The 115,343-nt window shown below is 44.7% G+C and carries 99 protein-coding genes and 6 tRNA genes; 76 read left to right on the forward strand and 29 right to left on the reverse strand.

The annotated features are described in order from the left end of the window. The first annotated feature begins 200 nt into the window (after positions 1 to 200). The 12 genes from A28LD_RS00005 to A28LD_RS11760 all read left to right on the forward strand — a co-directional run bounded on the left by A28LD_RS00005 (position 201) and on the right by A28LD_RS11760 (position 11,944). A complete protein-coding gene (locus A28LD_RS00005) occupies positions 201 to 1,190 on the forward strand; it encodes a S41 family peptidase (protein WP_007419000.1) in 990 nt (329 codons plus the stop codon). 94 nt (positions 1,191 to 1,284) lie between these two features. Further along, a complete protein-coding gene (locus tag A28LD_RS00010; RefSeq protein ID WP_007419001.1) occupies positions 1,285 to 1,857 on the forward strand; it encodes an alpha-ketoglutarate-dependent dioxygenase AlkB family protein in 573 nt (190 codons plus the stop codon). A 119-nt stretch (positions 1,858 to 1,976) separates the two neighbouring features. Continuing rightward, positions 1,977 to 2,291: a BolA family protein gene (locus A28LD_RS00015; RefSeq protein WP_007419002.1), complete on the forward strand. Its 315-nt coding sequence runs from the start codon at positions 1,977 to 1,979 to the stop codon at positions 2,289 to 2,291. A 70-nt stretch (positions 2,292 to 2,361) separates the two neighbouring features. Beyond that, complete coding sequence (gene fabV / locus A28LD_RS00020) at positions 2,362 to 3,540, forward strand: enoyl-ACP reductase FabV (protein ID WP_007419003.1); 1,179 nt, start codon at positions 2,362 to 2,364, stop codon at positions 3,538 to 3,540. A gap of 253 nt (positions 3,541 to 3,793) precedes the next feature. Next, the gene (locus A28LD_RS00025) at positions 3,794 to 5,134 is read left to right on the forward strand and encodes a Na(+)-translocating NADH-quinone reductase subunit A (protein ID WP_007419004.1); all 1,341 of its coding nucleotides are present in this window, start codon (positions 3,794 to 3,796) and stop codon (positions 5,132 to 5,134) included. Positions 5,135 to 5,136: 2 nt separating this feature from the next. Next, positions 5,137 to 6,342 (forward strand): NADH:ubiquinone reductase (Na(+)-transporting) subunit B, encoded by a 1,206-nt coding sequence (locus tag A28LD_RS00030; RefSeq protein WP_007419005.1) that lies wholly within the window; start codon positions 5,137 to 5,139, stop codon positions 6,340 to 6,342. Continuing rightward, entirely contained in the window at positions 6,332 to 7,087 is a 756-nt protein-coding gene (locus tag A28LD_RS00035) for a Na(+)-translocating NADH-quinone reductase subunit C (RefSeq protein WP_007419006.1), read from the forward strand. Before A28LD_RS00030 ends, A28LD_RS00035 begins: the two co-directional genes overlap by 11 nt. Further along, positions 7,087 to 7,719, forward strand: coding sequence for an NADH:ubiquinone reductase (Na(+)-transporting) subunit D (locus tag A28LD_RS00040; RefSeq protein ID WP_007419007.1), 633 nt, complete (start codon positions 7,087 to 7,089; stop codon positions 7,717 to 7,719). The genes A28LD_RS00035 and A28LD_RS00040 overlap by 1 nt, the downstream gene beginning before the upstream one ends. A 4-nt stretch (positions 7,720 to 7,723) precedes the next feature. Further along, positions 7,724 to 8,332: an NADH:ubiquinone reductase (Na(+)-transporting) subunit E gene (gene nqrE, locus A28LD_RS00045; protein ID WP_007419008.1), complete on the forward strand. Its 609-nt coding sequence runs from the start codon at positions 7,724 to 7,726 to the stop codon at positions 8,330 to 8,332. A gap of 42 nt (positions 8,333 to 8,374) precedes the next feature. After that, a complete protein-coding gene (gene nqrF / locus A28LD_RS00050; RefSeq protein WP_007419009.1) occupies positions 8,375 to 9,601 on the forward strand; it encodes an NADH:ubiquinone reductase (Na(+)-transporting) subunit F in 1,227 nt (408 codons plus the stop codon). 201 nt (positions 9,602 to 9,802) lie between these two features. Further along, complete coding sequence (gene nqrM, locus A28LD_RS00055; protein WP_007419010.1) at positions 9,803 to 10,036, forward strand: (Na+)-NQR maturation NqrM; 234 nt, start codon at positions 9,803 to 9,805, stop codon at positions 10,034 to 10,036. 102 nt (positions 10,037 to 10,138) lie between these two features. Then, on the forward strand, positions 10,139 to 11,944 hold the full coding sequence (locus tag A28LD_RS11760; RefSeq protein WP_050795110.1) for an aminotransferase class V-fold PLP-dependent enzyme: 1,806 nt from the start codon (positions 10,139 to 10,141) through the stop codon (positions 11,942 to 11,944). 59 nt (positions 11,945 to 12,003) lie between these two features. Here A28LD_RS11760 and A28LD_RS00065 read toward each other — a convergent pair whose 3' ends face one another. Further along, entirely contained in the window at positions 12,004 to 12,957 is a 954-nt protein-coding gene (locus A28LD_RS00065; RefSeq protein ID WP_007419012.1) for a WD40/YVTN/BNR-like repeat-containing protein, read from the reverse strand. 114 nt (positions 12,958 to 13,071) lie between these two features. Here A28LD_RS00065 and A28LD_RS00070 point away from each other — a divergent pair, with 114 nt between their 5' ends. Continuing rightward, positions 13,072 to 14,118: a chromophore lyase CpcT/CpeT gene (locus tag A28LD_RS00070; protein ID WP_007419013.1), complete on the forward strand. Its 1,047-nt coding sequence runs from the start codon at positions 13,072 to 13,074 to the stop codon at positions 14,116 to 14,118. On the opposite strand, the gene A28LD_RS00075 is transcribed toward A28LD_RS00070, so the two are convergent. Both A28LD_RS00075 and A28LD_RS00080 read right to left on the reverse strand, forming a co-directional pair. Next, complete coding sequence (locus tag A28LD_RS00075; protein WP_007419014.1) at positions 14,093 to 14,893, reverse strand: S1/P1 nuclease; 801 nt, start codon at positions 14,891 to 14,893, stop codon at positions 14,093 to 14,095. The two genes, A28LD_RS00070 and A28LD_RS00075, sit on opposite strands and share 26 nt — an antisense overlap. Then, positions 14,877 to 15,629 carry a YciK family oxidoreductase gene (locus tag A28LD_RS00080; protein ID WP_007419015.1) on the reverse strand — a complete coding sequence of 251 codons (753 nt, stop codon included), beginning with the start codon at positions 15,627 to 15,629 and terminating at the stop codon, positions 14,877 to 14,879. The genes A28LD_RS00075 and A28LD_RS00080 overlap by 17 nt, the downstream gene beginning before the upstream one ends. 210 nt (positions 15,630 to 15,839) lie before the next feature. Between A28LD_RS00080 and A28LD_RS00085 the strand changes: the two genes are divergently transcribed. Continuing rightward, positions 15,840 to 18,254, forward strand: a complete 2,415-nt coding sequence (locus tag A28LD_RS00085; protein ID WP_007419016.1) for a VolA/Pla-1 family phospholipase — start codon at positions 15,840 to 15,842, stop codon at positions 18,252 to 18,254. Between the two features lie 133 nt (positions 18,255 to 18,387). Then, positions 18,388 to 19,398: a protease SohB gene (gene sohB, locus A28LD_RS00090; RefSeq protein ID WP_007419017.1), complete on the forward strand. Its 1,011-nt coding sequence runs from the start codon at positions 18,388 to 18,390 to the stop codon at positions 19,396 to 19,398. Positions 19,399 to 19,543: 145 nt separating this feature from the next. Here sohB and A28LD_RS00095 read toward each other — a convergent pair whose 3' ends face one another. Together A28LD_RS00095 and A28LD_RS00100 are read right to left on the reverse strand one after the other, a co-directional pair. After that, entirely contained in the window at positions 19,544 to 20,866 is a 1,323-nt protein-coding gene (locus A28LD_RS00095) for a dicarboxylate/amino acid:cation symporter (protein ID WP_007419018.1), read from the reverse strand. 186 nt (positions 20,867 to 21,052) lie between these two features. Next, the gene (locus A28LD_RS00100) at positions 21,053 to 21,652 is read right to left on the reverse strand and encodes a Yip1 family protein (protein ID WP_007419019.1); all 600 of its coding nucleotides are present in this window, start codon (positions 21,650 to 21,652) and stop codon (positions 21,053 to 21,055) included. 148 nt (positions 21,653 to 21,800) lie between these two features. On the opposite strand from A28LD_RS00100, the gene miaE reads away from it, so the two are divergent. Then, entirely contained in the window at positions 21,801 to 22,598 is a 798-nt protein-coding gene (gene miaE, locus A28LD_RS00105; protein ID WP_007419020.1) for a tRNA isopentenyl-2-thiomethyl-A-37 hydroxylase MiaE, read from the forward strand. 69 nt (positions 22,599 to 22,667) lie between these two features. On the opposite strand, the gene lpxH is transcribed toward miaE, so the two are convergent. The 3 genes from lpxH to A28LD_RS00120 form a co-directional block, all read right to left on the reverse strand. Then, complete coding sequence (gene lpxH / locus A28LD_RS00110) at positions 22,668 to 23,405, reverse strand: UDP-2,3-diacylglucosamine diphosphatase (protein WP_007419021.1); 738 nt, start codon at positions 23,403 to 23,405, stop codon at positions 22,668 to 22,670. Between the two features lie 7 nt (positions 23,406 to 23,412). Further along, positions 23,413 to 23,910 (reverse strand): peptidylprolyl isomerase, encoded by a 498-nt coding sequence (locus A28LD_RS00115; protein ID WP_007419022.1) that lies wholly within the window; start codon positions 23,908 to 23,910, stop codon positions 23,413 to 23,415. 95 nt (positions 23,911 to 24,005) lie between these two features. Then, a complete protein-coding gene (locus A28LD_RS00120) occupies positions 24,006 to 24,779 on the reverse strand; it encodes a TIGR00730 family Rossman fold protein (protein ID WP_007419023.1) in 774 nt (257 codons plus the stop codon). A 149-nt stretch (positions 24,780 to 24,928) separates the two neighbouring features. Here A28LD_RS00120 and cysS point away from each other — a divergent pair, with 149 nt between their 5' ends. Both cysS and A28LD_RS00130 read left to right on the forward strand, forming a co-directional pair. Beyond that, entirely contained in the window at positions 24,929 to 26,311 is a 1,383-nt protein-coding gene (gene cysS / locus A28LD_RS00125; protein WP_007419024.1) for a cysteine--tRNA ligase, read from the forward strand. Positions 26,312 to 26,347: 36 nt separating this feature from the next. Continuing rightward, positions 26,348 to 27,904 (forward strand): M17 family metallopeptidase, encoded by a 1,557-nt coding sequence (locus tag A28LD_RS00130; RefSeq protein ID WP_007419025.1) that lies wholly within the window; start codon positions 26,348 to 26,350, stop codon positions 27,902 to 27,904. Between the two features lie 79 nt (positions 27,905 to 27,983). On the opposite strand, the gene A28LD_RS00135 is transcribed toward A28LD_RS00130, so the two are convergent. The 3 genes from A28LD_RS00135 to A28LD_RS00145 all read right to left on the reverse strand — a co-directional run bounded on the left by A28LD_RS00135 (position 27,984) and on the right by A28LD_RS00145 (position 31,143). Next, entirely contained in the window at positions 27,984 to 28,259 is a 276-nt protein-coding gene (locus A28LD_RS00135; RefSeq protein ID WP_007419026.1) for a hypothetical protein, read from the reverse strand. Positions 28,260 to 28,280: 21 nt separating this feature from the next. Beyond that, positions 28,281 to 28,679 carry an acyl-CoA thioesterase gene (locus tag A28LD_RS00140; protein ID WP_007419027.1) on the reverse strand — a complete coding sequence of 133 codons (399 nt, stop codon included), beginning with the start codon at positions 28,677 to 28,679 and terminating at the stop codon, positions 28,281 to 28,283. 229 nt (positions 28,680 to 28,908) lie between these two features. After that, positions 28,909 to 31,143, reverse strand: a complete 2,235-nt coding sequence (locus tag A28LD_RS00145) for a TonB-dependent receptor (protein ID WP_007419028.1) — start codon at positions 31,141 to 31,143, stop codon at positions 28,909 to 28,911. Positions 31,144 to 31,413: 270 nt separating this feature from the next. On the opposite strand from A28LD_RS00145, the gene A28LD_RS00150 reads away from it, so the two are divergent. Then, entirely contained in the window at positions 31,414 to 33,126 is a 1,713-nt protein-coding gene (locus tag A28LD_RS00150) for a M28 family metallopeptidase (protein WP_007419029.1), read from the forward strand. A gap of 4 nt (positions 33,127 to 33,130) precedes the next feature. After that, a complete protein-coding gene (locus A28LD_RS00155; protein WP_007419030.1) occupies positions 33,131 to 33,652 on the forward strand; it encodes an HIT domain-containing protein in 522 nt (173 codons plus the stop codon). A 54-nt stretch (positions 33,653 to 33,706) separates the two neighbouring features. On the opposite strand, the gene fldB is transcribed toward A28LD_RS00155, so the two are convergent. Beyond that, entirely contained in the window at positions 33,707 to 34,246 is a 540-nt protein-coding gene (fldB, locus tag A28LD_RS00160) for a flavodoxin FldB (RefSeq protein WP_007419031.1), read from the reverse strand. A gap of 256 nt (positions 34,247 to 34,502) precedes the next feature. Between fldB and A28LD_RS00165 the strand changes: the two genes are divergently transcribed. Continuing rightward, positions 34,503 to 34,775 carry a YfcL family protein gene (locus A28LD_RS00165; protein ID WP_007419032.1) on the forward strand — a complete coding sequence of 91 codons (273 nt, stop codon included), beginning with the start codon at positions 34,503 to 34,505 and terminating at the stop codon, positions 34,773 to 34,775. Here A28LD_RS00165 and mnmC read toward each other — a convergent pair. Next, a complete protein-coding gene (gene mnmC / locus A28LD_RS00170; RefSeq protein WP_007419033.1) occupies positions 34,772 to 36,745 on the reverse strand; it encodes a bifunctional tRNA (5-methylaminomethyl-2-thiouridine)(34)-methyltransferase MnmD/FAD-dependent 5-carboxymethylaminomethyl-2-thiouridine(34) oxidoreductase MnmC in 1,974 nt (657 codons plus the stop codon). The two genes, A28LD_RS00165 and mnmC, sit on opposite strands and share 4 nt — an antisense overlap. Positions 36,746 to 36,852: 107 nt before the next feature. On the opposite strand from mnmC, the gene fabB reads away from it, so the two are divergent. The 11 genes from fabB to A28LD_RS00225 all read left to right on the forward strand — a co-directional run bounded on the left by fabB (position 36,853) and on the right by A28LD_RS00225 (position 48,520). Next, positions 36,853 to 38,064, forward strand: a complete 1,212-nt coding sequence (gene fabB, locus A28LD_RS00175; RefSeq protein WP_007419034.1) for a beta-ketoacyl-ACP synthase I — start codon at positions 36,853 to 36,855, stop codon at positions 38,062 to 38,064. 156 nt (positions 38,065 to 38,220) lie between these two features. Continuing rightward, positions 38,221 to 39,360, forward strand: a complete 1,140-nt coding sequence (locus A28LD_RS00180) for a 4-phosphoerythronate dehydrogenase (protein ID WP_007419035.1) — start codon at positions 38,221 to 38,223, stop codon at positions 39,358 to 39,360. A gap of 164 nt (positions 39,361 to 39,524) precedes the next feature. Continuing rightward, the gene (locus A28LD_RS00185) at positions 39,525 to 40,541 is read left to right on the forward strand and encodes an aspartate-semialdehyde dehydrogenase (protein WP_007419036.1); all 1,017 of its coding nucleotides are present in this window, start codon (positions 39,525 to 39,527) and stop codon (positions 40,539 to 40,541) included. Between the two features lie 126 nt (positions 40,542 to 40,667). Then, positions 40,668 to 41,840 carry a FimV/HubP family polar landmark protein gene (locus A28LD_RS00190; protein WP_007419037.1) on the forward strand — a complete coding sequence of 391 codons (1,173 nt, stop codon included), beginning with the start codon at positions 40,668 to 40,670 and terminating at the stop codon, positions 41,838 to 41,840. 3 nt (positions 41,841 to 41,843) lie between these two features. Next, a complete protein-coding gene (gene truA, locus A28LD_RS00195) occupies positions 41,844 to 42,650 on the forward strand; it encodes a tRNA pseudouridine(38-40) synthase TruA (RefSeq protein WP_007419038.1) in 807 nt (268 codons plus the stop codon). 146 nt (positions 42,651 to 42,796) lie between these two features. Beyond that, positions 42,797 to 43,675, forward strand: coding sequence for an acetyl-CoA carboxylase, carboxyltransferase subunit beta (gene accD, locus A28LD_RS00200; protein WP_007419039.1), 879 nt, complete (start codon positions 42,797 to 42,799; stop codon positions 43,673 to 43,675). Between the two features lie 9 nt (positions 43,676 to 43,684). Next, positions 43,685 to 44,977 (forward strand): bifunctional tetrahydrofolate synthase/dihydrofolate synthase, encoded by a 1,293-nt coding sequence (gene folC / locus A28LD_RS00205; RefSeq protein WP_202796065.1) that lies wholly within the window; start codon positions 43,685 to 43,687, stop codon positions 44,975 to 44,977. 14 nt (positions 44,978 to 44,991) lie between these two features. Then, positions 44,992 to 45,555 (forward strand): SPOR domain-containing protein, encoded by a 564-nt coding sequence (locus tag A28LD_RS00210; RefSeq protein WP_007419041.1) that lies wholly within the window; start codon positions 44,992 to 44,994, stop codon positions 45,553 to 45,555. Between the two features lie 80 nt (positions 45,556 to 45,635). Further along, positions 45,636 to 46,124: a CvpA family protein gene (locus A28LD_RS00215; protein WP_007419042.1), complete on the forward strand. Its 489-nt coding sequence runs from the start codon at positions 45,636 to 45,638 to the stop codon at positions 46,122 to 46,124. Between the two features lie 18 nt (positions 46,125 to 46,142). After that, positions 46,143 to 47,654 carry an amidophosphoribosyltransferase gene (gene purF / locus A28LD_RS00220; protein ID WP_007419043.1) on the forward strand — a complete coding sequence of 504 codons (1,512 nt, stop codon included), beginning with the start codon at positions 46,143 to 46,145 and terminating at the stop codon, positions 47,652 to 47,654. Beyond that, on the forward strand, positions 47,654 to 48,520 hold the full coding sequence (locus tag A28LD_RS00225; RefSeq protein ID WP_007419044.1) for a TraB/GumN family protein: 867 nt from the start codon (positions 47,654 to 47,656) through the stop codon (positions 48,518 to 48,520). Before purF ends, A28LD_RS00225 begins: the two co-directional genes overlap by 1 nt. Positions 48,521 to 48,616: 96 nt before the next feature. On the opposite strand, the gene astB is transcribed toward A28LD_RS00225, so the two are convergent. Next, positions 48,617 to 49,954, reverse strand: coding sequence for an N-succinylarginine dihydrolase (astB, locus tag A28LD_RS00230; protein WP_007419045.1), 1,338 nt, complete (start codon positions 49,952 to 49,954; stop codon positions 48,617 to 48,619). 320 nt (positions 49,955 to 50,274) lie between these two features. Between astB and topA the strand changes: the two genes are divergently transcribed. From topA to A28LD_RS00285, 10 genes are all read left to right on the forward strand, one after another. Next, the gene (topA, locus tag A28LD_RS00235) at positions 50,275 to 53,004 is read left to right on the forward strand and encodes a type I DNA topoisomerase (protein WP_007419046.1); all 2,730 of its coding nucleotides are present in this window, start codon (positions 50,275 to 50,277) and stop codon (positions 53,002 to 53,004) included. A gap of 76 nt (positions 53,005 to 53,080) precedes the next feature. Next, positions 53,081 to 53,491, forward strand: coding sequence for a hypothetical protein (locus A28LD_RS00240; protein WP_007419047.1), 411 nt, complete (start codon positions 53,081 to 53,083; stop codon positions 53,489 to 53,491). Next, positions 53,488 to 54,990, forward strand: a complete 1,503-nt coding sequence (locus A28LD_RS00245; RefSeq protein WP_040486702.1) for a hypothetical protein — start codon at positions 53,488 to 53,490, stop codon at positions 54,988 to 54,990. The genes A28LD_RS00240 and A28LD_RS00245 overlap by 4 nt, the downstream gene beginning before the upstream one ends. Continuing rightward, the gene (locus tag A28LD_RS00250) at positions 54,987 to 56,135 is read left to right on the forward strand and encodes a hypothetical protein (RefSeq protein WP_007419049.1); all 1,149 of its coding nucleotides are present in this window, start codon (positions 54,987 to 54,989) and stop codon (positions 56,133 to 56,135) included. Before A28LD_RS00245 ends, A28LD_RS00250 begins: the two co-directional genes overlap by 4 nt. After that, positions 56,132 to 56,638 (forward strand): hypothetical protein, encoded by a 507-nt coding sequence (locus tag A28LD_RS00255; RefSeq protein ID WP_007419050.1) that lies wholly within the window; start codon positions 56,132 to 56,134, stop codon positions 56,636 to 56,638. Before A28LD_RS00250 ends, A28LD_RS00255 begins: the two co-directional genes overlap by 4 nt. A gap of 2 nt (positions 56,639 to 56,640) precedes the next feature. Then, positions 56,641 to 58,167 carry a GspE/PulE family protein gene (locus tag A28LD_RS11765; RefSeq protein WP_007419051.1) on the forward strand — a complete coding sequence of 509 codons (1,527 nt, stop codon included), beginning with the start codon at positions 56,641 to 56,643 and terminating at the stop codon, positions 58,165 to 58,167. Further along, the gene (locus A28LD_RS00265; protein ID WP_007419052.1) at positions 58,151 to 59,191 is read left to right on the forward strand and encodes a type II secretion system F family protein; all 1,041 of its coding nucleotides are present in this window, start codon (positions 58,151 to 58,153) and stop codon (positions 59,189 to 59,191) included. Before A28LD_RS11765 ends, A28LD_RS00265 begins: the two co-directional genes overlap by 17 nt. 36 nt (positions 59,192 to 59,227) lie before the next feature. Then, positions 59,228 to 59,746: a type II secretion system protein gene (locus A28LD_RS00270; protein ID WP_007419053.1), complete on the forward strand. Its 519-nt coding sequence runs from the start codon at positions 59,228 to 59,230 to the stop codon at positions 59,744 to 59,746. A gap of 250 nt (positions 59,747 to 59,996) precedes the next feature. Beyond that, positions 59,997 to 61,145, forward strand: coding sequence for a type II secretion system protein (locus A28LD_RS00280; RefSeq protein WP_007419055.1), 1,149 nt, complete (start codon positions 59,997 to 59,999; stop codon positions 61,143 to 61,145). Then, positions 61,142 to 61,744, forward strand: coding sequence for a TadE/TadG family type IV pilus assembly protein (locus A28LD_RS00285; RefSeq protein ID WP_007419056.1), 603 nt, complete (start codon positions 61,142 to 61,144; stop codon positions 61,742 to 61,744). Before A28LD_RS00280 ends, A28LD_RS00285 begins: the two co-directional genes overlap by 4 nt. A 15-nt stretch (positions 61,745 to 61,759) precedes the next feature. Here the strand turns inward: A28LD_RS00285 and folD are convergent, their stop codons facing one another. Further along, entirely contained in the window at positions 61,760 to 62,632 is an 873-nt protein-coding gene (folD, locus tag A28LD_RS00290; protein ID WP_007419057.1) for a bifunctional methylenetetrahydrofolate dehydrogenase/methenyltetrahydrofolate cyclohydrolase FolD, read from the reverse strand. Between the two features lie 240 nt (positions 62,633 to 62,872). On the opposite strand from folD, the gene A28LD_RS00295 reads away from it, so the two are divergent. From A28LD_RS00295 to A28LD_RS00325, 7 genes are all read left to right on the forward strand, one after another. Continuing rightward, positions 62,873 to 62,949 (forward strand) — tRNA-Pro (locus A28LD_RS00295). A gap of 33 nt (positions 62,950 to 62,982) precedes the next feature. Beyond that, positions 62,983 to 63,059, forward strand: a tRNA-Arg gene (locus tag A28LD_RS00300). A 57-nt stretch (positions 63,060 to 63,116) separates the two neighbouring features. Further along, positions 63,117 to 63,192 (forward strand) — tRNA-His (locus A28LD_RS00305). Between the two features lie 25 nt (positions 63,193 to 63,217). Further along, positions 63,218 to 63,294: transfer RNA gene (locus A28LD_RS00310), tRNA-Pro, on the forward strand. A gap of 130 nt (positions 63,295 to 63,424) precedes the next feature. Next, entirely contained in the window at positions 63,425 to 64,705 is a 1,281-nt protein-coding gene (locus A28LD_RS00315) for a flavohemoglobin expression-modulating QEGLA motif protein (protein WP_007419058.1), read from the forward strand. A 38-nt stretch (positions 64,706 to 64,743) separates the two neighbouring features. Further along, positions 64,744 to 65,898 (forward strand): trans-sulfuration enzyme family protein, encoded by a 1,155-nt coding sequence (locus A28LD_RS00320; RefSeq protein WP_007419059.1) that lies wholly within the window; start codon positions 64,744 to 64,746, stop codon positions 65,896 to 65,898. A 12-nt stretch (positions 65,899 to 65,910) separates the two neighbouring features. Continuing rightward, positions 65,911 to 66,519: an IMPACT family protein gene (locus A28LD_RS00325; protein ID WP_007419060.1), complete on the forward strand. Its 609-nt coding sequence runs from the start codon at positions 65,911 to 65,913 to the stop codon at positions 66,517 to 66,519. Here A28LD_RS00325 and A28LD_RS00330 read toward each other — a convergent pair. Both A28LD_RS00330 and A28LD_RS00335 read right to left on the reverse strand, forming a co-directional pair. Further along, positions 66,508 to 67,221: a hypothetical protein gene (locus tag A28LD_RS00330; protein WP_007419061.1), complete on the reverse strand. Its 714-nt coding sequence runs from the start codon at positions 67,219 to 67,221 to the stop codon at positions 66,508 to 66,510. The two genes, A28LD_RS00325 and A28LD_RS00330, sit on opposite strands and share 12 nt — an antisense overlap. Positions 67,222 to 67,338: 117 nt before the next feature. Beyond that, positions 67,339 to 68,889, reverse strand: a complete 1,551-nt coding sequence (locus A28LD_RS00335) for a GGDEF domain-containing protein (RefSeq protein ID WP_083824753.1) — start codon at positions 68,887 to 68,889, stop codon at positions 67,339 to 67,341. Positions 68,890 to 69,284: 395 nt separating this feature from the next. On the opposite strand from A28LD_RS00335, the gene tig reads away from it, so the two are divergent. The 6 genes from tig to A28LD_RS00365 all read left to right on the forward strand — a co-directional run bounded on the left by tig (position 69,285) and on the right by A28LD_RS00365 (position 77,636). Then, positions 69,285 to 70,589, forward strand: a complete 1,305-nt coding sequence (gene tig / locus A28LD_RS00340) for a trigger factor (protein ID WP_007419063.1) — start codon at positions 69,285 to 69,287, stop codon at positions 70,587 to 70,589. A gap of 82 nt (positions 70,590 to 70,671) precedes the next feature. Further along, complete coding sequence (gene clpP / locus A28LD_RS00345) at positions 70,672 to 71,307, forward strand: ATP-dependent Clp endopeptidase proteolytic subunit ClpP (RefSeq protein ID WP_007419064.1); 636 nt, start codon at positions 70,672 to 70,674, stop codon at positions 71,305 to 71,307. 47 nt (positions 71,308 to 71,354) lie between these two features. Beyond that, a complete protein-coding gene (clpX, locus tag A28LD_RS00350; protein ID WP_007419065.1) occupies positions 71,355 to 72,632 on the forward strand; it encodes an ATP-dependent protease ATP-binding subunit ClpX in 1,278 nt (425 codons plus the stop codon). A gap of 115 nt (positions 72,633 to 72,747) precedes the next feature. Next, on the forward strand, positions 72,748 to 75,105 hold the full coding sequence (gene lon / locus A28LD_RS00355; protein ID WP_040486704.1) for an endopeptidase La: 2,358 nt from the start codon (positions 72,748 to 72,750) through the stop codon (positions 75,103 to 75,105). 266 nt (positions 75,106 to 75,371) lie between these two features. Next, a complete protein-coding gene (gene hupB / locus A28LD_RS00360; protein ID WP_007419067.1) occupies positions 75,372 to 75,644 on the forward strand; it encodes a nucleoid-associated protein HU-beta in 273 nt (90 codons plus the stop codon). Positions 75,645 to 75,773: 129 nt separating this feature from the next. Continuing rightward, on the forward strand, positions 75,774 to 77,636 hold the full coding sequence (locus A28LD_RS00365; protein WP_007419068.1) for a SurA N-terminal domain-containing protein: 1,863 nt from the start codon (positions 75,774 to 75,776) through the stop codon (positions 77,634 to 77,636). Positions 77,637 to 77,745: 109 nt separating this feature from the next. Here A28LD_RS00365 and A28LD_RS11770 read toward each other — a convergent pair whose 3' ends face one another. From A28LD_RS11770 to A28LD_RS00395, 6 genes are all read right to left on the reverse strand, one after another. Then, positions 77,746 to 79,461, reverse strand: a complete 1,716-nt coding sequence (locus A28LD_RS11770) for a BatD family protein (RefSeq protein WP_007419069.1) — start codon at positions 79,459 to 79,461, stop codon at positions 77,746 to 77,748. Between the two features lie 80 nt (positions 79,462 to 79,541). Then, entirely contained in the window at positions 79,542 to 81,347 is a 1,806-nt protein-coding gene (locus tag A28LD_RS00375; protein ID WP_007419070.1) for a vWA domain-containing protein, read from the reverse strand. Continuing rightward, positions 81,344 to 82,351, reverse strand: coding sequence for a VWA domain-containing protein (locus A28LD_RS00380; RefSeq protein WP_007419071.1), 1,008 nt, complete (start codon positions 82,349 to 82,351; stop codon positions 81,344 to 81,346). Before A28LD_RS00380 ends, A28LD_RS00375 begins: the two co-directional genes overlap by 4 nt. Next, positions 82,344 to 82,814 (reverse strand): DUF4381 domain-containing protein, encoded by a 471-nt coding sequence (locus A28LD_RS00385; RefSeq protein ID WP_007419072.1) that lies wholly within the window; start codon positions 82,812 to 82,814, stop codon positions 82,344 to 82,346. The genes A28LD_RS00380 and A28LD_RS00385 overlap by 8 nt, the downstream gene beginning before the upstream one ends. Beyond that, positions 82,811 to 83,821 carry a DUF58 domain-containing protein gene (locus tag A28LD_RS00390; RefSeq protein WP_007419073.1) on the reverse strand — a complete coding sequence of 337 codons (1,011 nt, stop codon included), beginning with the start codon at positions 83,819 to 83,821 and terminating at the stop codon, positions 82,811 to 82,813. The genes A28LD_RS00385 and A28LD_RS00390 overlap by 4 nt, the downstream gene beginning before the upstream one ends. Before the next feature lie 5 nt (positions 83,822 to 83,826). Beyond that, positions 83,827 to 84,786, reverse strand: coding sequence for an AAA family ATPase (locus tag A28LD_RS00395; RefSeq protein WP_007419074.1), 960 nt, complete (start codon positions 84,784 to 84,786; stop codon positions 83,827 to 83,829). A gap of 123 nt (positions 84,787 to 84,909) precedes the next feature. Here A28LD_RS00395 and fadI point away from each other — a divergent pair, with 123 nt between their 5' ends. From fadI to A28LD_RS00410, 3 genes are all read left to right on the forward strand, one after another. Then, positions 84,910 to 86,223, forward strand: a complete 1,314-nt coding sequence (gene fadI / locus A28LD_RS00400; RefSeq protein WP_007419075.1) for an acetyl-CoA C-acyltransferase FadI — start codon at positions 84,910 to 84,912, stop codon at positions 86,221 to 86,223. Continuing rightward, positions 86,223 to 88,352 (forward strand): fatty acid oxidation complex subunit alpha FadJ, encoded by a 2,130-nt coding sequence (fadJ, locus tag A28LD_RS00405; RefSeq protein WP_007419076.1) that lies wholly within the window; start codon positions 86,223 to 86,225, stop codon positions 88,350 to 88,352. Before fadI ends, fadJ begins: the two co-directional genes overlap by 1 nt. Positions 88,353 to 88,496: 144 nt before the next feature. Further along, complete coding sequence (locus tag A28LD_RS00410) at positions 88,497 to 88,694, forward strand: hypothetical protein (protein ID WP_007419077.1); 198 nt, start codon at positions 88,497 to 88,499, stop codon at positions 88,692 to 88,694. 14 nt (positions 88,695 to 88,708) lie between these two features. Here A28LD_RS00410 and A28LD_RS00415 read toward each other — a convergent pair whose 3' ends face one another. The 4 genes from A28LD_RS00415 to nadK all read right to left on the reverse strand — a co-directional run bounded on the left by A28LD_RS00415 (position 88,709) and on the right by nadK (position 94,796). Next, positions 88,709 to 91,468 carry an insulinase family protein gene (locus A28LD_RS00415; protein WP_007419078.1) on the reverse strand — a complete coding sequence of 920 codons (2,760 nt, stop codon included), beginning with the start codon at positions 91,466 to 91,468 and terminating at the stop codon, positions 88,709 to 88,711. A 136-nt stretch (positions 91,469 to 91,604) separates the two neighbouring features. Further along, positions 91,605 to 91,952: an outer membrane protein assembly factor BamE gene (locus A28LD_RS00420; RefSeq protein ID WP_007419079.1), complete on the reverse strand. Its 348-nt coding sequence runs from the start codon at positions 91,950 to 91,952 to the stop codon at positions 91,605 to 91,607. Between the two features lie 147 nt (positions 91,953 to 92,099). Then, positions 92,100 to 93,779 (reverse strand): DNA repair protein RecN, encoded by a 1,680-nt coding sequence (recN, locus tag A28LD_RS00425; RefSeq protein ID WP_007419080.1) that lies wholly within the window; start codon positions 93,777 to 93,779, stop codon positions 92,100 to 92,102. A 117-nt stretch (positions 93,780 to 93,896) separates the two neighbouring features. Beyond that, positions 93,897 to 94,796 (reverse strand): NAD(+) kinase, encoded by a 900-nt coding sequence (gene nadK, locus A28LD_RS00430; protein WP_007419081.1) that lies wholly within the window; start codon positions 94,794 to 94,796, stop codon positions 93,897 to 93,899. Positions 94,797 to 95,003: 207 nt separating this feature from the next. On the opposite strand from nadK, the gene grpE reads away from it, so the two are divergent. The 9 genes from grpE (at position 95,004) to greA (ending at position 107,258) form a co-directional block, all read left to right on the forward strand. Beyond that, positions 95,004 to 95,606 (forward strand): nucleotide exchange factor GrpE, encoded by a 603-nt coding sequence (grpE, locus tag A28LD_RS00435; protein WP_007419082.1) that lies wholly within the window; start codon positions 95,004 to 95,006, stop codon positions 95,604 to 95,606. Positions 95,607 to 95,713: 107 nt separating this feature from the next. Continuing rightward, positions 95,714 to 97,630: a molecular chaperone DnaK gene (gene dnaK, locus A28LD_RS00440; RefSeq protein ID WP_007419083.1), complete on the forward strand. Its 1,917-nt coding sequence runs from the start codon at positions 95,714 to 95,716 to the stop codon at positions 97,628 to 97,630. Positions 97,631 to 97,720: 90 nt separating this feature from the next. Next, entirely contained in the window at positions 97,721 to 98,875 is a 1,155-nt protein-coding gene (dnaJ, locus tag A28LD_RS00445; protein WP_007419084.1) for a molecular chaperone DnaJ, read from the forward strand. A 232-nt stretch (positions 98,876 to 99,107) separates the two neighbouring features. Beyond that, positions 99,108 to 99,935, forward strand: coding sequence for a M48 family metallopeptidase (locus A28LD_RS00450; protein ID WP_139043470.1), 828 nt, complete (start codon positions 99,108 to 99,110; stop codon positions 99,933 to 99,935). Between the two features lie 122 nt (positions 99,936 to 100,057). Then, positions 100,058 to 101,329 (forward strand): dicarboxylate/amino acid:cation symporter, encoded by a 1,272-nt coding sequence (locus tag A28LD_RS00455; protein WP_007419086.1) that lies wholly within the window; start codon positions 100,058 to 100,060, stop codon positions 101,327 to 101,329. Between the two features lie 24 nt (positions 101,330 to 101,353). Next, positions 101,354 to 102,163 carry a 4-hydroxy-tetrahydrodipicolinate reductase gene (gene dapB, locus A28LD_RS00460; protein ID WP_007419087.1) on the forward strand — a complete coding sequence of 270 codons (810 nt, stop codon included), beginning with the start codon at positions 101,354 to 101,356 and terminating at the stop codon, positions 102,161 to 102,163. 193 nt (positions 102,164 to 102,356) lie between these two features. Beyond that, positions 102,357 to 103,538, forward strand: coding sequence for a glutamine-hydrolyzing carbamoyl-phosphate synthase small subunit (carA, locus tag A28LD_RS00465; protein ID WP_007419088.1), 1,182 nt, complete (start codon positions 102,357 to 102,359; stop codon positions 103,536 to 103,538). 19 nt (positions 103,539 to 103,557) lie between these two features. Then, positions 103,558 to 106,785, forward strand: a complete 3,228-nt coding sequence (gene carB / locus A28LD_RS00470) for a carbamoyl-phosphate synthase large subunit (RefSeq protein ID WP_007419089.1) — start codon at positions 103,558 to 103,560, stop codon at positions 106,783 to 106,785. Next, a complete protein-coding gene (greA, locus tag A28LD_RS00475) occupies positions 106,782 to 107,258 on the forward strand; it encodes a transcription elongation factor GreA (protein ID WP_007419090.1) in 477 nt (158 codons plus the stop codon). The genes carB and greA overlap by 4 nt, the downstream gene beginning before the upstream one ends. A 168-nt stretch (positions 107,259 to 107,426) precedes the next feature. On the opposite strand, the gene A28LD_RS00480 is transcribed toward greA, so the two are convergent. Beyond that, positions 107,427 to 107,702, reverse strand: coding sequence for a helix-turn-helix domain-containing protein (locus A28LD_RS00480; protein ID WP_272941155.1), 276 nt, complete (start codon positions 107,700 to 107,702; stop codon positions 107,427 to 107,429). 96 nt (positions 107,703 to 107,798) lie between these two features. Here A28LD_RS00480 and A28LD_RS00485 point away from each other — a divergent pair, with 96 nt between their 5' ends. After that, positions 107,799 to 108,296, forward strand: a complete 498-nt coding sequence (locus A28LD_RS00485) for a helix-turn-helix domain-containing protein (RefSeq protein WP_007419092.1) — start codon at positions 107,799 to 107,801, stop codon at positions 108,294 to 108,296. A gap of 44 nt (positions 108,297 to 108,340) precedes the next feature. On the opposite strand, the gene yhbY is transcribed toward A28LD_RS00485, so the two are convergent. Continuing rightward, positions 108,341 to 108,634, reverse strand: a complete 294-nt coding sequence (yhbY, locus tag A28LD_RS00490; RefSeq protein ID WP_007419093.1) for a ribosome assembly RNA-binding protein YhbY — start codon at positions 108,632 to 108,634, stop codon at positions 108,341 to 108,343. A gap of 162 nt (positions 108,635 to 108,796) precedes the next feature. Between yhbY and rlmE the strand changes: the two genes are divergently transcribed. From rlmE to A28LD_RS00530, 8 genes are all read left to right on the forward strand, one after another. Continuing rightward, positions 108,797 to 109,426 (forward strand): 23S rRNA (uridine(2552)-2'-O)-methyltransferase RlmE, encoded by a 630-nt coding sequence (rlmE, locus tag A28LD_RS00495; protein ID WP_007419094.1) that lies wholly within the window; start codon positions 108,797 to 108,799, stop codon positions 109,424 to 109,426. Between the two features lie 68 nt (positions 109,427 to 109,494). Continuing rightward, on the forward strand, positions 109,495 to 111,468 hold the full coding sequence (gene ftsH / locus A28LD_RS00500) for an ATP-dependent zinc metalloprotease FtsH (RefSeq protein WP_007419095.1): 1,974 nt from the start codon (positions 109,495 to 109,497) through the stop codon (positions 111,466 to 111,468). An 87-nt stretch (positions 111,469 to 111,555) separates the two neighbouring features. Beyond that, positions 111,556 to 112,368 (forward strand): dihydropteroate synthase, encoded by an 813-nt coding sequence (folP, locus tag A28LD_RS00505; RefSeq protein WP_007419096.1) that lies wholly within the window; start codon positions 111,556 to 111,558, stop codon positions 112,366 to 112,368. Positions 112,369 to 112,373: 5 nt separating this feature from the next. Further along, the gene (gene glmM / locus A28LD_RS00510; protein ID WP_007419097.1) at positions 112,374 to 113,705 is read left to right on the forward strand and encodes a phosphoglucosamine mutase; all 1,332 of its coding nucleotides are present in this window, start codon (positions 112,374 to 112,376) and stop codon (positions 113,703 to 113,705) included. A 112-nt stretch (positions 113,706 to 113,817) separates the two neighbouring features. Beyond that, the gene (gene tpiA, locus A28LD_RS00515; RefSeq protein ID WP_050795112.1) at positions 113,818 to 114,612 is read left to right on the forward strand and encodes a triose-phosphate isomerase; all 795 of its coding nucleotides are present in this window, start codon (positions 113,818 to 113,820) and stop codon (positions 114,610 to 114,612) included. A 4-nt stretch (positions 114,613 to 114,616) separates the two neighbouring features. Then, positions 114,617 to 114,934 (forward strand): preprotein translocase subunit SecG, encoded by a 318-nt coding sequence (gene secG / locus A28LD_RS00520; protein WP_007419099.1) that lies wholly within the window; start codon positions 114,617 to 114,619, stop codon positions 114,932 to 114,934. A 36-nt stretch (positions 114,935 to 114,970) separates the two neighbouring features. Continuing rightward, positions 114,971 to 115,057 (forward strand) — tRNA-Leu (locus tag A28LD_RS00525). A gap of 112 nt (positions 115,058 to 115,169) precedes the next feature. Then, positions 115,170 to 115,246 (forward strand) — tRNA-Met (locus A28LD_RS00530). Positions 115,247 to 115,343 lie beyond the last annotated feature (97 nt).

The raw sequence follows: 115,343 nt of genomic DNA on the forward strand, positions 1-115,343 counted from the left end.
CATGTCGGAGTGCTCTAGTTTTGGTTAGATCACTGCAGGCTCTGGGTGAAGCCAGCTTTTTTCAAATTGTAGAATAGCAAATCTAGGTTTAAGAACGCTCAGACATCTATTGGGGTCTCACTCCACTAAAAGATTAACTATCGAATAAACTTTGCTGATCCGTTAGGATTCATGAATAGATTTCTTTGTGGATAAAATTGATGTTTAAATCATTTATGCGGCTCGGAGTCGTGATTATCTTTCTCCTTTCGGGTTGCCAATCAACGGAAGTTCAAAACTCAAATGCCGAACGTGCTGACGTCTATGAGATGTCGGAGGATGCGATTATATACTTATCTACAGGTTTTGAATTTATTCAAAACTCAGCATTAGAGAGAGAAAACGTAGATTGGAATGTTTTACGTGAGGAAGTATTTCGTGAGGCCTATGGAGCTATAGAGGTAGCCGATACATATCCAGCTCTTAGAATGACTATAGCTCGACTCGACGACCAGCATAGTTACTTACATACTAGTCGTGATATTCGGCGAAACCAAGAAACAGTAAATTTACCGAGAGGCGAGCAATTAAGTAGAGGTATATCGTTATTAGCGATTCCAACTCATGTTGATCAAAGCTACGCGGCGTCACGTAATTATATCTTAGTTTCGCATCGTATAATTCGTGAAGAAAAAGCATCTTGTGGCTGGGTTATCGACTTGCGTGGGAATCGAGGAGGTAATCAAGATCCGATGATCGTTAGCTTAGCGCCATTTCTACCAAAGGAGCTCGATAGTTATGTTTGGTCACCTTCCAATGGTGTTGGCAATCTTTACAATAGTTCTTTTGCAGCCAATGGTCCGTTTTCAAATTTATTTCGCACATCGAAACGGCTTCCTCACTATCTTAAAGATAAGCCAGTCGCGGTTTTAATTGATGGAGATACAGGGAGCTCAGGTGAGTCAACATTGCTTCAATTCTTGGGCAGACCAAATACTAAAGTTATAGGTTCAAGAACTAGCGGGGCGAGTACAAATATTCGAGTACTGCACATGAGTGATGGGGCAATTCTCGGGGTGGCTGATAGCTACTTTGTGGATCGGAGGGGCGAAGTTTATAGACGCGGTATTGAACCAGATATAGAACAAGGTGACCGCGATGCTGTTGATGTTGCAATTGCTTGGTTAGGGGAATTTCATCAATGCTTATGAGTGCGTAATAGATTTACTTAATTTTATATTGTTTTGGGTGAATTGATAAATACGAATTTTAAGACCTGGCAACGTAATATATGGATGCAAGAATTTGAAAATACCTCTCAATGATGCAGAAGTTGAATATATATCGGAATTCTTTAGCAAGAACGAAGCAGATCGCATCCAATCCGCATTGTTAGAGGAACTATCTTGGCATCAAGGTGATGTTTATGTGTTTGGCAGATGGCACAAAACACCTCGTTTGCAAGCCTGGCATGGTGAGAAGGAGCTAGTTTATCGGTATTCAGGAAAATCACTTACCGCTGAACCGTGGTCGCCTACGTTGAATGAAATACGAAATAGGCTAATGGAGTATGGCTTTAAGCCTAATGCTGTTCTTGCGAACCAATATCGAAATGGCAGCGATAAAATGGGTTGGCACAGTGATGATGAACCTGAGCTTGGGGTTAATCCAATAATTCTTAGTTTGAGCTTCGGTGCTCAAAGGGATTTTGATTTTCGCCACAAAAAAACTAAAGAAACATACCGTATTCCATTAGAACACGGCAGTTTGTTAATTATGAAAGGCTCTACGCAGCGTTTTTGGCAGCATCAACTTCCGGCAAGAAAACGCGAGAATGCCACGCGTATAAACTTAACTTTTCGGTCGATATTCTCTTAATGTTATTCTGCGTTTGCGCTAAGAATTATTTTTATTTAATCATAAGGTATCCACCCGCAGGTATATGTAAAATCACTAACCTAATCGAAATAATCACGCCGAACAAGGGGTATAGCATCATGGTAACAGTGCAGGCTGTAATTGAATCTAAGCTTCAAGAAGCGCTCAACCCTTCTTATTTATTGGTAGAAAATGAGAGCCACATGCATGGTGGCAGCGCTTTGGAATCCCACTTTAAGGTAACTGTTGTGGCTGATGCTTTTAATGGCCAACGGCTGTTACAACGCCATCGCATAATCAATCAATTATTAGCTGAGGAATTGAAGAGCTACATTCATGCATTGGCTATGCATACTTACACGCCTACAGAGTGGGATAACGTGGAGCAGCCACGTTCTTCTCCCGATTGCCGCGGCGGCAGCAAGCACATCTGATGTGTGATGCGGCTTCTAATCGGTTAGAATAGATTTAATTTCTCAGTAACAACGAATAGGAACGTGGTTCATGGTTATTCATCCAAAGATTCGAGGCTTTATTTGTACTAATGCTCATCCTATAGGATGTGCCGAAAATGTGCGTCAGCAGATCGCTTACATTAAAAAGCAAGCTCCAGTTACCAATGGACCTAAACGGGTTTTAGTTATTGGTAGCTCTACCGGCTATGGTTTAGCTTCTCGCATTGCTGCGGCATACGGTAGTGGCGCAAAAACGCTAGGCGTTTGTTTTGAAAAAGAGCCTACAGAACGGAAAACTGGCACAGCAGGCTGGTATAATACCGCTGCATTTCATAATTTCGCAAAAACGGATGGCCTCTACTGTCACACTATCAATGGCGATGCTTTTTCCGATGAAATAAAAGCGCAAACCATTGCCCAAATAAAAGAAGATTTGGGACAAATTGATTTGGTTATTTATAGCTTAGCGTCACCGAAGCGAAAAGATCCAGAGACAGGTGAAGTATACAGCTCGACGTTAAAGCCAGTAGGCGGTTCTTATACAACTAAAACATATGATACCGATAAAGATTCGGTGCACGAAATTAGCTTAGATCCTGCTAACGACGATGAAATTGCCCAAACCATTAAAGTAATGGGTGGACAAGATTGGGAGCGTTGGATTGACCAACTTCACGCTGCTGGTGTTCTTGCTCAAGATTGCCAAACTACAGCTTACACTTATATTGGTAAAAAGCTCACTTGGCCCATTTATGGTCACGCAACAATTGGTCGAGCGAAGGAAGATTTAGATCGGGCAGCGGCTAATTTGCGTAGTAGTTATAGTGATGTAAATTTAAGTGCATGGGTATCTTCGTTAAAAGCGCTCGTTACCCAAGCAAGTTCTGCGATTCCAGTAATGCCCCTTTATATCTCATTAATTTATGGCGTAATGAAAGAAGAAGGCACTCACGAGGGCTGTATTGAACAAATTTATCGTTTGTTCACCGAAGGCCTTTATACTGATTCGCCAAGGTTAGACGAAGCTAATCGATTGCGCATGGATGGTTTGGAAACTAACGAAGCAACGCAAGCGAAAATTGAGGCTTTGTGGAATCAGGTAACGCAAGAGAATTTTCATGAGCTTGCTGATTACAAAGGTTACCACTCTGAGTTTTTACGGTTGTTTGGGTTTGGCATTGAAGGTGTTGATTATGATGCAGATGTTGAACCGCAGGTAAGTTGGTAGTAGGGCATTACAGAGTTACCTAGTTTCAACGGAAGCCAATTAAATTTATCGATTGGCGTGGCCTGTATTAACAAAAAACTGTACAATATGGCGCTGGAAGTTACTAGGTAACTTAGTAGGAACCGGGTAAATGCCGGGATACACTGCGTATTGAGCTATTAATTCCTTATAAATCAGGTGTTTACAGCCGCTATGCCGTTATCAAAAACGAATTGAGCTTTCAATCTTCCCTAAATTGGTAGTGCAAACGCGTATGATTACGATAAAGAAAGGTTTGGATATCCCTATTGCGGGAGCTCCGCAGCAAAGCATTGAAGATGGCCCAGCCATTAAACACGTTGCTATCCTTGGCGAAGAGTATGTGGGTATGCGCCCAACCATGTCTGTCCAGGTCGATGACCGGGTTAAGAAAGGTCAGGTTCTTTTTGAAGATAAAAAGAACCCGGGTGTAAAATTCACTGCTCCAGCCGCTGGTGTAGTTAAAGAAATTAATCGTGGTGCAAGACGAGTTCTGCAATCAGTTGTTATCGAAATTGATGGTAATGAGCAAGAAACGTTTGCGAAATACGATGAAGGTAAATTACTGCAATTAAGCCGTGAAAACGTTCAACAAAACCTAGTAGATTCAGGTTTATGGACAGCCTTCCGTACACGCCCATATTCAAAATCTCCTGCACTTGATTCTGAGCCCAAAGCGATTTTCGTTAATGCTATGGATACAAATCCATTAGCAGGCGATCCGCTTTTAGCTATTCAAGAGCATGCCAAAGATTTCAGTAACGGTTTAAAAGTTATTAGCCGGTTAACTGAAGGCAAACTGTATGTTTGCACCGCGGCTAATGCAGATATAGATTTCGATTCTGCGCCAGTATCCCACGAAACATTCTCTGGTGTTCACCCAGCTGGTAATGTTGGCACTCACATTCACTTCCTCGAAGGCGTGAATATGAGCTACCAGGTGTGGCATTTGAACCCACAAGACGTGATTGCTATTGGTAAACTATTCACAACTGGTGAGCTGTTTACGGACCGCGTTGTAGCCCTTGCAGGCCCGGGTGTAAAAAACCCTCGTTTATTGCGCACTCGCCTTGGTGCCAATCTTGATGAACTCAGCTCTGGCGAGTTGATTTCGGGCAAACAACGTATTGTTTCCGGTTCAGTATTGAACGGCCATAAAGCATCAGGGCCACATGCGTTTCTTGGTCGGTTTCATAATCAAGTGTCTGTTATTGAAGAAGGTGATGAAAAACTTCTATTTGGTTGGATTTGGCCAGGTAAAGAAATGCATTCAATCACCCGAGCTTATACTGGGCATCTACGTCCTAAGAAGTTATTCAATATGAATGCTTCAACAAATGGTTCAGATCGTGCCATGGTACCAACAGGTAACTATGAACGCGTAGTGCCATTGGATGTTATCCCAACTCTGTTGTTACGTGATTTGTGTTCAGGCGATATTGAAAGTGCACAAGCTTTAGGTTGCTTAGAATTGGACGAAGAAGATTTAGCTCTGTGTACCTATGTGTGCCCTGGCAAATACGATTTCGGCCCATTGCTACGTAGTTGCCTAACCACGATTGAGAAAGAGGGCTAAACATGAGCTTAAAAAATTACATTGAGCGTCTAGAGCCAGAGTTTGAACCGGGTGGTAAACACGAAAAATGGTATGCGCTTTACGAAGCGGTAGCCACAATTCTATATACACCGGGTAAAACCAACAAAGGCACTACTCACGTTCGCGATAACATCGATTTGAAGCGCATCATGATCTTCGTTTGGATGATGACCTTCCCAGCGATGTTTTATGGCATGTACAACGTTGGTTTTCAGGCTTCTTTAGCTGTAGCTGAAGGCTATCAACTAGCCGATATCTGGCAAGTTGGGTTGTTCCAAATGCTCGGTGGGGAATTAGGCGCTGATGCCGGTTGGGGTAGTATGATGTGGTACGGAGCTTGCTTCTTCTTACCTATTTATGCAGTTACCTTTGCGGTTGGTGGTTTCTGGGAAGTATTGTTTGCTTCTATCCGTAAACATGAAGTTAATGAAGGCTTCTTTGTAACATCAGTTTTATTTGCGTTAACGTTGCCAGCAACTATACCGTTGTGGCAAGTAGCTTTAGGTATCACCTTTGGTATCGTGATTGGTAAAGAAATATTCGGTGGAACAGGCCGTAATTTCTTAAACCCAGCACTTACCGGCCGCGCGTTCTTATACTTCTCATTCCCAGCAGCGATTTCTGGTGATCAAGTGTGGACAGCGGTAGATGGTTATTCAGGTGCTACTCGTTTAACCGACGCGTTTAATGGTGCTCTTGATTATGCCGATATGGGCGCATGGATGGATGCATTTATTGGCCGTATTCCTGGTTCAGTAGGTGAGGTGTCTACTCTAGCTATCTTAATTGGTGGTTTAGCGTTGATTTACTTCCGAATTGCATCATGGCGGATTGTTGGCGGGGTGCTCATCGGTATGATCGCATTCTCAAGCCTTCTTAACCTGATCGGTAGCGATAGCAATGCAATGTTTGCCATGCCTTGGTACTGGCACTTAGTTGTAGGTGGTTTAGCTTTCGGTATGATGTTCATGGCAACAGATCCGGTTTCTGCCTCGTTCACCAACCAAGGTAAATGGGCTTACGGTATTTTGATTGGCTTTATGACCATAATGATTCGTGTGATCAACCCCGCTTTCCCAGAAGGGATCATGCTTGCGATTTTGTTCGCGAACGTGTTTGCGCCATTGTTTGACCACTTTGTTGTACAGGCCAACGTGAAGCGGAGGGCGTTACGTCATGGCAACTAAAAATGATACGATCGGCAAAACATTTACGGTAATAATATTGCTGTGTTTAGTATGCTCTATCGTTGTTTCAGGTGCAGCTGTTGGTTTAAAAGAACGCCAACAAGCGAATGCAGCGTTAGCTAAGCAAGGCAATATTCTCTCTTCAGCTGGTATTAACTTTTCCGGTCGTGGAGCTGAGGTAGTGTTCGCCGAGCGGGTAAAAGTATTAAGTTACAATCATCAATCAGGTGAAGTTACTTCTTATGCTTCGTTACCAGCAATGGAAACTGCTTTAGTAGAATCTAGTGCAACTTCTGTTCAAAACAGCGCTGGTGTTCGCGATATGCGTGCAGAGCTTCCTGTATTTGCTATCCAGGGCGAAGATAATGACGATGTTCAATCGTATGTTATTGACGTTCGTGGTGCTGGTCTTTGGGGCATGATGTACGGTTTTGTTGCTCTTTCTTCTGATGGCCAAACTATTCAGGGTCTCAATTTCTACGACCACTCGGAAACTCCGGGATTAGGTGGTGAAATTCAGAACCCTCGTTGGGCTGGTCGCTTTGAAGGTAAGAAAGCGGTTGACGAAGACGGTAACGTAGCAATTCGTGTTGTGAAGGGTGCTAATGCAGACAACAATGAAGTAGATGCACTTTCTGGTGCAACCATTACGAGTAACGGTGTTGATAACACGTTTCAGTTTTGGTTGAGCGAAAAAGCTTACGGTTCGTTTTTAACGAAGCTGCGTGAAGAGGGAGCAATTTAATGGCTAGCGCAAAAGAAATGAAATCGGTGCTATTTGGGCCAATCTTAGCCAATAACCCCATTGCACTGCAGATTTTAGGTGTATGTTCTGCTCTAGCAGTTACATCTAAACTCGAAAATACCTTAGTAATGTGTATCGCACTTACGTTTGTATTGGTTCTTTCGAACGTATCGATTTCGATTATTCGAAATCATATTCCTTCGAGTGTTCGGATTATTGTGCAAATGACTATTATTGCCAGTTTGGTAATCGTGGTTGATCAGTTGTTACAGGCTTACGCTTATAACATCGCACAAGAGCTATCGGTATTCGTTGGTTTGATTATCACTAACTGTATCGTAATGGGCCGGGCTGAAGCATTTGCTATGAAAGAAAAACCAGGAATGGCTTTACTTGATGGCTTAGGAAATGGCTTAGGTTACTCTGTGGTGTTGTTAACAGTAGCATTCTTCCGGGAACTTTTTGGTTCTGGTAGCTTATTTGGTTTACAAATAATGCCACTCGTTACTGAAGGTGGTTGGTACACGCCAGTTGGTTTGTTGGTGTTACCACCAAGTGCATTCTTTATCATTGGCGGATTTATTTGGGTACTTCGTACTTTCCGCCCTGAACAAGTAGAAGCGAAGGAGTAAGGTTATGGAACACTATATAAGCATGTTCGTCCGTGCAGTGTTCATTGAGAACCTTGCATTATCATTCTTCTTGGGGATGTGTACATTCCTCGCGGTTTCTAAGAAAGTTACTACGGCTATCGGCCTTGGTGTTGCAGTAATTGTTGTGCTTGGTATCTCGGTACCTATCAGTAACCTTGTTAACACCTTCGTACTTTCGCCTGGCTCGCTTCATTGGGCTGGCTTTCCAGACGCTGACTTGAGCTTCTTGAGATTCCTTACTTTTATCGGGATCATTGCAGCCTTAGTTCAGATTTTGGAAATGGCTTTAGATAAGTACTTACCGTCGCTTTACAACGCGCTCGGCATTTTCTTGCCATTGATTACAGTGAACTGCGCAATCTTTGGTGGCGTGTTGTTCATGGTAGAACGTGATTACAACTTCACTGAGAGTATCGTATACGGTATAGGCAGCGGTGTAGGCTGGGCTCTAGCGATAACATTGTTAGCAGCGGTACGTGAGAAGCTGAAATATGCGGATATTCCTGATGGCCTTCGTGGCTTGGGAATTACCTTTATCAGCACTGGTTTGATTGGTTTGGGCTTTATGTCGTTCTCTGGCGTATCCCTGTAACCCTCAGTTCACAGAAGTAGTGGGAATATAAGGAACTAGTCGATGCAAGAAATATATCTCGGCGTGGGCATGTTCACCGTTATTGTACTTATTTTGGTTGTTGTAATTATTTTTGCAAAATCAAAGCTTGTACCATCAGGTGATGTCCAGATCGTTATTAATGACGACGAAGATAAAACGATTACAACCCAACCAGGTACTAAGTTACTCGGGGCCTTAGCAAATGCGGGTATCTTTGTATCTTCAGCGTGTGGTGGTGGTGGTTCGTGTGGCCAATGTATCGTTCACATCAAAGAGGGTGGTGGTGATATTCTACCAACCGAGCGCGATCATATTTCACGTGGTGAAGCTCGCAAAGGAGCGCGTTTATCTTGCCAAGTGAATGTTAAACAGAACATGAAAATTGAACTCGAAGACGAAGTTTTCGGGATCAAGAAATGGGATTGTGCCGTACGCTCTAACGATAACGTAGCTACCTTCATTAAAGAATTAGTACTTGAGATTCCAGATGGCGAATCGGTGCCGTTCCGTGCAGGTGGTTATATCCAAATCGAAGCACCAGCGCATCATGTGAAGTTTAAAGACTTCGAAGTTGATGAAGAATATCGCGGTGATTGGGAACGTTTTGGCTTCTTTAACTTAGAATCAAAAGTTGATGAAGAAGTTATCCGTGCTTACTCAATGGCTAACTACCCAGAAGAGTTCGGTATCATTATGCTGAACGTGCGAATTGCTACGCCGCCACCAAATGATATGACGTTGCCACCAGGCCAAATGTCTTCATATATCTTCAGCTTGAAGAAGGGTGATAAGGCAACAATTTCTGGCCCATTCGGTGAATTCTTTGCGAAAGAAACCGAAGCAGAGATGGTATTTGTTGGCGGTGGTGCTGGTATGGCGCCAATGCGTTCACATATCTTCGATCAGTTACGTAGATTGAACACGAAGCGTAAAATGTCGTTCTGGTATGGCGCACGATCAAGACGCGAAATGTTCTATGTTGAAGATTTCGATATGCTAGCTGATGAAAATGAGAACTTTGATTGGCATGTAGCGTTATCAGATCCAACTCCTGAAGATAATTGGACTGGCGATACTGGTTTCATTCACAACGTTTTATTTGAACGTTACTTGAAAGATCACCCAGCTCCAGAAGATTGCGAGTTTTACATGTGTGGTCCACCGGTAATGAACGCAGCCGTTATCAACATGCTCAAAGAGCTGGGCGTGGAAGATGAAAACATCATGCTTGATGATTTCGGCGGCTAAATCTGTATTTGCTTACTAACTTGCGTTAGCGCAAAGATGTGAAAAAACAGACGCGAAAGGACAAAAAGCTAGCCTAATAATGGCTAGCTTTTTTTTTGCTAACTCGCAAGAGCAAGCAGGGAGATAATGAACGGTGAAAAAATTTCTTTAACGCGGTATAATAATGAGTATTCGCAAAGTATTTGCTGAGAGGTGGTAAAAATGGAAACCTTGATTTTAGCGTTCGTTCTGATGCTTATTATTGTTGCTGGAATGGCTATTGGGTTCTTGATACAGCGCAAAACCATTTCCGGTAGCTGCGGTGGTATTGGTGCTTTGGGTATGGAAAAGGCCTGTGATTGCGATGATCCATGTGATGATAAAAAAGAACGTATTGCCGCCGAAGAAGAGCGCAAAGCCAAAGAAGAAAGTTGGCAACAAAATAGAATTCACTAATTTTTATGATAAAAGAGGCGCTTGGCGCCTTTTTTATTGTCCGTAACTCTATATAATTAATTCGTATAAGTTATTCTTTTCTGGAGTATTGAAGTGCTTTACATGTGCGTGCCTGAAATTTTTCTTGATGCCAATGCAACTACACCTGTTCTACCTGAGATTTCTCAAATAATGCAGCGTTTGTGTTGTAATCAGTTCGGTAATCCGAGTAGCTCACATTTAGCCGGCGCAATGCCTAAGCGAATCATCGCCGATGCGCGCAAGGCCGCTGCGCAAGTGTTCAATGTGGTAGATGGACGCTTTATCTTCAACAGTGGTGCAACCGAGGGAATTAACACTGCCGTGTTATCCGTGTTGGCGGAATATACAGGGCAAAATAGAAAAAATGCTATTCTATTATATGGTGCTACTGAGCATAAAGCAGTGCCAGAGGCATTGAAACACTGGAATCATGTGTTAGGTGTTAACGCTGAACTGTTGGCTATTCCAGTTTTGGCTGATGGAGCTCTGGATATCCAATTTATTGCTAAACATGCTCCGAATGCTCTCATTCTTTGCACTATGGGTGCGAATAATGAAACTGGAGTTATTCAAGATTTACAGGCAATCGCTCGGGCGATTGGTGGCAAAGATAAGCAACTACCTTGGTTAGTCGATAGTGTTCAGGTGCTGGGTAAAGTTCCGTTAGATTTAGGTGCGTTGCCTATCGATTACGCTACCTTTTCTGCCCACAAACTCTATGGTCCGAAAGGAACGGGCTGTTTATTCATCCGTGAAGGAGCACCTTATACGCCATTGCAGCATGGTGGTGGGCAAGAGCATGGAGAGCGCGGTGGTACTGAAAACGTAGCTGGGATAGCCGCATTAGCACGTATTTTCGATTGGTTGCTTGATCCGCAGCAAAGCCCTTTACAAGCCATGGATACATTAGCGGGTTATCGAGAAGAATTATTGCTTGCGCTAAAAAACCTTTTCCCTAATTTAGTTTTGAACCAACCCTACCCAGAAAGCTTACCAACGACTATTAATTTCTCAGTACCTGGGTTTGAATCCGGAAAGATTATAGCCATCTTTGATTCAGCTGGCATTCGTGTAAGTGCGGGTTCAGCGTGCAGCAAGGGAAAGCCGCAAAGCTTTGTATTGAAAGCAATGGGCCTGCCTGATTGGCAGTGCGAAGGCGCTATTCGTTTGTCGTTTGGGCCAGCATCGAGTGCTGAATTTATTCAAATGGCAGCTGCGCGGATTAATGCTATGGCAGATAGATTAAAAAACTTAGATGAAGCAGAAAGGTCGGGCCTGTGGGTTCCAGACCCATTAAACGTTGGTTTTGCTGTGTACGCAGATGAAACTTCGAAAAGCTTATATTATGTTGGTAATCGAGATAGGGTAAAAACTTGGTTAAATTCTTATTTTTCAACGGATGAGTGGAAACAGCAATTACTTTCCGAGGGAGAGCACAAGTTTGCAGATTTCACTCTAAAGATTAGCGAAACCGGGGATTTTTGCATCTCCCACGAAAAGTTAGGGCGTGCATTGTCATTTAATGACAGCGGCGTAATTTTATCTAGTGAGTATTTAGAAAACGTAGAAACGATCGCGCCGGAAATCGTAAGTTCTGGTGAATATAGTTTTTTAGATGTACGCGAACCATTGGAAACTTGCATGCAAGAGGCTCCAAAGTTTGGTGCTGGCGGTTGGGTAAGCCAACGTGCAGATTGGTGCCGTTTAGCCTTAGAGTTTGAAGGGAACACAGCAAACCAACCCGTGGTAGCTATTTGCCGCTCAGGAGGCCGCAGCCTCTCGGTTGCAGCACTTGTTCGAGCAGCTGGTGGGCCTAATGTTCTATCTTGTGAAGGCGGTGTAACTGACGTTGTTCATTTTCTAGCAGCAAAAGAATCGGTGATTTAAAAAACCAGCTTTAGCGTTCAGATTTCAAATTTCATTAGTTCATGGTTTGGCGTTACCAATCAGCAATTTGAGCTCTCAGTGCAAGCAATTGCGAGCGCGCCGCTCTCAGCTGCTAATGCCCAGCTTTGCCCGAAATTAGCGGATTTATAAATACCGGAAGTATTTCCAGTGATAAGCCACTTATCTGTTTTAATTAATAACGTTAATGGCCCCGTTACCGGCGGGGCTGCAAGTTCAGTAAAAGAACCTTGTTCATACCGATATAATTCTGCGGGGCCATCTTCCGGCCCACCAGACATAACAAAATCACGCGCGCCAACTACCGCTACCGCATGAATGCCACTCCCTGCTCCAGCGGTTAATGGCGTGTTCTCCACTTGAAACCGTAATGACGGAGCCGATTTGTATATAAGTCGGGCTTGTGTTGCATCTTTTGTACCCATAACCCAGTAATTTTCCGAATACTTTACGCAATTGCCAATCTCACTTGCACTTTCTCCGATCATCGAGCGCTCAGTAAAACCGCTACGTGTGCTCATCCAATTACTATTATTTGAGCTGCGAATAACATGCCAATTTTCTTGAATAGATTCACCAAGAATCCAGCCTTCTCCATTAGGAATCATATCGAAACAATGAAGGTACTCATCGCCATTAGCACGATACAGAGTGCTCCAACTAAAGCCTGCGTTGCGGCTTTGTAATAATCGGCTACGTTCACCGCGGCCGCTAGAAAGCACAAACGCATGGCGCTCATCATGGGCAATAATTTGGCGGATATTTAAATTTGTGCTACGCCCACCGGGCGTAGAAGTACTCCAGTTTGCACCAGCATCGGCGGTAACAGCCACTTTCCCGTCGCTACTCCCAACCCAGATGGTGTCTGCATCTACCACATAGATGCTACTCCAAGGCGCCGTTGGCAATTCGCTGCCTTCGGTAGCGAAAACGGAAGTGTTGTAGGCAATTAGAGCCAATGGTAAGAGAAAATATTTTCGTTTTAAAATAGCCATAGTTGCTTTTAATTCCTGTTACAGAGACAAACCCCGCCTGTGTTATAGTAGCGCTAACATACCATATAAAACCGTTTGATACTTTTTAACTAACGGAACGAATAAGGCTGTATTGTGAATCCAAACATTATTAAATCTTCGTTAATTCTTTTATTTTTTTCACTGAACTTTACTTCGCTATCAGCTATCAGTGCTGATTCCCCTGAGGAACTCGCCACACCAGCGCCAAGTGCTTCCGCGAAAAATACCAGCGTTGTGCAGTTATCAACAGAAGAGCAAAAGGATAAACTCGTTAATTGGCTTACAGCCGAGTTTTCAAACTTACGATACGTATTCCAATTTGGACCAATTGGCGGATACCCTCCGGTTTTAATGCGCCAAGAGCAAGTTGAGTTGTTCGATAATGAAACAGCATTGGTAGTTGCTCAAAGTTGGCTAGCGGCTCCAAACCAGGTATATCGCAAACATTTATATCGGTTTCGAATTCCCCGCCGAAGTAATGAAATTGTTCAGGATATTTATTCAGTTCCTCTTGATTTTGCCGGAGCGCTAGCCAGTGAGGATGGCCTTTCACAAGAGCTTGAGTTGTTGATTGGTTGTAGTATTCGTTGGCAAGCCACGGAAACTGGTTTTGAAGGATATAGAGATGGCAATCGATGTTCGTTTCGCAATGAGGATAATCAAGTAGTTTCTTGGACAACACATTTAACCCTAAACCCCCTTGAATATAGCGTAGCGGATACTGCATTTACTGATGATGGTGAGCAATTACTTGGTGATATCGATGGTAAAGCTCTGGTGGTTAATCGTATCCGCTTTTTTCAAGCTGAAATTGGCTATTTACCAGCTGGAGCGAATGCTGATGATTTGCAGCAATGGATGGTAGCGGCACCACAAAGGCCTTTGCATGACCACGAACAGCGGATTCCGTTATTGAGCTCTGAGGACGGCCTGTTTCTTGGTCATGAAGTGCAGTTAATAAGTGATTTAAACGATTCAGAGAAGTTACAGCTGAGGCTTTATCGGCAAACGGAAGACGAGCCTATGTTCCAAGTTGAAATGGAATATATGGGTGAAGGGAAGTGGAGCGCAACCGGTGAGCGATTGCGCATCCAAATATCGAAGGTGGATTCAGTTACTGAGCTGCTGCCGCAGCATTGATAATCATAGCCATGCGCTGTGCAGAACGAATTAGTTGTTGTTCCACGATTGGCCGTGCTTGGTTGAAGTAAGTTTCTCCAAGTTCGGCGTTATCTTCAAGATCAGCATAGGCGTATGTACGAGCTAGTTCATTCGATTCGCTCGCCCAATCAATTAAAGCGGCATCCCAATCAGTGTTGCTAGGGTGCGCAAGTGGGTTGAGGCTTGCTTGTTCAACTGGCCCAGGCATCAAATCCATACCTCGAATCATAATGCTATCCCAAAGCCGATGTAGGTTCATTTCTGCACCAAAGAAAGTAACGCGAATATCATTTCCCCCACGATCTTTCTGATAGCCAAGATGTAGCGGCTGATGCATATCGGTGATCCAGTGCGAAAAGGTACGCAACGCTTCCCCTTGAGCTTGAACAGTTTGGCTGCTATCAAACATAACTTCGATATCATCCATAGCGGCACCTACAATACAGCGGCGGTTAGGACAATCACGTTGCATATCAAATTTAGATTCTGTTGGCGGAATGTTTGCGTAATGTAAAGGCCCCAGCCAACGCCCTTCTTCAGAGCCTCGAACTCGATCTGCCCAAGTGGTTACTTTTGAAAGTGATTCCTCATCAACCACTTGTAAGCGCTCGCTTACCCACTCTTTTGCTTCAGGCGTGAGGTATTCCCAAGCTAGGGCGCCGATATACTCATGGCCTTGAAATCCCCAACTCATCACGCGAGCGGGGATAGCGATTAATAGGCCAATAAAAATTATACTAACGAGTTTGCGCATCAACTGATTCTCCTGTGGTGCCGATACTGTCATCACACATAAAATACAAATAGGTGGGCATTAAATCAGCTGGTGTTTTCAATTTCGTGACATCTTCCGCAGGGTACGCACGAGAACGCATGGCTGTTCTGGTTGCCCCTGGATTGATAACGTTTACTCGCAAGGTGGATTTCTCGTACTCATCAGCAAGCACTTGTGCCATACCCTCGGTGGCAAACTTCGATACCGCATATGGCCCCCAATGAGCCCGGCCGGTTCTACCTACACCAGAAGATGTAAACACCACCGAGCCAGATGGAGCGGCAAGTAATGCGGGTAATAGAGCTTTGGTCATCATGAATTGTGCGGTTACGTTTACTTGCAAAATATCGTTCCAGGTTGGTAAATCGATATGTGCGAAGGGCGAGAGTACCCCAAGCATTGACGCGTTATGCAGCAAGCCATCGAGTTTACCAAATTGATCTATAATTGTGGCAGCCATATCACGGTAATGGCTTTCGGTGGCGCCCTTCATGTCGAGAGGAATAATTGCAGGCTCGGGGTTACCGGCAGCTACGATTTCATCGTAAACTGCTTCGAGTTTTTTCGTGGTGCGGCCCAAGAGGATAACAGTGGCGCCGTATTTGGCATAGGTTAATGCAGCTTCGCGGCCAATGCCATCGCCAGCACCCGTAACTAAAATAACTTTTCCAGCGAGCGTATTATCGGAAGCCTGAAAATCTTGATAATTCAACATAATTGCAACTTTAAGTAGGTTGGTATGTTCACTAAGTTTACCTGTTATTGTAAATTAACTCAGCAGAAGATCTAAATCTCAACGAAAATTCTTTAATTATCATTAGCAGAAGTGTATAACTTTCTGTTAACGTCTTGTGAACCATCGGTTAAACTCTAGCTTCCGCGAAGAGTAGCCTAGAATTAGAACAACAAGGATTGGGGAAACCTCATGAAAAAACTGTTTCTGACATTAGCAATTACTTCAGCGCTGGGCCTTACTGCCTGTATGCCTGACGGTGAAGATGCTCAAGTAACTCAAGAAGAAGTACAAATTCCTTTCGCGCGGGTTGCTTTTGATCCGGGCGCCGGCAACTTACCAGTACCAAGTGATATTCTGCTTGGCGGTACTACCGATGGTACTTTGAACATTCCAGTGCCAGATGCTACCGATTTTGGTAATCCTCAGAACGCTATAAACGCATTAGATGGTTGGTCAACGGCCATGCCATTAACATTTGGTTTCACATTGCCAGATGATGTAAGCATTGATGGTGCATCAGTTGCAGCAGCAGGTTCGGTGCGCGTATTTAAAGTAGTAATGGGTGCTGACACTCGTGATGCCGATTGCATCACTGCTCCCGCGGGTACTGCGTGTAAGTTCGTAGGTGAATTACAGCATGGTGAAGATTTCACGGTTGCATTTAGCGGCGGCCAGGTACAAGTAATTCCATTAACGCCTTATGAACCAAAAACAGGTTATATTGCCGTTCTTACCGATCGTATAAGTGATAACTTGGGCCGCTCAGTGCGTCCATCATCAACTTATTACCTTTTGAGTAAGCCATTGGCTACAGATCCAATTGGCGGCGCTCAAGAACAGCAGCTCCAAGGTATTATTAACAGCCACTTGGGTGTTCTTGCGCAAGGTGGGGTAAATACAGAAAACGTAATTTATAGCTCTGGTTTTACTACACAATCGATTGGCGATGTACTTGATGTAACCAAACAGATGTTGCTTAGCGAAGCATTGCGTCCATCAATGACTTCAATGCCTACTGGCCGAACTGCAGCTGATCTATTACAAATACCTCCACAAGCAGGGCAATCGTTCTTTGTTGCCAGCGCGGCTCAAATTCATGTAGGGCAGGTTACCTTACCTTACTACAGTGGTATTCCTTCAGCGGAAAACCCAACAGCACCATTATCTGAGAGTTGGAATGCAGGCTTTGTAAGCCCCATTTCTATAATCTTAGGCGTGCGGTCAGGTGATGTTACTGTTGAAGATTTGGTGGCTCTTGGTATCGATCCAGCCGATTTGGCGAACCCAGCAAGCCTAGCAGGACAAGTTACTTATGAAGCAGCTGAAGGCACTGCGTTAGCGCAAATGGATCGCTTCCGCCACTTAACCAAATATAATCCGATTCCACGCCCTACAACAGTTAATGAAGTACCATTAATGATGTCGGTGCCAGATGTCGCCACAGTTAATGCTGTGCGCGCGCAACTCGGGTTAGATCCAATTACGATGCCAGCTGATGGTTGGCCTGTAGTTATCTTCCAACATGGTATTACCGGAGAGAAAACTAACTTCCTTCCAATCGCTGGTACATTAGCGATTTCTGGGCATGCGGTTGTAGCCATCGATCATCCGCTTCATGGTGACCGTGGATTTGAAATTGAAAATGCCAGCGGCGATGTGGTTCGTGTGATCAACGCTACTACCGGTAAAGGTGGCTCGGCAACTGATTACTTGAACTTAGCGAGCTTACTAACCGCGCGTGATAATTTACGCCAATCAGTGGCTGATTTGTTGGGCTTACGCGTTGGTTTGAACTTCTCTTCAGCCGCGGCTGGCGGTTTGATTAACCCAGCTGACGTGAAATTTGTTGGCCATTCATTAGGTGCCATTGCTGGTACAAATTTTGTGGCGGTAGCAAATAGCCCGTTATCTGGTGATTTAGCGCAGGCGCAAGGTTTATTCCAAGTGCAACAAGCGGCTCTTGGTATGCCGGGTGGTGGTATTGCTCCATTCCTAGTTGCTTCTGAGCGCTTCGGGCCGGTAATTGGTGGGCAGATTGCATTCCAAGCATTCCCTGTGTTCCAACAGTTCGCCGTACAAGAAGCAACTTCAGAAGGTATTAATCCACAATCACAGGCGTTTCTTGATTTCTTGCCTGAAGCTTACACCCGCTTTTATGCTGGTGGCGTAGCATCAGCAGCAGATCAAGCAGCACTGCAGGCTACGTTGGCGCAGTTCCAATTTGCAGCTCAAACAGTTGTAGATTCGGGTGACCCGATTAACTTCGCGGCACGTGTACGTGCTACTGAAACGCCTGTTTACCTGATTCAGGCAAATGGCGATAAAGTTGTGCCAAATAGCACACCGCATCCACTTGGCGGCACAGCTCCGCTTATTCGCGAGCTGGGTTTACCAATTGCAACTGCGGCGATGATGTCGGAAGATCCTATCAGTGCAGCAGCTCGCTACGTTGGTGCTGGTCATTCATCGTTGTTGAATCCAGCCGATGCTGATGCCAACCCAGAAACAGCTGGCGCTATTACTCAGAACATGCAGCAATCAATTGGCTTCTGGTTCGAAAGCCATGGTCGTGTTTTGAATATTTCAGCTGATTTAGTAAATTAAGCTTAAATACCTTTCGGGGTGTAACGTTACTCCGCTACCTTAGTGGCGTAACAAATATAAAAGGCCAGCTTTTAAAGCTGGCCTTTTGCTTTACAATATATAGCTTGAACCATACAAAATAGGTTAAAACATCATGCTAGAACTTCTCGGTGAATATGGAATTTTTCTTTTAAAAGTGGCCACGATTGTTATAGGGATTATGCTGATACTAGGTATGATTATCAATTCTGCATCACGGCAAAAGAAACACTCAGGTGAGTTAAAGATTGAAAATTTGAGTGAGAGCTTAAAAAAGATCTGTGAGCAAATGAAGTTAGAAATGCTCAGTGACAAAGAACGTAAAAAAGCAAAAAAGGCAACGAAGAAAGCAAAGGCTAAAGAAGTATTTGATAAACGTGTATTCGTAATTGATTTTAAGGGCTCAATGGATGCTCATGAAACTGAATCGTTACGGCGTGAAGTAACGGCTATTTTAGCCATCGCTGATGTGGATAAAGATGAAGTGCTATTGCGCTTGGAAAGCCCAGGCGGTGTTGTGCATGGTTATGGTTTAGCAGCGGCGCAACTTAAGCGATTACGTGATAAAGGTTTAAAGCTCACTATATCTGTAGACAAAGTAGCGGCTAGCGGCGGCTATATGATGGCATGTATTGGTGATCGGATAGTTGCAGCTCCGTTTGCCGTTTTAGGTTCGATAGGCGTTCTGGCACAAATACCTAACTTCCATCGTCTGTTAAAAAAGAATGATATTGATTTTGAACAAATTACGGCTGGTGAATATAAGAGAACGCTTACTTTGTTTGGTAAAAACACTGATAAAGGCCGAGAGAAATTTCAGGATGACATTGAAAGCATTCACGGATTGTTTAAGGATTTCGTGCAAGAACACAGAACTGGTTTAAATATCGATGATGTTGCTACCGGTGAAGTTTGGTATGGCCAAGCTGCTTTGGATAAAGGCTTAATTGATGACATAAAAACGAGTGATGATTTGCTGCTTGAAGCGATTGATCGAGCGCAGGTGTTTAAAGTTACCTATAAAGAAAAAGCCAAATTATCGGAACGCTTCACCCAAGGGGCTCAAAGCTCTATTGATCGCTTAATTATGGACTGGGTGCAAAGAAGTAAGTTGTGGCGCTGGTGAGCTTTATAGAAGCCAATAGAGGCATTAAAAACGCGAGTGAACAATGCTCCTGATTATAATAATGTTGAATTGGTAATAATTAACAAGAAAAAAGCCCAGCATTTTTTAATGCTGGGCTTTTTATTCGCCAAGGTGTTAAATCTTATTACTTGGCTCTATCTGATTCGCCGCCCTGCAAGGTGCCATCGGCGTTCAACCCGGCGTCTGGGTCGTTGTAAACATCAATATCGAATTGATCTTCTGATTTACCAACAATGGTGGTTACCATTGCATCACCGGTAATATTGACCGCGGTTCGGGTCATATCTAGCAATCTATCTACACCGATAATCAAACCAATAGCTTCTACTGGCAAACCAACTTGTTGCAGCACCATCGCGAGCATAATTAACCCAACACCTGGCACACCGGCAGTGCCTATAGAAGCTAAGGTGGCTGTTAGGATAACCATTAAGTATTGCTGCATGGTTAAATCGATACCATAGAGTTGCGCAATAAATACCGTTGCAACACCTTGCATGATCGCCGTGCCATCCATATTAATGGTTGCGCCTAGTGGAACAGTGAACGAGGCTATTTTATTATCAACACCTAGGCGCTTGGTTGCAGTACGTAATGTAACTGGAATTGCGGCATTACTGCTGGATATACTAAATGCAAATATCTGGTTACTTAGCATTTTGCGGATAAATATAACTGGGCTTAAGCGGGTAAGTGCACTCAGAATTGCTGGGTAAACAATGAAGCCGTGCACCAGCAAAATAACGAGTACAGTAACAAAATAAACTGCAAGGTCGCCAAGCAATTCGCCTAACCCCAAATCAGCAAAGGTGCGAGCAAGAAGCGCGAATACACCATATGGAGCTACTTGCATCAAGATCATTACTAATTTCATGATCACGGCGTTGATATCTTCAAAGAAATCTTTTAAGCGTTCGCCGGGCTTACCTACTAACGCCATAGAAATACCGAACAGTAGGGCGAATACAATAATTTGCAGCATATTGCCTTCGGCTAAGGCATTAATGGGGTTGCGCGGCACCATATCGATAAGTACATCAACGAAACTTGGTGCCTGCTGAGCCTCGAAGGTAACATCTTGGTCGGCCATTGAACCGCCACTACCTGGCTTTACGATTGATGCTACTGCTAGCGCTATACTTACCGCAATACCGGTTGTGAATAGGTATAGCAGCAGTGCTTTACCTCCAATCCGCCCAAGTTTGCTCGGGTCACTCATTGAGCACGTACCTACCACTAGTGATACAAATACCAATGGCACTACTAACATCATTAAGCTGGTAATAAAGAATTCGCCAACTAGGCGTAAAATGCCATCAACTAGAATCAACTTGATCCAAGAATCGGGCGCACCGCTGATTAGGGTATTGAGGATTAGGCCAAATAAGATACCGGCAAACATACCGATTACAATTTTACCGGTGAGGCCAATTTTTTTAAGCTTCATAGGAATGTCCTGAAAGTTATTTTTATATCGGCGTAGCCTACCAGAGAAGCATGCAATGCCAAAGCTCGACACGGTAAAAGGCATGGATTAAAAGAGGAGCATCAGCTCCTCTTTGGTGTTGTTTCATGCTTTTTTACTAAATGGGCGCTAAAAAAAACACGTGCCACTATGTTAAATTATTTATGGTTAGCCAACAAAGGTTGGGAAGAAACCGTTGGTCCAGGCTATAGCGGTACCTGCCATGAGCACTACCATTAAAATTAATCCAGCAGTAACTACAGAGCTTGCGTAAATGAACCCGCGTTCTTCAGGAATGTGCATCAAAATAGGTACACCTGAGTAGAGGAGGTAAACTGAATAAGCAACGCCGGCTAAGAACACCATAGAAACAAACCACAATTCAGGATAAAACGCAGCAACGCCTGCCATCAGTACAGGTGTTGATGTGTAAGCTGCGAGCTCTAATGATTGAGTAAGTGTAGGCTCGGCACCAAAGGTTTTTGCCATCCAGTGAATTAAATAGGATAGTGCAAAAACGCCAGCAATGATGCCAACATACATTGCAATAGCCATTGCAATGGCGCTATTTTGAGTAAGGTAAATACTTTCGCGAGCACCTATACTCCAGCCTAAATGCGCGGAGGCGTAGTAGGCTACTAGGCAAGGTATTAGTGCAACGAGTAAAATATGCGTGAGTGAAAAGCGTAAGCTTTCGTGGCGTTGATCAATGGTTTTCCATTCTTCTACAGGATGAGCGTAGAGACCCCAGATATGATTTAGTATCATTTTTATTTCTCCTTGGAAGCCGCAGCTCCGGATGCCTTTAAAAACCACAATGGTTATAATGCATTATACGTGCGGAATTCGTATTTAAATCAAGAATGAAAGGTTCTGAACAATATCTGCTCAGATTCTTTTGTTATAAAGTAGTTATGTGGTGAATGTGAAATTACTAAACAATTATCAGGATTTGTTGAATCCAATACACAATTTTTTACTGTGCAAAACACCGAACAAATGGATTGAGCAAGCCTCTGATCCACAAAAACTTCCGTTACTTCTTACCGATCATCTGCATTGTGAGCTGAAAGCCGCGCAAAGTGCAGGATTATTATTGCGCCGTTATGTTGTTGATGATGAAACATCTCAGCAAATTTTACAGTGGTTAGAACCTTATGAAACCCGAGTGTATCGCGGTCACTTATTGAGCAGTGATGATGTAAATATAAATGCAAATAATAAAAAAAATCAGCAAGTACCGCGGCTACAAATTAAAAAAGGTGAAGTTTGGCAGCATGAATTGCTCAGCAGAATGGTTTTACTGATGAAAGAAGAGCTTCATCACTTTGATCAGGTGTTTAGTATTATTGAAACGAATCAAATTGAATTGCAGCCCACTACAGCCGCGCGCTATGCAGCCGGCATGCTGCGTCATATTAGGGGCTCTGAGAAGGGTGGCTTAGTAGATAAGTTGATTATCGGTGGTATCATAGAGGCACGCTCTTGTGAACGTTTTGCTGCCTTAGTTCCCCATTTGCCGGAATCGATAGCACGTTTTTATGTTTCTTTATTACGCTCCGAAGCCCGGCATTTTGAAGATTATCTCACGCTGGCGCAAATGGTAGCGGGCGAAGATATTGAAGTTCGAACTCAGGAATTTTTGCAGATCGAAAGGGAGCTCATTGAAAGCCCTGATAAAGTACTGCGTTTTCACAGTGGCCCAGTTATGTAGGACTGTATTTGTGATGAACTCGGTTATGTGGGTATCGGGTTGCAAGTGGGCACTCACTGCTGAGTAATATTAGCGTTGAACGAGAGGCTGGCTTTTTAGCTCGAAATCGCCCGCACTAATTTCTAGGATAGAACCTTGCTCATACCAATCACCCAATACTATTCGAGTTTTCTCGATACCGTTTACAGTATGCGAATGAATAGCAGGTTGATGTGTATGGCCATGAATCATTAAATCTGCAGAGGTTTCTTTCATCAACGCTATTACGGCATCATCTTTAGCATCGTATTTTGTAAGCTGCTCGGCACTCAATTGCTTGTTTCCAGAGCTGTTATCACGCAGCTTAATTGCCAGCCAACGGCGCCAAGAAAGCGGCAAATTTCGAGCGAGTGCAAGCAGCCATGGGTGGCGAATCACTTTTCTAAATCGTTGGTAGCTAACATCATCTGTACACAGCGTATCACCATGTAAAATAACGGTGCGGCGGCCATACAAATCAATTACTGAGGGTTCAGGCAGAATTTCTACCCCGGTTTTCTCAGCAAATTGCTTACCGATTAAAAAATCACGGTTGCCATGAATGAAATAGCAGGGGATTCCGCTATCGGTAAGCGCTTTTAATTCAATTTGAATTTGGCGATGAAACAGAGTGTCATCATCATCGCCAATCCAATACTCGAGTAGATCGCCGAGAATGTATACTACATCACTTTGGCGTGCCTCCGTCTGCAAAAAATTAATGAACAAACCAGTAATGTCTGGGCGTTCGGCGCTTAAATGCAAATCGGAAATAAATCGAGTAGTCATTGAAAGCTTATTTGTTCACAGTTGTTTTAGTGATCACAACATCTTCAACAGGCACGTCTTGGTGAAAGCCCGCAGAACCGGTTTTAACCGTGCGAATTGCATCTACAACATCAAGCCCAGAAGTTACTTCGCCGAACACACAGTAACCCCACCCGTAGGAATTTTCGCCAGTGAAATCTAAACCATCGTTATCACGCACGTTAATAAAGAACTGTGCAGTAGCAGAATGCGGGTCGTTAGTACGAGCCATGGCAAGTGTGCCTCGCTTGTTCGATACACCATTATTCGCTTCATTCTTAATAGGTGCTTTTACTTCTTTCTGCTGCATGCCAGGCTCAAAACCGCCGCCTTGGATCATGAAACCATCAATAACGCGATGGAAAATGGTGTTTGCATAAAAACCATCTTCCACATAAGAAATAAAGTTTGCCACTGTTTCTGGGGCTTTATCAGCAAAAAGAGTGATTTCAATATCACCCATGGTGGTGTGAAAAGTTACGTTCATAATGTATTCCAATTTAATCCGTGAATGAGCCGCTTAAAATTGATTAAGCGGCGATATTGTAACGGAAATCCGTGATATTAGGTACTTTGCATTCCCTAAGCGGGTGTTTCTTGATGAAGTGAAAGCAAGATAGGCTTAATTTCGTTCCACGCTTCATCTACTGAATCAACTAAATGATAAAGCGCTAAATCTTCAGCATCGATTAAATTATGCTCTGCTAGTAACTCTAGGTTAATAAGGCCATTCCAAAAGTTTTTGCCATACAGGAAAACTGGAATGCGCGGCATTTTTCCAGTTTGGATAAGCGTAAGCGTTTCGAACAATTCATCTAGGGTACCAAAACCGCCGGGGAAAACGATAAGGGCTTTTGCTCTTTTTAAAAAGTGCATTTTGCGCAAAGCAAAATACTGAAAGTTGATACTATGTTTTGCCGCAATAAATGGGTTCAAACGTTGTTCATGAGGCAGCGCAATATTGAGCCCAATACTCGGATGGCCAGCGTCATGTGCACCGCGGCTGCTTGCTTCCATAATGCCCGGGCCGCCCCCCGTTATCAGCCGAGTTTGAGTTAGCCCGTTACTCTCAATATATTTACCAATTTGAAAAGATAACGCGCGAGCTTGTTGGTAGTAGGGCGACATTGATTCACATGGATTTTGTTTATCACATTGTTCGGGTTCAGGAATTCGGGCGCTGCCAAAAATGGAGATAGTGTGCATTACATCTTCTCCATTAAAGGTTTCTTCAGCAAGCATCCATTCGGTTGCTAAATGCTCGGCACGTTGCATTTCTAGTTGCTGTGCTTGCTCACTGATAGTGATATCGGGTTCGTTCGCTTCTTTCACTCGATTAAATACATTCGTTGCCATGAAACTGTCCTTATCCACTGCATGATTCTGTGTTGCGTTCTATACGGAATTCTAAGCTTAATTCTCTGCTGAAAATATGGCTTGATACTGGTAGTATAAGCCCTTTCTAATCTACCGTAACGTATGAATCACAGCGAGAATTTAAAATAATGCTAAAGCTTTATAATTCCCTAACCCAGAGAAAAGAAGAATTTAAACCAATTCAAGCGGGTGAAGTGAAGCTCTATGTCTGTGGCGTTACTATTTATGATTTATGCCACATCGGCCATGCTCGTACTTATGTAGCTTTCGATGTAATAGTTCGCTATCTGCGATATCTCGGTTATCAGGTTACCTTCGTGCGTAATGTTACCGATGTTGATGATAAGATTATTCGCCGTGCGGCTGAAAACAACGAAAGTATTGATTCAATAACCGAACGCTTTTTGGGTTACATGCATGACGATTTCCGAGCGTTAAACCTCGTAGAGCCAGATATCGAACCGCGCGTAACTACGCACATGCAAGAAATTATTGATTTGGTAGCCCAGCTAGTTGAGAAAAAGCATGCCTATGTAGCTTCCTCAGGCGATGTGTTGTTTGATGTATCAAGCTTTCCTGAATATGGCCGTTTGAGCGGGCAAAATCTTGAACAATTGCAGGCTGGCGCTCGCGTGGCGGTAACCGAAGGCAAACAAGATCAAATGGATTTCGTGCTTTGGAAGCGTGCGAAAGCTGATGAACCGAGCTGGGAATCGCCGTGGGGCGCTGGCCGGCCAGGTTGGCATATTGAGTGTTCAGCAATGAATGGTAAGCACCTTGGTAAACACTTTGATATACATGGTGGTGGCTCAGATTTAATGTTTCCACACCACGAAAACGAAATTGCCCAATCGTGCTGCGCCCATGATACCCCGTATGTAAATTACTGGATGCACACGGGAATGGTGCAGGTAAACCAAGAGAAAATGTCGAAATCACTTGGCAACTTCTTCACTATTCGTGATGTATTGGCGAGTTATGCGGCTGAAACGGTTCGTTTTTTCTTATTATCAGGGCACTACCGCAGCCAGCTAAACTACTCTGAAGCGCATTTAGACCAAGCCCATGCAAGTTTAGAGCGTATTTACACAGCAATGCGCGGAATAAACGCAGAAACGGCTTCTGCCTCTGTTAGAGAGAGCTATGAAGCCCGGATTCGGGAAGCGTTGAACGATGATTTCAATGTTCCAGAAGCAATGTCAGTTATTTTTGAAATTACCCGGGAAGTGAATCGTCAGCGTAGTGAAAACAAATCATTGGCAGCTGAGCTGGTTTTCCTGTTGCAAGAATACGGTGCGATTTTAGGCATTCTCCAACAGCAACCGGATGAGTTTTTAAAAGGTTCAGAAGATGATTCAGAAGTTGCGAAAATCGAAGCGTTAATCGAGCAACGTAATTCGGCCCGTGAGGCCAAGGATTGGGCTGGTGCAGACGCTGCGCGAGATGAATTACAAGCGCTCGGAATCGTTCTTGAAGATACTGCCGAAGGTACGCTCTGGCGTCGTCAATAAGTAGCAGTAAAAGCATAAAATGAGGAATTTATAGTTATGGCAACACCTAAGTTAACAATAGTTTCATCGATACAAGAGTTACCAAGTTCAGGGTGTGATGCGCTCGTGGTATTGAGCCACGATTTAACGGCAATCCCAGCACCATTTGCAGAAGCGGTGCAAAATGCTCAGCAATTAGATGCTCAAATAATCAATAAAACATCAGTTTTGCGTTGTGAAGCGGCACCGGCACAGCGTTTGATTGTTGCCGCAACTGGCCCTTTAAATCGTGATTACGACGATGTTCGCCGTTTCTTTGATGCTGCGCGTAATGCCGCCATAGTAGTGCGTGATTCAGGGGCTATTGCCCCTGTTCTTTGGCTGCCGGAAATTCCTAACACTGCAAACTATGAAAACGCTGTAGAAGCGGCATGGTTTGGCTTTTGCCAAGGTTTATACGAACCATTAGAAGCGCGAGAGCATTTTGGTGAAAGCGTAGAGCCTGTATCGGCGGTTACTTTGATAGCCGAACATTCTCAAAGTGCCAACAGCGTACAAAGTGCAGATTGGTTGTACGCGGTAGAAGAAGGCCGCCGGGTTGCTCGCGATCTTTGTGGCACTGAACCAGAACGTATGGCACCAATGAAGTTTGCTGAATACTGCCAACAGGCGTTTGCAGGCACTTCGGTAAAAGTACAAATTATTGATGATAAACCAGAGCTCGAACATGAATATCCACTGCTATCTGCAGTGGGGCGAGCATCGTTTGGCACCAGCCAGCGCCCGTGTGTTATCCGCCTAGAATATACTCCCGAAGGTAGTGTTGATGAAACCCTCATGATTGTAGGTAAAGGGATTACCTATGATACCGGTGGTGCCGATGTTAAAACCGGTGGCCACATGGCAGGTATGAGCCGTGATAAAGGTGGCGCTGCTGGTGTTGCTGGGTTTGTAAAAGCGGTTGCAGGTGTAAAACCACAAGGATTAAAAGTAATTGCAGAGCTTGCGGCGGTGCGAAACAATATCGATGCATTAGCGTTTGTAGCCGATGAAATCATTACAGGCCGTTCCGGTAAGCGCGTACGTATCGGTAACACCGATGCAGAAGGCCGTTTGGTAATGGCTGATTGTTTGGCGCATCTTACTGAACTGGCTAAAAATGAGGTAAATCCAAGCTTGTATACGGTAGCCACGTTAACCGGGCATGCGGCGCTTGCAAAAGGCCCTTACTCAGCGTTTGTTCCGAATGGTCCGGCGGTAAAAACAGGCTTGGTAAATGATTTACTATCGGCTAGTGAAGCTTGGGCAGATCCGGCTGAATTATCTCCGAGCCGCCGAGAAGATTACGATTTTGTTCGTGGGCGCACTAAGGCCGATGATTTACTGTCGTCGAATAATGGCCCTTCAGCAACAACAAAACGTGGACATCAATTTCCAATGGCATTTTTAACTGAAGTTGCGCTCTTGAACGAACATGGCAATAACAGTGAAAAGCCATTACCATACATTCACATTGATATTGCCGGAAGTGGTGTTGAAGGTGGGGATTGGCAGCACGGTAAACCAACCGCTACACCGGTATTGGCATTTGCTGGGAAGTTTTTAATACGCTAAAAGCAGCTGTTAAATAAAAAGGCAGGATTACTTCAATCCTGCCTTTTTAAATTTGTTAGGGTAATAATTTCAAGCACTGCTAATCGATACCTTTACTGCGCTTGTCTACTACTCTGCGCGCGGCGAATATAACATAAATATGCTTTTCTTCTGTTCCCCACCTGCATTCGTTTGGTCGTTCGAAGTTATCACACCAAGTGGGTTCGCCAATCATGTTCTTCACTTCACTAAAATGCATTCCCATATCAATATAATTGAAATTAGTACGGGTTATTTTTGAATCAGAACATGCGGTGAGTACTACAAGTGCGCCTACGCATGCTAACAAAGTAATTAATGATTTTTTAGTGTTCATGATGCTCCTAAAACCTTGTGTTTAAGCGGGAGGCTCAATAGTAAGCAAATCGAGCTGTGCTTTTGTTTTGCCATGAGGTTGAGGTTTGCGTGAAACGCCATCGATGTGTACAAATACGATATCATCGGCTACGCAAATATTCTGTTTCGTGCCTTTATTACGAACTACACAACTTACTGTTAACGATGTTCGGCCAACGTGTTTTGTTTCTAAACCAAACTCAACAACATCGCCTTGAAAGGCTGAAGCTTCAAAGGTTATGGCCCCCATATGTTTGGTTACCAAACTTTTTTGGTCGAGCTGGCAGCTGGCGTAAATATAAGCTTCTTCATCAATCCATTCGAGAATTCGGCCGCCAAAAAGCGAGCCCGCGAAGTTTAAATCATTTGGCATAACAAGACGTCGAGATAAAAAGCGCATTGGCTCTCCTTCAGAAAAACTATCCATTGGGTTTATTTAGTAAAGCATTGTAGAAGTATAGCGTAAGGCGAACATAACATCTAAAGCATGCACTTAAAGTTTGTATTCATAGCATAGTAACGATGGCCAATAGCTAGCCTAGTTCAGAAATGTGAATAGTAGAAACTACAGATAAAAAAAGGCCACTTTAAAAAGTGGCCTGCAAAACATTTAAACAGCTTCAGCTAACTTAGAAGCTTGCCCGAATACCAAGGCTAAAGCCTCGGCCCGGAAGTGGCGCATAGTTTTTGATAAATGAGCTGTGTGCGTAGCCTAATTCGTTAGTAAGATTCTCAGCTTTTAAATATACCGCTACATCTTGGCCAGCAAAGTAGCCTGGGTAATAATTTAACTGCAAATTAACTAACCCAAAGCTATCCGTTGCGGCTTCATCTTCGGCTGTACGGTTTTGCGCAAAATAGTAAGTGTAACCAATGGTTGCATCCCATTTTTCTTGCGTGTAGGTGCCGCTTAAACCAAAGCGTTGAGCTGGAATACGCGGAACATTACCACCGCTGCTGAATACGGCACGAGTATAATCAGAGAAGCCATTTAAACTCCAAGTTTGATTAAACACGTAACGGCCAGAAAGCTCATAACCATAAAGCTCAGCGCTTTGTTGCGCATATTGATAAACCGGGAGCTCTCCGAAATCGTGGTCGTGTTCTTCTTCGTGAGCCTGATCTTCGTGGTCACTATGGAACAAATCAGCATCTAACAATTCGCTAGCAAAGCCAAGATTATCTAAATAAATAAAATCATGAATTTTATTTAAGAACAGGTTTGCATCTAAGTGCCATTTATCGCCTTCAAAGTGCATGCCAAAATCAATGTTCATTGAGCGCTCTTTTGCCAGCGCAAAACCCGCTAGCTCTAGCTCATATGCATATTCATCGTGGCCATGATCATCATGGTTTCCGGTATCAGATTCGTGCTCATTATGTTCATCTAGATGATGAACTTCATATACACCACCCACTTCAAATGTACGCGTAGCGAAATGTGCGCCATTGGCAAATAGCTCATTGGCACTCGGAGCGCGTTCACTGTAACTCACGCTAGTTGAAAGCTTTAAACCATCGCTTACTTTCCAGTTCATTCCGGTAGAAGCACTCAAGGGCGTGTAATCGAGAGTATTGAAATTTTCGCTATCCAGCTCAACTTGTTCAACGCGTGCGCCAAGTTCCCAGGTAATATCTCCGAAAGCTCGTTCTCCAATCCAGAAAACCCCAGCTGTATTTGTATCCGTTGCTGGTGTGTAAGCTTCTGCACCAAAAGAGCTGTATTCTTGACGAGAAATTTGCGTGCCAAGAGCACCACGCCAACCGGCAACTGGGTTGTGGCGAGCAATAATGCGTAATTCGGTTTGTTCCAAATTAAAGCCTGTTTCAACAAAAGTATCTTCGATTTCTTGGTGATTTAAATCGGTATAACCTAAGTTGAAATCGATGCTCTCAAATCCAGCAAACGGATTGTTAATGCCGCTAATGAATTGAATTCTATCTTGCTTCATGCGAGCGAAGACGCCTTCATCTTCATGGCCAACCTCATCATGAGCATCTTCAGCATGTTCATCTTCAGCGTGTTCATCTTCGGCATGTCCGTGGCCGGGAATACCATAATCCCGCTCTAAACGGCCAAATGAAATGCCGGCAAATCCGCGATTAAAGAAATAACTAGCACCTACAGTAGCTCCCTTGTCATCGGTGAAACTATTTTCAATCTTGTCTTCATGGTGACCATCGGGGCTATCAAACTCAGGAACGCGCGTATCGTTAGCCTTGCGGTAAAAACCATCAAGGTGTAACGCAAATGCACCTTGCCCGGTATTTAAATCAAAACTGCCGCTGCGCTCATCAGAAACGGAGTTGTAGCGGGCACCATAAGAGCCTTCCAAGCCATTAACTGGCTGGCGGGGAACGCGATTATCAACAACGTTCACCACGCCGCCGCTAGCGCCGCTTCCGAACAATAAAGTTGAAGGGCCGCGTAAAACCTCTATTTGCTGTGCTGTAGTGGCTTCTGCTGACACCGCGTGATCTGGGCCGCCACGAGAAATATCGGCTACATCTAGGCCATTCTGCACTATCTTAACTCGGGGCCCGTCGAGGCCACGAATAATTGGGCTGCTCGAAGTAGGGCCGTAGTAGGTAGCTTGAACACCAGGTAAGCCTCTCAGTGTTTCACCTAATGTAGCCGCTTCGCTAGCTCGTAAAGAATCACCATAAAGAACGTGAACAGGCTGTGCGCTCTCGAGAGCTGTTCTTTGTAGTGCCGATGCGGTAACAATAATACGCTCGAAGCTCTGTTCAGTTTTACGCTGCTCTGCGCTACGCTCGCTCTCACTTTGCGCTTCTTGTGCAACTACGATTTGCGGAGAAAGTAACGCAGCAATTGCTAATGCTAACGGTGCTTTTTTAAACATCTTAATTCACCCATGGTTTTGTTGTGCATAGTTAGTTATCTTTTATGTAATAATATAACATTACATAACCTTGCCGGATTTGACAACCGTTTTTCGCGTTGCTGCGATAAGAAGCAGATAAACTGCGATGATAATGTTACCTTTGGGTTACTTAAGTTGCGGTTCTAGCTTAAAGTGTAGGGCAGCGAAGCCCTGTTGCCGAGCTTGCCTGTGTAGCGCCGTATTAGAAGGCTGCAAGCCACAATAAATAAAAGATCAATGGAAAAAATTATGAAAAAGCATTTTTTTAGTACCAACTCAACAGCAAAAGGGATAGTTGGTGTTTTTGTAGCTGCTGTGTTTTTGGCAGCCTGTGCGCCGCAAAAAGAAGCCGAAGTAGAAACCATTGCACCGGCTGCGAACCCAAGCGCCGTGCAAGCTCATCTAGAGTTTCTTGCTAGCGATTTAATGGAAGGGCGTGATACTGGCTCTCGTGGTCACGAAATTAGCTCGCATTATATTGCAACTCAGTTTCAAGTAATGGGTTTAAAAGAAGCCGGTACAGACGGCTATTATCAGCGCGTTTCATTCCGTAGTGCACGCCTTAGTGATAATGAACCTACTTTTACTGTGAACACAGAAAGTGGTACGCATGAATTGGAATACCGTAAACACTTCACTACAGGTGCAAACACTGCCGAATTGTTATCTGAAGTAACTGCTGAATTAGTGTTTGTTGGTTACGGACTGGTTTCTGAAACCTTTGGCATCAATGATTACGAAGGGGTTGATGTAGAGAATAAAATTGTAATTGCCGTAAGTGGCGGTACACAGGGATTACCAAGTGAAGAAGCAGCACATTTGGGTGCACAGAAGCAAAAGCAAGCGGTTGAAAGGGGTGCGGTAGGTTTTATTACTCTGCATACGCCTGAACGCGAAGCTGTTCGGCCGTTTGAGCGTGCGGTTTTATTTGGCGCAGGCCCACGTATGCGCTGGTTAGATCCGGAAGGTAACGCGCATGGAGAAGATGCTCAATTGAAAGGTAGTGCTTACCTAGATTACCGCGCAGCTGAGCCAATGTTTGCTGGTGCGCAACATACATTGGAAGATATTTTCGCTGCGTTAGAAGCGGGTGAGCGGCCTCCATCGTTTGCGTTGAATGCTACTGCAAACATGAGCCGTGAATCGATTTTTGAAGAGATCGATAGCCCGAACGTAATTGGTATGATTGAAGGTTCAGATCCTGAGTTGAAGAATGAGTATGTTATTTATACTGCGCACTCTGATCATATTGGTTTAGCCAGAGATTTCACAACATCTTCTAAAATTAACAACGGCGCACTGGATAATGCTGCAGGAGTGGCTGTAATGTTAGAAACTGCGCGCATGTATGCTGAACATGCAGCAGCAGGGCACCCGCCGCGCCGTTCTATTTTGTTTGCTGCGGTAACCGCTGAAGAGAAGGGGCTTTTGGGCGCGGATTATTTTGCGCATCACCCAACTGTGCCGATCGAAAGCATCGTAGCCAATGTAAACTTGGATATGCCGGTATTACTTTATCCATTTGCAGATATCGTAGCCTTCGGTGCTGATCATTCTAACTTAGGTGAAATTGTAGCCCGCGCAGCAGGCAAGCATGATATTGCTCTGAGCCCAGACCCAATGCCGGAACAAGCGATTTTTACTCGTTCAGATCATTACACCCTTGTGCGCCAAGGTATACCTGCAGTGTTCCTAATGACAGGTTTCACTTCACAAGATGAAGATGAAGATGGTGGTGAAATTTGGGGGCGGTTCTTTGCAGAAAACTATCACCGGCCAGGTGATGATTTGCAAACGCTTACCGAACAATATGGCGGAATTCGCTACGATTTTGGTGCGTTATTTACCGATATTAACTTCCAGATTGGTATGGAAATAGCGAATGCCGATGAAGCGCCATACTGGTTACCTGAGAGTTACTTTGGTAAGATTTTTGCAGCCGATTCATCTGTTCGAGATTAACTAAATGCTAAATGATGGTCCTTTAAAAGGTACATCTGAAGATGCCGGAAATTCTTCCGGCATCTTCGTTTTACATAAACAGCTGGAAAATGATTGTTTTAATGTGGGTAGCTTGCCCTTGTGCCAAGTGCTGATGATGAATGATCGCCAATATCCTTGGTTTATACTGGTGCCGAAACGCGCAAATATGCGCGAAATTTACCAGTTATCGGTAACCGACCAGTTGAGTTTTTTGCATGAATCGAGCTGGTTTGGGCAGATGATAATGCAGGAATTTAATGGCGAAAAATTGAATATCGGTGCGCTTGGCAATGTGGTGCCACAGCTCCATGTTCATCATATTGTACGCAATCAATACGATGCTACATGGCCAGCCCCCGTTTGGGGTAAATTGCCAGCGAAGCACTACTCTGTTGAAGATGCAGCAAAACGAATAGGCTTGGTAGAAGAGCAATTAGCAACTTATCAGCCGCCAATTACTGATTTCGATGAATTCATTATCGATGAATCAGATTTCGAAGCCTAAGCAATTGTTTAGGCTTTATTGCTGCAGCCACAATTCAATATCACTCTCATGGGTTTAAATATTCTCCGAAATTTCTTCGAGAACTTGCATACACCAGTTTTGAATTCGTTCATCAGAAAATTCATATTGCGAATCTTCATCGAGGGCTAATCCAACGAACTGAGTTTTATCATCAGTAAGTGCCTTGGAAGCCAAAAATTCATACCCCTCATTCGGCCAGTAGCCAATGCGCTTTATCGTTTTGTTCGTATCTATTTGTGCAATAGCATCGTGCAGCATTCCTAGCGCATCTTGGAACCATTCGCCATAACCCTGCTGATCGCCCATGCCAAATAACGCAATTGTTTTATTGTTCAAATCCAAATCGGCAATTTCATCCCAGTGGCTTTCCCAATCTTCCTGAATTTCACCAAAATCCCAGGTTGATAAACCAAAGATTAGAAAATCATATTGCTCGGCGTTTTTGAGGGGGATGTCTTTAATATTATTCAATTCAAGGATATCTGCGCCAATAATATCGCGCATTTTTTCTGCGGCTATTTCAGTGTAGCAGGTGGTAGAACCATAAAATAAGCCAATACGAAAATCACTCATGGGATACCCTTTTCAAACAACGCTTAATGATAGATTTTGGGGTGGTGCTTTATTGCGCCGAGATCATAGCAGATAGCGCCAGCGAACTCATTAAGCTCGCAATATTTAACCATTAGCTACGCTGGAGTGAGTTGCTAAGATCAGCTACAATTGCGCCCCAGTGAAAGGTTGCTAAAGCTTTGCGTAGCCTTTATATCGGTAAACTAAATTAATGCACTTCGGCGTTTTCTGCGGCTGAGTTGTGAATGAGGAATTTATGGCGAACGAATTAATTACTTTAGCTGATTCATTAGAAGCTGTATTTGATGAAGCGGTAGTAAACGGTGATGATAATGAGTTGTTCGCTAGTGGTTACTTACGTGGGCATTTCGATTTAGTGGTAGCACAACTTGAGTTACGTGGTGAAGAATCGCCTGCGTTGTTGTGGGAAGAGTTGCGTGCTGCTTTAAAACAAACCAAAGATGAGTTAAATCCGCAAGATCAGCAACACGTTCAGAATATGCTCGAACGCTTGATTGCGGCCAGTTAATCTACCCAAATTGATTTATTTCGAATTCGAGCTCTCTCAGCGAAGCGGCTCGGTTTTAACGCTTGCAAACTTCTAAACGTTAAAGGTAAAGGTTTCCCCTCTATTTGTGCTGCAACTAGCTCTGCAGCAAGGGGAGCAGCGGTTAATCCACGCGCGCCAAGGCCACTAAGAACCCAAAGGTTGGGCCATTCATCTAGTTTACCGCGATAAAATTGTGGAGCCCTGCCTGCTAGCGGCAAATGGTCTGGTGTAGTTGCTCGTACACTCGCTCTTTGGCCGATAATCCATTCCTTGGGTAATGTAAAAGCAAAATCACTTTGCATTTGTTTTAAATTCTGAACGTCGTCGTTAGCATCAATAATTGCATTATGGCGGCTTTTATCAAACGTGGCACCAATGCAGCAACTGCCGTTACTTACCGGAGTTATATAGCCATTGTGGCAAAGCACATGCTGCAAATCGTTTAACACGTGCTCTTTGGGTATGGCCACACGAGTGATTTGCCCGCGTACTGGGCGAATGGGCACCAGTGCTTGGGGTAGTAATTCCGCACTGCGTTCACCACAAGCTATAATTACTTGGTCAAAAAAATATCTTTTGCCGTTACCAAATAAAACCCATCGGCTTTCTAGATCGCAACGCTCACCTTGGTAATGTTCGAGCAAAGAACCGGACTGAATGTTTTCAATTGGGCAATTAAATATTTGCTCAAATGCTTTTTCGTTGTTATTTCGCTGCTGTTTTACCATGGCAAATAGTTGGTTTACCAACTCTTTAGCGGATACCCAGCCCGCTGTTGCCAGTAAAATGGATGGAGCGGGCAGTGTAACGCTTGCGCTTGCTGATGTTTGCGCTCGGGTTTGCGGTAACCAGCAACTATTAGGATAGAGTTCTTGGCAAATAATTTTACGAATTTTAATATTTTGTTCGTTCGTTTTAATCAATTGTTGAACACCGCTCTCATGCCAGCATTCAGGTGTGGCATTACGATAAAGGTGGCGCGCATATTCGTGGGCATGGCTGTAGAAATCGGAAGTAGGCGTCCATTGCGCTTGCAATAGAGGATATACCGCTCCCTGAGGGTTCCCAGAAGCGCCAGCGGCTGGTTCTGAAGCGCTAGAAAATATGGTGATGTCCTTTTCTGAATTTCGCAACGCGTAAGCTAATGTTGCTGCGGCAATACCATCACCAATGATGGCGATGGATTTTGCTCGAGGCGGTTCAGGCTGGCCTAATTTATTAATGGTTCCATACAACATTTCGCGCTTACGGCCGAACCCTGGTGCTTTTTTAATGTTTAGCCCGGCTCGTATAAGCCCTCGGCGGACATCGCCATTAGCACTAAAAGTAGCCAAGCTTGCATTATTTGCCATACTTACTGAAATGGCCTGATAAAGCTCAGGCTGCCACATTTGTGGATTTTTATTAGGTGCAAAACCATCAAGAAACCAAGCGTTAACGTGGCGCGGGTGTAATGCGGCCCATTCGGGAAGTGCTTCGTTTACATCGGCAAAGTAAAGATCTAGGGTAATTTGCGGGTGTAAACGTAGCCGCTGTAAACCTGGTAATAGCGGAGGGTATTGGGCTAATAGCAGCGAGCTTAGAGGTTCAAATTGCGGCCAATAGCTAAGTATTCTGGCTAGATCTGCGTGCTTAAGAGGGTATTTTTCAAAGCTTACGAAATATAATTGGGCACTTTTAGGTGCAGAACGGAGAAATAAATCAGCGGCTAAAAGAAAATTCAAGCCACTACCAAAGCCAGTTTCGGCGATTAAAAAGCTTTCATATTCGTTGAGTTGCAAGAAACGTTCGGGTAGATCGTTGTGTTGAATAAATACGTAATCACTCTCTGCTATACCATCTTTGCGCGAAAAATAGATATCTTCGAATAACATAGATTCAGGAGTACCTTGTTGGTCGAATTCAATATCGGCATAATGCAATGATGAATTGGCGTTAGCAGGTGTCATATTTTGCCTTGTTCGGGAATGTTAGTCAGCAGACCACTTAAAGAGTGCATTTTCGTTTTCATCGGGACAATGTATGATACCGGAAATTTATTAATAGGATAGATTCAATGAGACGAGCAGTCGTAACCGGAATCGGAATTGTATCAAGCATTGGTAACAATCAGCAGGAAGTGTTGGCTTCATTAAAAGAGGGCCGTTCAGGCATTACTCGTTCAGAGCCATTTGCAGAAATGGGTTTGCGTTGCCAAGTTTGGGGTGATTTAAAAATTAATGTTAGCGAGCATATCGATCGTAAAGCTTATCGTTTTATGGGCGATGCTGCAGCTTACGCGTATATTGCACTTGAGCAAGCTATTGCTGATGCGGGTCTTTCTGAAGCTGAAGTATCGAATGAGCGTACGGGATTAGTTGTAGGCTCTGGTGGTGCATCAGGTGAACATCAGGTTGCGGCAGCCGATACATTGCGTGAAAAAGGCGTTAAACGTGTAGGGCCATATATGGTTCCACGTTGTATGGCTTCTACAACATCGGCGTGTTTAGCGACACCAATGAAAATCAAAGGCGTAAACTATTCGATTAGTTCAGCCTGTGCTACCAGCGCTCACTGCATTGGCCACGCGTTGGAACTGATTCAACTAGGCAAGCAAGATCGTGTATTTGCTGGTGGTGGTGAAGAGTTACACTGGACACTTGGCATGGAATTCGATGCGATGGGAGCGTTAAGTACCAAGTATAACGACACACCAGAAAAAGCTTCACGTACTTACGATGCTAACCGCGATGGTTTTGTACCTTCAGGTGGTGGTGGTATGTTGGTAGTTGAAGAGCTGGAAACAGCACTTGCTCGCGGAGCTACCATCTACGGTGAAATTGTAGGCTATGGTGCTACTTCAGATGGGTACGATATGGTTGCGCCCTCAGGCGAAGGCGCTGTGCGTTGTATGAAGATGGCGATGAAAGATTTAGATGCACCGATTGATTATCTGAATACGCACGGCACCAGCACCCCAGTAGGTGATGTGAAAGAACTAGAGGCGATTCGTGAAGTATTTGCCGATAACACACCACTGATTAGTGCAACAAAAGCAATGACAGGCCATAGCTTAGGCGCTGCCGGTGTACACGAAGCTATTTATTCATTATTAATGATGAGAGAAAGCTTTGTAACACCTTCAATCAACATTGAAGAGTTAGATGAAAAAGCGGTTGGTATGAACATTGTTCGTGAGCCAACACCGAAGAATTTGAATATTGTAATGTCGAATAGCTTTGGTTTTGGTGGCACAAACGCTTCACTAGTATTTCGTAAATATCAATAAGCGTTTTTATTGTTCTGAGTGAAAAGCCGTTCCGATAGGAGCGGCTTTTTTGTTTTACCGGAGCGTGATTCCCCATTCGAATTAAAGTCGGCATAATGCGATTAATCGATTTGGCCCGTTGGGTTCGCGAACATCTTGCGGATAAAGGAACATTGGATGAATTTTTTAATTGATCAGAATCTACCTGCTGCAAAAGAACTTTTTTCTGAGTTTGGCGCATTGCACTTTTACGAGGGTAGGGAGCTTCCTTCTGAATTGTTGGCTGAGGCGGAAATATTATTGATTCGTTCAGTTACCAAAATTACCGAGGAGGTGCTAGCCAAGGCACCTAAATTGAAGTTTGTTGGTACGGCAACTATCGGTACCGATCATATGGATTTAAATGCATTGGCAGCACGAAATATTACTTTCGCGAATGCAGCGGGATGTAACGCAGTTGCTGTGGGTGAATATGTATTAAGTGCGGCATTGGCTGTATCGCTAAAGCATCAGTTTTCATGGCATGGTAAACGCGCCTTAGTTATTGGCGCCGGTAATACCGGCAGTGAGGCAGGTAAGCGGTTAGCAGCCCTTGGCATGCAAGTAGCTTACATTGATCCGATCAAGCAAGAGGCGGGCACTGATATTGAATTTAGTAGTTGGCAACAGCTTGCCGAGTTTGATTTGGTAACCTGCCATGTTCCCATGCAACGCACTGGCCCTTTTACTACCTGGCACCTTTTCAATACAGAGCGGCTGAATACATTGAAGCCCGGAGCTTTACTAGTTAATGCTAGCCGTGGTGCTGTTGTGGATAATGATGCATTGTATCAGCGTTTACAGCGAGCTAAAGATATCTATGTAGCCCTCGATGTATGGGAAGGGGAGCCAAAGGTAATGCGAGAATTAGTGCCGTTGGTGGATATCGCAACGCCACACATTGCAGGGCACAGTATTGAAGGTAAAATTCGTGGCACCTATCGATTATATTTACAACTACATGAATTACTCAATTTGCCAGCGCCAATAATACCCGAACGCCGAGTACTCCCGGGTTTTGCTGATGGTACGATAGAAATATCACGTGATTATACTGAGGCTGATATTATACGCTGGGTAAACAATATTTATGCTATTGATCAAGATGATAGTAATTTTCGCCGAGATGGACTTAGCGCGACAGGGTTTGATAAATTACGAAAAGAATACGCGCTAAGGCGAGAATTATGGAGCCAAATATTGGTTTGCGCGCCCGAGTGCTCTGAAAAACAGCAGAAACAGCTTGAAGCGCTGGGTTTTAGTGTGCGAGCAGCGTAGAATAGAGGCCGTTTCACGTTTGTACTAAGTGAATAATATTGTTGAAGAACAGCCGATATTAGTAAAACTTTTTCGATAACAAACGCAAGGCGTGGGTAATCCGCTACAATAAATTCATTGTGTGTGGCTTAAGCTGCACTCTTTTTAGGTTTTGAGGGTTGTAAATGAGCATTGAAGTAAACGTTGCGGTATTGGGTGCTACAGGTTTAGTGGGCAAACAGATGATCGAATGCTTAGAAGAGCGTGGTTTTCCGGTAAAGCAATTGTTTCCACTTGCGAGTAGCCGTTCAGCTGGCAGCGAAATAAGTTTTCGTGGTGAAGATATCGTTGTTGAAGACGCTGAAACTTTCGATTGGAGCCAGGTGGAAATAGCTTTTTTCTCAGCTGGTGGCAGTATTTCCGAAGTTTTTGCGCCACGAGCCGCTGACGCTGGCTGTGTAGTAATTGATAACACCAGCCAATTTCGTTATCAGCCAGATATTCCATTAGTAGTGCCAGAGGTGAATGCGCACGCTATAGCTGAGTTTCGTAACCGCAACATTATCGCGAACCCAAATTGTTCAACGATTCAAATGTTAGTTGCGCTAAAGCCTATTCACGATGAATTTGGTATCGAGCGGATTAACGTAGCTACTTATCAATCAGTATCGGGAGCTGGCGCTTCGGCTATGGATGAGCTGGCACAACAAACATCTAAGCTGTTGAATGGTTTGCCAGCAGAACCAGAAGAATTTAGCCGGCAAATTGCCTTTAATGCGATTCCACAAATTGACGTGTTTTTAGAAAATGATTACACCAAAGAAGAAATGAAGATGCATTGGGAAACACAAAAAATACTAGGTGATGAAAGCATTATGGTGAATGCTACGGCCGTGCGTGTGCCGGTGTTTTTTGGACATGCCGAAGCGATTCATTTAGAAACGCGCCTGCCGATTGATGTAGAGCGTGTAAAAGCTCTACTCGAAAAGGCTGATGGTGTTGAGCTCCGAGAATTAAACGCTGAATTCCCAACACAAGTTACCGATGCATCGGGCAAAGATACAGTTTTTGTCGGAAGAGTACGAAAAGATTTTACCCACCCAAATGGTTTAAACCTATGGGTTGTTGCCGATAATATTCGCAAGGGTGCGGCAACCAACAGCGTTCAGATTGCAGAACATTTATTGCGTGATTACTGGTGATGTGAACGAGCATCTTCTAGACGCAGAATATTTTGGAAACTGAATTAATGGTGTTAGTGGCAAGCTGTATTCGATGCGGAGTAGCTGCATCAGAGCGAGCTCAATGAGCAAGCAGGAAGAACAAAAATGACAAGCATGCAACAACAAATCAGCAATCAAGGTGCTTCATTACGATGGGTCGCCTTGGCCTTACTAGTAGTAGCTTTAGCTTTCTCAACGGCTAGTATGGCTCAAGATCAGCTAAGCGAACAAAATAGTAAGCAAACATACGGGCCGGTAGCTAAACAAGATACAATGTGGTTTATTGCGAACCGGATTCACCCGGATCGTAGTGTTAGCATATATCAAACCATGGCGGCACTTGTTGATGCCAACCCAGAACTTTTTCCTGAAGATAATATCAATCGCCTTGCTACGGGTGTGATGCTCTATGTGCCTTCTGCTAGTGATATTCGAGCGCAAAATGCAGAACGTGCAAGGGAACGCATGATTCCGCTATTAGGGGGGGAGTTTGCAGCTGCAGCGTTAGCTAGCCAGGCACGAGTAAATGTAGAAGAACTGCAGGCACAGCATAACGAAGCGTTGAATGAAGTTGAGCAACAACTAAATGATACACAACGAGATTTGCGCGGCGTAACTCGTGAAAACGAAGCGTTGCAGGAACAGGTAGCAGAGCTTGAAACTGCGTTAGGCGCCGCCGAAGCTGCTTTAGCTGCCCGAACAGAACAAACGCCTGCACAACGCCGGCAAGTTGAGCGTGAAGTAGAAACCGTTTATGAGCCAAGCCTCGCTTGGTTTATAGGCTGGCCTGGTATTGTGATTCCACTAGCATTTATTGGTTTGATTTTTGCGTTTTTAGTAGTGGCATTGCGCAAAAATGTACCGAGTAAAAAATCAGACTCACCATATAAAGCAGCAACAGCAGTGCATTTGGCTGAAACACAGCAGCACAAAGAAGCCGTGGCTGCTGCAGAGCCTGCGGAAGTAGAGCCTAAAACTGAACAACCAGAACACCCACAAGAGCCGGTTGATAGCTATCGTGAGATTTCAGATATTTTAGATGAAGCAGAAGCAGATGCCGATGCTGATAGTGATTTAGATGCTGGGCAAACGCAAGAAGAAGCGGCGCTAGCTAAACGCGAAGAGCTCGCCGCACAAATAGATTTATCTCGTGCTTACTTGGAAATGGGTGAACACGATGAAGCAATTGCGGCACTTGAAGAAGTAATGCCCGTGGCTGATTCAGAATTGCAAGCGGAAGCCGAACAATTATTGGAAAAGATAAAGGAACAGAAATAGGCAATGCGAATAGCGCTCGGAGTAGAGTACGATGGCCAGCAATATTACGGTTGGCAGCGTCAACAAGCAGTACCAAGCGTACAAGCATGTTTGGAAAAAGCCATTAGCCAGGTAGCTGCGGAACCCGTAGCGGTTACCTGTGCTGGGCGAACCGATGCCGGGGTTCACGCAACCGGGCAAGTGGTTCATTTTGATGTTACTAATGTGCGTGATGATCGGGCATGGACACTCGGTGTGAATGCCCTTTTGCCCAATGATATTGCTATTCGTTGGTATGCCGAAGTGAGCAATGATTTTAGCGCTCGTTTTAGCGCCACAGCCCGGCGATACCGCTATATTATTCAAAACTCGCCGTTGCGGCCGGGAATTTTAAAGCAAGGCATAACACATTGTTATCATGCGCTCGATGCTGAGAGAATGCATCAAGCAGCGCAAGCGATTTGTGGTGAGCATGATTTCACATCATTCCGTGCATCACATTGCCAATCGAACACCCCATTTCGCAATATCCACTTCGTGGAGGTAAAGCGAGTAGGGGATTTTATTGTGATCGATATTAAAGCAAATGCGTTCGTGCACCATATGGTGCGCAATATAGTGGGTTCGTTAATCATTATCGGCCAAGGCGAGCAACCAGTGAGTTGGATGGCTGAGCTTTTACAAGCTCGTGACCGCAAGCTCGCGGCCGCTACAGCTAAGCCTAACGGTTTATATTTGGTTGATGTAATTTACCCTGAGGAGTTCGGCATCCCGCAGGTGCCAATTGGGCCGCTATTTTTACCAGAACGCTTAGTGGATACAAACGAATAGCTATTGAGCAGCCGATACTAAGAAGAGGCGCTGAGTGTTTAGACCACTTCTTGCTGCACTATCGGCTGCGTTTGTGCTTTAATGTATATCCTTAACCGGTGATTTAACAAAGACGATACTTAGGGTATCGGGAGACATTAAGTTTTATGAGCTGGATTGAACGAATTCTTGCTAAGCCACAATCAAGTAAAAAGAAAAACATTCCGGAAGGGGTGTGGAGTAAATGCGAAGGTTGTGAAGCTATATTATACCGCGCTGATTTAGAGCGCCATTTATATGTTTGCCCGAAATGTGGCCACCACATGCGTTTATCAGCGCGTGAGCGTTTGGCGGCATTTTTAGACCCGGGACACCAAGAAGAAATTGGTGCAGATCTTGAACCGCAAGATAGATTGAAGTTCAAAGATACGAAAAAATACAAAGATCGCCTAGTGGCTGCCCAAAAAGAAACCGGTGAGAAAGATGCATTGGTTGCTATGAGTGGCAATTTGAAAGGTATGCCGGTATGTGTGGCAGCTTTTGAATTTAAATTTATGGGCGGTTCGATGGCATCAGTTGTAGGTGCTCGTTTCGTCAAAGCAGCTGAAGTGTGTTTGGAACGCAAAATTCCGCTTATCTGCTTTTCCGCTTCTGGTGGCGCACGCATGCAAGAAGCTTTGTTATCATTAATGCAAATGGCGAAAACTTCGGCGGCTTTGGCGCGAATGAGTGAAGAAGGGCTTCCATTCATTTCTGTATTAACCGACCCAACAATGGGTGGTGTATCAGCCAGTTTAGCTATGTTGGGTGATGTTAATGTTGCAGAGCCTAATGCTTTAATTGGTTTTGCGGGCCCTCGGGTTATTGAACAGACAGTTCGTGAAACCTTGCCTCCAGGGTTCCAACGCGCAGAGTTTTTGCTCGAGCATGGCGCTATTGACATGATCGTAGATCGCCGTGAAATGCGCGATCGTATCGGTGGATTATTAGCGATGATGCAAAATTTACCTACCGTAAACCCGGAAGTTCAAACACCTGCTGAGTGAGCCAAGGCGTTGAAAACATGTTCAGAAATGCAGGCTCAATGGAGCCTGCAGCAATGGCTTGAATACCTAGAAAGCATTCATCATCGTCCGATTGATATGGGGCTTGAGCGTGTTCGAGTGGTTGCTGAAAACTTGCAGTTATTAGCACCAGACGCAACAGTATTTACCGTGGGTGGCACAAACGGTAAAGGCTCTACGGTTCGTTATCTTGAACAAATTTGTTTGGCTGCTGGGCTTTCGGTAGCTACTTACACTTCCCCACATATGCTCCGTTACACAGAACGCGTTCGCTTCAATGGTGCTGAGCTACCAGAAAGTGAACATGTTAGTGCGTTCTGCGCCATAGAGGAAGGCCGCAAAGAAACCAGCCTCACCTATTTCGAATTTGGCACATTAGCCGCCATTTGGTTATGCCAACAACATTCGCCTCAAGTTATTATTTTAGAAGTTGGACTTGGTGGGCGTTTTGATGCCGTTAATATAATTGATGCTGATGTGAGTGTGGTAACCAGTGTGGGTATTGACCATATTGAGTTCCTAGGCTCTGACCGCGAGCAAATCGGTTTTGAAAAGGCCGGTATCTATCGCCCACACAAGCCTGCGGTGTGTGGTGATCCAGCGCCACCATTAAAGTTAGTTCGGTATGCTGAGGAAATTAATGCGCCGCTGTTTTGTGTAGGCAAAGAGTTTTCTGCTAGCGCATCGAAAGCCGATAGCCAAACAAAAGAATGCTTTGATTTTCAGGGCCCAAACAGCCTCTGGCAGAACTTGCCAATGCCAACTTTACCTTTTGCTAATGCGTTAACAGCGCTTGCAGCGTTGCAGTTAAGTAACCTAAACATTAATTCAGAACATGCGGCAAAAGGTTTGCAAACGGCACAATTGGAGGGCCGTTTTGAAACCGTAAGTACCAAACCAACCGTTATTTTTGATGTTGGCCATAACCCTCATGCTGCGCAGTATCTAGCGCAATCCTTACAAACAAAGTTCACTGGTAAGCGTATTGTAGCTGTGTGCGGAATGTTGAAAGATAAAGAGCATTCGGCAACACTAGCACCCTTGCTCACCGTTATCGATCATTGGTATCTTGCATCCCTACATGGCGCAAGGGGCGTTAGTGCCGATGTGCTTCGGGATGCTTTACCGGCAGAAGTGGTAGCTGAATGTTTTTCCGATCCAATAGCTGCATTTACAAAGGCAAAAGCTGAAGTAGATGCTGATGATGTTATAGTGTGTTTCGGATCATTTCTTACGGTTGCGGCATTACATGAGAACCGTATGCATAAGCAACATAGCGATTAAAAGAGGTAGCAAAGGTGGCCAGTCAACTGCAAAACCGAATAGTAGGCACATTAATCGTTATTGCCTTGGCCGTTATTATTTTACCGGATTTATTATCAGGTAAAAATTATAACCCTGATGAAGAATTCCAAGTTAGCCCATTGCGGCCACAAGTTAGTTCAGAAATGACCGCTCCTGAATTCCCTGATGATTTCTCTGAACGAGCGGTGCGTGAACCGAATGTGTTCGTGGATGATAATGATTTTGCGGTGCAAGAGCCTCGTGAAGCAGCTCCTGTTCAAATAGGAACGGCTGAAACAGAAAACACTGAAGCTACCGCTGAAAATTTAAATGATGGCTGGGTTATTCAGCTGGGTGCGTTTCGAAATGCTGAGCGTGTTGCTGAAATTGTTAACGAGTTACGGGCAGAAGGGTATTCCGCATACAGCCGCAATACGCGAAATAGCCAAGGTGACCAATTAACACTCTTACTAGTTGGCCCAGATGTAAATGCCGCTCGGTTAGAAGCTCAATTGCCGCGGCTCAGGGAAATATCGGGCTTATCGGGTAGGGTAGTTGAGTATCGCCCAGCACAATAGTAAACATTCAAACAAACAGCAGGCACGAGCGTGTTTCTTCTGATAGAATGCGCGAAAATTCCACTATGGCGGGCTAAATTATGGAATGGATCGATTACGCAATTATTGCGGTGATAGCGTTGTCTGTCATTGTGAGCCTTGTTCGTGGCTTTGTTAGGGAAGCGCTTTCACTCGGTGTTTGGATAGCCGCCTTTTTTGTTGCCAGCCAGTTTTACTTAGAGCTTGCTGCATACTTCACTCGCATTGAAGATACCATGATTCGCAACGGCGTTGCGGTAGCCGCGTTGTTCATTGCCACCCTAATTGTGGGTGCGCTCATTACTTATTTTATTAGCCAGTTAGTAGAAAAAACTGGCCTGTCCGGCACCGATCGTGTGCTCGGTTCTGTTTTTGGTGCATTGCGTGGTGTGCTTATTGTAAGCGCGCTGCTTTTTGCCGCCGATACATTTACTCCAATGGCCGAGAATGTTTGGTGGCAAAATTCGCTGCTTATTCCGCACTTTAGCGTTTACATTCAATGGTTTTTTGAATATCTGCAAAATACTTCCAGCTTTTTACAGCCGGAATAATCAACGAGAGGTTTGTGCATGTGTGGTGTTGTCGGGATCGTAGGGAATCAACCAATTAATCAAGCGCTCTACGACGGACTGACGATGCTGCAGCATCGAGGACAAGATGCTGCAGGTATCATGACGATTGATGGCCAAACACTGCGTTTGCGCAAATCGAACGGTTTAGTTCGCGATGTATTTCATACTCGCCATATGCGCCGCTTAACCGGCAATATGGGTATTGGCCATGTTCGCTATCCTACTGCGGGAACCAGCAGCTCAGCTGAAGCTCAGCCTTTTTATGTAAACTCTCCGTTCGGTATTGCCATGGCCCATAATGGTAATCTTACCAATGCAGCAGCTTTACAAGCAGCTTTGTTTGAAAAAGCGCGGCGGCATATTAATACCTCATCTGATTCTGAGATTTTGCTCAATATTTTTGCCTATGAGCTTATGGAAAGTAAGCAACTAGAGCTTTCAAAAGACGAAATATTTTCTGCTGTGGCGCGTGTACATGAACAAGTTCGTGGTGCTTATGCTGTGGTAGCGGTCATTATTGGCCATGGGCTTGTGGCTTTCCGCGACCCTCATGGCATTCGTCCGCTTGCATTAGGCAAACGAGAAACGCCACAAGGCACAGAGTATATGGTGGCATCGGAAAGTGTTGCTATTGATGGTACTGGCTTTGTTTATGAGCGCGATGTGGCACCAGGTGAGGCTATATATATCAGCGAACAGGGCGAGTTTTTCAGCCAACAGTGTGCTGAACAGCCGGTGTACAATCCTTGTATTTTTGAATATGTATATTTTGCTCGGCCCGATTCAACCATTGATGGTGTATCGGTGTATGCGAGCCGCATTAATATGGGCCGAAAACTGGGTGAGAAAATTCAGCGCGAATATGCGCATTTAGATATCGATGTAATCGTACCGATTCCAGAAACAGCCTGTGATATCGCGCTAGAAATGTCGCGAGTGCTAAATATTCCTTATCGCCAAGGCTTTGTGAAAAATCGCTATATTGGCCGTACCTTTATTATGCCGGGGCAAACACAACGGCGGAAATCAGTGCGCCGTAAATTGAATGCGATTCGCGCGGAATTTAAAGATAAAAATGTGCTTTTGGTTGATGATTCAATTGTTCGCGGTACTACTTCGGAACAGATTATTGAAATGGCTCGTGAAGCAGGCGCAAAGAACGTTTACTTTGCTTCTGCTGCTCCGGAAATTCGCTACCCGAATGTTTATGGCATCGATATGCCGAGTGCAAATGAATTGATTGGTTTCGGCCGTGAAGCGGAAGAAATTAGCGCAATCATTAAAGCTGATGGTTTGATTTATCAGGATTTAGTTGATTTAATTGATGCTGTTAAGAGTGAAAACTTAGCTTTAGAAAAGTTTGAAACATCAGTATTTAATGGTGAGTATGTTACCGGTGATATAGATCAAGATTACCTTGACCGCCTTGATGCGGCACGTAACGATACTGCCCGCGCTGAAGATGACCAGGATAGTACTAATCCTGAATTATATAATGAGGGAGATTAATGAAAGGATTTCGATATTTTTTAGCACTAATATTATTTGTTGGTGCTATTGGCACCAGCTCAGCAGAAGTTCTCTACCGTGCACAATATGGTGAACAAACGTGGTGGCTCCTCGGAACTATTCATGTAGGTGGTGAGGAAACTAAATTATCTTCGCGAGCGCGAGAAGCGTTTGTTGAAAGTGAACGGTTTTGGCTAGAGCTCACCCCTGAAGAGCTCGAAAAAGCTGGGCCATTATTGTTTCAATATGGCTTTCGTAATGAAAAAATGTCGGCGAATGTAGATTCTGAGCTTTGGCAACAAACTGAAGCCGCATTAGCTGAATATGCTATAGCGGCGGCTATGCTGGACAATATGCAGCCTTGGTTGTTTGAACTTATGGTGAGCGTGCAAATTGCTATGGCGCAAGGTTTTGATGCCGAGCAGGGCTCTGAAATGCAGTTAATGCAATGGGCGGAAGAATCGGGTATTGAGTTTGAAGGCCTAGAAACTGCCGAGCAGCAAATTGAATCGATGCGTAATGGTGCCGTAGAATCCGATACAGAGTTTCTCACAAGGCTTCTCGATCAGATCGATGAAGGGGCACTGGACATGGATAACTTGGCTTCTCTTTGGGCTCAGGGCGATTTAGATGCATTGATGGCACTGATCTTGGAATCAATGACCGAAGAACAGCTAGAAGCTCTACTGTGGCGGCGCAATAACGCTTGGATGGAACAGCTGAAACCATTACTCGATACGAACGATTCGAACGCTTACTTCATTGCAGTAGGGGCTGGGCATTTTGGTGCAGAACAGGGGCTTTTAGAGCTGCTAGCAGCGGAAGGTGCTGAGATCACGAATTATTCGAGCAACACGGTGAAGTAAAATACTCTAAATTAAAGAGCTGATTGCTGAAATAAGTGGTTACGGAATACAAAAAAAGCGGCTAATAGCCGCTTTTTTTGTACCTAACGAGTAAAACTAAACGCGTTGGAATGGGTAAACCGAACCCAAATTCATAATTTGCGTAAGTTCATCAAGGGCAGTGCGCGATTCAATAAGTAAGCTAGGGTCAGTTAGATCACTCACGGCTAGCTCATCGCGGTAATGCTTATCAACCCATTGATTCAAGCGAATGAATAGCTCATCGGTGAGTATTACGTTAGGGTTTACCGCTGCAAGTTCCTGATCATTCAGGGCTACGCGTAACCGTAAGCAAGCAGGGCCGCCGCCGTTACGCATACTTTGTTTTACATCGAAATAACGCACTTCCTTTATCGGTGTATTGCTGTTTATCAAGCTATCTAAGTAAGCTTTTACGCCCGGGTGTTCTTCGCATTCAGTGGGGGCAATAATCACCATATATCCGGGTTTTAGTGTTACTAGCTGGGTATTGAACAGATATGTACGCACCGCATCATCAACACTCACGGCCGATGTTGGTACTTTAATAAAGTGCATCGGTTGGCCAAGTTTTGCTTCCAGTTCAGCAAATGCAGGTGCTTCGTTCAGAAATGCTTGCTCGTGATAAAACATCACGTTTTGGTTACCCACTGCAATTACATCATTATGAAATACGCCTTGGTCGATAACATCTGGATTCTGCTGTAAAAACACTACGTTATCTTCACTCAGCCCATGTAGCCGGGCAATCGCTTCAGAAGCCTCGAAGGTTTGCCGAGCGGGGTAAACCGAAGGCGCCGGTTTGCTGCTATCAAAAGCATGGCGGCCGTATACGAATAACTCAACACCAGCATTGCCATAATCACTACAAAAGCGGGTATGGTTAGCAGCTCCTTCATCGCCAAAATGCTCGTTATCTGGCAGGTGTAGATGATGTTCAAAAAATCGGCTGTTGGCGAACATGGATTTTAAAATCCGACCGCTGGTTTGTGGTTCTAATGAACGATGAAATTTGTTCGTTAAGTTCGCTGGGGTGAAATGAACTTTACCATTTTTTGTATCAGCACTAGGTGATACGGTAGCGGCGTTTGCTGTCCACATACTTGAGGCTGAACAACAGGCGCGGAAAATTGCAGGTGCTTCTTTTGCCGCTTTTTCTAATACTGCTTGATCACTGCCGCTAAAGCCAAGGCGGCGAAGTGCATAAATATCCGGGCGCTCCTGAGGTGCTAAAACTCCCTGAACCAAGCCAATTTCCTGCAAAGCCTTCATTTTCTGCAACCCTTGCTTCGCGGCAGATTTTGGGCTCGACGCACTTTTTGCGTTGCTTAGTGAGGCTACATTGCCGAACGATAAGCCTGCGTAATTGTGTGTGGGGCCTACTAAACCATCGAAGTTAACTTCATAATGCTGCATGATAAAAAGGTGCTCCTGAATTTTTTTAAACATTCGAAAATGCTCTAACATGGCGCCATTATACGCAACCTCACGCGGGTTAAAAGCCCGTTCTGAATACTGGTATAGAGAAGCTAAACTAAGAGTGCTTAACTATTCAGTTATACATAGATTTTAAGCTCATTTCATTTTTCGGGTTGTTTCTTGGCGTTAATCCCTATATATCTTAAAAAGGAGGGGTAATTGCTGAATCCCCTTGAATATTTACGTTTGAAGGTTTATACAGAAGCCCAAATAACCAGCTAACCATTTGCACCACTAATAAAGAGACATTGGATTTCATGGGTAAAGCACTAGTAATTGTCGAATCCCCCGCAAAAGCGAAGACGATCAATAAGTACCTCGGTCCCGATTTTATTGTGAAATCGAGTATTGGTCACGTTCGAGATCTGCCAACTAAAAGCGGTGCTAAGGCTCCAACTAAATCACCCGCTGAAGTTCGCAAAATGTCTGCGAAGCAAAAAGAGATTTATAAGCGTGATCGTGATTATGTGAACTTAGTATCGCGCATGGGTATCGATCCTGAACATGGCTGGGAACCTCATTATGAGGTTTTGCCCGGTAAAGAAAAAGTAGTGAAAGAGCTCCAAGCGTTGGCAAAGAAAGCTGATACTGTCTATCTCGCAACGGATTTGGATAGAGAAGGGGAAGCTATTGCTTGGCATTTACGTGAGCTCATCGGCGGCAGTGATGATCGCTATCAGCGAGTAGTATTTAATGAGATTACCAAAAAGGCGATTCAGCAAGCTTTCTCAGTGCCTACGGAGCTGAACGTTTCACGCGTTAATGCGCAACAAACCCGGCGATTTTTAGATCGGGTTGTGGGCTTCATGCTCTCGCCTCTATTGTGGAAAAAAATAGCCCGGGGCCTTTCTGCTGGGCGAGTGCAATCAGTTGCTATGCGCTTGGTTGTTGAACGAGAACGCGAAATTAAAGCCTTTGTACCTGAAGAATTTTGGGATATTCATGCAGATTTAAATGCACAAAAAGAAGATGTGCGGTTTGCGGTAAGCCGTTACCAAGGCGAGAGTTTTAAGCCGGTTAACGAAGAACAAGCAATGGCGGCGGTAAGTGCGCTAGAAAAAGCACGCTATGAAGTTGTTTCTCGTGAAGATAAACCTACCTCAAGCCGAGCATCAGCACCATTTATAACGTCAACTTTGCAACAAGCTGCAAGTACGCGCTTAGGTTTTGGGGTTAAGAAAACCATGATGATGGCTCAGCGTTTATATGAAGCGGGCTACATTACCTATATGCGTACCGATTCAACGCATTTAGGGCAAGATGCACTGAGCAGCGTGCGTGGTTTTATTGAAAAAGAATATGGCAAACCTTACTTGCCAGAAAAGCCAAATTTTTATGGTTCTAAAGCTAACGCACAAGAAGCTCACGAAGCTATTCGTCCTTCAGATGTGAAAGTACGTTCTAACCTCTTAAGTGGCATGGAGCGCGATGCAGAGCGCTTATATGAGTTAATTTGGCGGCAATTCGTAGCGTGCCAAATGACACCAGCTAAATACGACGCAAGCACTATTACTGTGAAAGCTGCCGATTATGAGCTGAAAGCCCGCGGCCGCGTTATGCGTTTTGATGGTTGGACACGAGTGCAACCACCAATGAGCCGCAAAGGTGCTGAAGATACGCATCTACCAGATTTAAAAGAAGGCGCTGAACTTAAACTTGTGGCGTTAGACCCTCAGCAACACTTTACCAAGCCCCCGGCCCGGTTCAGTGAAGCTTCGTTAGTAAAAGAGCTTGAAAAACGAGGTATTGGACGGCCTTCAACCTACGCTTCGATCATTTCAACGATTCAAGATCGCGGCTACGTACGAGTTGAAAACCGTAGGTTCTACGCTGAAAAAATGGGTGAGATCGTTACCGATAGGTTAACGGAAAACTTCCGTGATTTAATGAGCTATAACTTCACCGCGGAAATGGAACAACGGTTAGATGATATTGCGGAAGGCAAGCAAGATTGGAAAACCGCTCTAGATGAATTCTACCGTGATTTTAAAGATACCCTAGAAGCCGCCGAAGATAGCGAAGAAGCTGGCGGAATGCGCAGCAATCAAATGGTTGAAACCGATATCGATTGCCCGAAATGTGGCCGAAAAATGGGCATTAGAACCGCATCGACTGGTGTGTTCTTAGGCTGCTCTGGCTATAATTTACCGATTAAAGAACGCTGTACACAAACGCTTAATTTAGTTTCAGGCGATGAGGCTGTACAAGTTTCTGACGACGATGATGGCGAAGCTGAAGCGCTGGCGTTACGTGCTAAAAAACGTTGCGAGAAGTGCGGCACGGCAATGGATTCATATTTATTAGATAAAGAACGTAAACTCCACGTTTGCGGTAATAATCCGGTATGTGATGGTTATTTTGTGGAGAAGGGTGTCTTTAAAATTAAAGGCTATGATGGGCCGTTAATTGAGTGTGATCGCTGTGGCAGTGATATGCAGCTGAAAGCAGGGCGCTTCGGTAAATATTTTGGGTGTACCAACGATGAATGTAAAAACACTCGCAAACTGCTGAGAAACGGAGAAGCGGCTCCACCGCGCGAAGATCCAGTGCATTTGCCAGAGCTACCTTGCGAGAAGTCAGATGCGTATTTTGTTTTGCGTGATGGTGCTGCGGGTATCTTCATGTCGGCTAGTACGTTCCCTAAATCTCGCGAAACACGCGCTGTAACGGTTAAAGAACTGCAGCGTTTCCGTGAACGCTTACCGCAAAAATTTCATTATTTGGCAGATGCGCCAGTTGAAGATAAAGCTGGTCACGATGCAGTTGTGCGTTTTAGCCGTAAAAATAAAATTCAGTACGTTATGACTGAAGAAAATGGCAAAGCTACCGGATGGCAAGCACACTATGAGAGTGGCCGCTGGGTTGAAGATGAAACGAAACCAGCAGCAGCTGCGAAGAAGAGAACAACGAAGAAAACAGCAACAAAAAAAGCAGTAAAGAAAACAACTACAAAAGTAGTGAAAAAGAGGGCAGCAGCGAAAAGCTAATGCTCAGCTGCTTTAGGTTCTTCTAATCAATCGTATCAGTCGACAGGATGTCGGCTTTTAGCAAAAGGAGTTTGCTATGCATCCGAATCAACGGAAGGTTTCGGGATCTGCAATGTTATTCATAGTTATGTTCGGTAGCCCTAATGCTATGGCAAAGGGGCTACCTGCATGCCCACCTTTAAATATTCAAACTTCTGCCAATGCTGCGAATTCGATTATCGAGAATAGCCAGTGGGCACAAATTAATTTGACGCCAGGATTACTTCGGCCGCAGTTAGAAAGGTTACTAAAGCAACACTGGGGGGTACAAAGTGTTGTTTGGTATGCAGCCGGAGGCCATTATTGGCCAACTCACTATTCGATGCGTGCTGCTTCTTGGGATGAACTGCTCGAAAATTTGCTAGCTCCCTACCAAATCAAAGTAACTTTGCATGCCAATCATACCGCCGTTGTTGATTATCTTACTGATACCAAGCGAGGTTTATGATGCGCATTCTGATCTTGCTTCTATCGCTCCCGGTCTTGTTTGGTTGCAGCAATTTAGCTAGTTATGAAACAACACGAAGCGCTGCGGAGGGCCGGTTACAAGCTGCGTATGCACTGCCCTCAGAAAATAAAACGCCAAGCCGAATTGTGCGTGATCAAGGTTATTTCGTACCTCCTTTACAGCTTCCGGAAAAAAGTGGCCCGGGGTGGTTTAATTTGAATTTAGAATTTGCCTTTGATCAGTATCCACTCATGCAGGCATTGCAGGATATAACAGCTCCTTTGGGAGTAAGTATTCGCTTACTCGATCAAATAGATGCTCAACAACCGATTAGTATTCGGCATCACGGCACTGTTGGAGAGGCGATTGAGCAAATTGCATTGCTAACAGGATTGTCATTTGTTGCGGATGAACGCTTAGTTACTTGGCGACAATATGAAATGGCAGAATTTGATGTCGCTTTTTTGGCTGGTGCTACTAATTTTTTCTTGGGTGCGGATGGCCAAGAGCGTGGCGCTGCAGCCAGCATTGGCGGTGGTTCTCAGGTTGCGTTTAATAGTGGCTTAAGCGATGAATCGCCACAATATCTCAACTTTGCCAGTGAATCGCTCTCGGTTTGGGATGATCTCGAAAGTGCGCTAGCGCTGTTACTCTCTGAACATGGAGAAATTGCGGTTAACCAGAGTTCAACCTCAGTTTTAATTCGTGATTTACCGCAACATGTTGCGCAGGTTCGTGAATATTTGGTTCAGCAGAACGAGCGCTTAACTCGGCAAGTGGCTATTGATGTGCAAGTTATCGAAGTTACTTTCAACGATTCGAAACAGGCCGGAATTGATTGGGATTTGATCTATCAAATGACCCGTGGGTCGGGTGTAGTGAATCTATTATCGGGTTCAAACTCGGCCGTATCTGCATCTGGGGCGGCGCTAGGCTATCAGCGGCAGAGTGGGCCAATGGCAGGTGCGAGCGCTTTGATTAGTGCGTTAAACCAACAAGGTGTTGTGGAAGTTAGCAATCACCCTCGGTTAGTTACGTTAAACAATCAAATATCAAAGATTATTCTTGAAGATAATGTCACTTATCTGGCTTCCTCGGGTACAAGCTCAACGGCTAACGTGGGAACCAGTGATTTACTCATTCCTGGGGTAGTAAGAACGGGTTTCGAGCTATACGTGCTGCCCAAAGTAGCCAATGGGCAAGTGCTTCTACAGTTATCTACTTCGTTGTCAGATTTACGCAGTATTGATGAGGTTCGTTCAGGTGAGATGATTATACAAACACCGCAAACGAGTCGTAAAAAATTCTTCATGAAAGCTATTGTTGCCGATCAGGAAACGCTGCTTATTTCGGGCTTGGAAAATAGTCGGCAGCAGTGGGAGCAAAACAGTTCCTTCGGTTCATGGCTGCTTGGTGGAAAGAGGCAGAATCACCGGCAACACTCGGAAACACTATTGTTACTCACTCCGCGAATCTTGAATGCAGGGGCTATGCTATGAGTTTTAATGTGCTACTGGCAAAGGTTTCGAATCGGTTTGCTTGGTTTGAGCTTGCGAAACTAGCTAATCAATACGAAGCACAATTTGGCGGTGTCGTGAGATTAGGTGGAAGCAAGTGGGCTCAGCTTAGCGATAGGCCCATGCCAAACTATTTTGATTGGGCATTAAAGCGATTTTGTTACCCAGCAGTATTAGTTTGCTGTGAAATAGAAGGCAAGTTTTTGGTGCTAGCGTGGAATCAAGAGGCTGCAATTTGTCAGCAGATGGTTTCACTTGAACAATTACCTAATCTAATTGAATGTCTGGTTAAGTTGGAAAAATTTTCACCAAAAGTATTCTATTTTACCAAGGAGCCTAGCGCTTTTGATTTATTGCAAACCCATTGGCCTATTAGCGAGGAAATTGATAGTTGGCCAACATTGAGCCATGAAATACCGAAGTTCCGGCAAATTTCCAATCCGGTTAAAAAGCTTTTGATTGCCGGATTTGCTGTTTCCTTCAGTGTTTTAATTGGTCTATACGCGTGGCCTGATAATGTTGAGCAAGAGCAATGGGTAGATAGCCGGGAAGATGCCGGAATTGATTTCATATTATCGAAATCCCCAGGTGCTGTTGCACCGTTATTACAATTGGACGCTCAGTTACAACGTTTACTTTATCAAGTGCCGGGGTGGGAAGTAACGCTCGTTGAATATCGGCAAGGTTTACTGCAATACCGGATGCAGCGTAGTAGCGGGAGAATCGGTGAGTTGAGGCAGTTTGCGGAAAAGCTAAATACAATTGTTCGAGTGCAGGGAGATGATATCTGGCTGCAAAGAAGCGTGGCGCTTCCTCCGGCTTTAGAGCATTTAACAACAGTGTCTGAGTTGCAGCCTCTCATACATCTAGAGGACCACCTGAACGACACTATTCGAGTGCGTATTCCTCAAAGTCGCCCTCAATTTCAGGGCTTAGAGACACAGCATGAATGGGGAGTTAGGAGAGCTCAAATAATGTTTGATGGCCATTTTCATGAAGATCTGATTACGCTATCAACCTTACTTGATGGCCTACCAATTAGGTTAGTAGATGTTAATTACCGGGTAATGAATAATCAGCTTTATGGATATGTATCTATTGATATTTATGGAGTACATAACGGATGAAATGGAATTTCTATGTTTGGCTAGCGTTTGCAAGCTCTTTTAGCCTTGAGCTGTTGGCCGCTGAAAAAAGTGCTTTAGATACAATTCTCAACAAAGATGAAGCGAATCAACACCAACAATTGGCTCTTTCGTTGCGTAATCAAAAGCTGCTAGAGCAGCAAGCGGAATCACGAGCTAAGCAATTACTATTTCAACTACAAGCTGCAGAAGCTTGGGCTGCTATTCAACGCCTGGGTGTTCAAGTAAATTCTGTTGCGGTTAACGAACATGAAGATCTAGGAAACGCTGAGATTTACACATCGGTTCCAAACGAATTTCTGGGCTACAAAGCTTTTGCGATCATCAAGCACAGCGATACCTGGATTGCCCGAATCGGTGATGCTCATCGCGTTATTACGGTAAGAAACGGCAGTGATTTAAAGCCGGGAATAAAAGTCCGGGTTGATAAAAATATAGTGGAATTGATCGGGAAAGGTTGGCATTACCAAATTAGCATGGAGTAGCTATGGAAATTATTAATGAGCGCCAAGATTTGGGATATGTTCACGTAGCTCAACAAATGTTGGAGCCTTGTTTGGTTTTTTTCCAGCAATGGAATAATCCTGAAGTGGTTGCTGTTGTTCTTGAAGATGGTCGGTTACTCGCATCACCGGGGGCCTGGCGTAAGCATTTTGTTGAGTTGCAGCAAATAGCCTTTGCTGCTCGCAATGTTTGTCCTGTTAAGCTCTTCTGTGAAGGCCCAGCGGCTATGATTAGAGAAATTCTTACTGATGCCGATGGTCAGCGCCGCGCATTAGAAATTCAATCAGGTGTAACGCAATATGGTGAGAACCTTGCCAAACAAACACTGAGCGATATTGTTTCTGAAGCTTTGGCGGTGGATGCTACTGATATACATTTGCGAATGTGTGGGCAAGATGCGCGTATTTCCTTTCGAATTGATGGTCTCCTCTGCTGGCAAGGCAACCGTAGTCGAATTTTTGTTACCGAAGTTGTAGCAGCCGCTTTAAATACCCAATCGGATGATTGCTCAGATGTGTTTGATGAGCGAAAAATATCTTCAGCTAGTATTACCTTAACGCTTCCTGAACCTTACGGAGAGGTAAGAATTAGAGCTCAGAAATCACCCTGTAGAGACGGCTTCACCGTCACTTTACGATTGCAAAAGAGTGCACAATTAGAAGTGCCTGCATTAGCAGCCCTTGGGTTTGGTAACGAAACGGTAAAACAGTTACAAATGCTTATGCAGCAATCAATCGGGCTAATACTAATTTCAGGGCCAACTGGGCATGGGAAAACAACTACGCTGGCGGCAATGAACCGTTTGGTTCCAGCTACGCGAAAAGTGATCTCTTTAGAGGATCCTATTGAAATCGTACAGCCGGCAATAGAGCAAAAGTTTGTTCCGAATACGGCTGAGCATAACGCTTTTTCCGAAATGTTGAAGGTAGTGCTGCGCGAAGATCCTGATTTAGTTGAGGTGAGTGAAATTCGTGATTTAGAAACCGCAACGTCTGCAGTAAGCGCCGCACTAACCGGGCACCTAGTTGCATCCACCATTCATGCTAATGATGCCATGGGCATTATCCCTCGGTTATTAGATATAGGCTTAACTGCTGTGCAACTAAGCCAGCCTGATTTACTTGCAGGGCTCATAGCACAGCGCCTGTTACCTCGCCTCTGCCAACACTGCAGGGAAATAGATATGCGATTAGATGATGGAGCTGTGTGGAGGAGAAATAGTAACGGCTGTGAACACTGTCTTCACCGAGGTGTTTCTGGAAGAGTAGTCATTAGCGAAGTGTTAATCCCTGGAAATGAGGCTTGTCGATTTATACGTGATCAAGATTTCCATGGTTGGCGTGAACATTTGCGCGAACGCGGTTGGCGGAGTTTAGCGAGCGAGGCGGAAAGTTTGGTAAGACAAGGCCTCGTTTCCTTGCAAGATGCTTGTGAGGTGGTACCAAATATGCGTATCCAGGCCTTTGGTGTTTCAGCTATCAAGGAAGAAAACTATGCGGATAGTATTTAATCGCAGCTTTACTTCAGAGCATCAACTTCAGTTCTTAGTTGATTTTGGGCAATGGCTAGGTGATGGGCAAGCCCCAAATAAAGCGCTTTCTGGAATGGAGCTGATGGCAAAGGAGCGAAAGGCTCAAATTGAAATAAAGATTATTGCCAAGCTAAAAAATGCTTTAGCAGAAGGGAAGCCAATCGCTTTTGGTATGCGTCAGGATTTCGATAAGGAGTTGCAACTGGTTGTTGATGTGGGCCAACAAGCTGGATGCTTATCAGCTCTTATTGCCAGTTATCAGAGCTTTCAACAGCAACGGCGAGAACTGTTGAAACGCTGTGTGCAGGGTTTAGTGTATCCATGCAGCCTCTTAATTGCAGCGCTGGTGGCGGTTGCTTTTATCGGTGCCATTATTATTCCTCGCTTCAGTGATATTGATGATGATATTGCATTACCTATAGCTAGCGAGCTGTTAAACACCTCCGGCGTGCTGGTGTTTCAGTTGGGGCCAATAATTTTATTCTCAATTTCGCTTTTAATTATTTTCCTTGGCGTTGTTATAACACGTTGGCAAGGTTCACAGCGGCGCCATTTTGAAAATCTTGCTGTTTTCAGTGTGTTTCGTGCATATAACGCAATTTACTTGCTGCAAGGATTGAGTTTATTGCTTGCTTCGAACTTAAGCGTGGAACAAGCCTTGCGTATTTTTGAAACAAATTCGTCCCTTTATTTAAAAAAGCATATTCAGACGATGCGGCAACGATTATCTAGAGGTGAAACACAACTACATAAAGTTTTTGCAACGGGTTTGCTAACTCCAGTTGCACTTTATCGGTTTCAGCTAGGTGAGGCAGTTCAGCAATCGAAAGGTCGTCTATTCGCCGAGCTCGCTGAGCGAATGACTACGGATACAGAGCGTTTGATAGTGTCGCGGCAGAAGGCGTTAGTATATTGCTCTTTTCTCAGCGCAATTGCATTAATAGTGCTGATCATCGTTGGTTTAGGTCAGTTATTTGCTCATCTAGCGGCACAATGGGCGTAATTTTGTTAACCGTGAAAGTTTTATAAGGATCTACTTATGACAAAAGGAATTGTTCATATGGATAACACCGTACATGTGTCTAAGCGTTGCAGCAGCAACCGCACCGAGCGGCAAAGAGGAATAGCTAGGGGATTTACTTTTATCGAAGTTTTAGCGGTGCTCGGTATTATTGCTCTAGCAACAGTGGGAGTGTTAAGCCTGCGTGATTGGGCCACTAGTAATGCCAGAATTGCTGAGGTAAAAGCTCAGGTAGCCACCATTCAATCAGGGGTGCAGCAATGGCGGCCGCGCAACGGAGTGTATACCGGCATTTCGGTTAGTAGCTTAAGTAGCGTTGCATCACTCCCTGTGCATTGGGCTGATGGCTCTGGTATTAACCCATGGGGTGGTGATATTGAAGTGCTAGTTGATTCTGCCGATTCCACTCGTTATCGAGTTCGTTTTACCAATATTCGAGTTGCGGAGGAGGGATTGCGGCTAGAGCGTGATTTCGCCGATATTGCCGAAGCGGTGAGTTTCTCGTCGGGCATTTTTGAAATCACTTTCCAAGGCTAACTATAGCCTTAAGTTAAGCCTCAGTTTAACCATAAGGGCAAACCTATGTTCAGTTTCTCATTTTTAGAAATGCTTGTTGTGCTGGGTATATCGACAAGCATTTTGATTTGGCAAATTTCAGCATGGCAATTACCGCTAATTCCCGAAACAAAGAGCAAATCGGAACAAAAACGCTGCTCTCTCTTAGCTTCAAGTACACACCGGCGGCTTGATGAAATGCGTTGGTTTGCCGAGCAAGGGGAGCTGGTTTGTGTTAACTAAGCGCAGCGTTGCGGGCTTCTCTTTGTTCGAGCTTCTTATCGTATTATCGTTTTTAAGTGGGATGCTTATGTTTAGTATTCAGCTATCAACGAGCAAACAGCAGAATGCCCGTGCTCAGTTATTCGTTACAGAACTTAATGATTTAAAAAATGCTGTTTATGCGGCGAGTGGATATGTGAAACACGAAATAACACCGGCTGATCTCATTGCTGAAGATCTCTACTTTGGTGAACTTTATAGCCCTTGGGGAGAGCCTTATCGAATTGAATATACGGATCTTGGTATTTATGTACTCGGCTATGCTAAAACTCAGAACCTTGCTAATCGCTTGGTTAAACAGTTATCAGCGGCGGAATATTCAGAGGGGTGGGTTAAACTCTTCGTACACCAAACCGAACCGAAAATTGACGATTCAATCTATTTACACCGAGAGTTTGAACCGGATCGGCCATATCTGAATCAGATGAACACTGATCTTGATATGTCTGGCAACAATATTTTCAGCGTAGGTGATATCAGTGCTGATAAAGCTGAGCTTACTCAAGTGATTGCGGCGACAGCGTTGCTATCTCATTTAGAGAGTTCAAGTGCAACAGTTGATAGTTTATCGGCAAACAATATTGCAAGCTCAAGTGCTACTGTAAGTGCTGTATACACTGATTTGCTTTCGGTATCTGAGCTTTTAGTGGCTGAGTTATTTACCGAAACATTATCGGTTAACGCACCATTAGTTAGGGTGCAAAACCTTCAGGTTTCGCAACTGCAGGGATCACGATTAACTACCGAAGAGCTATCTGTTGCGAACCAATTAGTAGTAACTGGCAGCTTGCAAACAGCCACCGCTCAATTTCATCATTTGTCCGCTAACGAGGTAATTGCACAGGATGCAAGTTTTCAGCAACTCGCTGCACAACAACTTACTAGTGAATCCATTTTCGCTAATAGTTTGAGCGCGAATGCAATCACTGCGTCACAGCTGAATGTTTCTGGCAGCTTCCAAGTATCGGAACTCATTGCCAATACGATTTTTGCGAGTGATTTTGTTACGGCCACGAGCTCATTAGTTGCGGTGCAAAAAGTTGCTGCAAAAGTTGAATCCCTATGGCTCCAGTGTACATACGATGGTGGTTGTAGATGAAAAAAAGAACTTACAAGAATTTTGCTATCGGGCAAAGCACTGTTGAAGCAGCGATTAGCTTATTGTTTTTCTGTATATTTATAGCAATCACTATGCAGTTGCTTTGGTTGCTGTTAGCTCAACAAATGCTGCAAGCAACTACATTGAGTGCAAGTCGGTTTGCGGCAAAATCTAATGTTGATCTGGTGGGGATGAATCTATTAATCCAAAATCGCGTGCGAGCGATTCCTGGAATTGAGTTGCACATACCTAAAATTAAGCGTTTACGCCCAACGGATGAAGATATTAAGGAACTCGGAATTTATTATTCTGATAGTAAGGGCTATCGTTTGCCTGCTGAATTTTCTGAGGTGAGTTTATCTTTGTTAAATAGAGCAGAGCAGGAAAAATATTTGCAAGTAAGAGTGTTACAAATGGAAATTATCTATTGTTTTTCATTGCGTGTACCGCTGGCAGCTACGCTCATTAAACAGGTAACCAAGTACAGCGAGAACGATATCTACTGTCAGCTACAACAACGAGCCAAGCCTATGTTGCCTATTCGTACTCGAGCCACAATACCATTGGAGAATGATTTGTGGATCGAGAATAGAAGCTAGCTGAGTTTTGATAAATTAATCGTTGTTGTGAAAATCGTTGCAAGCTTGCAAGGTGTTGGCCATCAACATTGCCACCGTCATTGGGCCTACACCACCTGGAACAGGTGTGATGTAGCTGGCGCGTTCACTAGCTGCTTTGAACTCAATATCACCACAGAGGCTCCCATCGCTACGGCGGTTGATTCCAACATCAATAACAATTGCGCCTTCTTTTATCCATTCACCCGGAATAAAGCTAGCTTTACCTACGGCAACTACCAAAATATCGGCACGCTTAACGTGGCTGGATAGATCTTTGGTGAATCGATGGCAGACAGTGGTGGTAGCACCAGCTAACAAGAACTCCAAGCTCATTGGGCGGCCTACGATATTTGAGGCACCTACAATCACTGCATGTTTACCGTGCAAATCGGTACCAGTGCTTTCAAGTAACTTAATTACTCCATAGGGTGTACACGGCCGCAGAACAGGCAAACGTTGAGATAGTCGTCCAATGTTATAGGGATGAAAACCGTCAACGTCTTTTTTCGGGTCAATACGCTCTAAGATGCCAGTTGAATCTAGGCCTGCAGGAAGCGGTAACTGCACCAAAATGCCATCGATCTCAGAATCGTGATTGAGTTCATCAATGAGTGATTCCAAGGTTTTCTGGCTGGTAGTAACTGGTAAATCATAAGCTTTGGATATAAAGCCAACTTCGTCGCAAGATTTGCGTTTGCTGCCAACATAAACTTGTGAAGCGGGATCTTGGCCCACAAGTACAACCGCTAATCCGGGAGCTCGTTTGCCTTGTTCAAGGCGCCTAGCTACTCCTTCTTTAACGGTGTTGCGAATTTCTTGAGCAATAGCTTTGCCATCAATCAGTTGCGCGTGGTTCTGGGAGATCATGATACTTTGGTTCCGGGAACTAGAAAAAAAATGCTAACTGGGATGTTATTGTCGCGGAAAATGAAGCAGAGAACAATGAAACGAGTGAAGATTAGACACATTTTCTGTTAATCGTTAGATAACTGACGTAAAAATAGCCATACAGCACTGTATTCTGAAAAATTGTTTGACGGGGTGCCAGCAGATAGGTAATATTCGCCCCCGTTGAGCCCCTGAGATTTTGTTCAGGAAAACAACTGTCGGCGATTAGCGCAGCTTGGTAGCGCACTTGGTTTGGGTCCAAGGGGTCGCAGGTTCAAATCCTGCATCGCCGACCATTTTTCTTTATGTTAAACCGTAGGAAGAATAACGCGCCCGTAGCTCAGCTGGATAGAGCAACTGCCTTCTAAGCCGTCGGTCGCAGGTTCGAATCCTGCCGGGCGCGCCAATTTCGCTGTTGTTTTAAGCGAAAAAGAAGGCCGTCAGCATAGAGTTCAAAACAGTGGTGGGTGTAGCTCAGTTGGTAGAGCCCCGGATTGTGATTCCGGTTGTCGTGGGTTCGAGTCCCATCATCCACCCCATTCCCTTTATAGGTTTCAATATTGTCGGCGATTAGCGCAGCTTGGTAGCGCACTTGGTTTGGGTCCAAGGGGTCGCAGGTTCAAATCCTGCATCGCCGACCACTCCCTCAAGTTTAATCTCAGCAACACAATCTCAATCTCAATCTCAATTTCGCTTTATCAATTTTTTTTATTGCGTATGATACGAGTCATCTGCTCGTAGTGAGCTATTTTCTGAGAAATGAGATTCAACATGTTTGATGCGCAATTAATGGCAAATACTCGCGAACTTTCTGATCGCTTAGTTCAATTGCAATCCCCGATTCGTATTCTTGATGCAGTAAATTGGGATCGCAGTATAAAAGAAGAGTTTTTCCGGCATAAAGCGCAGCAAAATCCATCGGTATCCCGAGGTTATTATCAACAAAAAAATCTTGGCTTTGAACCCGAATCGTTGCGCCAGAGCCTGGCCGAATTACAACGAGATATTGTTCGTCAATTAGGTAGATTGAGCCCCGCATCTCAGCTTATGACACGCGCTTGCCGTGAATATCGTGACGTTATTCGGCTTATAGAAGCGCGCGGTACGCCTGAATTTCATGAGCTTTCGGTAGAATTGTTTGGGCATCCGGATGATGTGTTTCATGCCAACGAACCCTCACTTTCAGAACTAGCTTCGATGCTTCAGAGCCCGCTTGATAGCTTATTGGCTAGTGACGCCTTGCCAGAAGAAAAGAAAAGTATTAGTGCCAGTGAAGCCGTTACTCGTTTGCAAGCACAGCTCGATCAAAGCATGCCGGAAGTTGATGTACAAGTAATGCTCTCTGATGGCATTGTTAGTGATGCGGCTGCAGGAAGTGATCGAATTAAGCTCAATCAAGATGTGCTGTTTTCACAACGAGAGCTCGATATTCTTGAAGTGCACGAGGGCTGGATTCATGTTGGGACAACACAAAACGGTTTAAAACAACCCTACCTAACTTGTTTGAGTAAAGGCACGCCAAGTGCAACGATTACCCAAGAGGGTTTGGCTGTGCTCACTGAGGTGATTACATTGCGTTCTACACCTCGCCGCTTGGCGAAGCTGGTTCAACGTATTCATGCGGTTGCATTAGCTGCCGAAGGTGCTGAGTTTGTAGAGGTGTATCGTAACTGCTTGGATCAGGGCATGAAACCAGATGAAAGCTATACGCTTACCCAACGTGTATTCCGTGGAAGCACGGCTGACGGTAAACCTTTTACCAAGGATTTAGCCTATATACGTGGTTTTGTGCTGGTATATAATCTGATAAGAGTTGCAGTGCAGTTAGGCAAAATTGATCGATTGCCGCTATTACTCACCGGCAAGATAGCGATTGATGATTTTCGCTTAATCTGCGAGTTATCTGATTCGGGAATGATCGCACAACCGAGCTTTGTGCCACCTCATTTTAAAGATTTACGCGGGTTAGCTACGTGGTTAAGCGTGGGCCGGTTCTTGGGTGATTTTTCATTTACTCAACTAGAAAACGATTATCGGCCACTAATACCCTAAAATTACAATAAGATGTTACCACTCTCCAAGGATTCTTAATGACAGTTAAACGTAATTCCGGCTATTCGTTGCAAACACGTGTTGCCCAGGCTTTAAGTTATGTCGAGCCCCACACGAAGGGTTTGGTGCCACCTACGTATCCTTCAACAACGTACTTGCGCGATGAAGATAATGAATATCGGTCTGGCTTAGTTTATTCCCGTGCTGATAACCCAACCTATCGTGTGGTGGAGAATGTATTAGCTGATATCGAAGAAGGCGCCGATGCCTTGCTTTTTGCCTCGGGAATGGCTGCAGCGGTAACCGTGTTTCAAGCGCTTCGGCCTGGCGATCATGTACTAGCCCCGAAAGTAATGTACTGGGCTCTTAGGAACTGGTTACTTACGCTGGGTACTGATTGGGGTTTGCGTATCGAGTTAGTTGATATGGCGGATACGCAAGCGGTTAAAAAGGCGTTGATAGCTGGGGAAACTAAGTTAGTTTGGCTGGAAACACCGGGTAATCCTTTATGGACCATTTCTGATATTGGCGAAATCTGTAAGTTAGCGCACGCTGCAGGCGCAAAGGTAGCGGTTGATTCCACGTGCGCAACACCAGTGTTGAGTTTACCGATAGCTTTAGGCGCAGATATCGTGATGCATTCTGCTACAAAATATTTAAATGGGCATTCAGATATAATCGCTGGCGCTCTAGTTTGCGCCCGAGATGATGAATTTTGGCAACGTATTCGCATGGTTCGAAAACAAGGCGGTGCCGTATTGAGCCCAACCGATGCTAATCAATTATTACGCGGAATGCGCACCTTAGAACTGCGTGTAAGGCAAAGTAGCCAAACGGCACAAAAGATAGCTGAAAAACTGCAAGCGTTACCTGCGGTTACTGAAGTGCTTTATCCTGGTTTAGCCTCTTTTCCCGGGCATGCTGTAGCAAACAAGCAAATGCATGGTGGCTTTGGCGGTATGCTATCGGTTCGTTTAAAAAATAGCGCAGTAGCAATTCATGCTGCGGCACATACTAAATTGTGGAAACGCGCTACATCACTTGGCGGTGTTGAAAGCCTGATAGAACATCGAGCGAGTGTTGAAGGCACTGATTCGCCAGTGCCTGATGATTTATTGCGCCTTTCTGTAGGAATTGAAGATGCGGATGAGTTATTTGCAGATTTGCAACAAGCTATTACGTCAGCGAGTTAATGTTACCAATTTATGGATGAGCCATTGAGAGTAGCTGCGGGTATTGCTGAATGTGAAATCGAGATTAAGAAAAGCCGGTTTATTGCAACTGCGGGCCTTGCAGCAACTCGAGAAGAAGCCTTGCAGTTACTGGAGCAGGTGAAGGCGAAATTCCCAGATGCTCGGCATTATTGTTGGGCTTATTTGTTGGGTGGGGCAGAAACTCCAAGTAGTGCAGCTATGAATGATGATGGCGAGCCTAGCGGTACTGCAGGGAAGCCAATTTTAAATGTGCTTCAGCATAAGGGTATTAGCGATGTTATGTTGGTTGTTAGCCGTTACTTTGGCGGCGTTAAATTGGGCGCTGGCGGATTAGTGCGAGCTTATTCGCAAGCTGCGGAAGAGGTAATGCGCAAGCTTCCGTTTGAGGTGCACGTTGCTGAGAGTCAGTGGTACTTAAGTTTAGATTTTTCGTTAGAGCAACCGTTACGGCATTTTTTAGGTGAACATAACGGCAGCGTTCATGAAGTAACCTACAGCGAAACGGTGAAGGTAAAGCTCAGCCTGCCAACCGATAAAAACGACACTTTTGTAGCGTTTTGTGCGCAACATCAACTAGAATGTGAACGCTTAATTGATTAGTAGTAGGCGATTACTTAAATCAACTTGGCAGTAACGATCAGTGTTTGGATTAGGCACTCTACTAGTATCGGTTTCTGCAAATGTGCTTGGCCCCAGCCCCATGCTTAGTAAATCAGCTTCTGAATAGTAAAATCCTTCGTAGTGCTCGGTCATGCAGCCAATATTTTGGTCAAAGCCATATACAGTAATGTATTGATCAACATTGATTCGATTAAAAAAACGGGTTTCACGGCGCAGATACGCGCTCGCATTTTGGGCGATAAAATTACCAACGCCGGGAAATAGAGTAGATGTCCAATCGCTGAATTTACTTTGTTCTAGCGCGCCACCAGACCAAGCTACTACAGCACCTTTCTCAACAGTTCGAGTTTTTGCGGCAGTAAAAATATAATTTGCACATGCTTGTGTGCAAACATCGGTAACGAACAAATCAAATTCATTGCGCTGCAATAAATAGCCCATTTGCATAGCCGCCATCGGATCTGATGTTTCGCTAGAGATATGAAGCTGGGTTATTTCTGGGTATTCCGCTACTAATTCTTCAAACCGATTAACAGTGCTGTTGGTTATTTTGCCTTGAATAGCAAAGTGGTTTGAATAGATTTGAATTGATGCGCCGGTATCAGGGGCAGAAGAGGAGCAAGCGGATAGCAATAATATACCGGGAATTATGATTATACCGAGCCGAAAATACTGACGCATTTAAATTACCCTTATTATTTTTATTAATATAACTGTCAGAATCAATACTGTACTAATAGTTCCCTATCCTAGGCGATATTGTGTGCACCAGCAACTGCCTAAAACTCAGTGGGTTTACTACTTTTGTTGCTTGTACTCAACTCGATTTCTGCCATTGGCTTTCGCGAAGGTAAGCATATTTTCTGCTTGGTGGATGAGATCGTCGGCATTTTCGCTGTGTGAAAGGCAGGCAACACCACCACTAACTGTAACGCTGTTGTTTTCAACAATTTCAGCTTCGCTAGTTTGTGGGTGAGTAATTCCTTGTTGTTTTAATAGCTCTAGAAAATCATCACTTCGCTGGCATGCCTCAGGAAAACTTAAATGAGGCAACATAACCGCAAATTTCTCACCGGCGAAGCGACAAACGAGTTCGCCATTTCGTCGGAAATGTTGTTTTAATAGGCTGGCTATTTTTTGAACTAAGGCATCACCAGAAGGCAAACCTAGCTTTTCGTTGTAGGCACGAAAATCATCGATATCGAACATGGCTACACTTAGCTCATGCTTTTGTCTGACGGCCCGTGCCAGCTCTTCTTGTAATCTATTAGTGAATTGTCGGCGGTTTGCTAAACCGGTTAATCCATCTCGAAGCACTAATTCGCGGAGCGCATCATTGTTGGCCATTAACTGTTGTTGAGAGGTTTGTAGAGTGTAGTAAATACGTTCATTGTTAATCGTTGTAGCGATGAGCTCACCAATCAGCCGAGTTCTTCGAATATCGGCTTCCGACCATCGGCGATTTCGAGCCACCATATCTAAACCAATAAAGCCAATTAACTCATCGAGTTCATAGAGACCAACACACAATGTAGAACGGATATCTTCACGTTCAAATTCAAACTTTTCTAATGCACCTTCTTGAGGGATTTTCGACGTATCTGTAATGGCAAACACACCTTGGTTTTTAATTTGAGTGAAAAACCAAGGTAGCTGGGTGTTGGGGATTTCTTGTAAATCATCAACGTGACTGGAAATGCCATCATTTACCCACTCATGCGTATTTGTCATAGTGGTATGTTCGAAATCAAATAAAAATACGTAAGCTCGGTCGGTTTGGCAAAACTCACCTAACCGTTTGAGGGCGTGGTGAATATGAGCATCCATTTGCGCTAATTTTGAATTCCGTAATAGGGTTGAAAGCTCAGCTACAATTTTTTCAAAGCTAATAAAATCACGAAGTGACACTTCTGCGCTGGACATGTCCATCGGCGTGTTTGAGTTAAAAAACAGTCGGTGATCGCGCGGTTGGAGTGTAACTGAGTATATGCGTTCATCATCTCCGTAGAACTGATTACTCTCAATGCTTACTGGGGAATTCGCAACGATTAGATCGCGGCGATCAATAACTTCTCCTGAGAGAGCGGCGATAATCGGTGAAGAAATGGCTTCAGGCTCGGTTGCAGCGCCGGTGAGGTGAACATCGGGAAAGAACTGCAATGCTTCAAGTTGCGATTTTAACGGTTGTTCAGAATTTAGGTTTAATAATTGGTGTGCAGTTTGATTTGCAAAATAACTGCGCGAGGGGATACCTGAATCTTCAGATTCTGCGGCAAAAACAACAGCAACGGGCAGTAGATCGACAACTGCTCGCCAATTTTTTATTGAATTTCCGAATTGAGGCATCATGTGTCCCGTCGTGCAGGTATTTTATTATTATAAACGCTTAATGTTTTGTTAGGTTGCTTTTTCATCGCCACTTTGTCAATTTAAGAATGAAGTTTTACGTTTGCACATGATGATTTTAGCTATATGCCGATTAATTCAGCGGCTAAGCTCGACTCTGTTGCTCGTCACCGTTATAATGTCGCGTCATTTTTTCATGAAGTGCTTGATAAGTACTTGCTTAGAAAAGAGTAGGTGGCCGCGGGATCGACATCCCGAGTATGCAGGCACCAGATTTTTGGAGTAGCTTAAAAGTGCTGTGGCGCGTTGCGGTAGTAAATTAATGCAGCGTGATTACAAAATGATTAAAGCTACGGTAATACGAATGCACTATTTAGTGATGCTGAGGTAACAACGCAATGCAGGTTTCTGTTGAAGCAACTCAAGGTTTAGAACGCCGGATTACCATCTCTGTTCCGGCTGAGAAAATTGATAAAGAAGTTAAGAGCCAAGTACAACAACGCGCGCGCACCGTTCGTATGGATGGTTTCCGCCCTGGTAAAGTGCCAGTGAGTTTAGTTGCTAAGCGCTTTGGCCCTGCAATTCGCCAAGACGTAGTGATGGAACAAATCCAACGCCACTACATCGACGCTCTGGTACAAGAGAAAATTAATCCAGCGGGTGCTCCGCGCTTCGAACCAAAAGTTGACGAAGAAGGCAAAGACCTTGAATTCGTTGCTGTGTTTGAAGTGTATCCAGAGATTGAATTGAAAGATTTGGATAAAGTTAGTGTTGAAAAACCAGTAGCATCAGTTAGCGATGCAGATCTTGAAAAGATGCTAGAAACTTTACAGAAGCAACATGCTACTTTTGAAGAAGTAAAGCGTGGTGCTAAAGAAGGTGACAAAGTAACTTTCGATTTCCTTGGCCGTGTTGATGGCGAAGAATTTGAAGGTGGCAAAGCTGAAAACTTTGAATTGGAAATGGGCCAAGGCCGCATGATTCCTGGTTTTGAAGATGGTATGAAAGGGCTTAAAGCAGGCGCTGAGAAAACTATCGAAGTAACCTTCCCAGAAGATTACCATGCAGAAGATTTGAAAGGTAAAGTTGCTGAGTTTGATCTTGTAATCAAAGCAGTAAACGCACCTCAATTGCCTGAGCTAAACGATGAGTTCGCAACTCAGTTCGGTATTGGCGATGGCGGTATTGAAGCGTTACGCACCGAAGTTCGTAAGAACATGGAACGCGAACTTAAAAATGCGGTAAAAAACAAAGTTAAGCAACAAGTAATCAAAGGCTTGTTAGCAGCCAACGATGATGTTCCAGTGCCTGCGGCAATGAAAGAACAAGAAGTTAAAGTTCTTCGTCAGCAAGCTATGCAACGTTTTGGTGGTAACGGGCAGAATATGCCAGAGTTACCAGCAGAGTTATTCTCTGAGCAAGCTGATGAACGCGTTAAAGTTGGCTTATTACTCGGTGAAGTAATCCGTGGTAATGAGTTGAAAGTAGATGAAGCTCGTGTTCAAGATATGATCGAAAACACGGCCTCTGCGTATGAAGATCCGAAAGAAGTGATTGCATACTACAAAGAAAACGCTGAAGCCAAACAGCAAGTTGAAAACGTAGTATTGGAAGACCAAGCAATCGATTTCGTGCTCGAGAAAGCAAAAGTTACTGAGAAAGAGTTTAGCTTCGATGAAGTGATGAACCCTCAAGCAAAATAAGCATTTGCTGAAATTCTCAGGAATTGGTTTAATGGCTCGGGTTAATGTATCCGAGCCATTTTTTTTAGGAGTGAATTAGCTAATGGGAAATACTTTACCGGATCCGATGGCCGCGTTAGTGCCGATGGTAATTGAGCAAACAGCAAAAGGTGAGCGTTCATTCGATATATACTCGCGTTTATTGAAAGAAGGGATTATCTTTTTAGTTGGCCCTGTTGAAGAGCAAATGGCGAACTTAATCGTTGCGCAAATGTTGTTTCTTGAATCAGAAAACCCGGAAAAAGATATTTATCTTTATATCAACTCTCCCGGCGGTTCGGTAACTGCGGGCATGGCGATTTACGATACGATGCAATTTATTCGTAATGATGTATCAACGATCTGTATTGGCCAAGCTGCTAGTATGGGTGCATTCTTATTAGCTGGTGGCGCTAAAGGTAAGCGGTTTTGTTTACCGAATTCACGAGTAATGATTCATCAGCCGTTAGGTGGCTTTCAAGGCCAAGCTTCTGATATCGAAATTCATGCTCGTGAAATCATGTATATTAAAGATAAGTTGAATCGAATTTTAGCGGAACACACAGGCCAAGATATTGAGCGTGTGGCGAACGATACCGATCGTGATAACTTTATGAGCTCGGAACAATCGGTAGCTTATGGTATTGTTGATGAAGTATTAAGCCATCGCGGTGCCGAAAAAGGCATAGCGAAAAAGTAAGCGAATTAATTAAGTAAAAGTACATATTTTGTGTACTGGAGAAGTGAATGACGGATACAACATCTGGCACCAGTAATAGCAGTAAAGCGCTTTACTGCACCTTCTGCGGCAAGAGCCAGCACGAAGTAAAAAAACTTATTGCAGGGCCATCGGTCTTTATTTGTGATGAGTGTGTTGATCTGTGTAACGATATCTTGAAAGAAGAAATCAAGAATATTTCGCCCCAAGCTGGTGAAGATCAGTTACCAACACCAAAAGAAATACGCCAACACTTAGACGATTACGTGATTGGCCAAGACCATGCAAAGCGTGTTCTTGCAGTAGCGGTTTACAACCACTACAAGCGCCTTCGCAATGCTGGTGTACACGATAATATTGAGCTCGGTAAAAGTAACATCTTGCTTATTGGCCCAACGGGCAGTGGTAAAACACTACTTGCAGAAACATTGGCGCGTTTCTTAGATGTTCCATTCACCATGGCTGATGCTACAACGCTTACGGAAGCAGGTTATGTGGGCGAAGATGTAGAAAATATTATCCAAAAGCTTTTACAGAAATGTGATTATGATGCGGCGAAGGCTGAACGCGGAATTGTTTATATCGATGAAATCGATAAAATTTCGCGGAAATCAGATAACCCGTCGATAACTCGAGATGTATCAGGTGAAGGCGTTCAGCAGGCTTTACTGAAGCTAATCGAAGGTACGATTGCTTCTGTTCCTCCGCAAGGTGGCCGTAAGCACCCGCAACAAGAATTTGTGCAAGTAGATACGTCTAAAATTCTATTTGTGTGCGGCGGAGCGTTCTCAGGATTAGAAAAAGTAGTACAGCAACGTTTGGCTACAGGTTCTGGTATTGGCTTCGGCGCGAAGCTGAAATCAAGTTCAGATAGCAACCAAGTTAACTTGTTAACACAAGTTGAGCCTGAAGATTTGGTTAAGTATGGCCTCATACCTGAATTTATCGGACGTTTACCGGTACTAGCAAGTTTAACTGAGCTTGATGAAGATGCTTTAGTGCAAATTCTTGGTGAGCCGAAGAATGCAATTACCAAGCAATATGCTGCCTTGTTAGATATGGAAAATGTAGAGCTGGAATTCCGGGAAGATGCATTGCGAGCAATTGCTAAGAAAGCGATGCAAAGAAAAACGGGCGCTCGAGGGTTACGTTCTATTGTTGAAGATGTTTTACTTTCAACGATGTATGAGCTCCCCTCCATGACAAACGTGAGTAAAGTGGTTATTGATGAGACGGTGATTACCGGTGAATCTGATCCCATATTGATTTACTCGAAGCTAAAAGATGCGCAAGCATCGGGTGAATAATCAACAAAAGGGGCCATCCGGCCCCTTTTTTATTGCACAGCCATTGAACTTTATCGGATAAGCCGCATATTAAGGGTATATCAGATTTTTTGGACACTAAAATATGGGAACAGTGATGACAGAAGAAAGCGGAAAACGTCAGGGCATTCCGGTATTACCTTTACGTGATGTAGTGGTATATCCACACATGGTAATTCCATTGTTTGTTGGCCGGGAGAAATCGATTCGGTGTCTTGATGCTGCAATGGATAATGATAAGCAGGTGTTCCTAGTTGCACAAAAAGACGCAGGTGTTGAAGAGCCTAGCGCTGATGACATATACGAAGTAGGTGCAATTGCTACTATTTTACAAATGCTTAAACTTCCAGATGGTACGGTTAAGGTATTAGTAGAGGGTGTTCAACGTGCGAAGGTAACGGCGTGGCAGCCTGAGGGCGATTTCTTCCGTGCAGATATCGAACCGTTGATTACCGAGCCTATGGAAGAAAAAGAAGAGGAAGTGCTGGTTCGTTCAGCGCTGAACCAATTTGAAGGCTACGTAAAGCTAAACAAGAAAACTCCGCCCGAAGTGCTTACTTCTTTAAACGGTATTGATGATGCCGATCGTTTGGCCGATACCATGGCTGCTCACATGCCACTAAAACTTGCTGATAAACAGCGAGTTCTGGAAATCATTCAAATTCAAGAGCGCTTAGAACACCTAATGGCGTTGATGGAAGGTGAGATTGATATTCTTCAGGTAGAAAGAAAAATCCGCAACCGGGTTAAGCAGCAAATGGAGAAAAGCCAACGCGAATACTATTTGAATGAGCAAATGAAAGCGATTCAGAAAGAGCTTGGTGAAGGCGAAGATGGCGTTGATGAATTCGAAGTGCTAGCGAAGAAAATTGACGAAGCACAAATGCCCAAGGAAGCGTTCGATAAAACCAAATCTGAACTTCAGAAGTTACGCATGATGTCGCCTATGTCGGCAGAAGCAACTGTAGTGCGCAGCTATATCGAATGGATGACGGGAGTTCCTTGGTACAAAAAATCGCGAGTGAAGAAAGATTTAACACAAGCAGAGAAGATTTTGAACGAAGATCATTTTGGCTTGGAAAAAGTGAAAGAACGTATTTTAGATTACCTTGCGGTACAGCAACGCAGTAAGAAAGTGCGTGGGCCTATTCTTTGTTTAGTGGGCCCTCCTGGGGTTGGTAAAACATCCTTAGGGCAATCAATTGCCAAAGCAACAGGGCGAAAATACGTGCGTATGGCGCTTGGTGGCGTTCGCGATGAGGCGGAAATTCGCGGCCATCGCCGTACCTATATTGGTTCAATGCCGGGCAAATTAATGCAGAAAATGGCCAAAGTGGGCGTTCGTAATCCGTTATTTTTACTGGATGAAATCGATAAAATGGCCTCTGATATGCGCGGTGATCCTTCCTCGGCTTTACTTGAGGTACTCGATCCGGAACAAAATAGCGCCTTTAATGATCATTACTTAGAAGTTGATTATGATCTTTCCGATATCATGTTTGTTGCTACCTCCAATAGTATGAATATCCCAGCGCCGTTGCTAGATCGAATGGAAGTTATTCGCCTTTCGGGTTACACCGAAGACGAGAAGTTAAATATTGCTAAGCGTCATTTGTTAGATAAACAGCTTGAACGAAATGGTTTGCGTAAAGGTGAGGTAGATATTACTGACGAGGCGATTCTCGGCATTATCCGCTATTACACTCGTGAAGCGGGCGTTCGGAATTTAGAGCGAGAAATCTCTACGTTATGCCGCAAATCTGTACGCCGGATTTTGTTGGATAAGAAGTTGAAAAAGGTAACCATTAAACAAGATAATCTTGAAGATTTCTTGGGTGTGCAACGTTTTGATTTTGGTAAAGCTGAAGACGAAAACCAAATTGGCCAAGTTACTGGCTTAGCCTGGACGCAAGTAGGTGGTGATTTGCTTACCATAGAAGCTACGAACGTAACGGGTAAAGGTAAGGTAGTTTGCACCGGTTCATTAGGTGATGTTATGAAGGAATCGATTAGTACCGCCATGACAGTAGTTCGAAGCCGAGCTGAACGTTTAGGAATCGCTAGTGATTTTCATGAAAAGCGCGATATTCATGTTCATGTTCCTGAGGGCGCAACACCAAAAGATGGCCCGAGTGCAGGTATCGCTATGGTTACCTCGTTAGTATCTTCACTTACTAACAATCCAGTTAGAGCCGATGTTGCCATGACAGGTGAAATAACATTGCGCGGTGAGGTATTAGCTATTGGTGGTTTGAAGGAAAAATTACTCGCAGCGCACCGTGGCGGTATCAAGCGAGTGTTGATTCCAAAGGATAATGAGCGAGATTTAAAAGAAATTGCAGACAATGTGAAGGCGGATCTTCAAATATTTCCGGTTCAGTGGATAGATGACGTACTTCGCTTAGCTTTGGCTGAAGATCCTTATAAGCCTAAGAAAAATAAAGAAAAAGAGTAATTTTTTGGGTGTTTAAAGGGGCTTCTACTAGCCTCTTTACGTAAAAATTGTTAATTTAAAGCGAAAAAATGCTTTTCATCCAAAATCACTGTGATAGCCTAGAGTCTAGTGCCCGCCCTTGTCATTAAAGGCATTCGGAGTGGTTGGGTAACTCAAAATAGCATTTTGAAATGCTTGAACTAATGGTATAAGCTTGTTATAAACTTGTCTGTACTATTTTAATGGAACTAAAAAACTCCATAATAACAATCTAAGGGGATGACACTGTGAATAAGTCTCAACTAATTGACAAAATCGCAGCAGACGCAGAACTTTCTAAAGCAGCTGCTGGACGCGCACTTGATTCTTTTATCAGTACTGTTACTGAAGCTCTTAAAAGTGATGACCAAGTAGCATTAGTAGGTTTCGGCACTTTCACTGTTCGTGAGCGTTCTGCTCGCACAGGCCGCAACCCACAAACTGGCCAAACAATCCAAATCTCTGCTGCTAAAGTACCAGCTTTCAAAGCCGGTAAAGCACTAAAAGATGCGGTAAACTAAGAAGTAAGCATTTTAAAACCGCCGCGAAAATTGTGTTATACTTCGCGACGAGATGACTGCAAGAAGCGCATCTTCCGATGCGCTTTTTTCATGTTAATGGTTCAATAATTGCTGGTGGAAAGAGTAACGATGCTCGATAGGATACGTGAGGGCACACAGGGCCCGGTGGTAAAAACCATCCTGTTTATAATTATACTTGCTTTTGCGTTTACTGGGGTGAGTGCATACCTTGGTGGCAGCGTTGATGATTACGTGGCTAAAGTAAACGACAAAGAGATTTCTCGCGCTGATTTCGACCGTGCTTACCAGAGCCAACGGGCAACAATGGAACAGCAGTTTGGTGAAATGTTTTCACTACTAGCAGCCGATGAAAACTACATGCGTGAAATGCGTGTGGGGGTGCTTGAACAAATGATTGAAGAAGAGCTTGCGGTTCAGCTTGCTAGCGAAATGGGCTTGGCGCAATCAGCGAATGCATTACGCAATGCAATTCGGCAAATGCCTGAGTTTCAGCTTAATGGGCAGTTCAGTAATGATATGTATCTTCGTCAACTAAGCAACGCTGGCTTTTCGCCAACAATGTTTCGTGATTACTTGCAGCAGCAAATGAGCCGCGTTGCTCTGATGCAGGGTGCATTTGGCAGCGAATTTGTTTTAGATAACGAAAGCGAACGTTTGCAAGTATTGCAAAATGAGCGCCGTAGTGGCCGCTATGCTCTAATCTCAGTAGACGATTACATTTCAGGTGTAGAATTAACAGACGCTGAAATTGAAGAGTTTTATTTCGAGAATCAAGATGCATTCCGTCAAGAAGAACGTATTCAACTAGCTTACGTAGAGCTGAGTTTCTCTGATGTTTTGGCCACCATTGAAGTTGATGATGCTGAAGTTCGTGCTTACTACGATAGCAATCCAGGTGCGTTTAGTAGCCAAGAATCACGTTCAATTGCTCATATCCTTGTTGAGTTTGGTGAGAGCGAAGACGCTGCATTGGAGCGCATTCGTGAAATCCAATCACGCTTGGAAGCCGGTGAAGATTTTGCAGAGCTGGCGGCTAACGAATCTGATGATATTTTTTCTGGCCAAGATGGTGGTGAACTAGGGTTGTTAGAACGTGACACTCTTGATCCAGATTTGGAAGATGCAGGTTTCGCATTATCCGCTGAAGGTGAAGTATCTGATGTTGTGCGTTCGGAGTTTGGTTATCACTTAGTGAAATTAACTGACCTCAGTGCGGCGGCTACCACAAGCTTTGCTGAAGTTGCGGATGATATTCGCGCCAATATTGCTCAAGCTGAAGCTGAGCGAGTTTACTTTGAACAGCAACAAGAACTGGCACGCATTTCATTTGAGGTTGATCACACGTTAGCTGAAGCTGCTGAAGCGCTCGGTTTAACTGTGCAAACATCTCCTTGGATTAGCCGGGCTGAAGCAGTGGCTGGTTTTGATGATACAAGCTTATTGCAGCAAGCCTTCTCTGCTGATGTCAGCGAACTCGGTTTGAATTCAGAGCTGATTGAATTAGATGATAGAAGCTTAGTTGTTCGTGCTTCTGAATATGTTGCGCCGAGGGTGCAGGATTTAGCCGATGTGCGCGCTGATATTGAATCGTATCTAGCTGCGGAAAAGGCAGAAGGGTTAGCTGCTGAACGTGCCCAAGAAGTGTTAGCTATGGTTGAAGCGGGCGAAAGTGTTGATGGTATCGAGTTTATCGATATTCAATCCGCAACACGTTTTGGCAGCAATTTGCCCGGTGCGGTGCGCCAACAGCTGTTTAGAATGCCAGTTTCTGGCGCATCTGAGTTTGCACAAGTAACACTTGGCAACGGCGATGCTGCGATTATTGAGCTGATAGATATGCAACCGGGAGTAGTTGACGATGAGGACGCGGAGCGTTCGAAACGACAGCTAGAGAGCCAGTATGCTGAATTAGCTTACCGTGCAGTGATGGACGCACTGAAAGCTAATGCAACGATTCAGCGCCGCTTATAATTCTTGTTTGGGGAGTATTCACTTCCACAGTAAGTAGCTAAAAAAATAAGGGCCCGATACAGAAATATGTATCGGGCCCTTTTTATATATTAAACAGTTATCTGCAGGATTAGTTTGTTGGATACAGGCTTGGTAGCGAATGCTTAGCTTCCGGCTCCACTTGATGTAGGCGCTGTACTTCCGCCCAGAGTGCTTTACCAGATTGCCACTCTTGATTGTTATTACCATATAGCGCCGCTTCTAAGCGCTGAATTTCTTCTTGCAACTTGCGGCTCTCTAATCCTTTAGCTAGGGCAAATAGCCCGTGAGCTGTTTGCCCTGTTCTTGCTTTGTACCATGCGAGTAGGGCGGTGCGAGTGGCCGCTGGATTATTTGCCCGGCAAGCTTGCTTAAGCTCATGCAGAGGCTTGCGAACCTTTTGAGGTACGCCTTGCGGGTTGGGCTTCTTTACCCCTTTTTGCTGAAGCCAAATTAATAAAATAATGGTTAGAATCCAAAGCACGCAGAATATAACAGCCGCAAATTGCCAATACGAAAGCAGTTTCTGTTGATTCTCTATGAGCATTTCGCTCTCGGCTAGCTCAGGCAGCTCTGTACTTTCATTTATAGAGCTAAGCTCGCCTGTATCATTAGCTGGCGAGTTTTGCGCCGTTCCGGGTATAGCAAGACCACCAGGTGGCGATAACACGGTGACGGTGCGTTCTGGGAGCTTTGCGTACTCTATTTGATTGGTACGCGTATTCCACCAAGGGACCTGTACAGCAGGGAGGGTAAATTCGCCGGCACTTGCAGGTACTAACGCCGTGGTATAAACGGCTCGGGCAATTGATTTGCCGCGAATAACACTCGCTTCAGTTTGCCCTCGATCTGGGTAAACTCTTATCTCCTCGGGATATTCTAAATTCAGATCAGGTAATTGCTCTGGCCGCACACCAACTGCAGTAACAATTAGGCGCCGAGTAATCGGCTCGCCAATAGTAAAGCTACTGCTATCAGGTTCCCATTGTTCCTCAATACTCACACGTTCACTCGGTAGCCATGTTCCTGGGAAGCTGGCTGGGCGAGGCTTAACAGTGATTTCGATATCTGCAGAACGAGCGCTTACCGGCTCAATTCGTCCCAAAGCACTAAATCCAGATGATGGCATTCGCCTTACTTGGCCATCGAAGCGAACGCCAGGAATAGTAGTGCTTCCGCTGCGTCTAGGCGTAATGCCGTAGTTACGCGTAAGCACTTGAAAGCGTCGGCCATCGATTATTTCCTGCGATTGCCGGTCTTGCCCGAGTTGTTCAACAGTAACGTTTTCAATAGTAGGTAGGCCTAAACTACCATTTTCTAATTGGTCAGCTACATAGAGTTTAACTGTGTAGGTAAGTTGTTGTTGTACGTACGCCGAATCGTTATCTAAGCTTGCTTCAATAAAGTAGTTTCGCTCTTCCGGTGCTTGTTCACTGGCGGCTAGCACCTGCACTGAAATGGGTGCTGTTTGTGCAGTGCCAATCGTAATTGCCGGAATTTCGTATTCGCCTGATCGAGGCGCAACTAACGAAACCCGCCATTCGGTTGAACGAGAAACCTGATTATTAATCATCGTTGAGCTGCTGTTTACCGATGTTCCTCGTATCTCAAAATCTTCGATCCAGCGTTCAGCAGAAAATGCATTGCGCGGAAGGCTTTCATCGCTAGTAACGGTTAGAACAAAGGCTTCATATTCAACAACCGGATTTCGATCAATGCTGGCAGTAGCCTGCTGTGCATAGCTTGGTGCGCTAAAAATGAGTAAGCAAAAAAGAAATACAGCCAAACAGCCGGTAAATTTATTCATGTTCGAAACCTCAAATGCGAAATTGCGCAATGTATTGATACAGCGAAGAGATAAGCTTGTTGGGCGATAAAATTCGTTCACTAATTACCTCCGGGCGGAGTTCTTAAGCGGCGCCGTTGGGCTTCTAATAACAACCTGTTTCGCAATAAGATAGCTGGGTCATCATCAACGCGCCGCAGTAACTGTTCGAGTTCTTCAGCTTCTTCGGCAGAGAGCGCCTCGAGCTGAGCCGCTCGTGCTTGTTCCTCGTTGAGCTCCTCATCGCTATCTGGCAGAACTCCTTCGTTTTCATCTGCAGTGCTGCCTTCTTCATTTGAGTTGCCGCTATCGTTCTGGCTTGGCTCATTTTCTGAGGCTTCTTCATTCCCTTGCTCTTGTTGTTCGCTTTCGGAATCTTCGCTTTGTTCACTTTCGGTATCTTGTTCTTCTGATTCTGAATCTTTTGAATCAGCATCACCATTTTCACCGGAATTTTCTTCTTGTTGCTCGAAAAGCGATTTGACTAGCTCATAGTTTTCTTGTGCTTCGGCCCACGTTGCACGCTCAGCCAAGGCTTGCTGATAGGCGGCTAAGGCTGATTCTAGTTCACCTAAGTTGGCGAGAGCATTGCCTAGGTTGAAATAGCCTTCAGGCGAATTTACCTGTGCAAAGCTCGCGGCTGCATTGGCATACTCCTCGGCACGATACCAAGCCATTCCTTGCGCCATTGGGTTTGAATAATTTTCTGCGGCCTGTTTGTAATTGCCGGCACGAAATTGCTCTTCAGCATATTGCTCGCGGTTACTAAAGGGTAACTTCCAAGTGGATACTTTTCGTGAATCCTGAGCCGTTGGCTCACGCTCAGCCGTTAACTCTTGCTGGGCTATAACCGGTTTTGGAATCAACAGGACCAACAATAGAATACTCCATACCGCACCTTTACGTGCAGCTAGGAGTACAAGAGGAACTAACAAAAGAGCTAACCAAGGGGCGGCATCTCGCCACTGTTCGCCTTGCTGCGATGATTCTGAAACGTCGCTTTGGGGCCTAGAAAAATCAGTGATTGTTGCAATGTCACTACTATCAACAGTTGCTGCTACAAAACGCCCACCTGTTTCGGTGCTAATTCGTTGTAAGTATTCAGGTATGAGCCGGGCGATAACCACTCGGCCCGAGGCATCTCGAAATAACTCTCCTTGGCTATCACGAATGGGTGCTCCCTCTGTTGTTCCTGCCGCCAGAATAGATACTCGATGATTGTTGCTACGGAAAAATTGCCGTAAATCTTCCATATCGCGCTGAGAAATACCGCTTGTGAGCCAAATGATTTCGCCCTCCGCATAGCCTGCCGCAGTGAGGAGCCGATCGGCCTCGCGCATTGCTAACAATGGATCGTTGCCGGGAGTAGGCATCACTTCGGGCGTAAGTACTTGTAAGCTCTGAAGAATAGTAGCGCTATCGCGCGTAAGAGGAGTTACGGTAAAGGCATCACCGGCATAAGCAATAAGGCCTAATTGCCCGGTGTTGAACTGGTTTACAATATCAATTGCCTTGAAGCTTAAGCGGGTAAAGCGATCCGGATTAGTATCTTGAGCACGCGTTTGCATACTGGCATCCAAAACAATAACAGCGCCCTGATCTTGATTAAATAAAGGCACTGCTGTTCGCTGCCAACTAGGGCCCGCAAGGCTAAAAATAGAAATTAAAACGCCCGTAATTATAGCGTAGAAAGGCCAATTAGATGATTTTGTAACATTACCTTGCAATAACCGTTGGCTAAGGTGAGGTGCAATGAGTTGCTGCCAGTTATTGCGCTTATGCATGTGAGCACGTAACCACGGCAAACTAATTGCCCAAGGTATCAATAACCAAAGCCATTCTGGCCGAAGAAAGTGAAATTCGCTCATTCACTAGTACCTGTTAATCGTTGCCAAATTTGCTGACCAAAAATAAGCCGAATAAAATAGATAAAGAAAAGCCCTAACCCAAAGGCTAGTGGCCAATGCGCCAAGCTAGTATGGGGCCGGAAAAACTGTTCATCGGAAGAAATCGGTTCGAGTGAATCGATGGCGGCATAGATCGATTCCATATCGCCTTCACTTTTGGCACGGAAATACTCGCCCCCGGTAGTTCCAGCTATCGTTGCTAGAAAACTTTCATCTAGATCACTACTCGGATTTATTCTGCGTTCACCAAATAGGCCCCGAACTGTCATTTCCTCGGCACCAATACCAATGGTATGAATCTTCACATCGTGATTTCGGGCTAGGTGAATGGCTTGTTCAGCATTAATAGCGCCCGAATTAATCATGCCATCGGTAATCATTAATACCACGCGCTCGCTGGTTTCGCGCTCGTTGAAGTAACGAATCGAGAGCGCAATGGCATCGCCAAGTGCTGTGCGTTCCCCCGCTAAGCCTATTCTTGCTTCTTCGGCTAACTGCGCAACCGTTTCTAGATCGCTAGAAATCGGAACGTATACGTGCGCCGAATCGGCATAAACAATCAAGCCGATACGATCGCCTTGCCTACGGCGAATAAAATCGGCCAAAATTTTATGCGCGGCCTCTAAGCGCGATGCTCTTCGGCCGTTATAAGTCATATCGTCCATTTCCATACTGCCGGAAAGATCCAGCGCTATCATTATTTCCCGCGCTTCAGGATTAATTGGAATTGGTTCGGAAAGCCAATGTGGCTGAGCAATAGTTGCCAGTATTGATAGCCAAATAAGTAGCGGTAGTAACCATAATCGGTGCTGCGATTGTATCCCTGAAGTATCCGCTGGCCGCAGAAATCGCGCTTGTGGTAACCAAAGAGCAGCACTTGCACTTTTCGCTGCGGGTAATAACCAGCGCGCCAACAATGGGAGCGGTAATAGAGCAAAGGCCCATGGCCATGCGAATTCAAACATTTGGCCTCCGCTTCGCTGTTTTTGGCAGACCAAAAAGCAACCATTGGCGAATACAAGTTGCGTATTGCTCTATGTTTTCCGGTGTTCCCGGTTGATACATTCGCGCGCTAAACGGTTGTATCTCGGCGGCAAACGCCGCTTGCTTATGTTTTGGCATGGTTTGAATTAGAAAGCGATGCCAATCACTGCCTTGTAGGTGCGCCACTTGATCTGCCGGCCAAACCTGTAAAGCCGCTCTTTTCGCCAGCGTATTTAATGCACTTAAACTGGTTTGATGTGCTGGAATTTGGGATAAAGCAGCTTTGCTAACGCGATGTCGTTTTATATATTGGCGGCGTACATAAACCAAGCTGATAAACACCAACAGCAGGGCAATGGCAATTACCCAGTATCCCCATGGTAAAGGCCACCAATGTGCGCTTTCTGCAGGCACAATATCGTGCAGTTCAGCTAACGGATTCATACGCTTTTCCTCTGCTGAAACCATTGCGTGCTAACAGGGGCCGCGGCTGTTATTGCGGTTACTCGCACGCCGGCCCGGCGCAAACCTTGTTCGCGTTGGCTTTGCCATAGCGCAGCTTGCTGTTGCCATTTCTTGTGATAATCTGGGTTTGAAAGAAACAGCGTATGTTGCTCTTTACCATCGTAAATATCGATATCACGAAAGAAGTTACTGGGTAAATTTTCTTCAAATGGATCGGTAATCATAATGGCGGTAACGGTATGATGTTTACGTAAAACCTGTAATAGTTTAATCGTTTCAGCATCTAACTCACTAAAATCACTAATAATAACGATATCGGCTCCAGGCCGGCATAGCTTAACAAGCCGCCGTAGCTGTTGCGCTAAATTTTGATTACCACCAGCCGGGGTTGATTGTTGCCGTTTTTCGGACGAATGGCTTTGAACCGGTGCAGCCTCAGGGTGTATTGCAATCAATTGGCGCAGAAACAGGAGAGCGCCATGTTGCCTTGCCTGCGGTTTTATTTCCATGTGTTGTTGGCTGTTGTAGATTAATCCCCCAACACGATCGCCTCGTTGCACGGTATGCCAAGCTATTCCTGCAGCTACATGGGCAGCTTGCAATGATTTGAGCATCAGCTGTGAGCCAAACCACATGCTATTGCTGAAATCGACACAAAGAAAAACAGGGCGTTCCTTTTCTTCGCGAAATAATTTTGTATGTGTTTGCCCTGTGCGAGCCGTTACCCGCCAATCAATGGCACGAACATCATCACCCGCTTGATAATGCCGCACTTCATCAAACTCCATCCCGCGGCCGCGTGTTTTACTCAAGCGTTGGCCCGCTTGCGCAGACGAACCGCTAGCTTTCGGTACCGGCAATCTTAACGGCTGATGGCGATATTTTAGCAACTCAGCCATACATGGATACACACCATCGCTGTGCGCATGGGCTAACCACTCGCCTATTTCTTTTCCATTCAAGCTAGTAATGCTTTGTTTTTGCATATCAATTAAGGCGCCGGAACCAATTCAAGAATGCGGTCAATTACGCGATCTTTGCTGATGCCTTCAGCTTCAGCTTCGTAGCTTAAAATTATTCGGTGGCGCAAAACGTTGTGAAGTAAGGCGGCTGCATCATCCGGGGTCACGAAATCACGGCCATCTAGCCAAGCTCTCGCTCGAGAACTACGATCTAGTGCAATAGTAGCGCGCGGGCTAGCTCCAATTGCCAGCCAATTCGCAAGCTCGGCATCATACTTTTCCGGTTCACGAGTTGCCATAATGAGGGCAACTAAATATTCCTCTACCGTGTCGTCCATGTGTAAGGTGAGTAATTCTTTGCGGGCAGCAAAAATAGCTTCCTGAGTTAGCGGCTCCGCCATCTTACTAGTACCTTGAATACGTTCATTGCGAGTAAGGCGTAATATTTGTTGTTCTGTTGTAGCGTCGGGATAATCTAAGCTTAGGTGCAATAGGAATCTATCTAACTGTGCTTCCGGTAGCGGATATGTGCCCTCTTGTTCCAATGGGTTTTGCGTTGCCATTACCGTGTACAAGGCCGGTAATGGATATGTTGTGCGGCCAACACTGATTTGCCGCTCCGACATTGCTTCAAGTAAAGCACTTTGTACCTTTGCTGGTGCACGATTAATTTCATCAGCTAGAATAAGGTTATGGAATAAAGGGCCTTGTTGAAAAATAAACTCACCGCTCTCAGGGCGGTAGATATCAGTGCCGGTAAGATCAGCGGGGAGTAAATCAGGTGTAAACTGCACGCGTTGAAAATCAGCTTCGATACCATTAGCAAGCGCTTGTACCGCGCGTGTTTTTGCTAAGCCAGGTGGGCCTTCAACGAGTAAATGGCCATCGGCTAAAATGGCAATTAACAAGTGCTCAGTTAACGTGGGTTGGCCCAACACTTGAGTTTCTAGATACGATTGTAACTGCTTAAATGCAACTACTGCTGTCATAACACCCTCATTTATTTCTAACGTGCGAAGTGCTTATCTTACGTCTATGGTTTTATTTTTCTACATTTGTAAGTAGAATCATGAGATAAATTGTGGTCAGACCACTAATTACAGGGGTAATCTATGTCATCTTTACAACAAAATCTACGCACTGCGAAGGGAGATCGTATCGCGATCGTCGCGGGTTTACGAACTCCATTTGCAAAACAAGCTAGCTTTTTCCATGGCGTACCAGCACTTGATATGGGTGCTATGGTGGTGCAAGAGTTGATTCAAAGAACAAATCTTGATCCGAGCTTGGTTGAGCAGGTTGTTTACGGCCAAGTTGTGCAGATGCCTGAAGCCCCAAATATCGCTCGCGAGATTGTCCTTGCAACGAGCCTGCCCGTCAATACCGATGCTTACAGTGTTAGCCGCGCTTGCGCTACAAGCTTCCAAACTGCGGTTAACGTAGCTGAAGCCATGTTAGCGGGATCTATCTCAGTAGGTATCGCCGGTGGTGCTGATTCCTCTTCGGTGTTACCCATCGGTGTTTCAAAAACGCTAGCTCGCGCTTTGGTTGATTTAAATAAAGCCCGTAGCCTCGGCCAACGCTTAAACATTTTAAAACGCTTAGGTTTAAAAGATTTAATGCCGGTTCCACCTGCAGTAGCAGAGTACTCAACTGGCTTAAGTATGGGGCAAACCGCCGAACAGATGGCAAAAACTCATAATATTAGCCGCGAAGATCAAGATAAGCTGGCTCATCGTTCTCATCAGCTTGCTCATGAAGCATGGGAATCAGGGAAGTTGGCTGAAGAAGTTATGGTTGCTCATAGCGCTCCATACAAAGAGTTTCTGGAGCGTGATAATAATATCCGGGCCAATTCAGATGTAGCCAGTTACGCTAAGTTACGGCCTGTGTTTGATCGCAAACACGGTACCGTAACTGCAGCGAACGCAACACCACTTACAGACGGCGCATCAGCGGTATTAATGATGACAGAGAGCCGCGCTAAAGAGTTAGGGTATAAACCGTTGGGCTATATTCGCAGCTATGCTTTCGCTGCAATTGATGTGTATGAAGATATGTTGATGGGGCCTTCTTATGCTACGCCGTTGGCGTTAGATCGCGCCGGCATGACGCTAGCGGATTTAGATATTATTGATATGCATGAAGCTTTTGCTGCGCAAACATTGGCCAACGTGAAAATGTTTGCGAGTAAGAAATTTGCGGAAGAAAAGTTAAACCGTACTAGTGCGATTGGCGAAATTGATGAAGCGAAGTTTAATGTTCTCGGCGGCTCTTTGGCATATGGGCATCCGTTTGCGGCAACCGGCGCACGAATGCTTACGCAAGTATTACATGAGCTTAATCGCCGAGGTGGCGGAACCGCATTAACCACAGCTTGTGCTGCAGGCGGTTTAGGTGCAGCAGTAATCGTGGAGACAGAATAATGGAACAGAATCAAAAAAGTGCATTTAGTTTAGACGTTCGTGACAACGGCATCGGCATTATCACTATCGATGTGCCAGGCGAGAGCATGAACACGCTGAAATCAACGTTTGCCGATGAAGTGGCAAAATTGATGGAAACCATTGAGAGTAATCGTGACCTTAAGGGGCTTGTATTTATTAGTGGTAAGCCGAGCTCGTTCGTTGCCGGTGCCGATATCAGAATGATTAATGAATGTGAAACCGCAGCTGATGCAGAAAGTTTAGCGCGCCAAGGGCAAGCATTATTTGATCGCATAGAAGCGCTTAAAATACCGGTAGTTGCTGCTATTCATGGCCCCGCTCTCGGTGGTGGCTTAGAACTTGCCTTAGCTTGCCATGTGCGAGTTGTTAGTGATTCGCCAAAAACAGTTTTAGGCCTGCCGGAAGTGCAACTTGGTTTACTCCCTGGTTCTGGGGGTACTCAGCGCCTACCTCGCCTTGTGGGCGTGCAGCAGGCTTTAACATTAATGCTGACAGGCAAGCAGCTACGGGCTAAGCAAGCACTGAAAATGGGCTTAGCCGATGAAATGGTTCCGCAAAGTATTTTGCTAGAAGCGGCTGTAGAGCAAGCTCTTAAAGGTAAGCGAAAAGCGAAGAAGCCGAAGTTAAACCTATTTAGTAAAGTTTTAGAAGGCCCGCTCAGCTCTATTTTATATAAGAAAGCGCGTGAGCAGGCGCAAAAGAAAGCGCATGGTAATTACCCAGCAATTGATAAAATTATTGATACCGTTGCGCAAGGCATGAACAAAGGCATGAAAGCTGGTTTAGCTTATGAAGCTAAGCAATTCGGCGAGTTGGCAATGAGTGATGTTTCTTATCAATTACGCAATATCTTCTTTGCTACTACCGAAATTAAAAAAGAAACCGGAGCCGATGGTGTGAAGCCTGAAGCGGTTAAGAAAGCGGGTGTGCTTGGTGGTGGTTTAATGGGTGGTGGTATTGCTCATGTAACCATTAGCAAAGCGAAAGTTCCGGTGCGTTTGAAAGATATAAATCAGGAAGGTATTAAAAATGCACTGGCATACCACCACAAGCTTTTATTACCGAAAGTAAAACGTAAAATTATTCGGCCTACTGAGTTGCAGCAGCAAATGCTTATGCTTACCGGAACGGTTGATTACAGTGGCTTTAAAGATACCGATATAGTGATTGAGGCGGTATTTGAAGATTTAGATTTGAAACAAAAGATGGTTGCAGATATCGAAAAAAATGCGGCTGAGCATACTATTTTTGCTACCAATACATCTTCTTTACCGATCACACAGATTGCTGCGAAGGCAGCTCGGCCTGAACAAGTTATTGGTTTGCACTATTTCTCGCCGGTAGAAAAAATGCCGTTAGCAGAAATTATTACTCATGAAGGCACTTCAAAAGAAACTATTGCAACTACGGTTGAATTTGCCAAACGGCAAGGCAAAACTCCGGTAGTGGTTAAAGACGGCGCGGGCTTCTACGTTAATCGTATTTTAGCCCCGTACATGAATGAAGCGGCGCGTTTGTTGCTTGCAGGTGAGCCTATTGAAGTGTTGGATAAAACTTTTGTTAAATTCGGTTTCCCAGTAGGGCCTATTACCCTGCTTGATGAAGTTGGAATTGATGTTGCCGGCAAGGTGGCACCAATTCTTACCGATGCTCTTGGCGAGCGCTTCCGGGCGCCGAATGCATTCAATAAACTACTAGATGATGGCCGGAAAGGGCGCAAGAGCAAAAAAGGTTTTTACCTTTATGATGGCAAGAAAAAGGGTAAGCATGTAGATAGCTCTGTATATCAAGTGATAGGAATCTCACCATCAGCAAGTTTAGCTGCCGATGAAATGATAGAGCGATGCGTATTGCCCATGTTGAACGAGGCGGCTTGGTGTTTACAAGATGATATTATTCGTTCACCACGCGATGGCGATATTGGCGCAATTTTCGGAATTGGTTTCCCTCCATTTCGAGGTGGGCCGTTCCGCTACATGGATAGCCTTGGAATCGCGAATGTTGTAGCACGTTTACAGCACTACGCAGAAAAAGAAGGCGATCGTTTCAAACCGTGTGATTTATTAATTGAAATGGCGGCTGAAAATAAACAGTTTTATAGCAAGTAATAGGGTTTGGGGCCACCAATACGAGTAGTTGTTTGTTTACTGTTAGCTATTGTATTGGTGGCATAACACCTGTGTAAATGCGGTTGGCTCGGTAATTTTATATAATAAAGTTTGTATTTATTATAGAAATAAGGGGAATAGTGAATGCTATTTTTGATCCTCCTAGCTGTTATTTCTGCCGCATTTTATTATATTCAAGCCTGGCAGCACGCGTTAGGCCCGCGCCGTTGGGCTTTAATGGGCTTGCTGTTCGGGCCTTTTATTCTTCCAATGTTTCGTACACATCAGCGTATGCGTCGATTAAAAGCGCAGGGCAGAACTGCCGTTCAATTTAACGCCTAGTAAGCTTTTGCAGGTTAGTGTGCGGATTTGGTTGATGCAAGTGTCATGGCCGATAGCTGTTCACCGAGCCTAGATTGACAGAATTTGATAAATTCACTCAATGTTGCCGTTTCTACTACCGCAGCTACTTCACTAGCGAGTGTGAACTCGCCATGGTTATTGATAATAGAACTCCAGTAGCGTTGAGCACGAACCCTTAGGCTTAATGCAGGATCTATCAAATGGCTTAAAACCGCAGTTTGTGCACCTTCAAATACGGATTCTGCAATCGTTTCTAATTGCTCAGTAAACGCTTGAATAAAGCTCTGAATCGCTGCATTAATTTGTTCAGTGGTGTGGCTTGGCGATTGCACGTAACACAGCAAGCCCGGTAACCCATGCATGGGAATATAACTAGAACCCACCAAATAACCTAATTGCTGCTCTGTTCTCAAGGCATTAAAAAAGCTTGGGTTGAAGATATGATTCAATAATAGAAAATGGGCTTTCTCTTGCAGCGATGTACTCTGACCTTGAACAAAGAAAGCGAACGCGGAATCACTGTGTTCGTTATGAAAATGGGTTGCAGTAATTCCTGTGCCCAAACGCTTCACTGAACGCAATGCTTTGGTTTTCTGTATAGGCACCACCGGTAATGTTTGTTCTACCCACTGTGCTAGCTCTAAAGCGGTTTCAGCTCGAATATCGCCATGTATTAAAAGCTTAGCTTGAGCATCTCGAAGCATACCGGGGAGCAGGTTACAGTAATGTTCGAAATCAAGATCTTCAATACTAGCCGCAAGTTGTTCTGCGGTGTAAGAGCCGTGCTGAAGTTGGTGATGTAACAATGAAAACAAATGATTCACTGGTTTGTTCTGGTGAATAGCATGCCAGTTACGGTGCAGCTGTTTGCGAACGGAATGAAAATGCTGCTGACTCGAGCGCAAGGCTGCTAAAGAACGCATAAGATCTTTAAATAAAGTTGGCTGGCGATCTGAAAAACCTGCCAGATGCAGTGTTATTCCCGATTGTTGCGGATACAAGTTAAAGTGCATACCGGCTACTTCAGCATCGTAAAATTGCTCGCTTAAAAGTTCTTGCCCTAGCTCACACCAAATTCGGCTTATCGCATTATTGCGTGCGCTAGCGTTAGCAAGTGGCAACTGCAGAGATAGGTAAATATGCGCTTGCGGCTCTCGAAAATGTTCATCTTGCAAATGCCAAAGAGTTACTCCGTTACCATCACAAAGTTGGCTGGGGTAATAACCGCTACGCTCACAACTCGTTACCTGTCGCTTCCCTAATGGAGCACTAATTGGATTTGGTGTAATTCTTTTCGGAATGTAAGGGTTTGCCTGCGGCACGGAAAACTGAGCTTCATAAGTTGCAGCTAACGGCTTTTTCAATTTATTCAAATGTTCAGCGGAAAAACGTTCTATTGCATAATCAGCAGCATAAAAATGCGTTTTTTCGCTGGTAACAACATCATTATGAATGAGGGTTGCACGGGTGTTTTCTGGCACCATTTGAGCCAACATTTGTTTAGCAAGCTCTACCTTTAAACCATCCATTCTGTAATCGCCGCTAACGATATGCTCTGGCTCGTAATGCAGCATATTTATCGATAGCTGCGATACTAGATCAACCGTTTTCATTGATTCTGGAAATTGGTAAGCAAGTTCGATCATTCGCTGCCGTTCACGGTAAAGCGCGTCGGTTAATCCTTCTGCGGAGATGATATTTATGTATTGGTAACAAGCTTGCATAATTTCATCAATATGGCTCAGCCCTTCGTCAGTGAGCTGCATATTAATATTGAAATCTTTGAAATTATAACCACTCATACCACCGCCGGCGGAGAGTTCATTAATCCAATGCTGGCGGCGAAGGAAAAAGCATAAACTTCCGGGGCCTTCATGACCTAGCAAGTGCGCAATGTAACTCGTTGTTTTATGTAAATAATCAGTGTTAATTTCCGGCAATGGAAAGGTAAGAATCAATCTGGCCGCTTGTTTAAGAGGGCGAACCCGGATAAGGCAGCCTCTTTGTTCTGGCAGATACATGGGCTCGTTAGGTAAATTTGGTTTCACCTCTCCAGCGGGTAGGCCCTGAAAACTTTTTATGGCTAAGCTTTGGAGTTCATCTAATGTGTTTGGCCCCGCTACAACAAGTGCAGCATTTTGCGCAACATAGTAACGTTGGTGAAAATCCTCTAATCGTTGCCGAACTTTCATCGCATGGCTATCAGCAAGCGTAACAGCATTGCCAACAGAGAACTTGGAAAAAGGATGAGCGGGATTTGCTGTAGCTTTATTAACTTCGTATAAACGGCGCAGTTCGTCTTTGAGTTTCAGGCGATACTCCGCTTCAATAGATTGGCGCTCCTTTTCAACCCATTCATCATTTAGCAATGGTTCAATGAATAAGCTACCGAAATGCATTAATGTTTCGGCAAAGCCTGGGTGCGCTGTGGTGAAGTAATAGTTGCTGTGCTCAGTACCGGTCCACGCATTAAAATGCCCTCCATGAGCGTTGACACGGGTAGCGAAGGCATCGGCTTGTGGGAATTCTTTAGTGCCAAGAAATAATAGATGCTCGAGGAAGTGGGCTATACCAGGCGCTGAACTTGGATCTTGGAAGTGACCGGCATTAACAGCAAAAGAAGCTGCGCTATGTTGGCTACTCGGGCTATGCACTAGTAACACTCGTAGGCCGTTGGGCAAACGAAGCGAGCGGTAAGTGTGGATATCCGCGGAACTAGATTCTGGCGTAAGGATGGTGTTGCTTGAGTTCATCTGTGTTAGCGCTCTTAAATCGAACCGTTGGCATCGCCGCTGGTTTAAATTAGGGACCAATTACAGTTCTGTAGTTACTCGAGCAACACCAATCAATATAAGTTTACAGAACTGCAGCTAAGCCAACGCTATCAGATTACGATTCAAGTGGTGTATAAAAATCATCGTGAGGCTTAAAATCACCTTCAATTGATGCAACCACATCGTTTTCAAATCGAACCGTTAATGCTCGAGTTATAACGTCACCCCGACCAGGCTTCATTCTAAACACATAGTGCCACTCGTCATTGCGGAAAATGTTTTCAGATACTGGTGAACCTAATACGAAACGAACTTGATCTCGGGTCATACCAACACGAAGATTATCGACATCACGTTGCTCAAGGTAATTACCCTGTGGGATATCTATTTTGTAAACTAAAGGATCAATAACTGCACAGCTTGTAACCGCGGTTGCAAGGGCAAGCGCTAATAAAATTCTCATATAAAACCCGAATTACCTATTTCAGACATTTGCGTCAGAAGTGAATCTTAGCTTAAAAGGAACCCCAGATGCCACCCATCCGAGGTTTTTATTCGTCTGCAATATGCGATAAAAGTTCCCATTACCTGCAATTAAGTAACTTTAGCGCTATCCAGCAAGCAATTCTCGAGCATTCGCTAGCGTGTGGTTTGTTATCGTATCACCACCCAATAACCTAGCTAATTCTTCAATTCGTAGCTCATCATTAAGTGCACGCATTGATGTTATTGTTTTACCAGATTCAGTACGTTTACTAACAAACATTTGTTGGTGAGCACGCGCTGCTACTTGTGGTAAATGAGTAACGCACAATACTTGGTTGTGTTGCCCTAGTTGGCGAAGAAGCTTACCTACGGTTGCAGCTGTAGGCCCACTAACACCTACATCTACCTCATCGAAAATCATAGTGGGTAAATTATCTTGCCCAGCGGTGAGAACCTGAATAGCTAAACTTATCCGTGAAAGCTCGCCACCAGATGCTACCTTATTGATAGCCTGTTGTGGCTGACCCGCATTCGCCGATACTAAGAAGCGAACATGATCGATACCTTGCGCAGAAGCATATTCACTACTATTGGCATCAACGGCTACCGAGAATTCGCCATCAGGCATGTTTAATTTGTGCATAGTTTCGGTAACGTGAGCCGCTAATTTAGACGATGCTTTAATTCGATTTGTACTCAGTTGCTTTGCAAGTTCAACGAAAGTTTTTTCTGCATTACTAATTTCAGTGTCAATTAAATCTAAGCGCTCAGTTGAAGCGGTTAAGCCAGCCAGTTCTTCGCGCAATTGTGTATGAAGCTGAGTGAGTTGTTCTGGAGCAATTTGATGCTTTTTAGCTAATTGCATCGCCAAACTCATCCGCTTTTCGCAATCCGCGAGTAATTCCGGATCGAGGTCAACGCCATCTTGATAATGACGAAGCTCACGAGCAGCTTCTTCAATTTGCACTCCGGCATCATTTAGCATTGCCACAATAGGTTGCAACGTATTATCTAGTTCGGCACTACCATTTAAGCGTTCAATTACTGATTGTAATAAGGTGAACGCATTGTTGTGCTCACCATCGTAAAGGCAATTTAAACTGAACTGGCTATCTTCGAGGAGCCCGGAAGCATTAGCCAAACGTTTGTGATCGGATTCTAATTCGCGGAACTCTTCAGCTGATAAGTTAAAATCATCGAGTTCACTTACTTGATATTGTAAAAGCTGCCGGCGAGATTCTTGCGCATCTTGTTGCTCGATTAGTTTACGTTGTTCCCGGACAAGGGCTCGCCAATCGCGAAACGCTTTGCTTACTTTGTTTAACAATTCGCCGTGATTTGCAAATTGATCAAGCAGTGAGAGTTGATACTCAGGCTTCATGAGTAAATGATGATCATGTTGACCGTGCAAACTTACCAACATACCGCCTAATTCACGTAATAAAGAAACTGGCACTGGGGCTCCGTTAATGAAGCCCTTAGAGCGGCCTTCGGCAGTTAGCGTGCGGCGAATAATGCAATTATCTTCATTGTCATCAGCATCATCGAGCATTTCATGGTCAGCTAACCATTGCATAACCATAGGCAACTGATGCACGTTAAAACTAGCGGTAACTTCGGCTCGTTCGCTATCTGGCCGCACCATTGAGCTCTCTGCGCGAGCTCCTAGACAAAGGCTTAGTGCATCAAGTGCAATTGATTTACCGGCACCGGTTTCACCGGTTATCGCGGTCATTCCTTGATGGAAATCAATGGTTAAGTTATCAACAATTGCAAAATTTCGAATATGAAGCTGTGTCAGCATGATTGCCTCCCAGAGCAGTTACTGGAATACTGTTACTGTTTATTTATACAGTAAATATACAGTAGTTATCCAGTAGTGCAAGTGGGCGTTGAAAAAATATGCAATAACCATTGTGTTTTAGAACAAACGGCTACCCCAATTCAATTTGTTTCTCAGCACATGAAAGTAATTATAATCGGTAGGGTGAATAAGCCGTAACGCCTGTTTTTGGCGAGTAATAGAGATTTTAGCACCGGTAGGAACTGGCAACTTAACGTGGCCATCGCAGCTAATATGAAGCGGCTGATCATCCGGGGCTACACGCACCTGAATAACACTATCACCGCCCACTACAATGGGCCGGCTGCTCAGCGTATGGGGGAACATAGGTACTAAAGTTATGGCATTTAAGCCAGGATAAAGAATAGGGCCGCCAGCCGAGAGAGAATACGCAGTAGAGCCTGTTGGTGTGGCGATAATTAAACCATCAGAACGTTGGCTAAAAACAAATTGGCCATCAACATCAACCTCAAATTCCAGCATATGGGCTACTTGATCGGAATGCAGCACTACCTCATTCATGGCGTTAGCGCGGTGTAATATTTCGCCATTCAATTCAATTTTGGCATCGAGCAAAAACCGTTGCTCTATATTGTAATTGCCAGTAAGTACCGCTAATAGCTTTTCGCTTGCTTCATCGGGTGCCAAATCAGTAAGAAAACCCAAGTTTCCACGGTTTACTCCGATTACCGCAATATTATGTAAGCTTAATTTTCTGGCGGCGCCGAGCATTTTGCCATCACCCCCGATAACAATGGCTAATTCAGCTTGCTCACCAATTTCAGCAAGGCCCGCTCGCTTTACTTGCGGTGGAAACTCTGCATCTGGCCCGGATGAATCAGCAAGCACCTGATAACCGTGCTCAATCAGCACGCGCGCTATTTGCGTTAGGGTTTCTAGCGCCGTTTCAGAATTTTTTTTGCATAACAGGCCAATAACTTGAAAAGGTGGGTTGGCTGGTGCTTTGGCTTCGGGCATATCAATCTCCGCATGAAGGATAGGCATTAAGCTACGGTTTTTAGCCGAATAGATCAATAAGTGCGTTATTACAAAATTTATCCTTGAATTCGAAATTACCGGCCCCATATTCGAAAGCAAGCAATGATGAGCGATTGAAAAAGCGATGATTAAGCATGCATTGCAATCACTCGCACAGCACAAAATATGATGAATATGGAGCAAGGCATGAGCGATAAAAGCAAAGCGGAAGAGCAACAAAAGCAAGAAATAGAAGTTGAGAGTGCGGAAGATCAAGTACTTGATGCTGCTGAGCAAGTAGAAGTTGCGAACGAAGATTTCGAACCGGAACTCGATTCAGAGAGCTTGCAGCAAGAAGTAACGGCTTTGCGTGCTGAAGTACAACTGGAGCGTGAAAAGGCCTTGCGGGTTGCGGCAGAAGCCGAAAATGTTCGCCGCCGTGCAGCTCAAGAAGTTGAAAAAGCACGTAATTTTGCCTTGGAGAAATTTGCCGGCGAGCTTCTGGCTGTTATCGATAACTTAGAACGCGCGCTGCAAACAATTGATCGTGAAGATTCTGCCCAAGCTAATTTAGCTGAAGGCATTGATATGACCCACAAAGGTTTCATTCAAACCATCGAAAAATTTGGTTTAGAAGTAGTAAACCCGGAAGGGCAACCATTTAACCCACAGCAACATGAAGCTATGGGAATGCAAGAAAACGCAGATTTACCGCCGAATACGGTAATGCATGTAATGCAAAAAGGTTATCTGTTAAACGGCCGGTTGTTACGCCCGGCAATGGTAATGGTTTCGCGCGCCGCTAGTTAATAGTTGGCAAATAAAAGCGAAAGACCTTGTAATTAGTATTGAAATTCTAGCAGGGCGTCCCCACTTATAAGACATCCTGGTAACAAATTGAACGTTTGGAGAAAGACATGGGTAAAATCATTGGTATCGATTTAGGCACAACAAACTCTTGTGTAGCCATCATGGATGGCGATAAAGCCCGCGTAATTGAAAACGCAGAGGGCGATCGCACAACCCCGTCTGTGGTAGCTTTCGCTGATGATGGCGAAGTATTGGTTGGATCGCCGGCAAAACGCCAGGCGGTTACTAACCCGCAAAACACATTATTTGCTATTAAGCGCCTGATTGGCCGCCGCTTCGAAGATGAAGAAGTGCAGCGCGATATCGGCATCATGCCCTATGGTATTGTAAAAGCTGATAACGGCGATGCTTGGGTAGAAATCAAAGGCGATAAGAAAGCGCCACCGCAAATTTCTGCCGAAATTCTTAAGAAAATGAAGAAAACAGCCGAAGATTATCTCGGTGAGAAAGTTACGGAAGCGGTAATCACAGTTCCTGCTTACTTCAACGATGCTCAGCGCCAAGCTACTAAAGATGCTGGCCGTATTGCCGGATTGGAAGTAAAGCGCATTATCAATGAGCCAACAGCGGCAGCACTTGCTTACGGCATGGATAAGAAAAGCGGCGATCGCACCGTTGCGGTATACGATTTAGGTGGCGGTACCTTCGATATCTCAATTATTGAAATTGATGAAGTAGATGGCGAGCACACGTTCGAAGTATTAGCGACTAACGGTGATACGCACCTTGGTGGTGAAGATTTTGATAACCGAGTAATTAATTACTTGGTAGAGCAGTTCAAGAAAGACCAAGGAATTGATTTACGCAAAGATCCTTTGGCAATGCAGCGTTTAAAAGAAGCTGGTGAGAAAGCGAAAATTGAGCTTTCTTCAACACAACAAACCGAAGTTAATTTGCCATATATCACGGCTGATGGTTCTGGCCCGAAACATTTGGCGATTAAGTTAACGCGCTCAAAATTAGAATCACTTGTAGAAGATATGGTGAAGAAAACGCTTGAGCCAGTTAAGCAAGCGCTTGCCGATTCAGGCTTAAAAGTTGGCGATATCAACGATATTATTCTTGTTGGTGGGCAAACGCGGATGCCGAAAGTACAAGAATTAGTGGCTGATTTCTTCGGTAAAGAAGCTCGTAAAGATGTAAACCCTGATGAAGCAGTTGCTGTTGGTGCAGCGGTGCAAGCCGGTGTATTACAAGGCGACGTTAAAGATGTATTGTTACTCGACGTTTGCCCACTATCTCTTGGTATCGAAACCATGGGTGGTGTGATGACAGCGTTGATTGAGAAGAACACTACGATTCCAACGAAGAAATCGCAAACGTTCTCAACTGCTGAAGATAATCAAAACGCAGTAACGATTCATGTGTTACAAGGTGAACGTAAACGTTCTACTGATAACAAATCGTTAGGCCAATTTAATCTTGAAGGTATTCGGGCGGCAATGCGCGGTCAGCCGCAAATCGAAGTAACGTTTGATATTGATGCGGATGGTATTTTGCATGTATCGGCGAAAGATAAAGATACGGGCAAAGAACAGAAGATTACCATTAAAGCTTCTTCAGGCTTATCAGATGATGAAGTAGAGAAAATGGTTCGCGATGCAGAAGCAAACGCAGAAGAAGATAAAAAGTTTGAAGAAATGGTACAAGCACGGAACCAAGCTGATGGCTTAGTTCATGCAACCAAAAAACAAGTTGAAGAAGCAGGCGATGCGCTTCCTGCCGATGATAAAGCTGCGATTGAAACAGCTATCAGTGAGCTAGAAGATGCTATTACTGCAAGCGATAAAGAAGCTATGGAAGCAAAAACTCAGGCGCTTATGGAAGCTTCAGCGAAGTTGATGGAAATAGCTCAGCAGAAAGCTCAGCAGCAACCTGAAGGTGCAGCTGATGCAGCGAGCGATGCCGCAGATGATGTGGTTGATGCTGAGTTTGAAGAAGTAAACGACGACGAAAAAAAGTAAGTTGAAGCGTTGATTTACTATCTTGGCACGGGCGTTACCTTCGGGAACGCCCGTGTGTGTGTCTGACAGACTGACAGAGAACACAAAATTATGGCAAAAAGAGATTATTACGAAATTCTCGGCGTAGCTAAAGATGCGAGCGACCGCGATATTAAAAAGGCCTATAAAAAGCTTGCGATGAAGCTTCATCCAGATCGCACGAAAGGCGATAAAGATCTCGAGATAAAGTTTAAAGAGGTTAAAGAAGCCTACGAAGTGCTTATCGATGATGAGAAGCGCAGAGCTTACGATCAATTTGGCCATGATGCATTTGACCAAGCGCGTGGTGGAGCCGGTGGTGCTGGTGGCTTTGGTGGTGGTGCTGATTTTTCCGATATTTTTGGCGATGTATTTGGTGATATTTTCGGAGGCGGCCGCCGCGGTGGTGGCGGGCGACGCGCCCAGCGTGGTTCCGACCTTCGCTACGATTTAGAAATGACATTGGAAGATGCGGTACGTGGTAAAGAGGTAGAGCTAAAAATTCCACGCTTGAGCACTTGTGATGATTGTGATGGCTCGGGCTCAGCCGATAAAAGCCAGCCGAAAACCTGTGATGTTTGCCATGGTGCAGGGCAAGTGCAGATGCGCCAAGGTTTCTTCGCAGTACAACAAGCATGTCCGCAGTGTCATGGCCGCGGAACCATTGTTGAGAACCCTTGCAAAAGCTGCCACGGTCAGGGGCGTAAAGAGAAAACCCGAACTCTGAATGTGAAAATTCCTGCCGGCGTTGATACGGGTGATCGAGTGCGTTTAACGGGTGAAGGTGAAGCCGGGGAGCACGGAGCTCCGAGCGGTGATTTGTACGTTCAAGTGCGTGTGCGTGAACACGATATTTTCCGCCGTGAAGGCAACAACTTGTACTGTGAAGTGCCAGTAAGCTTCACTCAAGCGGGTTTGGGTGGCGAAGTAGAAGTGCCCACTCTCGATGGCCGTGTGAAACTGAAAATTCCAGCAGAAACACAAACAGGGCGCATGTTCAGAATGCGTGGAAAAGGCGTTAAATCTGTGCGTTCAGGTACTGTTGGTGATTTAGTGTGTAAAGCCGTTATTGAAACACCGGTGAACTTGTCGTCGAAACAAAAAGCGCTATTGAAAGAATTTGAAGAATCAATGGGCACAGGCGATGAAGCAGCAAAATATCGGCCTAAAGAACGAGGCTTCTTTGATGGTGTGAAGAAGTTTTTTGATGATTTAACCGGTAGTTGATATAGCCGTTTGTTTAGCGATACGCTGGGTAAGCGTGAGCGTTAGTAAATGTGAAAAAGGAGCGTGAGTTTATAGAACTACGCTCCTTTTTTCTTAGCTGCGGCATAAAGATATGCAAATATTTCGGTATAGCAGGCGATTTGATGGGTAAATATTCGGGAACTTGCTATATTGAAAGCTAAGAGCAGGTTTAATGTTACGGTTTAACATTAATGTCAAATATGAAGGAACGATGATGAAATCATTAGGTTCGCTATTTTTAATTACATTCAGTTTTATTGTGTTGGTAGCTTGTACTACTTCTCCAACTGGGCGTAGCCAATTAAACTTGTTTTCGGGTGGGGCCCTGAACTCATTGGGGCAACAATCATTTGCGGAAATGAAACAGCAAGAAAAAGTATCCACCGATCCTGAGCTAAATGCTTACGCACAGTGCGTTGCCGATGCGATCATTGAGGTATTGCCAGATAAATACAAAGGTGACCAATGGGAAGTGGTTGTGTTTGAATCAGAGGCTATCAATGCCTTTGCTCTTCCTGGTGGCTATATCGGGTTTTATACCGGAATTATGAAGCTGGCGGAAAATGAACATCAGTTAGCCGCAATTATGGGCCACGAAATTGGCCATGTTATGGCTGAGCATAGCAGTGAACGGATGTCGACTAATCTGCTTATCAGTGGTGCTTTGTTTGGGGCAGATATGGCCTTATCCGAGCGTCCTGCTGAACAACGGGGAATGATCATGGCCGGCTTAGGCATAGGCACCCAATTAGCGGTTGCGTTGCCATACAGCCGCACCCATGAATCGGAAGCCGATGAAATTGGCTTAGAACTTATGGCTCGCGCAGGTTTTCGACCAGAAGAAGCGCCCAAATTGTGGGAAAATATGGCGGCTCAAGGCGGTGCTTCAGCACCTGAGTTACTTTCTACTCACCCTTCGCCAACTAGCCGGATCCGTGATTTGAGTGCACAAGTACCGAGTGTTATGCCGTTATATCAAGCACGAGTCTCAGCAGGTAGATTACCTAAGTGCCCACGCCCTCGGAAATTGAGTAACTAGATCTCAAGCATTAAGTTCTAAGTAAGAACGAACCATTCTTGTTGAAAAACCGTTGATGTCGTTAGACTTTACGATATTAACGGTTTTTTTGTGCTCAAAATATGAGTAGTACAGGAGCAAACATGATTCAAGCATGGTTTAAAATTCCATTCTGGCAACGGGTGCTGGGCGGCTTTGTGCTAGGTGCCTTATTGGGCTTAGTTGCGGCAGATGCTGCAATATCTATGCAGCCGTTAGGCCAGCTGTTTATTCGAGCCATCCAAATGTTGGTAGCGCCACTCGTTCTATTCGCGATTGTGAGCAGCATTACCAGTATGCAAGGCCAACGTAATCTTGGCCGCTTAGCTGGAAAAACAGTGGGTTTGTTCTTGCTTACAGCGTTAATTGCTTCAGCTATCGGCTTGGGCGTTGGTACCTTTGTTGATTTAACGCCTAGTATTGAGCTTACGGCCAGCTCGGTAACGGAGCGCGATATTCCGCCAGTGAGCCAAGTATTCCTTTCAGTAATACCAACAAATCCGTTTGCCGCGTTAGCGGAAGGGAAAGTATTACAAATTATATTTTTTGCCGTGCTCTTGGGCTTAGCCATTAATGCGTTAAAAGAAAAAGCGAAGCCAGCACAGCGCTTTTTTCAAGGCGGTGCAGAAATTATGTATCAGATTACCCGCTATGTACTCGAGCTAACGCCGATTGGTGTATTTGGCCTAATGGCATGGGTGGTGGGTAGCTATGGGCTAGAAATGTTATTGCCGCTTGGGAAATTTATTGGTGCTATATACCTAGCTTGTGTGATTCATATCGTATTTGTTTATGGCAGCCTTGTGCGTTTTGGTGCGAAGGTGAAACCATGGCAGTTTTTTCGCGCTATTTTCCCTACTCAACTAATTGCCTATTCAACCTCAAGCAGTTTTGGCACTCTGCCTTCGACGTTAAAGACGACTACTGAACGGCTTGGTGTAAAAAAAGAATATGCGAGCTTTTCTTTGCCATTAGGTGCCACTATTAATATGGATGGTTGTGGTGGTATTTACCCAGCAATCGCGGCAATTTTTATTGCTCATTTATATGGTATTCCGTTAGGAGCAATGGAATATGGCATTATTATGGTTACAGCAACCATGGCTTCAATTGGAACAGCGGGTGTGCCCGGTTCGGCAATGGTAATGTTAACGGTAACATTATCGGCAGTAGGTTTGCCGCTTGAAGGTATCGCATTTATTGCCGCAATCGATCGAATCATTGATATGATGCGCACAGCAACAAATGTTACCGGCGATATGGCTGTTTCGTTAGTGGTTGCCAAATCCGAAAACATGGTTGATGAAGATGTTCTAGCGGCAAGTATGATAAATAAGCAGATGCCGGTTGCTAAAACAGCGATAACCTCAAGTTAGAATAGGCAATGGATAGGTAGAGCAATGGAACAAATAAATCTAGCGGTAGTAGGGGCAAGTGGAAGAATGGGCCGGCAAGTTATTGCTGCACTAAATCATTCTGCAGATTGTAAACTGGTAGCTGCACTTGGGCGAGCTAATTCGGAATCAGAGGGGATAGATTCCGGCGTTCTCGCTGGTTGTGGAGCAAATGGCGTTAAAGTAACGGCAGATTTTTCCATACTTGAAACTGCCGATGTGGTTATTGATTTTGCTTTACCCGATGCCTTGAATGAACGTTTACAAGCTTACCAAAATAACTCAGTTCCGGCGGTGATATGTGTTACCGGTTTAGATAATGATAGTGAGAGTGCTATGCACTCAACGGCAACAAAACTACCAATTCTTTACGCAGCAAATACGAGTGTTGGTATTAATCTATTATCAGCGCTCACTGAAAAAGCCAGCCGTGTATTTGGAAGTGCTGCAGATGTTGAGATATTAGAAGCGCATCACACAAACAAAAAAGATGCGCCTTCGGGAACTGCACTTCTTCTAGGTGAGGCGGCAGCGCGAGGGCGCGGTCAGAAATTAATTGATGTGGCCGCTTATGATCGTAACGGTAAAGATCAAATTCATCAGCCGGGTAGCATTGGATTTGCCAGTATTAGAGCTGGTGATATTGTTGGCGAGCACACTGTCTATTTAGTGGTTGCGGGCGAGCGTATTGAGTTAACTCATCGGGTTGCTAATCGAAGTACATTCGCAGATGGTGCGTTGCGAGCGGCTGTGTGGCTGACACAACAAAAAAGTGCTGGTTTTTATACGATGAACGATGTGCTTGGGCTAGACTGAAAACTGCTTTTTTAGTATCATAAGAACAATTTGCCGAACGCCGGCAAGCACAGGTGCAGCCATCCGCAGATTACAGTGAAAAAGCGTACAACAAGCTTAAGTTGTAAATGATGAGGGTCTGGCTGTGCATGATTCGGTGTAAAGCGGGGGAGTGATATTCAACTTGCCCGTTTTTTTATGTTCGGAGGTACCCTTGAGTATTTCGGCGAGTAAGACCAAACGCAGGGCAATCCTGGTTCTCGCTGACGGCACTGTTTTTAATGGCACAGCAATTGGTGCAGATGGACAGGCTGTTGGTGAAGTTGTTTTTAATACAGCGATGACAGGTTATCAGGAAATACTGACTGACCCCTCATACGCAGAACAGATAGTTACTCTCACCTATCCTCATATTGGCAATTACGGCACCACCCCCGAAGATTCAGAATCTTCTCGTATTTGGGCCAAAGGTTTAGTGATCCGCGATTTATCTCCCATAGCTAGTAATTTTCGTAGTACTCAATCCCTTAGCGATTACCTTAAAGCACAAAATATTCTTGGTATAGCGGATATTGATACTCGCCGATTAACCAATCGTTTGCGCGAAACAGGAGCTCAAAACGGTTGCATTATTACCTATGCAGCAGGCAGTGAAGCACCTATAGCAGAAGCACTAGCGGCTGCGAAAGGGTTTCCTGGATTGGCAGGTATGGATTTGGCGAAAGTAGCAACATGCGATACCGCATATCCGTGGACCGAAGGTACTTGGAAGCTAGGTGTAGGCCACAGTGAACAAGGTGAAACTCGTTTTCATGTGGTTGCCTACGATTTTGGCGCAAAATTAAATATTCTTCGTATGCTCGCCGATCGTGGCTGCAAAATTACGGTTGTTCCAGCGCAAACATCGGCTGCTGATGTGCTTGCGCTGAAGCCCGACGGTATCTTCTTATCCAACGGGCCAGGCGATCCGGCACCATGCGATTATGCAATTGCTGCGATTAAAGTATTTCTTGAGAAGAAACTACCTATTTTCGGTATCTGTTTGGGGCATCAACTCCTTGCTCTAGCCACAGGCGCGAAAACTGTAAAAATGAAACATGGTCACCACGGCGCTAATCATCCAGTGCAAGATTTAGCCACTGGAAGAGTAATGATTACTAGCCAGAACCATGGCTTTGCTGTTGATGAGGCAAGTTTGCCAGAGCACCTGAAAGCAACTCATAAATCGCTATTTGATGGCACTTTGCAGGGAATTCAGCATACGCAATTGCCTGCATTTAGTTTTCAAGGGCATCCGGAAGCAAGCCCGGGCCCGCATGATGCTGCTGAGTTGTTTGATTATTTTATTGAGCTTCTCGATGTTGCTAGTAGTTCGAGTTCTGCCGCCACCCGTTAATTGAGAAAGAGTTGTCACTATGCCAAAACGTACAGACATACAGAGTATATTGATTATCGGAGCTGGCCCAATAGTGATTGGGCAAGCCTGCGAGTTCGATTACTCGGGCGCGCAAGCGTGTAAGGCACTTAAGGAAGAAGGCTATCGGGTTATCTTAGTTAACTCGAATCCCGCAACGATAATGACCGACCCAGAAATGGCCGATGCAACCTATATCGAACCAATTCACTGGGAGGTGGTAGAAAAAATCATTGAGCGCGAGCGGCCAGATGCAATCTTACCAACCATGGGCGGACAAACGGCGCTAAACTGCGCATTGGAACTTGATGCGCGTGGTATTTTAGAAAAATACAATGTTGAAATGATTGGTGCTACCGCTGATGCAATTGATAAAGCGGAAGATCGCGATCGCTTCGATAAAGCAATGAAATCTATCGGCTTAGAAACGCCTCATGCAGAAATCGCCCATAGTATGGAAGAAGCTTTTGACGTGCTCGAGCGCATTGGCTTCCCATGCATTATTCGCCCTTCATTTACCATGGGCGGTAGTGGTGGTGGTATCGCCTATAACCGCGATGAATTTGAAGAAATTTGTAAACGTGGCCTGGCTTTATCGCGTAACAACGAGTTATTGATTGATGAATCATTAATTGGTTGGAAAGAATATGAAATGGAAGTGGTGCGCGATAAAAACGATAATTGCATTATCGTGTGCTCGATTGAAAACTTTGATCCTATGGGTATTCACACCGGAGATTCCATTACTGTAGCGCCGGCACAAACACTTTCCGATAAAGAATACCAAATCATGCGCGATGCCTCGATGGCAGTATTGCGGGAAATTGGCGTAGAAACGGGTGGCTCGAACGTACAATTTGGTATTTGTCCCGATACTGGCCGCATGGTTATTATCGAAATGAATCCTCGAGTAAGCCGCTCTTCTGCGCTGGCTTCGAAAGCTACCGGGTTTCCAATTGCCAAGGTTGCAGCAAAATTAGCGGTTGGTTATACCCTTGATGAGCTCTCTAACGAAATCACCGGCGGTGTTACTCCAGCTTCGTTTGAGCCTGCAATTGATTATGTGGTTACTAAAATACCGCGCTTTAACTTTGAAAAATTCCCTGGCGCCAACGATCGCTTAACTACGCAGATGAAATCAGTGGGCGAAGTGATGGCGATTGGCCGCAATCAGCAAGAATCACTACAAAAAGCGTTGCGTGGTTTAGAGCTCGGCATGAATGGGTTAGATCCAATGCTTGATTTAACCGATCGTGATGAAGCTCGAACGCGGATTATTCGTGAGTTGAAAGAAGCTGGCGCAGAGCGCATTTGGTATATCGGTGATGCATTCCGTTTAGGCATGAGTGTTGATGAAGTATTCGATTTAACTAAAATTGATCGCTGGTACTTGGTACAGCTCGAAGAAATCGTTTTACTTGAAGCTGAAGTTGCCCAATCGGGCTTGGCGGGCTTAGATGCTGAAAGCTTACGCTACCTGAAAAGAAAAGGCTTCTCTGATGCGCGGTTAGCCGATGTTCTGGATATTCATGAGAATGAAGTTCGCAAACGTCGTGAAGAGTTTTCGATTTTCCCAGTTTACAAACGGGTTGATACCTGTGCTGCCGAATTTGCTTCTGAAACCGCGTACATGTACTCCACGTACGATGAAGAGTGCGAAGCTCGGCCAACCGACCGCGATAAAATCATGGTAATAGGCGGTGGGCCTAACCGTATCGGCCAGGGTATCGAATTCGATTACTGTTGTGTGCACGCTTCGCTGGCGCTGCGTGAAGATGGTTACGAGACGATTATGGTTAATTGTAATCCAGAAACGGTTTCTACTGATTACGATACATCTGATCGTTTGTACTTCGAGCCAATTACCTTGGAAGATGTGCTTGAAATTGTTCGTATAGAAAAACCTAAAGGTGTAATTGTTCAATACGGTGGGCAAACACCACTGAAATTGGCGCGTGCGCTAGAGGCAAATGGCGTGCCTATTATTGGCACATCGCCGGATGCCATAGATCGTGCAGAAGATCGTGAACGTTTTCAAACGGCGGTAGAGCGTTTAGGCTTAAAACAGCCAGAAAATGCCACTATTACCAATATCGAGCAGGCCATGATTGAATCGGCTCGCATTGGCTTTCCGTTGGTTGTGCGCCCATCATACGTGTTGGGTGGCCGCGCTATGGAGATTGTTTACGATGAAGCCGATTTGCGCCGCTATTTAACGGAAGCTGTAAAAGTTTCAAATTCAGCGCCGGTGCTACTTGATCGCTTCCTTGATAATGCCATTGAAGTAGATATCGATGCTATTTGTGATGGTGAAAACGTGATGATTGGCGGTATCATGCAGCACATTGAGCAAGCAGGCGTTCACTCCGGTGATTCGGCATGTTCATTACCGCCGTATTCATTGAGCGATATGATACAAACGGAATTGCGTGAACAGGTAACGAAGCTGGCATTTGAGTTAAACGTACGTGGTTTGATGAACACGCAGTTTGCCATTCAAAATAATGAAATTTACCTCATAGAGGTGAATCCTCGAGCCGCGCGAACAGTACCTTTTGTTTCTAAAGCTACGGGTATTCAATTGGCGAAGGTAGCCGCTCGCGTTATGGCTGGGCAATCGCTGAAGCAGCAAAACTGTTTGCTGGAAGTAATTCCACCATACTACTCCGTGAAAGAAGTTGTGGTACCATTTGCTAAGTTTCAAGGTGTCGACCCTATTCGTGGCCCAGAAATGCGCTCCACGGGTGAGGTAATGGGTGTTGGCGAAAGCTTTGAAGAAGCCTACGCGAAAGCCAATCTTGGCGCTGGCCAGGCTTTACCGCTGAAGGGTAAGGCGCTTATTTCGGTTCGTGAAGGCGATAAAAAACGCGCGATAGATTTGGCGCGAGGCCTTACCGCACTCGGCTTCACCGTTGAAGCTACGCGAGGCACCGCGAAGATTTTGCAAGAGCAAGGAATTCACTGTAGCGTAGTTAATAAGCTGCAAGAGGGGCGTCCGAATATTGTGGATGCGGTGAAGAACGGTGAGTACAGTTATATTATTAACACGGTGGAAGGGCGGCAAGCGATAGAAGATTCGGTGTACATTCGTCGTGAAGCGTTATTGAATAATGTTAGTTATACCACCACATTAAACGCAGGATTTGCTGCTGTGAAAGCACACACAGTAAACGATCGAGCTCGGGTAAGCTCGATCCAGGAGCTGCACAAGAGGATTTTAAATCAATGAGTAATATTCCAATGACAGTAGCAGGGGCTGAATCTCTGCAAGCTGAATTAAAACGTTTAAAAAGCGAAGATAGGCCACGCATTATTCAAGCGATCGCCGATGCACGAGAGCATGGCGATTTGAAAGAAAATGCTGAATATCACGCGGCTCGCGAACAGCAAAGTTTTTGCGAAGGGCGCATTCAAGAAATTGAATCGAAGCTATCTAACTCGCAAGTTATCGATGTAACCAAGATTCCGAATAACGGTAAAGTTATCTTTGGCGCTACAGTAACCGTATTCAATACAAGCTCTGAAGATGAAGTAACCTATCGGATTGTTGGTGATGATGAAGCTGATATTAAGAAAAATCTTATCTCGGTTAATTCACCTTTATCTCGAGGCTTGATTGGCAAAGAAGTTGATGATTCAACAATTGTTAATACGCCGGGTGGTGAAGTTGAATATGAAATCGTGAAGGTTGAATACCTGTAAGCAACGAATTTTTCAAATATCGCATACCGCCATACTGATTTTGTACAAAAAGAAAAGCTCTACAAGGAAAACTTGTAGAGCTTTTTTATGTGTAAATATTAACCACCAACCCCAGTTTTAACGTAGTCGCCGATCTACACTTAGGTTTCCGGCGGTATGCGTTTATCGTTATTTTGCTTTCAATAACTTCGCTAATTGATCTTTTCTTTGTTCTCGCTCGGAATTATTTGTTGCTTTAGGGTGATGATATTCCACAACATCTGGGAATATCTCACGAATATCTCTGCCCAGAACTTTGGCTATTGCATTGGCGATAAGCCGAGATTTTGCTTGTCGCGCAGCAACCTTAGAAACGAGCGAGGGGCTTCGCTCCATCACTTCGGCTAGCATACTAAAATCGTATCCTTTCTCGGATAACGCTTTTTTTATTTGATTTCTATCCATTTTTATATTTACATACAGGTTCACATTTAACTCACACGTAACTCAAATGAATACGCTTATTCCTCATTTGAGTTCGGGTAAATAAAAGCACACCAAATGAGTAAAAGCAAGGATATTGGGCTCACCATTGAGCAGGTTTTAGAGTACGCCGCAGTTGCATCAGGGCTCAAGCGTGATGCAGAAATCGCTAATTGGTTGGGGCTGGGTAAATCAGCGCTCAACAATTGGCGAACGAGAGGCACTGTTCCGTATAAAACGCTGCTACCCATTTTATTGGAAAAAGAAATTTCGTTAGATTGGTTCTTTGCTCCGGGGAAGTGTTTGAAGGTGCCGGAGGCTTTATTGCAGCATCATTTACGAAAAGAGCTAGGCGAGGGTGTTGCTGCTTATCACGGTGAAAATGCACCCTTAACTCGAGTGTTAGAAACCTTGCAATATTTACAGGCGGTATTCTCTCGCCATGGCTTGCAGGCGACTGAAGAGAACATGCAATTATTTTTAAGTGTTTACGAATCGTTAAATGGCGAACCAGAATTGCGTTCAGTAACGTTAGAGCGTATGGCTGAAACCTTAAAAGCTAAACTTTCGGGATAAAAAAATCGAGCGCATAAACGCTCGATTTTTTCTTGATGCTGCGGTTATTTCGGAAGCTTCATTTTTGGTTCACGCGCAGGGCGGTATAAAACTAATGTTTTACCGATAACCTGAACTTGTACACCTGCAGTTTCACGAACAATGGCATCGTAAATAGCTTGGCGCATTTCACGATCTTCTTCTGGAACTTTAATTTTAATTAGTTCGTGGTGCTCGAGTGCAAGTTCGATTTCAGCAAGAACGCCTTCTGTTAAACCGTTCCCACCTAATAGAACTACAGGCTTCAGCGGATGTGCGAGGCCTTTCAGAAATTGCTTTTGTTTGTTGCTCAGTTGCATAATTTGCTGCCCTTGAATTCTTTCTTGGAATCGATGATAGAAATAAATGATAGCTGCAATCGTATTGCTTTGCGACAGAGAACGAGCAGACCACTTGATTTTCCTGTATTCTAACGCCATCTGAGTATACGAGCTAGTAAGAGTTAATAAAGTTGAGGTTTCATGACCAAGAAAAAACGCTCGGCCAGCAGTAGCCGTTGGTTGAAAGAGCACTTTGATGATCAATATGTACAGAAAGCGCAAAAGCAGGGTTTGCGCTCAAGAGCTGTATTTAAATTAGAAGAGATTCAGAAACGCGATAAGATCCTTCGCCCCGGCCAAACCGTAGTAGATTTAGGCGCGGCACCTGGAGGGTGGTCACAATACGTTGCGGCTATGCAAGATGGTAGCGGCGAGGTTATCGCTTGCGATATTCTTGAGATGGACCCAATAGCGGGTGTTGAGTTCTTGCAAGGTGATTTTCGTGAAGAGGCGGTGCTTAATGCACTGTTAAACCGAATAGGCGGTGCTACCGTTGATGTACTTCTTTCCGATATGGCGCCAAACTTCAGCGGTACAGATGCGGTGGACCAACCTCGCTCTATGTATTTAGTTGAGCTAGCATTAGAAATGTGTAAGCAAGTGTTAAAACCTGGTGGTGCTTTTGTGGTCAAAGTATTCCAAGGTGAAGGTTCAGATGTGTTCTTGAAAGAGGTGCGGCAAGCATTTACTTCGGTAAAAGTGAGAAAGCCGGATTCATCACGAGCACGTTCAAGGGAAGTGTATCTGGTAGCTAGTGGATACAAAATATAGTAACCTAACGCTTAGTATTCTGAATGAACCACTTGGTTTGTTCTGTAACATGTTGAGAGGTAATAACGTTGAGCGACATGGCAAAAAATCTCATTCTTTGGTTAGTCATCGCAGTAGTACTGATGAGTGTATTCCAAGGAATTAATCCGGGCAGCAGCGAAAGCCAAGCTTATGCCTATTCTGAATTCGTACGTGACGTGAATCGTGGCGATGTTCGCGAAGTTACAATTAGCGAATCGAAGCGCTCAATCGAGGGTGTTCGCCGTGGCGGTGAAGAGTTCCGCACGGTAATGCCAGCGCAAGACCAAGATTTATTGAACGAGCTTTTGAGCCAAGGCAACGTAACGGTTAAGTATCAAGAGCCAGAATCTCGTAGCCTACTCGGTACTATATTCATTTCTTGGTTCCCAATGTTACTGCTCATCGCGGTATGGATATTCTTTATGCGCCAAATGCAAGGCGGCGGCGGTAAAGGCGCCATGTCGTTTGGTAAAAGCAAAGCGCGTTTGATGGGCGAAGATCAAGTTAAAACAACTTTAGCCGATGTTGCTGGTTGTGAAGAAGCGAAAGAAGAAGTTGCTGAGTTAGTTGATTTCTTGCGGGATCCAGCAAAATTCCAGCGCTTGGGTGGCCACATTCCGAAAGGCGTACTAATGGTAGGCCCTCCAGGTACGGGTAAAACCTTGCTTGCGAAGGCAGTGGCTGGTGAAGCAAAAGTGCCGTTTTACACTATCTCAGGCTCTGATTTCGTAGAGATGTTTGTGGGTGTTGGTGCATCTCGAGTTCGCGATATGTTTGAACAAGCGAAGAAAGCAGCACCTTGCATCATATTTATTGATGAAATCGATGCTGTAGGCCGTCAGCGTGGTGCAGGTTTAGGTGGTGGGCACGATGAACGAGAGCAAACCTTGAACCAAATGCTTGTTGAAATGGATGGTTTTGAAGGCAATGAAGGTATTATCGTTATTGCTGCAACTAACCGCCCAGACGTTTTGGACCCGGCTTTACTACGCCCAGGTCGTTTCGACCGTCAGGTTACCGTAGGTTTACCTGATGTTCGTGGTCGTGCGCAGATTCTGAAAGTACACATGCGCAAAGTGCCGATTGCAGATGATGTAGAGCCAAGCGTTATCGCGCGCGGTACTCCAGGTTTCTCGGGTGCTGATTTGGCTAACTTAGTTAACGAAGCTGCGTTGTTTGCAGCACGTGAAAACCGCCGTGTGGTTTCCATGGCTGAGTTTGAGAAAGCTAAAGATAAAATATTGATGGGTGCTGAGCGCAAATCGATGGTTATGACAGAATCTGAGAAAGAGATGACGGCATACCACGAAGCAGGCCACGCAATCGTTGGCCGTTTGGTGCCAGACCATGATCCGGTGTACAAGGTTTCCATTATTCCTCGTGGCCGCGCTCTAGGTGTAACCATGTATCTGCCAGAGCAAGATCGAGTAAGCCACAGCAAGCAGCATTTAGAAAGTATGCTATCGAGCTTGTACGGTGGCCGAATTGCCGAACAATTGATTTACGGTGATGAAAAGGTAACTACGGGTGCTTCGAATGATATCGAACGTGCTACCGCAATTGCCCGGAAAATGGTAACCCAGTGGGGCTTATCAACCAAAATGGGCCCTCTGCTTTATGCCGAAGATGAAGGCCAAACATTCTTGGGTAGAGGAGTTGCTCAGAATAAGCAGGTTTCCGACGATACCATGCGGGCGATAGATACAGAGATTCGCACCGTTATTGATCGTAACTACGATCGTTCATTCAAAATTCTTGAAGAAAATATTGATATCTTGCACTCAATGAAAGATGCATTAATGAAGTATGAAACACTTGATGCGTTACAAATTGATGATTTGATGGAACGTCGCGAAGTTCGCGAGCCAGCAAATTGGCACGATAACGATAACAGTGATACCGCTAGCGGCTCTGGTTCTAAAGTAGACGAAGAAGCGAAAGGAAGCGATTCAACTGATGATGATCTCTTCCCTGAAGATTCTTCTGATACAGATGCTCCGGATGGCTCTCCAGCGAAATAAAATGTTAAAATGCCCCGTTCATCGGGGCATTTTTTTATCCATAATATAATTTGCACATTTTCCCTAATTCCGTACCGAGGAATAGTTATGGCAAACCAACGCCAGCCCATTCAAGTGATGGGAATTCTTAATGTAACGCCAGATTCATTTTCTGATGGTGGTAAATACAACTCAATAAATAGCGCTTTGCAAAGAGCTGCCGAAATGGTGGCTGCCGGTGCTGATTGGCTTGATGTTGGTGGCGAATCAACTCGCCCAGGGGCGTTAGATGTAGCCGAAAGCGAGGAGTTAGAGCGAGTTATTCCGGTAATAGAAGCCTTGGCGCGTGAATTTCCAACACAAATATCGGTAGATACCAGCAAGGCGGTAGTAATGCGTGAAGCAGTGAATGCGGGCGCGCACATGATCAACGATGTACGCGCCTTGCGCGAGCCTGGCGCACTTATTGCAGCGGCACAGAGCAATGCGAAAGTGTGTTTGATGCACATGATAGGCCAACCGCGCACCATGCAAGTAGAACCCGAATATGAGAATTTAATAGCGGACATAAAAACGTTCTTACATGAGAGAATTCATGCGTGCGAAGAAGCAGGGATTGCTAAAAACCGCATCCTTTTAGATCCCGGATTTGGTTTTGGTAAAACCGTGAGGCATAATTACGAACTGCTTCATCGTCTGCAGTGTTTTCAAGATTTCGAGCTACCCTTATTAGTGGGCCTTTCACGGAAATCTATGTTGGGCAAAGTAACTGGCCGCGAGGTTAATGAACGCCTTGCTGCGAGCATTTCGGGCGCTACTATTGCAATGATGAAAGGTGCAGCTATTCTACGCGTGCACGATGTAGCAGAAACCAAGGACGCGGTGAAAATTGTTACCGCTACATTAACAGGAGAGTATTGAGCTTTATGGGAAAGTATTTTGGTACTGATGGTATTCGAGGTCGCGTAGGCGATCGCCCAATTACTCCAGATTTTGTTTTAAAACTTGGCTGGGCGGCGGGAAAAGCGCTTGCCGCAGAAGGAAATACTCGAGTTTTGATTGGTAAAGATACACGGGTTTCTGGTTATATGCTGGAATCAGCTCTAGAAGCCGGCTTTTCAGCCGCCGGTGTTGATGTAGTGTTTTTAGGCCCCATGCCAACACCCGCAGTGGCGTACTTAACCCGAACATTTCGTGCCGCGGCTGGTATCGTGATTAGTGCTTCACATAATCCGTATTACGATAATGGTATTAAGTTTTTTTCTGATAGTGGGCATAAATTATCGGAAAGTTTAGAGAGCCAGATTGAGGCTTTCCTCGATCAGGAACTTGATTGTGTTAGCTCTGAGCAACTTGGGCGAGCATCGCGCATTGGCGATGCGGCCGGCAGGTACATTGAGTTTTGTAAAAGCGCGTTTCCAAGTGAATTATCACTCAGCAAATTGAAAGTTGTAGTGGATTGTGCCCATGGCGCAACCTATCATATCGCGCCAAATGTGCTGCGCGAACTTGGTGCTAATGTTATTGAGATTGGTTGTGAGCCAAACGGATTAAACATTAATGCAGGTTGTGGTGCCACTGATTTGAAGGCTCTGCAGGAAAAAGTTCGAGTGGAGAAAGCTGCTATAGGTATTGCGCTGGATGGTGATGGCGATCGATTAATGATTGTTGATGCCGATGGTGTGGTTATTGATGGCGATGAAATCGTGTACGCCTTGGTTCGCCAATCCATTAAAGACGGCACCTTGGAGGGTGGCGTGGTTGGAACCGTAATGAGTAATATGGGTATGGAGCTTGCCTTGGCAAAGCTTAATGTGCCTTTTATTCGAGCTAAAGTAGGCGATCGCTATGTCATGGAAGCTTTGCGGGAACAAAGGTGGTCAATTGGCGGCGAAAGCTCAGGCCATATTATCAATCTTAAGTACCATAGCACCGGTGACGGAATCATCGCCGCCATTCAATTCCTTTCTGCAATGGTTCGTGAAGGTTGTAGCGCCCGTGATATGCTTTCTGGTATGCGTAAATTCCCACAATCGTTAATAAATGTGAGGTTTACCCCAGGCACTGATCCTTTAGCTTCTGATAATGTAAAATCAGCAGTAGCTGAAGTTGAGCGAGCGCTTGCAGGCGAAGGTCGTGTACTGTTGCGTAAATCTGGCACCGAACCCCTTATCCGAGTTATGGTTGAAGGCAGAGATGCTGGAACTGTGAAAGCATACGCACAACAAATCGCGAGCGAAGTTTCTGCCATCGATTAAAATGCTCATTATTTTCTAGCTGTATTTAGTTTTATTTCGCGCCGTTAATATTGTTGCTTATGCAATGAGCAATCGGCAATTTTTTCCATGTCGGCGCTTGTATCAGACCACGATGTCAGGTACTATCTGCGCCGCTTACAGAAGTGGACAGGGGTGTCAAGTGAGACAAGCACTGGTCATTGCAAACTGGAAGTTGAACGGCGATATTGCCTTGTTAAAAACAATGGCTGAGCACTTTCACCATGTCGATATTCAAGAACAGGTGGAAGTTGTTATATGCCCGCCAGCAGTTTATTTGAAAACCGCAGCAGTGTTGTTTGAACCTACGGGTGTCAAACTCGGCGGCCAAAACTGCAGCGAGCACAACAGTGGTGCCTTCACAGGTGAGATTAGCGCTGAAATGCTTAGCGATATCGGTTGTAACTATGTGATAGTAGGCCACTCTGAGCGCAGAGCTATTTTTGCCGAGAGCAATGAAATGATTGCAGGCAAAATTAAGCAAGCTCAGCAAAGTAATTTGCTTCCGGTATTGTGTGTTGGCGAAACGCTAGCAGAACGCGAAGCAAATGAGGTAGAATCCGTGATTCGCGAGCAACTCGAAACAGCATTATCTGATGCTGATTTTGATAAACTAGTGATAGCCTATGAACCCGTTTGGGCGATAGGCACAGGGAAAACAGCCACACCTGAGCAAGCGCAAGAAGTACATAGAATGATTCGTGATTGGGTAGCAAGCAAAGCACCTGAAAGCGCTCAAAGAATTCAGATTTTGTATGGTGGCAGTGTAAAAGCGGATAACGCTGACACATTGTTTCATCAAGCGGATATTGATGGTGGCCTGATTGGCGGTGCTAGCCTTAATACCGAACAGTTTGATGCCATTTGCAAGGCAGCAAAGGATATTTAAATTTATGTATGAAGTATTACTAGTTCTATTCCTCTTAACAGCTATTGCGTTGATTGCATTAATTATGGTGCAGCAGGGTAAAGGTGCTGATATGGGCGCGTCATTTGGTGCTGGTGCATCAAATACAGTATTCGGTGCTGGTGGTTCAGGTAATTTCCTTACCCGAATGACAGCTATCGTTGCAGTAGCATTCTTTCTATTAAGTTTGTTACTGGGGGGCATTGTTGCAGGTGAACGTGCTCCAGCTGAAGATTGGATTGATTTATCAGAGCCATCTTCAGAGCAGCAAACCCCAGGTAGCGATTTACCTCCGGGTAACTAAGCACCTGCGGTTATATAACTGCAAAGTATTTTTGACGCCGAAGTGGTGGAATTGGTAGACACGCCATCTTGAGGGGGTGGTGCTCTAATGAGCGTACGAGTTCAAATCTCGTCTTCGGCACCAAAAAATTGTTATCCTGTTGTTAATTAGTAAGTTTTCTTTTCTGTTAATATGCTTGTTCAGGGTATTAGTAGTTGAATGTTTACAGCAACAGCGTATAATGAACTATATCGGACGCGGGGTGGAGCAGTCTGGTAGCTCGTCGGGCTCATAACCCGAAGGTCGTAGGTTCAAATCCTGCCCCCGCAACCAGTTCGAGTTTAACGGTACTACTTCGGTAGTCATGAGTTTAGTCACATGTATGTAGTATTCTTCGGATAAGATGCAACATAACCCGGTAAGCTCAGGT

This window comes from Idiomarina sp. A28L, assembly GCF_000218785.1.
GTDB lineage: Bacteria > Pseudomonadota > Gammaproteobacteria > Enterobacterales > Alteromonadaceae > Aliidiomarina.

Bases quoted from the DNA above. Each gene is read 5' to 3' on its own strand.
- A28LD_RS00005 (WP_007419000.1), top strand. From the start codon at position 201: ATGTTTAAATCATTTATGCGGCTCGGAGTCGTGATTATCTTTCTCCTT.
- A28LD_RS00015 (WP_007419002.1), top strand. From the start codon at position 1,977: ATGGTAACAGTGCAGGCTGTAATTGAATCTAAGCTTCAAGAAGCGCTC.
- fabV (WP_007419003.1), top strand. From the start codon at position 2,362: ATGGTTATTCATCCAAAGATTCGAGGCTTTATTTGTACTAATGCTCAT.
- A28LD_RS00025 (WP_007419004.1), top strand. From the start codon at position 3,794: ATGATTACGATAAAGAAAGGTTTGGATATCCCTATTGCGGGAGCTCCG.
- A28LD_RS00030 (WP_007419005.1), top strand. From the start codon at position 5,137: ATGAGCTTAAAAAATTACATTGAGCGTCTAGAGCCAGAGTTTGAACCG.
- A28LD_RS00035 (WP_007419006.1), top strand. From the start codon at position 6,332: ATGGCAACTAAAAATGATACGATCGGCAAAACATTTACGGTAATAATA.
- A28LD_RS00040 (WP_007419007.1), top strand. From the start codon at position 7,087: ATGGCTAGCGCAAAAGAAATGAAATCGGTGCTATTTGGGCCAATCTTA.
- nqrE (WP_007419008.1), top strand. From the start codon at position 7,724: ATGGAACACTATATAAGCATGTTCGTCCGTGCAGTGTTCATTGAGAAC.
- nqrF (WP_007419009.1), top strand. From the start codon at position 8,375: ATGCAAGAAATATATCTCGGCGTGGGCATGTTCACCGTTATTGTACTT.
- nqrM (WP_007419010.1), top strand. From the start codon at position 9,803: ATGGAAACCTTGATTTTAGCGTTCGTTCTGATGCTTATTATTGTTGCT.
- A28LD_RS11760 (WP_050795110.1), top strand. From the start codon at position 10,139: ATGTGCGTGCCTGAAATTTTTCTTGATGCCAATGCAACTACACCTGTT.
- A28LD_RS00065 (WP_007419012.1), bottom strand. From the start codon at position 12,957: ATGGCTATTTTAAAACGAAAATATTTTCTCTTACCATTGGCTCTAATT.
- A28LD_RS00075 (WP_007419014.1), bottom strand. From the start codon at position 14,893: ATGCGCAAACTCGTTAGTATAATTTTTATTGGCCTATTAATCGCTATC.
- A28LD_RS00080 (WP_007419015.1), bottom strand. From the start codon at position 15,629: ATGTTGAATTATCAAGATTTTCAGGCTTCCGATAATACGCTCGCTGGA.
- A28LD_RS00085 (WP_007419016.1), top strand. From the start codon at position 15,840: ATGAAAAAACTGTTTCTGACATTAGCAATTACTTCAGCGCTGGGCCTT.
- sohB (WP_007419017.1), top strand. From the start codon at position 18,388: ATGCTAGAACTTCTCGGTGAATATGGAATTTTTCTTTTAAAAGTGGCC.
- A28LD_RS00095 (WP_007419018.1), bottom strand. From the start codon at position 20,866: ATGAAGCTTAAAAAAATTGGCCTCACCGGTAAAATTGTAATCGGTATG.
- A28LD_RS00100 (WP_007419019.1), bottom strand. From the start codon at position 21,652: ATGATACTAAATCATATCTGGGGTCTCTACGCTCATCCTGTAGAAGAA.
- lpxH (WP_007419021.1), bottom strand. From the start codon at position 23,405: ATGACTACTCGATTTATTTCCGATTTGCATTTAAGCGCCGAACGCCCA.
- A28LD_RS00115 (WP_007419022.1), bottom strand. From the start codon at position 23,910: ATGAACGTAACTTTTCACACCACCATGGGTGATATTGAAATCACTCTT.
- A28LD_RS00120 (WP_007419023.1), bottom strand. From the start codon at position 24,779: ATGGCAACGAATGTATTTAATCGAGTGAAAGAAGCGAACGAACCCGAT.
- cysS (WP_007419024.1), top strand. From the start codon at position 24,929: ATGCTAAAGCTTTATAATTCCCTAACCCAGAGAAAAGAAGAATTTAAA.
- A28LD_RS00130 (WP_007419025.1), top strand. From the start codon at position 26,348: ATGGCAACACCTAAGTTAACAATAGTTTCATCGATACAAGAGTTACCA.
- A28LD_RS00135 (WP_007419026.1), bottom strand. From the start codon at position 28,259: ATGAACACTAAAAAATCATTAATTACTTTGTTAGCATGCGTAGGCGCA.
- A28LD_RS00140 (WP_007419027.1), bottom strand. From the start codon at position 28,679: ATGCGCTTTTTATCTCGACGTCTTGTTATGCCAAATGATTTAAACTTC.
- A28LD_RS00145 (WP_007419028.1), bottom strand. From the start codon at position 31,143: ATGTTTAAAAAAGCACCGTTAGCATTAGCAATTGCTGCGTTACTTTCT.
- A28LD_RS00150 (WP_007419029.1), top strand. From the start codon at position 31,414: ATGAAAAAGCATTTTTTTAGTACCAACTCAACAGCAAAAGGGATAGTT.
- A28LD_RS00155 (WP_007419030.1), top strand. From the start codon at position 33,131: ATGCTAAATGATGGTCCTTTAAAAGGTACATCTGAAGATGCCGGAAAT.
- fldB (WP_007419031.1), bottom strand. From the start codon at position 34,246: ATGAGTGATTTTCGTATTGGCTTATTTTATGGTTCTACCACCTGCTAC.
- A28LD_RS00165 (WP_007419032.1), top strand. From the start codon at position 34,503: ATGGCGAACGAATTAATTACTTTAGCTGATTCATTAGAAGCTGTATTT.
- mnmC (WP_007419033.1), bottom strand. From the start codon at position 36,745: ATGACACCTGCTAACGCCAATTCATCATTGCATTATGCCGATATTGAA.
- fabB (WP_007419034.1), top strand. From the start codon at position 36,853: ATGAGACGAGCAGTCGTAACCGGAATCGGAATTGTATCAAGCATTGGT.
- A28LD_RS00180 (WP_007419035.1), top strand. From the start codon at position 38,221: ATGAATTTTTTAATTGATCAGAATCTACCTGCTGCAAAAGAACTTTTT.
- A28LD_RS00185 (WP_007419036.1), top strand. From the start codon at position 39,525: ATGAGCATTGAAGTAAACGTTGCGGTATTGGGTGCTACAGGTTTAGTG.
- A28LD_RS00190 (WP_007419037.1), top strand. From the start codon at position 40,668: ATGACAAGCATGCAACAACAAATCAGCAATCAAGGTGCTTCATTACGA.
- truA (WP_007419038.1), top strand. From the start codon at position 41,844: ATGCGAATAGCGCTCGGAGTAGAGTACGATGGCCAGCAATATTACGGT.
- accD (WP_007419039.1), top strand. From the start codon at position 42,797: ATGAGCTGGATTGAACGAATTCTTGCTAAGCCACAATCAAGTAAAAAG.
- A28LD_RS00215 (WP_007419042.1), top strand. From the start codon at position 45,636: ATGGAATGGATCGATTACGCAATTATTGCGGTGATAGCGTTGTCTGTC.
- purF (WP_007419043.1), top strand. From the start codon at position 46,143: ATGTGTGGTGTTGTCGGGATCGTAGGGAATCAACCAATTAATCAAGCG.
- A28LD_RS00225 (WP_007419044.1), top strand. From the start codon at position 47,654: ATGAAAGGATTTCGATATTTTTTAGCACTAATATTATTTGTTGGTGCT.
- astB (WP_007419045.1), bottom strand. From the start codon at position 49,954: ATGCAGCATTATGAAGTTAACTTCGATGGTTTAGTAGGCCCCACACAC.
- topA (WP_007419046.1), top strand. From the start codon at position 50,275: ATGGGTAAAGCACTAGTAATTGTCGAATCCCCCGCAAAAGCGAAGACG.
- A28LD_RS00240 (WP_007419047.1), top strand. From the start codon at position 53,081: ATGCATCCGAATCAACGGAAGGTTTCGGGATCTGCAATGTTATTCATA.
- A28LD_RS00245 (WP_040486702.1), top strand. From the start codon at position 53,488: ATGATGCGCATTCTGATCTTGCTTCTATCGCTCCCGGTCTTGTTTGGT.
- A28LD_RS00250 (WP_007419049.1), top strand. From the start codon at position 54,987: ATGAGTTTTAATGTGCTACTGGCAAAGGTTTCGAATCGGTTTGCTTGG.
- A28LD_RS00255 (WP_007419050.1), top strand. From the start codon at position 56,132: ATGAAATGGAATTTCTATGTTTGGCTAGCGTTTGCAAGCTCTTTTAGC.
- A28LD_RS11765 (WP_007419051.1), top strand. From the start codon at position 56,641: ATGGAAATTATTAATGAGCGCCAAGATTTGGGATATGTTCACGTAGCT.
- A28LD_RS00265 (WP_007419052.1), top strand. From the start codon at position 58,151: ATGCGGATAGTATTTAATCGCAGCTTTACTTCAGAGCATCAACTTCAG.
- A28LD_RS00270 (WP_007419053.1), top strand. From the start codon at position 59,228: ATGACAAAAGGAATTGTTCATATGGATAACACCGTACATGTGTCTAAG.
- A28LD_RS00285 (WP_007419056.1), top strand. From the start codon at position 61,142: ATGAAAAAAAGAACTTACAAGAATTTTGCTATCGGGCAAAGCACTGTT.
- folD (WP_007419057.1), bottom strand. From the start codon at position 62,632: ATGATCTCCCAGAACCACGCGCAACTGATTGATGGCAAAGCTATTGCT.
- A28LD_RS00315 (WP_007419058.1), top strand. From the start codon at position 63,425: ATGTTTGATGCGCAATTAATGGCAAATACTCGCGAACTTTCTGATCGC.
- A28LD_RS00320 (WP_007419059.1), top strand. From the start codon at position 64,744: ATGACAGTTAAACGTAATTCCGGCTATTCGTTGCAAACACGTGTTGCC.
- A28LD_RS00325 (WP_007419060.1), top strand. From the start codon at position 65,911: ATGGATGAGCCATTGAGAGTAGCTGCGGGTATTGCTGAATGTGAAATC.
- A28LD_RS00330 (WP_007419061.1), bottom strand. From the start codon at position 67,221: ATGCGTCAGTATTTTCGGCTCGGTATAATCATAATTCCCGGTATATTA.
- A28LD_RS00335 (WP_083824753.1), bottom strand. From the start codon at position 68,889: ATGATGCCTCAATTCGGAAATTCAATAAAAAATTGGCGAGCAGTTGTC.
- tig (WP_007419063.1), top strand. From the start codon at position 69,285: ATGCAGGTTTCTGTTGAAGCAACTCAAGGTTTAGAACGCCGGATTACC.
- clpP (WP_007419064.1), top strand. From the start codon at position 70,672: ATGGGAAATACTTTACCGGATCCGATGGCCGCGTTAGTGCCGATGGTA.
- clpX (WP_007419065.1), top strand. From the start codon at position 71,355: ATGACGGATACAACATCTGGCACCAGTAATAGCAGTAAAGCGCTTTAC.
- lon (WP_040486704.1), top strand. From the start codon at position 72,748: ATGACAGAAGAAAGCGGAAAACGTCAGGGCATTCCGGTATTACCTTTA.
- A28LD_RS00365 (WP_007419068.1), top strand. From the start codon at position 75,774: ATGCTCGATAGGATACGTGAGGGCACACAGGGCCCGGTGGTAAAAACC.
- A28LD_RS11770 (WP_007419069.1), bottom strand. From the start codon at position 79,461: ATGAATAAATTTACCGGCTGTTTGGCTGTATTTCTTTTTTGCTTACTC.
- A28LD_RS00375 (WP_007419070.1), bottom strand. From the start codon at position 81,347: ATGAGCGAATTTCACTTTCTTCGGCCAGAATGGCTTTGGTTATTGATA.
- A28LD_RS00380 (WP_007419071.1), bottom strand. From the start codon at position 82,351: ATGTTTGAATTCGCATGGCCATGGGCCTTTGCTCTATTACCGCTCCCA.
- A28LD_RS00385 (WP_007419072.1), bottom strand. From the start codon at position 82,814: ATGAATCCGTTAGCTGAACTGCACGATATTGTGCCTGCAGAAAGCGCA.
- A28LD_RS00390 (WP_007419073.1), bottom strand. From the start codon at position 83,821: ATGCAAAAACAAAGCATTACTAGCTTGAATGGAAAAGAAATAGGCGAG.
- A28LD_RS00395 (WP_007419074.1), bottom strand. From the start codon at position 84,786: ATGACAGCAGTAGTTGCATTTAAGCAGTTACAATCGTATCTAGAAACT.
- fadI (WP_007419075.1), top strand. From the start codon at position 84,910: ATGTCATCTTTACAACAAAATCTACGCACTGCGAAGGGAGATCGTATC.
- fadJ (WP_007419076.1), top strand. From the start codon at position 86,223: ATGGAACAGAATCAAAAAAGTGCATTTAGTTTAGACGTTCGTGACAAC.
- A28LD_RS00410 (WP_007419077.1), top strand. From the start codon at position 88,497: ATGCTATTTTTGATCCTCCTAGCTGTTATTTCTGCCGCATTTTATTAT.
- A28LD_RS00415 (WP_007419078.1), bottom strand. From the start codon at position 91,468: ATGAACTCAAGCAACACCATCCTTACGCCAGAATCTAGTTCCGCGGAT.
- A28LD_RS00420 (WP_007419079.1), bottom strand. From the start codon at position 91,952: ATGAGAATTTTATTAGCGCTTGCCCTTGCAACCGCGGTTACAAGCTGT.
- recN (WP_007419080.1), bottom strand. From the start codon at position 93,779: ATGCTGACACAGCTTCATATTCGAAATTTTGCAATTGTTGATAACTTA.
- nadK (WP_007419081.1), bottom strand. From the start codon at position 94,796: ATGCCCGAAGCCAAAGCACCAGCCAACCCACCTTTTCAAGTTATTGGC.
- grpE (WP_007419082.1), top strand. From the start codon at position 95,004: ATGAGCGATAAAAGCAAAGCGGAAGAGCAACAAAAGCAAGAAATAGAA.
- dnaK (WP_007419083.1), top strand. From the start codon at position 95,714: ATGGGTAAAATCATTGGTATCGATTTAGGCACAACAAACTCTTGTGTA.
- dnaJ (WP_007419084.1), top strand. From the start codon at position 97,721: ATGGCAAAAAGAGATTATTACGAAATTCTCGGCGTAGCTAAAGATGCG.
- A28LD_RS00450 (WP_139043470.1), top strand. From the start codon at position 99,108: ATGATGAAATCATTAGGTTCGCTATTTTTAATTACATTCAGTTTTATT.
- A28LD_RS00455 (WP_007419086.1), top strand. From the start codon at position 100,058: ATGATTCAAGCATGGTTTAAAATTCCATTCTGGCAACGGGTGCTGGGC.
- dapB (WP_007419087.1), top strand. From the start codon at position 101,354: ATGGAACAAATAAATCTAGCGGTAGTAGGGGCAAGTGGAAGAATGGGC.
- carB (WP_007419089.1), top strand. From the start codon at position 103,558: ATGCCAAAACGTACAGACATACAGAGTATATTGATTATCGGAGCTGGC.
- greA (WP_007419090.1), top strand. From the start codon at position 106,782: ATGAGTAATATTCCAATGACAGTAGCAGGGGCTGAATCTCTGCAAGCT.
- A28LD_RS00480 (WP_272941155.1), bottom strand. From the start codon at position 107,702: ATGGATAGAAATCAAATAAAAAAAGCGTTATCCGAGAAAGGATACGAT.
- A28LD_RS00485 (WP_007419092.1), top strand. From the start codon at position 107,799: ATGAGTAAAAGCAAGGATATTGGGCTCACCATTGAGCAGGTTTTAGAG.
- yhbY (WP_007419093.1), bottom strand. From the start codon at position 108,634: ATGCAACTGAGCAACAAACAAAAGCAATTTCTGAAAGGCCTCGCACAT.
- rlmE (WP_007419094.1), top strand. From the start codon at position 108,797: ATGACCAAGAAAAAACGCTCGGCCAGCAGTAGCCGTTGGTTGAAAGAG.
- folP (WP_007419096.1), top strand. From the start codon at position 111,556: ATGGCAAACCAACGCCAGCCCATTCAAGTGATGGGAATTCTTAATGTA.
- glmM (WP_007419097.1), top strand. From the start codon at position 112,374: ATGGGAAAGTATTTTGGTACTGATGGTATTCGAGGTCGCGTAGGCGAT.
- tpiA (WP_050795112.1), top strand. From the start codon at position 113,818: ATGTCAGGTACTATCTGCGCCGCTTACAGAAGTGGACAGGGGTGTCAA.
- secG (WP_007419099.1), top strand. From the start codon at position 114,617: ATGTATGAAGTATTACTAGTTCTATTCCTCTTAACAGCTATTGCGTTG.